The 115,343-nt window shown below is 56.9% G+C and carries 109 protein-coding genes (1 of these 109 running past the window's edge); 63 read left to right on the top strand and 46 right to left on the bottom strand.

The annotated features are described in order from the left end of the window. From folK to dksA, 7 genes are all read right to left on the bottom strand, one after another. Positions 1-382: the 5' portion of a 2-amino-4-hydroxy-6-hydroxymethyldihydropteridine diphosphokinase gene (gene folK, locus F0M18_RS13210; RefSeq protein ID WP_149611923.1), read on the bottom strand. Its footprint begins 116 nt before the window's first position; the window shows 382 of its 498 coding nt (coding positions 1-382); it begins with the start codon at positions 380-382; its stop codon lies off the left edge, out of view. Continuing rightward, positions 379-1,680 carry a polynucleotide adenylyltransferase PcnB gene (gene pcnB, locus F0M18_RS13205; protein ID WP_149611922.1) on the bottom strand — a complete coding sequence of 434 codons (1,302 nt, stop codon included), beginning with the start codon at positions 1,678-1,680 and terminating at the stop codon, positions 379-381. The genes folK and pcnB overlap by 4 nt, the downstream gene beginning before the upstream one ends. Before the next feature lie 529 nt (positions 1,681-2,209). After that, a complete protein-coding gene (locus tag F0M18_RS13200; RefSeq protein ID WP_149611921.1) occupies positions 2,210-3,649 on the bottom strand; it encodes a sigma-54-dependent transcriptional regulator in 1,440 nt (479 codons plus the stop codon). Positions 3,650-3,736: 87 nt separating this feature from the next. Then, positions 3,737-6,691 carry an ATP-binding protein gene (locus tag F0M18_RS13195; protein WP_149611920.1) on the bottom strand — a complete coding sequence of 985 codons (2,955 nt, stop codon included), beginning with the start codon at positions 6,689-6,691 and terminating at the stop codon, positions 3,737-3,739. Further along, on the bottom strand, positions 6,681-6,857 hold the full coding sequence (locus tag F0M18_RS19975) for a hypothetical protein (protein WP_188109713.1): 177 nt from the start codon (positions 6,855-6,857) through the stop codon (positions 6,681-6,683). The genes F0M18_RS13195 and F0M18_RS19975 overlap by 11 nt, the downstream gene beginning before the upstream one ends. 62 nt (positions 6,858-6,919) lie before the next feature. After that, positions 6,920-7,816, bottom strand: coding sequence for a tRNA glutamyl-Q(34) synthetase GluQRS (gluQRS, locus tag F0M18_RS13190; RefSeq protein ID WP_149611919.1), 897 nt, complete (start codon positions 7,814-7,816; stop codon positions 6,920-6,922). A 140-nt stretch (positions 7,817-7,956) separates the two neighbouring features. Continuing rightward, the gene (gene dksA, locus F0M18_RS13185) at positions 7,957-8,409 is read right to left on the bottom strand and encodes an RNA polymerase-binding protein DksA (protein WP_149611918.1); all 453 of its coding nucleotides are present in this window, start codon (positions 8,407-8,409) and stop codon (positions 7,957-7,959) included. A gap of 202 nt (positions 8,410-8,611) precedes the next feature. On the opposite strand from dksA, the gene F0M18_RS13180 reads away from it, so the two are divergent. Genes F0M18_RS13180 through F0M18_RS13170 form a run of 3 tightly spaced genes read left to right on the top strand, consistent with a single transcriptional unit; the run spans position 8,612 to position 11,197 of the window. Further along, complete coding sequence (locus F0M18_RS13180; RefSeq protein WP_149611917.1) at positions 8,612-9,790, top strand: pyridoxal phosphate-dependent aminotransferase; 1,179 nt, start codon at positions 8,612-8,614, stop codon at positions 9,788-9,790. Further along, positions 9,787-10,503, top strand: coding sequence for a DNA/RNA nuclease SfsA (gene sfsA, locus F0M18_RS13175; RefSeq protein ID WP_149611916.1), 717 nt, complete (start codon positions 9,787-9,789; stop codon positions 10,501-10,503). The genes F0M18_RS13180 and sfsA overlap by 4 nt, the downstream gene beginning before the upstream one ends. After that, entirely contained in the window at positions 10,493-11,197 is a 705-nt protein-coding gene (locus tag F0M18_RS13170) for a M15 family metallopeptidase (RefSeq protein ID WP_149611915.1), read from the top strand. The genes sfsA and F0M18_RS13170 overlap by 11 nt, the downstream gene beginning before the upstream one ends. Before the next feature lie 39 nt (positions 11,198-11,236). On the opposite strand, the gene F0M18_RS13165 is transcribed toward F0M18_RS13170, so the two are convergent. Continuing rightward, complete coding sequence (locus tag F0M18_RS13165) at positions 11,237-11,881, bottom strand: inorganic pyrophosphatase (RefSeq protein ID WP_149611914.1); 645 nt, start codon at positions 11,879-11,881, stop codon at positions 11,237-11,239. Between the two features lie 319 nt (positions 11,882-12,200). Beyond that, a complete protein-coding gene (locus F0M18_RS13160; protein WP_149611913.1) occupies positions 12,201-13,463 on the bottom strand; it encodes a 6-phosphofructokinase in 1,263 nt (420 codons plus the stop codon). A 169-nt stretch (positions 13,464-13,632) separates the two neighbouring features. Between F0M18_RS13160 and mpl the strand changes: the two genes are divergently transcribed. The 4 genes from mpl to F0M18_RS13140 are packed head-to-tail and all read left to right on the top strand — an operon-like array spanning position 13,633 to position 18,468. Next, positions 13,633-15,006, top strand: coding sequence for a UDP-N-acetylmuramate:L-alanyl-gamma-D-glutamyl-meso-diaminopimelate ligase (mpl, locus tag F0M18_RS13155; protein WP_149611912.1), 1,374 nt, complete (start codon positions 13,633-13,635; stop codon positions 15,004-15,006). Next, positions 14,999-17,599, top strand: coding sequence for an efflux RND transporter permease subunit (locus F0M18_RS13150; RefSeq protein ID WP_262500946.1), 2,601 nt, complete (start codon positions 14,999-15,001; stop codon positions 17,597-17,599). Before mpl ends, F0M18_RS13150 begins: the two co-directional genes overlap by 8 nt. Next, positions 17,600-17,872: a YkgJ family cysteine cluster protein gene (locus F0M18_RS13145; RefSeq protein ID WP_149611911.1), complete on the top strand. Its 273-nt coding sequence runs from the start codon at positions 17,600-17,602 to the stop codon at positions 17,870-17,872. Next, the gene (locus tag F0M18_RS13140) at positions 17,869-18,468 is read left to right on the top strand and encodes an LON peptidase substrate-binding domain-containing protein (protein ID WP_149611910.1); all 600 of its coding nucleotides are present in this window, start codon (positions 17,869-17,871) and stop codon (positions 18,466-18,468) included. Before F0M18_RS13145 ends, F0M18_RS13140 begins: the two co-directional genes overlap by 4 nt. 34 nt (positions 18,469-18,502) lie before the next feature. On the opposite strand, the gene rnt is transcribed toward F0M18_RS13140, so the two are convergent. Continuing rightward, a complete protein-coding gene (rnt, locus tag F0M18_RS13135; RefSeq protein WP_262500945.1) occupies positions 18,503-19,138 on the bottom strand; it encodes a ribonuclease T in 636 nt (211 codons plus the stop codon). Between the two features lie 13 nt (positions 19,139-19,151). Beyond that, positions 19,152-20,189, bottom strand: coding sequence for a dihydroorotase (gene pyrC, locus F0M18_RS13130; RefSeq protein WP_149611909.1), 1,038 nt, complete (start codon positions 20,187-20,189; stop codon positions 19,152-19,154). A gap of 230 nt (positions 20,190-20,419) precedes the next feature. On the opposite strand from pyrC, the gene F0M18_RS13125 reads away from it, so the two are divergent. After that, positions 20,420-21,640: an argininosuccinate synthase gene (locus F0M18_RS13125; RefSeq protein WP_149611908.1), complete on the top strand. Its 1,221-nt coding sequence runs from the start codon at positions 20,420-20,422 to the stop codon at positions 21,638-21,640. Between the two features lie 140 nt (positions 21,641-21,780). Here F0M18_RS13125 and F0M18_RS13120 read toward each other — a convergent pair whose 3' ends face one another. After that, a complete protein-coding gene (locus F0M18_RS13120; protein WP_223177985.1) occupies positions 21,781-22,449 on the bottom strand; it encodes a protein-L-isoaspartate(D-aspartate) O-methyltransferase in 669 nt (222 codons plus the stop codon). Positions 22,450-22,684: 235 nt separating this feature from the next. Between F0M18_RS13120 and F0M18_RS13115 the strand changes: the two genes are divergently transcribed. After that, the gene (locus F0M18_RS13115; RefSeq protein WP_149611906.1) at positions 22,685-23,563 is read left to right on the top strand and encodes a patatin-like phospholipase family protein; all 879 of its coding nucleotides are present in this window, start codon (positions 22,685-22,687) and stop codon (positions 23,561-23,563) included. Here the strand turns inward: F0M18_RS13115 and F0M18_RS13110 are convergent. Then, a complete protein-coding gene (locus F0M18_RS13110; RefSeq protein WP_149611905.1) occupies positions 23,557-26,715 on the bottom strand; it encodes an error-prone DNA polymerase in 3,159 nt (1,052 codons plus the stop codon). The two genes, F0M18_RS13115 and F0M18_RS13110, sit on opposite strands and share 7 nt — an antisense overlap. Before the next feature lie 837 nt (positions 26,716-27,552). Here F0M18_RS13110 and F0M18_RS13105 point away from each other — a divergent pair. From F0M18_RS13105 to F0M18_RS13050, 12 genes are all read left to right on the top strand, one after another. Beyond that, complete coding sequence (locus F0M18_RS13105) at positions 27,553-27,993, top strand: GFA family protein (protein WP_262500944.1); 441 nt, start codon at positions 27,553-27,555, stop codon at positions 27,991-27,993. Positions 27,994-28,123: 130 nt separating this feature from the next. Next, positions 28,124-28,534, top strand: a complete 411-nt coding sequence (locus F0M18_RS13100; protein ID WP_149611903.1) for a GNAT family N-acetyltransferase — start codon at positions 28,124-28,126, stop codon at positions 28,532-28,534. A 94-nt stretch (positions 28,535-28,628) separates the two neighbouring features. Next, positions 28,629-29,228, top strand: coding sequence for a YdeI/OmpD-associated family protein (locus F0M18_RS13095; protein WP_149611902.1), 600 nt, complete (start codon positions 28,629-28,631; stop codon positions 29,226-29,228). A gap of 494 nt (positions 29,229-29,722) precedes the next feature. Beyond that, the gene (locus F0M18_RS13090; protein WP_149611901.1) at positions 29,723-30,211 is read left to right on the top strand and encodes a GNAT family N-acetyltransferase; all 489 of its coding nucleotides are present in this window, start codon (positions 29,723-29,725) and stop codon (positions 30,209-30,211) included. A gap of 157 nt (positions 30,212-30,368) precedes the next feature. Beyond that, the gene (locus F0M18_RS13085; protein WP_149611900.1) at positions 30,369-30,836 is read left to right on the top strand and encodes a hypothetical protein; all 468 of its coding nucleotides are present in this window, start codon (positions 30,369-30,371) and stop codon (positions 30,834-30,836) included. Between the two features lie 91 nt (positions 30,837-30,927). Continuing rightward, on the top strand, positions 30,928-31,287 hold the full coding sequence (locus F0M18_RS13080; RefSeq protein ID WP_149611899.1) for a hypothetical protein: 360 nt from the start codon (positions 30,928-30,930) through the stop codon (positions 31,285-31,287). Positions 31,288-31,370: 83 nt separating this feature from the next. After that, positions 31,371-31,616: a DUF2164 domain-containing protein gene (locus tag F0M18_RS13075; protein WP_149611898.1), complete on the top strand. Its 246-nt coding sequence runs from the start codon at positions 31,371-31,373 to the stop codon at positions 31,614-31,616. 123 nt (positions 31,617-31,739) lie between these two features. After that, positions 31,740-32,261, top strand: coding sequence for a GNAT family N-acetyltransferase (locus tag F0M18_RS13070; RefSeq protein WP_149611897.1), 522 nt, complete (start codon positions 31,740-31,742; stop codon positions 32,259-32,261). Between the two features lie 84 nt (positions 32,262-32,345). Further along, a complete protein-coding gene (locus F0M18_RS13065) occupies positions 32,346-32,825 on the top strand; it encodes a P-loop NTPase family protein (RefSeq protein WP_262500954.1) in 480 nt (159 codons plus the stop codon). A 73-nt stretch (positions 32,826-32,898) separates the two neighbouring features. After that, positions 32,899-33,393: a lactoylglutathione lyase family protein gene (locus F0M18_RS13060; RefSeq protein WP_149611895.1), complete on the top strand. Its 495-nt coding sequence runs from the start codon at positions 32,899-32,901 to the stop codon at positions 33,391-33,393. Positions 33,394-33,513: 120 nt separating this feature from the next. After that, a complete protein-coding gene (locus F0M18_RS13055) occupies positions 33,514-33,891 on the top strand; it encodes a VOC family protein (RefSeq protein ID WP_149611894.1) in 378 nt (125 codons plus the stop codon). 4 nt (positions 33,892-33,895) lie between these two features. Continuing rightward, a complete protein-coding gene (locus F0M18_RS13050; RefSeq protein WP_149611893.1) occupies positions 33,896-34,564 on the top strand; it encodes a haloacid dehalogenase type II in 669 nt (222 codons plus the stop codon). A 63-nt stretch (positions 34,565-34,627) separates the two neighbouring features. Here F0M18_RS13050 and F0M18_RS13045 read toward each other — a convergent pair whose 3' ends face one another. Beyond that, positions 34,628-35,281 carry a class I SAM-dependent methyltransferase gene (locus tag F0M18_RS13045; protein ID WP_149611892.1) on the bottom strand — a complete coding sequence of 218 codons (654 nt, stop codon included), beginning with the start codon at positions 35,279-35,281 and terminating at the stop codon, positions 34,628-34,630. 210 nt (positions 35,282-35,491) lie between these two features. Here F0M18_RS13045 and F0M18_RS13040 point away from each other — a divergent pair, with 210 nt between their 5' ends. The 11 genes from F0M18_RS13040 to F0M18_RS12990 all read left to right on the top strand — a co-directional run bounded on the left by F0M18_RS13040 (position 35,492) and on the right by F0M18_RS12990 (position 39,659). After that, positions 35,492-35,911: a GFA family protein gene (locus tag F0M18_RS13040; protein WP_449421225.1), complete on the top strand. Its 420-nt coding sequence runs from the start codon at positions 35,492-35,494 to the stop codon at positions 35,909-35,911. Positions 35,912-35,975: 64 nt separating this feature from the next. After that, the gene (locus F0M18_RS13035) at positions 35,976-36,506 is read left to right on the top strand and encodes a lipocalin family protein (protein ID WP_316838685.1); all 531 of its coding nucleotides are present in this window, start codon (positions 35,976-35,978) and stop codon (positions 36,504-36,506) included. Positions 36,507-36,709: 203 nt separating this feature from the next. Further along, a complete protein-coding gene (locus F0M18_RS13030) occupies positions 36,710-36,919 on the top strand; it encodes a cold-shock protein (protein ID WP_075998946.1) in 210 nt (69 codons plus the stop codon). A gap of 188 nt (positions 36,920-37,107) precedes the next feature. Beyond that, positions 37,108-37,521, top strand: coding sequence for a hypothetical protein (locus F0M18_RS13025; protein WP_223177983.1), 414 nt, complete (start codon positions 37,108-37,110; stop codon positions 37,519-37,521). Beyond that, positions 37,502-37,606 (top strand): DUF1272 domain-containing protein, encoded by a 105-nt coding sequence (locus F0M18_RS20190; protein WP_149611890.1) that lies wholly within the window; start codon positions 37,502-37,504, stop codon positions 37,604-37,606. Before F0M18_RS13025 ends, F0M18_RS20190 begins: the two co-directional genes overlap by 20 nt. A gap of 17 nt (positions 37,607-37,623) precedes the next feature. After that, positions 37,624-37,887, top strand: coding sequence for a DUF202 domain-containing protein (locus F0M18_RS13015; RefSeq protein ID WP_149611889.1), 264 nt, complete (start codon positions 37,624-37,626; stop codon positions 37,885-37,887). A 149-nt stretch (positions 37,888-38,036) separates the two neighbouring features. Beyond that, the gene (locus F0M18_RS13010) at positions 38,037-38,285 is read left to right on the top strand and encodes a hypothetical protein (RefSeq protein WP_149611888.1); all 249 of its coding nucleotides are present in this window, start codon (positions 38,037-38,039) and stop codon (positions 38,283-38,285) included. A gap of 71 nt (positions 38,286-38,356) precedes the next feature. Next, positions 38,357-38,668, top strand: coding sequence for a putative signal transducing protein (locus F0M18_RS13005; protein WP_149611887.1), 312 nt, complete (start codon positions 38,357-38,359; stop codon positions 38,666-38,668). A gap of 54 nt (positions 38,669-38,722) precedes the next feature. Further along, on the top strand, positions 38,723-39,145 hold the full coding sequence (locus tag F0M18_RS13000; RefSeq protein ID WP_149611886.1) for a GNAT family acetyltransferase: 423 nt from the start codon (positions 38,723-38,725) through the stop codon (positions 39,143-39,145). 2 nt (positions 39,146-39,147) lie between these two features. Continuing rightward, complete coding sequence (locus F0M18_RS12995) at positions 39,148-39,324, top strand: PCP reductase family protein (protein ID WP_188109711.1); 177 nt, start codon at positions 39,148-39,150, stop codon at positions 39,322-39,324. Further along, positions 39,321-39,659 (top strand): zinc ribbon domain-containing protein YjdM, encoded by a 339-nt coding sequence (locus F0M18_RS12990; protein WP_149611884.1) that lies wholly within the window; start codon positions 39,321-39,323, stop codon positions 39,657-39,659. The genes F0M18_RS12995 and F0M18_RS12990 overlap by 4 nt, the downstream gene beginning before the upstream one ends. A 10-nt stretch (positions 39,660-39,669) precedes the next feature. Here the strand turns inward: F0M18_RS12990 and F0M18_RS12985 are convergent, their stop codons facing one another. The 13 genes from F0M18_RS12985 to miaB form a co-directional block, all read right to left on the bottom strand. After that, a complete protein-coding gene (locus F0M18_RS12985) occupies positions 39,670-41,094 on the bottom strand; it encodes a Y-family DNA polymerase (protein ID WP_149611883.1) in 1,425 nt (474 codons plus the stop codon). A gap of 176 nt (positions 41,095-41,270) precedes the next feature. Beyond that, positions 41,271-41,483, bottom strand: a complete 213-nt coding sequence (locus tag F0M18_RS12980; RefSeq protein WP_149611882.1) for a DUF2788 domain-containing protein — start codon at positions 41,481-41,483, stop codon at positions 41,271-41,273. A 32-nt stretch (positions 41,484-41,515) separates the two neighbouring features. Beyond that, entirely contained in the window at positions 41,516-41,953 is a 438-nt protein-coding gene (locus F0M18_RS12975) for an OsmC family protein (RefSeq protein ID WP_149611881.1), read from the bottom strand. A 137-nt stretch (positions 41,954-42,090) separates the two neighbouring features. Next, positions 42,091-44,250: an ExeA family protein gene (locus F0M18_RS19970; RefSeq protein ID WP_188109710.1), complete on the bottom strand. Its 2,160-nt coding sequence runs from the start codon at positions 44,248-44,250 to the stop codon at positions 42,091-42,093. A 355-nt stretch (positions 44,251-44,605) separates the two neighbouring features. Then, entirely contained in the window at positions 44,606-45,331 is a 726-nt protein-coding gene (gene imuA / locus F0M18_RS12965; RefSeq protein WP_149611880.1) for a translesion DNA synthesis-associated protein ImuA, read from the bottom strand. A gap of 176 nt (positions 45,332-45,507) precedes the next feature. Continuing rightward, the gene (gene holA / locus F0M18_RS12960) at positions 45,508-46,536 is read right to left on the bottom strand and encodes a DNA polymerase III subunit delta (protein WP_149611879.1); all 1,029 of its coding nucleotides are present in this window, start codon (positions 46,534-46,536) and stop codon (positions 45,508-45,510) included. Then, on the bottom strand, positions 46,536-47,054 hold the full coding sequence (locus tag F0M18_RS12955; RefSeq protein WP_149611878.1) for an LPS-assembly lipoprotein LptE: 519 nt from the start codon (positions 47,052-47,054) through the stop codon (positions 46,536-46,538). Before F0M18_RS12955 ends, holA begins: the two co-directional genes overlap by 1 nt. Positions 47,055-47,073: 19 nt before the next feature. After that, positions 47,074-49,533 (bottom strand): leucine--tRNA ligase, encoded by a 2,460-nt coding sequence (gene leuS / locus F0M18_RS12950; protein ID WP_149611877.1) that lies wholly within the window; start codon positions 49,531-49,533, stop codon positions 47,074-47,076. A gap of 126 nt (positions 49,534-49,659) precedes the next feature. Further along, positions 49,660-51,183, bottom strand: coding sequence for an apolipoprotein N-acyltransferase (gene lnt, locus F0M18_RS12945; RefSeq protein ID WP_149611876.1), 1,524 nt, complete (start codon positions 51,181-51,183; stop codon positions 49,660-49,662). 9 nt (positions 51,184-51,192) lie between these two features. Further along, on the bottom strand, positions 51,193-52,038 hold the full coding sequence (locus F0M18_RS12940; protein ID WP_149611875.1) for an HlyC/CorC family transporter: 846 nt from the start codon (positions 52,036-52,038) through the stop codon (positions 51,193-51,195). Next, positions 52,035-52,538, bottom strand: a complete 504-nt coding sequence (ybeY, locus tag F0M18_RS12935) for an rRNA maturation RNase YbeY (protein ID WP_149611874.1) — start codon at positions 52,536-52,538, stop codon at positions 52,035-52,037. The genes F0M18_RS12940 and ybeY overlap by 4 nt, the downstream gene beginning before the upstream one ends. Next, positions 52,535-53,479 (bottom strand): PhoH family protein, encoded by a 945-nt coding sequence (locus F0M18_RS12930; RefSeq protein WP_149612029.1) that lies wholly within the window; start codon positions 53,477-53,479, stop codon positions 52,535-52,537. The genes ybeY and F0M18_RS12930 overlap by 4 nt, the downstream gene beginning before the upstream one ends. Before the next feature lie 153 nt (positions 53,480-53,632). Continuing rightward, entirely contained in the window at positions 53,633-55,000 is a 1,368-nt protein-coding gene (gene miaB, locus F0M18_RS12925; protein ID WP_149611873.1) for a tRNA (N6-isopentenyl adenosine(37)-C2)-methylthiotransferase MiaB, read from the bottom strand. A gap of 180 nt (positions 55,001-55,180) precedes the next feature. Here miaB and F0M18_RS12920 point away from each other — a divergent pair, with 180 nt between their 5' ends. The 11 genes from F0M18_RS12920 (at position 55,181) to F0M18_RS12870 (ending at position 67,456) form a co-directional block, all read left to right on the top strand. Next, entirely contained in the window at positions 55,181-55,525 is a 345-nt protein-coding gene (locus tag F0M18_RS12920; RefSeq protein WP_149611872.1) for a DUF1820 family protein, read from the top strand. A gap of 535 nt (positions 55,526-56,060) precedes the next feature. Continuing rightward, positions 56,061-56,450 (top strand): hypothetical protein, encoded by a 390-nt coding sequence (locus tag F0M18_RS12915; protein ID WP_149611871.1) that lies wholly within the window; start codon positions 56,061-56,063, stop codon positions 56,448-56,450. Between the two features lie 276 nt (positions 56,451-56,726). After that, entirely contained in the window at positions 56,727-57,290 is a 564-nt protein-coding gene (locus F0M18_RS12910) for a polysaccharide biosynthesis/export family protein (protein ID WP_149611870.1), read from the top strand. Positions 57,291-57,310: 20 nt separating this feature from the next. Further along, complete coding sequence (locus F0M18_RS12905) at positions 57,311-58,501, top strand: porin family protein (RefSeq protein WP_149611869.1); 1,191 nt, start codon at positions 57,311-57,313, stop codon at positions 58,499-58,501. 18 nt (positions 58,502-58,519) lie between these two features. After that, positions 58,520-60,229, top strand: coding sequence for a hypothetical protein (locus F0M18_RS12900; protein WP_149611868.1), 1,710 nt, complete (start codon positions 58,520-58,522; stop codon positions 60,227-60,229). 44 nt (positions 60,230-60,273) lie between these two features. Next, positions 60,274-61,155: a CpsD/CapB family tyrosine-protein kinase gene (locus F0M18_RS12895; protein ID WP_149611867.1), complete on the top strand. Its 882-nt coding sequence runs from the start codon at positions 60,274-60,276 to the stop codon at positions 61,153-61,155. 18 nt (positions 61,156-61,173) lie between these two features. Continuing rightward, the gene (locus F0M18_RS12890) at positions 61,174-62,079 is read left to right on the top strand and encodes an ExeA family protein (protein WP_149611866.1); all 906 of its coding nucleotides are present in this window, start codon (positions 61,174-61,176) and stop codon (positions 62,077-62,079) included. A gap of 3 nt (positions 62,080-62,082) precedes the next feature. Continuing rightward, entirely contained in the window at positions 62,083-63,711 is a 1,629-nt protein-coding gene (locus F0M18_RS12885; RefSeq protein ID WP_149611865.1) for a glycosyltransferase family 4 protein, read from the top strand. A gap of 121 nt (positions 63,712-63,832) precedes the next feature. Further along, positions 63,833-65,305 (top strand): lipopolysaccharide biosynthesis protein, encoded by a 1,473-nt coding sequence (locus F0M18_RS12880; RefSeq protein ID WP_149611864.1) that lies wholly within the window; start codon positions 63,833-63,835, stop codon positions 65,303-65,305. Positions 65,306-65,378: 73 nt separating this feature from the next. Next, positions 65,379-66,305 (top strand): sulfotransferase domain-containing protein, encoded by a 927-nt coding sequence (locus tag F0M18_RS12875; protein ID WP_149611863.1) that lies wholly within the window; start codon positions 65,379-65,381, stop codon positions 66,303-66,305. Positions 66,306-66,352: 47 nt separating this feature from the next. Then, entirely contained in the window at positions 66,353-67,456 is a 1,104-nt protein-coding gene (locus F0M18_RS12870; RefSeq protein WP_149611862.1) for a glycosyltransferase family 4 protein, read from the top strand. 35 nt (positions 67,457-67,491) lie between these two features. On the opposite strand, the gene F0M18_RS12865 is transcribed toward F0M18_RS12870, so the two are convergent. Next, complete coding sequence (locus tag F0M18_RS12865; RefSeq protein WP_188109709.1) at positions 67,492-68,472, bottom strand: polysaccharide deacetylase family protein; 981 nt, start codon at positions 68,470-68,472, stop codon at positions 67,492-67,494. Positions 68,473-68,889: 417 nt separating this feature from the next. Between F0M18_RS12865 and F0M18_RS12860 the strand changes: the two genes are divergently transcribed. Continuing rightward, a complete protein-coding gene (locus tag F0M18_RS12860) occupies positions 68,890-69,762 on the top strand; it encodes a sulfotransferase family protein (RefSeq protein WP_188109708.1) in 873 nt (290 codons plus the stop codon). A gap of 270 nt (positions 69,763-70,032) precedes the next feature. Here F0M18_RS12860 and F0M18_RS12855 read toward each other — a convergent pair whose 3' ends face one another. Further along, complete coding sequence (locus F0M18_RS12855; RefSeq protein ID WP_149611859.1) at positions 70,033-70,932, bottom strand: sulfotransferase; 900 nt, start codon at positions 70,930-70,932, stop codon at positions 70,033-70,035. 432 nt (positions 70,933-71,364) lie between these two features. Between F0M18_RS12855 and F0M18_RS12850 the strand changes: the two genes are divergently transcribed. From F0M18_RS12850 to F0M18_RS12805, 10 genes are all read left to right on the top strand, one after another. Beyond that, on the top strand, positions 71,365-72,249 hold the full coding sequence (locus tag F0M18_RS12850) for a sulfotransferase domain-containing protein (RefSeq protein WP_149611858.1): 885 nt from the start codon (positions 71,365-71,367) through the stop codon (positions 72,247-72,249). A 428-nt stretch (positions 72,250-72,677) separates the two neighbouring features. Continuing rightward, a complete protein-coding gene (locus F0M18_RS12845) occupies positions 72,678-74,033 on the top strand; it encodes a nucleotide sugar dehydrogenase (RefSeq protein WP_149611857.1) in 1,356 nt (451 codons plus the stop codon). Positions 74,034-74,177: 144 nt separating this feature from the next. After that, entirely contained in the window at positions 74,178-74,696 is a 519-nt protein-coding gene (locus tag F0M18_RS12840; protein ID WP_149611856.1) for a glycosyltransferase family protein, read from the top strand. Next, positions 74,693-75,190: a glycosyltransferase gene (locus F0M18_RS12835; RefSeq protein WP_149611855.1), complete on the top strand. Its 498-nt coding sequence runs from the start codon at positions 74,693-74,695 to the stop codon at positions 75,188-75,190. The genes F0M18_RS12840 and F0M18_RS12835 overlap by 4 nt, the downstream gene beginning before the upstream one ends. A 244-nt stretch (positions 75,191-75,434) precedes the next feature. Continuing rightward, positions 75,435-76,616, top strand: coding sequence for an O-antigen ligase family protein (locus F0M18_RS12830; RefSeq protein ID WP_149611854.1), 1,182 nt, complete (start codon positions 75,435-75,437; stop codon positions 76,614-76,616). 150 nt (positions 76,617-76,766) lie between these two features. Further along, positions 76,767-77,888, top strand: a complete 1,122-nt coding sequence (locus F0M18_RS12825; protein WP_149611853.1) for a Gfo/Idh/MocA family protein — start codon at positions 76,767-76,769, stop codon at positions 77,886-77,888. A 39-nt stretch (positions 77,889-77,927) separates the two neighbouring features. Beyond that, positions 77,928-78,785, top strand: coding sequence for a hypothetical protein (locus tag F0M18_RS12820; protein ID WP_149612028.1), 858 nt, complete (start codon positions 77,928-77,930; stop codon positions 78,783-78,785). A gap of 531 nt (positions 78,786-79,316) precedes the next feature. Beyond that, on the top strand, positions 79,317-80,960 hold the full coding sequence (locus F0M18_RS12815; protein WP_149611852.1) for a polysaccharide lyase: 1,644 nt from the start codon (positions 79,317-79,319) through the stop codon (positions 80,958-80,960). A 611-nt stretch (positions 80,961-81,571) separates the two neighbouring features. Beyond that, a complete protein-coding gene (locus F0M18_RS12810; protein ID WP_149611851.1) occupies positions 81,572-84,046 on the top strand; it encodes a polysaccharide lyase in 2,475 nt (824 codons plus the stop codon). A gap of 480 nt (positions 84,047-84,526) precedes the next feature. After that, a complete protein-coding gene (locus F0M18_RS12805) occupies positions 84,527-85,576 on the top strand; it encodes a glycosyltransferase family 4 protein (protein ID WP_149611850.1) in 1,050 nt (349 codons plus the stop codon). A gap of 183 nt (positions 85,577-85,759) precedes the next feature. Here the strand turns inward: F0M18_RS12805 and F0M18_RS12800 are convergent, their stop codons facing one another. Then, complete coding sequence (locus F0M18_RS12800; protein ID WP_149611849.1) at positions 85,760-86,710, bottom strand: glycosyltransferase family 2 protein; 951 nt, start codon at positions 86,708-86,710, stop codon at positions 85,760-85,762. A 295-nt stretch (positions 86,711-87,005) separates the two neighbouring features. Further along, entirely contained in the window at positions 87,006-88,304 is a 1,299-nt protein-coding gene (locus tag F0M18_RS12795) for a GNAT family N-acetyltransferase (protein ID WP_149611848.1), read from the bottom strand. A 710-nt stretch (positions 88,305-89,014) separates the two neighbouring features. Here F0M18_RS12795 and F0M18_RS12790 point away from each other — a divergent pair. From F0M18_RS12790 to F0M18_RS12780, 3 genes are all read left to right on the top strand, one after another. After that, on the top strand, positions 89,015-90,160 hold the full coding sequence (locus F0M18_RS12790) for a GNAT family N-acetyltransferase (protein WP_149611847.1): 1,146 nt from the start codon (positions 89,015-89,017) through the stop codon (positions 90,158-90,160). After that, on the top strand, positions 90,157-91,848 hold the full coding sequence (locus tag F0M18_RS12785) for a carbamoyltransferase family protein (protein WP_149611846.1): 1,692 nt from the start codon (positions 90,157-90,159) through the stop codon (positions 91,846-91,848). Before F0M18_RS12790 ends, F0M18_RS12785 begins: the two co-directional genes overlap by 4 nt. Positions 91,849-92,034: 186 nt before the next feature. Further along, positions 92,035-92,730, top strand: coding sequence for a PEP-CTERM sorting domain-containing protein (locus F0M18_RS12780; protein ID WP_149611845.1), 696 nt, complete (start codon positions 92,035-92,037; stop codon positions 92,728-92,730). A 234-nt stretch (positions 92,731-92,964) separates the two neighbouring features. On the opposite strand, the gene F0M18_RS12775 is transcribed toward F0M18_RS12780, so the two are convergent. The 5 genes from F0M18_RS12775 to F0M18_RS12755 all read right to left on the bottom strand — a co-directional run bounded on the left by F0M18_RS12775 (position 92,965) and on the right by F0M18_RS12755 (position 99,001). Further along, positions 92,965-94,029 (bottom strand): LLM class flavin-dependent oxidoreductase, encoded by a 1,065-nt coding sequence (locus F0M18_RS12775; RefSeq protein WP_149611844.1) that lies wholly within the window; start codon positions 94,027-94,029, stop codon positions 92,965-92,967. A 241-nt stretch (positions 94,030-94,270) separates the two neighbouring features. Further along, positions 94,271-95,617, bottom strand: a complete 1,347-nt coding sequence (locus F0M18_RS12770; RefSeq protein WP_149611843.1) for a sigma 54-interacting transcriptional regulator — start codon at positions 95,615-95,617, stop codon at positions 94,271-94,273. A 2-nt stretch (positions 95,618-95,619) separates the two neighbouring features. Next, entirely contained in the window at positions 95,620-96,150 is a 531-nt protein-coding gene (locus tag F0M18_RS12765; RefSeq protein WP_149611842.1) for a hypothetical protein, read from the bottom strand. Continuing rightward, positions 96,135-97,580, bottom strand: coding sequence for a sensor histidine kinase (locus tag F0M18_RS12760; protein WP_149611841.1), 1,446 nt, complete (start codon positions 97,578-97,580; stop codon positions 96,135-96,137). The genes F0M18_RS12765 and F0M18_RS12760 overlap by 16 nt, the downstream gene beginning before the upstream one ends. Positions 97,581-97,711: 131 nt before the next feature. Beyond that, positions 97,712-99,001 carry an aminotransferase class I/II-fold pyridoxal phosphate-dependent enzyme gene (locus F0M18_RS12755; RefSeq protein ID WP_149611840.1) on the bottom strand — a complete coding sequence of 430 codons (1,290 nt, stop codon included), beginning with the start codon at positions 98,999-99,001 and terminating at the stop codon, positions 97,712-97,714. Positions 99,002-99,149: 148 nt separating this feature from the next. On the opposite strand from F0M18_RS12755, the gene lon reads away from it, so the two are divergent. Together lon and F0M18_RS12745 are read left to right on the top strand one after the other, a co-directional pair. Continuing rightward, entirely contained in the window at positions 99,150-101,576 is a 2,427-nt protein-coding gene (lon, locus tag F0M18_RS12750; RefSeq protein WP_149611839.1) for an endopeptidase La, read from the top strand. A gap of 154 nt (positions 101,577-101,730) precedes the next feature. After that, positions 101,731-102,963, top strand: a complete 1,233-nt coding sequence (locus tag F0M18_RS12745) for a PilT/PilU family type 4a pilus ATPase (RefSeq protein WP_149611838.1) — start codon at positions 101,731-101,733, stop codon at positions 102,961-102,963. A 6-nt stretch (positions 102,964-102,969) separates the two neighbouring features. Here F0M18_RS12745 and F0M18_RS12740 read toward each other — a convergent pair whose 3' ends face one another. From F0M18_RS12740 to moaA, 5 genes are all read right to left on the bottom strand, one after another. After that, positions 102,970-103,341 carry a PilZ domain-containing protein gene (locus F0M18_RS12740; RefSeq protein ID WP_188109707.1) on the bottom strand — a complete coding sequence of 124 codons (372 nt, stop codon included), beginning with the start codon at positions 103,339-103,341 and terminating at the stop codon, positions 102,970-102,972. 11 nt (positions 103,342-103,352) lie between these two features. After that, positions 103,353-105,203: a DUF1631 family protein gene (locus F0M18_RS12735; protein WP_149611836.1), complete on the bottom strand. Its 1,851-nt coding sequence runs from the start codon at positions 105,201-105,203 to the stop codon at positions 103,353-103,355. Between the two features lie 303 nt (positions 105,204-105,506). Continuing rightward, positions 105,507-106,931, bottom strand: coding sequence for a vWA domain-containing protein (locus F0M18_RS12730; RefSeq protein WP_149611835.1), 1,425 nt, complete (start codon positions 106,929-106,931; stop codon positions 105,507-105,509). Positions 106,932-106,937: 6 nt separating this feature from the next. Beyond that, positions 106,938-107,879, bottom strand: coding sequence for an AAA family ATPase (locus F0M18_RS12725; RefSeq protein ID WP_262500942.1), 942 nt, complete (start codon positions 107,877-107,879; stop codon positions 106,938-106,940). Positions 107,880-107,934: 55 nt separating this feature from the next. Continuing rightward, positions 107,935-108,945 (bottom strand): GTP 3',8-cyclase MoaA, encoded by a 1,011-nt coding sequence (gene moaA, locus F0M18_RS12720; protein WP_149611833.1) that lies wholly within the window; start codon positions 108,943-108,945, stop codon positions 107,935-107,937. Positions 108,946-109,147: 202 nt separating this feature from the next. Here moaA and F0M18_RS12715 point away from each other — a divergent pair, with 202 nt between their 5' ends. Genes F0M18_RS12715 through F0M18_RS12705 form a run of 3 tightly spaced genes read left to right on the top strand, consistent with a single transcriptional unit; the run spans position 109,148 to position 111,706 of the window. Further along, a complete protein-coding gene (locus tag F0M18_RS12715; RefSeq protein WP_149611832.1) occupies positions 109,148-110,518 on the top strand; it encodes an SLC13 family permease in 1,371 nt (456 codons plus the stop codon). Positions 110,519-110,565: 47 nt separating this feature from the next. Then, positions 110,566-111,180 carry a paraquat-inducible protein A gene (locus F0M18_RS12710; RefSeq protein WP_149611831.1) on the top strand — a complete coding sequence of 205 codons (615 nt, stop codon included), beginning with the start codon at positions 110,566-110,568 and terminating at the stop codon, positions 111,178-111,180. After that, positions 111,170-111,706, top strand: a complete 537-nt coding sequence (locus tag F0M18_RS12705) for an SRPBCC family protein (protein WP_149611830.1) — start codon at positions 111,170-111,172, stop codon at positions 111,704-111,706. The genes F0M18_RS12710 and F0M18_RS12705 overlap by 11 nt, the downstream gene beginning before the upstream one ends. 1 nt (position 111,707) lies before the next feature. Here F0M18_RS12705 and F0M18_RS12700 read toward each other — a convergent pair whose 3' ends face one another. After that, complete coding sequence (locus F0M18_RS12700) at positions 111,708-112,187, bottom strand: peroxiredoxin (RefSeq protein ID WP_149611829.1); 480 nt, start codon at positions 112,185-112,187, stop codon at positions 111,708-111,710. 43 nt (positions 112,188-112,230) lie between these two features. Between F0M18_RS12700 and F0M18_RS12695 the strand changes: the two genes are divergently transcribed. Continuing rightward, positions 112,231-112,914 (top strand): class I SAM-dependent methyltransferase, encoded by a 684-nt coding sequence (locus tag F0M18_RS12695; RefSeq protein WP_149611828.1) that lies wholly within the window; start codon positions 112,231-112,233, stop codon positions 112,912-112,914. Here the strand turns inward: F0M18_RS12695 and F0M18_RS12690 are convergent. The 4 genes from F0M18_RS12690 to F0M18_RS20065 form a co-directional block, all read right to left on the bottom strand. Further along, entirely contained in the window at positions 112,884-113,537 is a 654-nt protein-coding gene (locus tag F0M18_RS12690) for a TetR/AcrR family transcriptional regulator (protein ID WP_149611827.1), read from the bottom strand. The genes F0M18_RS12695 and F0M18_RS12690 overlap by 31 nt on opposite strands. Positions 113,538-113,547: 10 nt before the next feature. Next, entirely contained in the window at positions 113,548-114,024 is a 477-nt protein-coding gene (locus tag F0M18_RS12685) for a phasin family protein (protein WP_149611826.1), read from the bottom strand. Positions 114,025-114,370: 346 nt separating this feature from the next. Next, a complete protein-coding gene (locus F0M18_RS12680) occupies positions 114,371-114,889 on the bottom strand; it encodes a hypothetical protein (protein WP_149611825.1) in 519 nt (172 codons plus the stop codon). 18 nt (positions 114,890-114,907) lie between these two features. Continuing rightward, positions 114,908-115,343 (bottom strand): hypothetical protein (locus F0M18_RS20065; protein WP_223177982.1); only part of this gene is annotated, 436 nt, incomplete at its 5' end.

Here is a 115,343-nt window from a genome sequence, read left to right as displayed (position 1 = left end):
GGGGCTGCAGCACGAAATCCCGCTGCCTCATGCGCGGATGCGGTATCACCAGGCGCTCGTCATGCAGCTGCATAGTGCCGTAGAGCAGGATGTCCAGGTCCAGTGTGCGCGCTCCCCAGCGCACAGCGCGCTCCCGGCCCTGGCTGTTCTCGATGTCCTGCAGCCGGTCCAGCAACTGGTGCGGCGTGAGGCCTGTCGACAGCCTGGCCACGGCGTTGAGATAGTCCGGTTGCTCGCCCGGGCCGATGGCGGCGCTGCGCCAGACACCGGAAACGGCGACCAGCTCGGTGTCGGGCAGTGAGTCCAGTGAGCGCACAGCGGCGCGCAACTGCGCCAGCGGATTCTGCAGGTTACTGCCGAGGCCCAGGTAAACCGCGTTCATTGCCTCGGCTTGCGCCGCCGGGGCCGCGATCTGCGCTTGCGCGAGCCGGGCGCGTCTGTCCCGGCGGGGGCGCTGCTCAGCCGCTGCTCCATCGGTAACTCCTGGAATTCGGTCCACCATTCGCCGAGACCGCCGGTTTCCTCACCGGCCTGCTCGCGCAGCAGCAGGAAGTCATAGGCGGCACGAAAACGCCGGTGTTCAACCAGCTCTGCCGCCTTTTTCCCCTGCCGGCGCTGCAGTCGCAGTTGAAACTCCCAGATTTCACGCATGGGCTGGCTAAAGCGTCGGGGTATGGCCACCTGCTGGCAGGCTTCACCGATGGTTTGCTGTGCCGCGCTGTGCATGGCCACCATGGGCGGGTCGCCGCGGTTCTCAAGGTGCGTGGCCTCGCGGCGGGCAACCGGCCACAGCAGCGCCGCCAGCAGGAAGGCGGGCGTCACCGGCTTGTCCTCGGCGATGCGTTTATCCGTGTTCACCATCGCCGCCCGCATCAGCGCCAGTGCGTGCTGGTCATCGTGCAGGATGTGGCTGGTCTCGGCGAACAGGTACTGGAGCAGGTCGTGACGCAGCAGTTCATCGAGTGTGCTGGCGGCGTATCCTGAGAGGAACAGCTTGAGGAACTCATCGAACAGCCGCGCCGAAGGTATTTCCCGCAGCAGCGGGGCACAGGCAGGTATGGCCCGGGCAGTGGTCTTTTCGATATCAAAACCCAGCTTGGCGGCGAATCGCACCGTGCGCAACATGCGCACCGGGTCCTCGCGATAGCGCTGGGCCGGATCACCGATGATGCGGATCAGGCGGGATTCGAGGTCGCGCAGGCCGCCGACCTGGTCAAACACCTCGAACTTGCCGGCATCGTAGTACAGCGCGTTGACGGTGAGGTCGCGGCGCACGGCGTCTTCTTCCAGCGTGCCGTAGACATTGTCGCGCAGCAGCAGGCCCTTGTCGGATTGCCGCGAGTGGTTGCCGCGCTGCGGGTGTGCGTCTTCTTCGCCATTGTCATGGTGGCCGCGAAAGGTGGTTACCTCGATGATTTCCCGCCCAAAGCGCACATGTACGATGCGAAAGCGGCGGCCGATAATGCGTGAATTGCGAAACAGCCCGTGTACGTCCTCCGGCGTGGCGTCTGTGGCCACATCGAAGTCCTTGGGATGTCCGCCGAGCAGCAGGTCCCGGACCGCGCCGCCGACGAGGTAGGCCTGGTGGCCCTGTGAACGCAGGCGCGACATCACCTTCAGCGCGCTGTCGCTGATGTTCTTGCGGGATATGCAGTGTTGGTCTCTGGGGATGACTTTCAAGAAGGGTATAGCCTGTTCGCGTGGCGGTTTTAACAACGGCGCAGTCTAACACAGTCGTCGCGCGTGTCGGTGGCGGGGAGAGGGGTAAGTTGACGGGGAAGACAGTGTCTTCCCCATCCAGGTCTCACTTCAGGAGTTATTGTTATTTCTCTGGTGCTGTTATTGTTATAGGCACTATAAAAACACAGTCTTATTGTCAGGCCCAAAGCGTTTAACAGTAATTTGTTTGCAGTTCAGAGGGCTTATGGCCACGCTGTTTGCGTCGCGTCACCCTACCTCAAGCATATGAAATTGAAGGGGAAGCGAACTTCCCCATCCAGGTCCATAGTGATGTGTATTATTTTTATTTAGCATCTATTATTTTTATTGGCGACGCTGGCCTCTAGATAGCATTGCCCGTGCCATAAATGGAATAATCTTTTAAAAACAATGAGATGGGCATATCTTGCTGCTGCCGTGACCCGGCGCATGTGACAGTATTGTTACCATCCTACCCTGCGCGGGGTAACTTCTGGCGTCAGGGTAACGTCTAGCCAGCCTGTGTAGAGCCCTTCCGGCGTCGCCCTGAGGCGCTGGATTTACTGCGTGGGATGCCGAAACGCTGGCGCCTTTCCCACAGGCACTTGCGGCTGACACCCAGTTTCTGCGCCAGTTCAGTCTCGCTCATGGAGTCCTGGTGCTCGAGCACGAAGCGCTGGAAATAGTCTTCCAGCGAGAGATCTTCCTGCGGTTCACTGCTGCTGTTACGCGGCGTAGTACTGCCGGTGCTGATGCCGTCCTGGCCTCGCAGCCGGTTGATGTTGACCAGTTCCAGGTCAATGCCGAGGGCTTCATTGTCGATTTCGTCACCATCGGAGAGAATCACGGCCCGCTCAATGGCGTGTTCCAGTTCCCTGACGTTGCCCGGCCACTGGTAGGTGGTTATCGCCTGTATCGCCCGTGGCGACAGGTGCATGGCCTGTTTGCCCAGTTTCTCAACCTGGCGCTGCAACATGCTCTCGGCTAACTGCAGAATATCCTTGCCGCGTTCGCGCAGCGGCGGCAGCGGCAGGCACAGCACATTAATCCGGTAATACAGGTCCTGGCGGAACTGGCCCTCTGCGGACAGCTGCTGCAGATTGCGGTGTGTGGCACAGATCAGGCGCACGTCCACCTTGCGGGAGTGCACCGAACCGATGCGTCGTATTTCGCCCTCCTGGATGAAGCGTAGCAAGCGGGCCTGCGCCTCCATCGGCAGTTCCCCGATCTCGTCGAGGAACAGGGTGCCGCCGTCAGCCGCCTCAATCAGACCCATGCGGGAGGCGTTGGCGCCGGTAAAGGCCCCCTTCTCGTAGCCAAACAGTTCTGACTCGATAAGCGTGTCGGGAATAGCGGCACAGTTGACCGAGATGAGCGTTTTATCGGCACGTCGACTGTGCTGGTGAATGCTGCGTGCCACCAGTTCCTTGCCGGTGCCGGTTTCACCCAGCACCAGTACCGTGGATTCGGTTGGCGCCATGCGCTCGATATGTCCGAACAGTGTCTGCATTGCCGGGCAATTGCCGACAATGCCACCGGAGCCGGCCTGTCCGGACTTTTCCGATACCGACGTTGCCTTGCGCTGCTGGGCCCTGGCGGTGGGATGGTCAGCGATGATGCGTTCTACCGCGCTGACCATATCCCCGTGATCAAAGGGTTTGGCGATGTAGTCAACGGCTCCCATGCGCATGGAATCTACTGCCGAGCGCAGGCTGGCATAGCTGGTCATGATCAGCACCGGCACATCGCCGGCTTTCTGGATCAGGTCGGTACCGGGGGCCCCGGGAAGGCGCAGGTCGGAGATGATCAGGTCGTAGTCATCAAAGTTGAATTCAGTCTCAGCCTGTTGCACCGACCCCGCTTCGTCTACCTGATAGCCGCTGCGCTCCAGCAGGCGCCGCAGCGCCGTGCGAATAACGGACTCATCTTCAACAACGAGGATCTTGTGCATGGGGTTTTGCCTTTTGTGTAGATAGTTCACAACATAGCGCTACTGTGAAAAATATGCCAGTTTGAGCGGCCCAAATGGGTCCAAAGGTTACATTGCGAATGTTTCCCCGTAGTTGGCAAGGGCCAACTCGAGGGTGAAGCGGGTACCCGGGTTGTGGCCCGACTGTAGCGGGCTGGTCAGATGGATCGAGCCGCCGAGATCTTCCATGATGCTGTACACCAGGGCCAGTCCCAGGCCGGTTCCCGTACCCGGATCCTTGGTGGTCACAAAGGGCTCAAATACCTGGCTCTTCAGTGTGGCGGGAATGCCGCAGCCGTTGTCATCCACATCGATCAACACGCGCTGGCCACGGGTGAAGGACTGCACCTGCACCAGCCCGGTTTCATCACAGGCATCGCGGGCATTGCCCAGTAGATTGACGAACACCTGCAGCAGTCTCTGGCTGTCCGCCAGGACCAGTATTTCGCGGTCGCAGTGATTGCGGAAAACAATACTGGGTGCATCCCGGTCCAGGGACAACAGGTGTACGGCTTCATCGACGCAGTCCGCCAGGTTGCAGGGCATCAGTTCGAGTTCCCCGGTGCTGGACCCGGCGTGGGAGAAGTTCACCAGTGATTCGACTATGCGGGTAACGCGCTCGGTCTGCTTCAGTATCTCGCCAGCGGTGCTGCTGATCTCTTCCGGGTCCTCGGCATATTCCAGGTTCTGGGCCAGGCAGGCGATGCCCGTTACCGGGTTGCCGATCTCGTGGGCAACGCCGGCTGCCAGGCGCCCGATGGAGGCCAGCCGCTCGTTGTGCAGCAGTTCTTCTTCCATGCGCTCGAACGCGGTGATGTCTTCCACCAGCAGGATCACGTCGCCCTCCAGGGTTTCGGTCTTGTGCAGGCTTACCCAGCGCGAGTCACTGCTGGCCTCTTCTACTTCCGTCTTCAACACACTGTTGCTTTCATGGTTGCGGAAATCATCGAACAGCGTCTGCCAGGGCTCCGGCAGGGCGGACAACAGGGAGCCCAGGACATCCGCCGCGGCGACACCGGTAATGTCCTGCATGCTCCGGTTCCACATGATTAGTTCGCCATCGCTGCCCAGTGAACAGATGCCCACCGGCAGTGTGTCCAATGTCTCGCGGTAGCGCCGGCGCAGCGCGTCCAGGTCGGCAGCCAGCCCGGTAAAATACTGGTGCGAGGCGTCCAGGCTGCGCTCTATCAGGTTGATGTCTTCAGTGCCTCCCGCCTGTATGGGGATGCAGCGTTCGACAATGTTGTGCGCCACCGCCGGGCCCAGCAGGCCCGATAGATTGGCCTCGATTCGCCGGCGCAATCGCCGCAGCGCATAGGGTCTACTCTCGCTGCGGGCGAACTGCAGCTGTTGCAGGGCTCTCTCCAGTTCGGCCTGGGCGGTGTTTTCTCCCAGTGCAGGGGCCAGTTTGTCGGCGAACTCCGCGGCACTGGTCAGGGGTAACATTTGCCTGATAGGTCGTGCGAGATCGTCCATCGAACAGATCTCTGCGGCCACACGCTCTTCCTCGCTGGTGCGGGTAAGCAGCGATACCACAACAAACAGGGCGACATTGATTGACAGGGCGAGCACGGTAGCCGTGGCCCAGATGTTCTCAGTGTCGCCGACAAGCGCGCTGAACCAGATGCCGATTTCCGGAAGGTAGCCCCGGGTGGTGGGCAGCATCACCGTGAAAAACCAGAACCCCAGACCGCCCCACAGTCCGGCCAGCAGCCCGATCCTGTTTGCCCTGGGCCAGTAGGGCGTCGCCACCAGGCCGGGAAGAAACTGCAGGGTCCCGGAGAAAGCGACCAGACCGAGTTCCACCAGGCTTTGTCGCCCACTGAGGCTGAGATAGAACAGGTAACCGGCGAGGATCAGCACCGCGATCAGGGCGCGGCGCAGCCACTTCAGGTTGCGATAGATACTGCCGTCCTGCCCCAGGTTGAGCAGGCGCGAGGGCAGCACCAGGTGATTCAGGCACATGTTCGCCAGTGCCAGCGTGGCCACGATGATTGTCGCGCTGGCAGCGGAGAGCGTGGCGACAAAGGCAATGCTGCTCACGGCAGGTGACGCCAGGCTCGCGCCCATGGCCAGGCCCGTGTAAGCCATGGGCAGATCGTGCTGCAGGCGCATGCCGGCCCAGGCCAGCGGGAGCACTGGCAGGCTCAACAGCATCATGTACAGCGGCATACCCCAGGTGGCGCTGCGCAGGTCTCGGGTGTCGGTGTTTTCCGCAAACAGCATATGAAAGATGTGCGGCATGCACACGGCGCCAGCGAAAAATACCAGCATCAGCGAGTGCGTATGCTCGAGGGGCAGCCGGCGCGTCAATTGCTGCTCTGCCGCGGGGGACTGTTGCAGCCACTGTTGCATATCGCCATGGCCATCGAAGACACCGTAGATCGCAACCAGCATCAGCAGGCTCAGTGCCGCCAGCTTGACCAGCGATTCGAAGGCCATCGCCGTCACCAGGCCGGTGTTGCGATCCTGGGAGGAGAGGTGGCGGGTGCCAAACAGGATGGCGAACACCACGATCACCAGGCAGGTGAGCAGCGCCACACCCTCGTGATGAAAGCCGGCATCATCCAGCGGATGATCATGTCCCGCGAGGATGTGAACGCTGTCGCCCACCGCCTGAATCTGCAGTGCCAGCATGGGCAGCAGGGCCAGGCACATGGCGATGGTGATCGCAGCACCCACCCGGGGGCTGCGAAAGCGAAATACGAGCATATCCGCGAGTGAGGACAACTGGTACACCCGCGACAGGCGCAGTAACGGGAACAGGAGCATCGTCGCCAGCACGAACACCAGGCCAGCACCGGCATAATAAAGCAGGAAGTTGTAGCCATAGTGATAGGCGATGTCGATGACCCCGTTGCTGGCCATGGCGCCGGCAAATACGCCGAGCGACAATACGTAAACCGCGGGGTGCTTGGTAATCCTGGCGGGGATAGTGCCGCGATCGGCGAGGTAGGCGACGGCGAACAGGCCCGAAAGGTAAACCGCAACAAACAGCAGTATCTGCGCCAGGCTAAAGTTCATCCGTTTGCCTCGAGCGATTACCCCACCAGGTAAACAGTATGAGTAGTGTCCATACAATATAGGGTCGGTACCAGGCGCTGAAATCGCTGGTCAGCCAGTCGGTCAGCACCGGGAAGGCGATCAGGGCCAGGACGAGGCCGAGCATGAGAGTGCGGCTGATATACATGAGGTGCCGATCCGTTGGGGTTGGGAAGGATACTACGCAAGGGGCTGGGGAGGGTAAAGCGTCTACGGGTTTGCCAGCATGCTGGCGGGAATACCCATCACCGCGGGCACCGCCGCGGGTGACCAGTGCCTGGCGGCGTGATCGAGAATCCCCGCGCAGTCGCGCAGCCCGGCGGGCGCCGTCGGTTGCCCGAGAAAAGCCAGCGCCCGTCGCAGGTTGTCGGTGGCCTGGCCGGCGCGCAGTGCCGGGGCATGATTTTGCTTGCTGAATTTCTGCCCCTGCGCATTGGTGATAACCGGCAGGTGGCTGTAACGGGGCTCCGGCAACCCCAGCTGGCGCTGCAGGTATATCTGCCTGCCGGTAGAGTCCAGCAGGTCCGAACCGCGCACCACGTGATCCACCCGCTGTGCAGCATCGTCAACCACAACCGCTAACTGGTAGGCGTAGAGCTTGTCTTTGCGTTTGAGGACAAAGTCCGGCAGGTCTCGTCCCAGTGGTTCATGCCGGGCGCCCTGGATCTGGTCTGTAAAATCGATACAGGTCTCGGCTGGCACGCGCACCCGGATCGCACAGGGTGTACCCACCTCCTGCTGCCGGGGCAGGCATCGTCCCGCGCAGGCACCGCCCGGGCCCAGCATGGCGCGGGTGCAATCGCAGCGAAACAGTAGCCCCATGGTGTCCAGGCTGGCCAGCGCGGCCTCGTACGCTGCTGCGCGTTGGCTTTGCCAGAGCACCTCCTCGTCCCAGTGCAGCCCGTGTTCCCGCAGGCTGGCCAGAATTGCATCGGCCGCCCCGGGCTCTTCGCGAGGCGGGTCGAGGTCCTCCATGCGCAGCAGCCACTGCCCGCCTCTGGCGCGTGCGTCGGTATAGCTGGCCACCGCGGCGATCAGTGAACCCAGGTGCAACGGGCCTGTGGGAGAGGGGGCAAATCTTCCGCGATAGCTGGCGTCAGTAGACATGGTTGGGAAAGTCAGCGCCGCGTGCGAAGGGGTGGTTCTTCAGTCTGGTGAAGCAGGCGAGGGGAGCGGCGAGGGGTAGGGCAGGGCCATGGGCAGTTAGCCGACGCAGGTGTGCCGGCTTCCATGACATTTGTTTCGGCTCAGCCGAGTTCCTGCTTCTCCTTGATTTCATCGAGGGTTTTACAGTCGATGCACAGGTTGGCCGTGGGCCTGGCTTCCAGGCGCTTGATGCCGATCTCGACGCCACAGGCGTCACAGAAGCCGTAATCGTCCTGCTCGATGCGCTCCATGGTGGAGTCGATCTTCTTGATCAGCTTGCGCTCGCGATCGCGGGTGCGCAGTTCGAGACTGAACTCCTCTTCCTGTGTAGCCCGATCAGCCGGATCGGGGAAGTTGGCAGCCTCATCCTTCATATGAGTCACAGTACGATCCACTTCCTGCATCAATTCCGATTTCCAGGTCTTCAGAATGGACTTGAAGTGTTCGCGCTGCTTCTCATTCATGTACTCTTCGCCCCGCTTTGGCTTGTAGGGCTCGAAGTTCTTGAATTCGCTGGCTGCTTTATTGGCTGGTTTTTTTGCTGCTCTAGGCATGGTTATTTTCCATACGGTAAAACAATAGACACAATACTCACAGTTTTAAGGCCGGGGGCAAGGGCCCCTCAAACCAAGGGCGGAGAAACTACCAGATTCGCCAGCGCTACGCCACTGTTTTAGCCTTTGTTCTCGCACTGCTTCTCCGGCAACGCGGGCAGTTGCTAGAATGCGCGCTCAGAGACAGCCGAGTGCCGCATTCATGACAGGTAGCCAGAAGCGACGTCCCTACGCCCGACGCGTTGCAGAGATTGAGCCTTTTCACGTGGTGGAGGTCCTGCAGCGCGCGCAGGCACTGGCAGCAGCGGGCAGGGATATTATTCACCTGGCGGCGGGAGAGCCGGATTTCGCCACGGCTGCGCCCATCGTGGCAGCCGGCCAGGCATCGCTCGGGCGCGGCGAAACAGGTTACTCCGGTGCCGCGGGCATTCCGGCATTGCGCGAGGCACTCTCGGGCTACTACGCCAGCGAGTACGGACTCGACATCGCGCCACAACGGATCATGATTACACCCGGGGCATCGGGTGCCTTGCTGCTGGTGTCTGCGCTGTTGCTGAACCCGGGGCGGGGCATGCTGATGACAGATCCCGGCTATCCCTGTAATCGTCACTTCATGCGCCTTGTCGAGGGGGAGGGCCAGTTGGTGCCGGTCGGCCCGGAGAGCCGCTACCAACTCACCGCTGACCTCGTCGCCGAGCACTGGCGGGAAAACACTGTCGGTGTGATGGTGGCTTCACCGGCCAACCCCACGGGTACGGTGCTGGGAAGGGATGAGTTGCAGTCGCTGTCCCACGCGGTTAGCGCAAGACAAGGTTACCTGGTGGTGGATGAAATCTATCATGGGCTGGGATATGACGTGGCTACGCCCTCGGTGCTGGAAGTGGACAGCGAGGCGATTGTGATCAACAGTTTTTCCAAGTATTTCGGTATGACCGGCTGGCGCCTGGGCTGGCTGGTGGCGCCGGAGGAAGCAGTTATCGAGATGGAAAAACTGGCACAGAACCTGTTTATCTCGATGTCCACGCCGGCACAATATGCCGCCCTGGCCGGCTTCGAGCCTGCAACCCGGGAGATACTCGACCAGCGCCGCGAGCTGTTTCGCCAGCGCCGCGACTTCCTGGTGCCGGCGCTGGAAGCACTGGGTTTCGGCCTGCCCTGTCACCCGCAGGGCGCTTTCTACGCATACGCCGACGCCAGTCGTTTCACCCGCGACAGCCAGGCTTTCTGCATGGACCTGCTGGAGCAGCACGGCGTGGCCCTCACCCCGGGTATCGACTTTGGCCACCACCGTGCTGACGAGCACGTGCGTTTCTCCTATACGACGTCCATGGAGCAACTGGAACGCGCTGTAGAGCGCCTGGCCGGGGTGCTGCGGGCATGAGTGACCTCATTGAAGGGCGACTGATCAAGCGCTACAAGCGGTTCCTCGCTGACGTGGAGCTGGCCGACGGCAGCCAGGTCACGGCCCACTGCCCCAATACCGGTGCCATGACCGGCTGCGCGGAGCCCGGGTCGCGGGTATGGCTGTCGCTATCTGCGTCCAAAACGCGCAAGTACCCGCATACCTGGGAGTTGGTGGAGACCAGCCGGGGCATGGCCTGTATCCACTCCGCGCGCGCCAACAAGGTGGTCAGGGCGGCTTTTGAGGCGGGCCTGATACCCGGGTTCGGTGACTATCCGGTGATTCGTTCCGAGGTGAAGTACGGTAAGAACAGTCGTGCTGACCTGTTGCTGGAGGGGGAATCAGGGCGTGTTTTTGTTGAGGTGAAATCAGTCACCCTGTGCGCGGCAGGGGGGCAGGGACTGTTTCCGGATGCGGTGAGCGAGCGCGGCCGCAAGCACCTGCAGGAGTTGGCAGCCGAGTGCGGGGGCACCACGCGGGCGCTTATGTTTTACTGTGGCTTTCATAGTGGTATAACCCGGGTCAGTGCCGCCGGTGATATTGACCCGCGCTACCGCGATGCACTGGTCGAGGCCATGCAACAGGGTGTAGAGGTGCTGGCCTGGGGCGCGGATGTCGCACCAGCAGGTGTGGTGCTGGCACGGCCACTCCCATTCAGCGTGGACCCGCCGGGAACGTCCCATGACCAGTAAACTGACCTTCGAGCAACTGACCGGCCAGGAGGAATCCCACCTGGTAGAGTTTGCCGGTAACCGGCTGCAGGCAGATGCTGCTGGGGCCTTTGCGCGCCTGCAGGCGGCAGCACGTGAGGCCGGCTTTGCACTGTCCATCGCCAGCGCCTTTCGCTCCTACGCGCGCCAGCTGGACCTGTTCAACGGCAAGGCCCGCGGTGAGCGCCCGGTGCATGACGACAGTGGCGCGCCGCTGGCGCTGGCGCAACTGTCGCCTCACGACAGGCTCGCCGCCATATTGCGCTTTTCCGCGCTGCCGGGCACCTCGCGGCATCATTGGGGCACGGACCTGGATTGCTTTGACGCTGCTGCCGTGCCGGCAGACTACCGCCTGCAGCTGTCCCCGCAGGAGTATGCCGCAGGCGGCCCGTTCCACGCCCTGCACCAGTGGCTGGATGCGCGCATGGCCGCGAATGATTCATTCGGTTTCTATCGCCCCTATTCCAGGGATCGCGGCGGCGTCGCGCCGGAGCCGTGGCACCTGAGTTATGCGCCACTGTCCCTGCACTGCGACGGCAGGCTGGGAGCGCAGGCGTTGCGTGAGCTCTGGGGTGATGACCTGGTGTTGGGGGATGTGGTCAGCGCGGAGCTGGAGGAGATACTTGAGCGTTATGTGAGGGTGGCGGAGGACTGGTGCCCCCGCGGCACGCTGTAGCGGGATAGTCCCGGCGCGACTGCGCCGGGACAGGTACCGTTATTCCTTGGCCTTGGCCTGCTCGTGCAGGTGGCCGTAGTGATTCCAGTAGTCCTTCTCCGCCGCGGCGATAACACGCAGGGCCTCGTCGCGCCCATAAACGTGGTCCACACAGATGTCGATCTCTTTGCCGGGAACCAGCTTGTAGGTTGAGAAGTAGTGCTGCAGGCGTTCGGTCTTGATGCTGGGCAGGTCCGCGAGGTCGTGAACGTCGCCCCAGATATTGTCGCCGCCGAGTACAGCGATGATTTTGTCGTCGGCTTCGCCATCGTCAATCATCTGGATGCCGCCTACAACACGGGCGTTGAGCACGATGTCGGCGCGGGTGATGTGGCGCTCGGAGAACACACAGATGTCCAGTGGGTCACCGTCAGCCTCTTCTGCCTTGGGGCACAGCTTGGCGACTTCTTCTGCGCAGTAGGTGCGCGGCAGGAAGCCGTACAGGGCCGGCGGGCTGGAAGTGGTGCGCTGCGGGCGGTCTACCATCAGGAAGCCGGACGCCTTGTCCAACTCGTACTTGACCACGTCGTCCGGGGTCATCTCGATGTAAACCTGGAAAATATCCTCGGGGGCACCATCGGCCTTGATATGGAGACCGTGCCAGGGGTGACGGCGCCAGCGGTTGAAGTCGCGATTACTGTACATTTTTAATCCTCACAAAGGGGTTGCTTCACTATGGAGGCGCGCATTGTACAGCGATTGATCAGCAGAATCTTCCCCACGAAAGTCGAAATGCTGGCCGGTTCCGGTTTTCGGTTTTCAGCCCCTCGGCCGGCGCGGCGGGTTATTACAGCTGGCCCGGCAGGTATGGGTCGACCGCGCGGCAAGGGCTGTCGGGGCAGAGCGCTGGCTACGGGGCGTGCGAGGCCAGGGAAGGCCGAGCCCGAGCCTGGCATGGATGCCGCATTTTGGCGGTCCCGGAGCCAGCGCTCTGCCCCGACAGACCGCTCATCGTGAAAGACTTCTATACCTTGAAGCTCTTCTTGAGTTTCTTGGGTACGAGTTGATTCTTCAACTTCACATACTGCGGCATCCCTTTCTTGTAAGGCGGATAGGCCTCCCCCTGTATCAGCGGCTCCAGGTAGTCACGCGCCGCGTCGGTGATATTGAAGCCGTCGCGGGTGATGAAATTGCGCGGCATCATCTTCTCGACGTTGGCTACTTGGTCCAGCGGAGCTTCACCAATTTTCCAGCTATAGCGCTTGCCCTTGCCGCGCACGATGCAGGGCATTACCGAATTGTGCCCCTGCAGCGCCAGTTCCACGGCGGCTTCGCCGAGCGCATAGGCCTGGTCAACATCGGTCTGTGAGGCGATATGACGGGCGGAGCGCTGCAGGTAGTCGGCCACGGCCCAGTGGTACTTAAAGCCCAGTTCTTCCTTCACCATCTGCGCCAGGGTCGGCGCGAGACCACCCAGCTGGCTGTGGCCGAAGGCGTCCTTGAGGCCGGACTCAGCGAGGAAAGTGCCGTCTTTGTACTGGGTCCCTTCCGATGCCACGATCACGCAGTATCCATTTTGCTTGACCGTGCGCTTCACCCTGGCCAGGAACTTCTCGCGGTTGAAAGCGATCTCGGGGAACAGGATGATGTGTGGCGCATCACCTTGTTCCTGTGCGGCCAGGCCGCCGGCCGCGGCGATCCAGCCTGCGTGCCGGCCCATTACCTCGAGAATGAATACCTTGGTGGAGCTCTCGCACATGGACGCGACATCCATGGCGGCTTCGCGCGTGGAGATGGCAACGTATTTGGCAACCGAGCCAAAGCCCGGGCAGTTGTCGGTGAACGGCAGGTCGTTGTCGATGGTCTTGGGCACGTGAATAGCCTGCAGGGGGTAATTCATGGCCTCACTGAGCTGTGACACCTTGAGGCAGGTGTCTGCGGAATCGCCGCCCCCGTTGTAGAAAAAATAACCAATGTTGTGTGCCCGGAACACGTCGATCAGCCTCTCGTACTCGGCGCGATTCTCCTCAATGCTCTTCATCTTGTGGCGGCAGGAGCCGAAGGCGCCCGAGGGCGTGGTCAGTAAACCGTGAATGGCTGAGCGGCTTTCCTTGCTGGTGTCGATCAGTTCCTCGCGCAGGGCGCCGATGATGCCGTTGCGGCCGGCGTAGACCTTGCCGATCTGTGATTTGTGCTTGCGTGCCGTTTCTATAACGCCACAGGCAGATGCATTGATGACGGCGGTAACGCCCCCGGACTGGGCGTAAAAGGCGTTTCTCTTTGGCATTGGTGGTGTGATTCCCTGCATTGGAAGATTTACAGAACGCGGCAACGTCCCCTCGGGTAAATGATACGGCAAATACGCCCCGTGTTCTAAGGCGAGTGAATGACCCGTATCAACTCTGTTAGCGATAGTTTGCCGTGATACCATTGCCGCCTGATTCGAGGAGATCTTTTTGAAAGGCCACATTCATATCCTGGGGGTCTGCGGTACCTTTATGGGCGGTATTGCCCTGCTTGCCAGAGAGCTCGGCTACCGGGTGACCGGTTCCGATGCCAATGTCTATCCACCCATGAGTACCCAGCTTGAAGCCGCCGGCATCGAGCTGATGGAGGGGTATGAGCCTGCGCACCTGCAGCCGTCTCCCGACTGTGTGGTGGTGGGTAACGCCATGACGCGTGGCAATCCGGCGGTGGAATACCTGCTCAATGCCGGTCTGGACTACACCTCGGGACCGCAATGGCTGGCCGAGCATGTGCTGCACGGCAAGTGGGTGCTGGCGGTGGCCGGTACCCATGGCAAGACCTCCACCAGTTCCATGCTGGCCTGGATTCTCGAGTATGCGGGTATGGCGCCCGGGTTCCTGATTGGCGGCGTGCCGGCAGATTTTGGCCTGTCTGCGCGCAGCGGGGATACCGACTTTTTTGTCGTTGAGGCCGATGAGTACGATACCGCGTTTTTCGACAAGCGCTCCAAGTTTGTGCATTACCGTCCGCGTACCCTCATCATCAACAACCTGGAATATGACCACGCGGATATATTTCCCGATCTCGCCGCGATCCAGCGCCAGTTTCACCACCTGGTGCGCACCGTGCCCGGGGAAGGGCTGGTAGTGCATCCCGTGGCGGTCGACGCGATTGATGACACGCTGGCGCAGGGGTGCTGGAGTAGCACCTGTGGCATTGCCGTTGAGGCTGAAGCCGACCTCAGTGCGCGCCTGCTGCAGCAGGACGGTTCGGCTTTCGAGATCTACCTGGCGGGGGAACCTGCCGCCAGTGTCGAGTGGCAGCACTGTGGCCGGCACAATGTTGCCAACGCCCTGGCGGCAGTCGCTGCGGCGCGCCACGTGGGCGTGGCGCCGGCCACTGCCGCAGAAGCCCTGGCGCAGTTTCGCGGTGTCAAACGCAGGCTGGAACTGCTGGGTACGGTAGATGGCATCACGGTGTATGACGATTTCGCGCACCACCCCACAGCGATCGAAACCACGCTGCAGGGCCTGCGTGCCAGGTGTGGCAGCGGGCGGCTGCTGGCCTTGATAGAACCGCGTTCCAACACCATGCGCATGGGTGAACACCGGGCCCGGCTGGCGGCATCCACAAGCGCGGCGGACCGGGTGTACTGGTACCAGCCCGCGGGCCTGGACTGGTCGCTGCAGGACCTGGTGAACGAGGGCAAAGCGGCGGCCAAAGTAGTGAACGACATAGACAGCCTGATTGCAGATGTGGTCGGGGAGGCGGAATCGGGCGATCAGGTGGTGATCATGAGCAATGGCGGGTTTGGCGGTATTCACGGCAGGCTGATGGCCGCGCTGGAGCAACACCGTGGGTAGCGCCCTGTTGGCCCTGTACCAGCGCCTGGTGCTGAAAGCGCCGTGGTTTTCCCTGTTCCTGGTCACGCTGCTGGTGGCCGGATTCGCCACCCAGCTCGACAAGATCAAGCTGGATGCCTCGGCAGATTCCCTGATGCTCCAGGGCGACCCGGCGTTGGACTATTACCGCGAGGTGAGCTCGCGCTATGCCTCGGAAGACTTTCTGCTGATTACCTGGCAGCCCCCCGGTGGCCTGTTGGACGATGCCTCGCTACAGCCGCTGCAGGCCATGGCTGACGAACTGCGCGCCCTGCCGGGTGTGTCGTCGGTGGTCACCGTCTGGGATGTGCCGCTGCTTGAGAGTCCCCCGGTGAGCCTTTCCGATATCACCTCACCAGAGCCGCTGCCCAGCCTGACGCAGGCTGAGATCGACAGAGAGCTGGCGTTGCAGGAGTTCACCAGTAGTCCGATATATGCCGACCTGCTGGCCAGCCGTGATGGCACGCTCACCGCCGTGCAGATCAACCTGCAGCGCGATGAAGTGTATTTTGATTTACTGTCGAAGCGCGAAGCACTGCGTATCAAACGCAAGCAAAGCCGCCTGGATGCCGATGAAGCCGCGGAGCTCCAGCGCGTGGAGAGCGCATTCAAGGCGCATACAGCCATCGCCCTGGAGCAGCAAAGCAAGCTGGTGCAGTCGGTGCGTGAGATCGCGGCGAGCTACGGCGACCACGCCCGGTTGTTCGTCGGCGGCGTGCCGATGATCGCAGCGGATATGGTCAGTTTTGTGCGCAGCGACCTGGTGACATTCGGCAGTGCCATCCTCGGCGTGATGCTGGTGGTGCTGGCTATTATATTCAGGCGCGTGCGCTGGGTGGTGATCCCGCTGGTGACCTGCAGTGCCACGGTGACCGTCATGCTGGGCTTGCTCGGTGCGCTGGACTGGCGCATGACGGTGATCTCCTCCAACTTTGTTGCCGTGCTGTTGATCATCACGCTGGCGATCTGTATTCACCTGATCGTGCGCTACCGCGAATTGCATGCGCTGCAGCCCGAGGGTGACCTGTATCCGCGTGTGGTGGAGACGGTGAGGCTGATGGCGGTACCCTGTTTCTACACCGGTATTACCACCATCGTCGCGTTCATGTCGCTGGTTGTCTCGGGCATCCAGCCGGTGATTGATTTTGGCTGGATGATGACGGTGGGCATCGGTGTGGCTCTGCTGCTGTCGTTTGTCATTGTGCCCTGCCTGATGCTGGTGTGGCCTGACCGGCGGTCGCATCGGCACCGCGGCGCCGACCCCACCCTGACAGCCTGGTTCGCCAAGGTGACGGATCTCCACGGCACTGCGATTATCGTGGTGACGCTGTGTATTGCGGCGCTGACGGTATTGGGTATCAGCCGCCTGCAGGTGGAAAACCGCTTTATCGATTATTTCCACCACTCTACCGAGATTTACCAGGGTATGGAGCTGCTGGACTCCAAGCTGGGGGGGACCATTCCCCTGGACATCATCATTTCACCGCCCGACCAGGACGCGCCACTTCCGGGCCTCGAGCCACTGGGTCCACCCGGCCAAACCGCGTCGCCCGTTGCCGAGGACGACCCGTTCGCCGAGGACGCATTCAGCGATGACGAGTTTGCCGATGATGGCTGGGGCGAGGAATTTGACGGTGGCTTCGACGATTTCGACGCGGCAGGCGAAGCCGATTTCCAGCCCAGTTACTGGTTCAGTCTTGAGGGCATGCGCGAGTTGGACAAGGTGCATGCCTATGTGGACTCCCTGCCCGAGACGGGCAAGGTCCTGTCCCTGTCCACGGTGTTTGCCGTGGTCAAGAACCTGCTGGGCGAGGACATAGGCAGCGTGGAACTGGCACTGGTGCAGAAGAGCCTGCCCGAAGACATCAGTGGCATGATGGTCGACCCGTATTTTTCCGCGCAGAACCAGGAGGCGCGCATCAATGTCCGCGTCAAGGAAACCAGTCGCGACCTGCGCCGGGACCAGTTTCTCCAGGACCTGCGCCGGCACCTGGTGGACGACATGGGCTTTGCCGAGGACAGGGTGAACTTCACCGGCATGCTGGTGCTTTACAACAACGTACTGCAAAGCCTGTTCCGCTCGCAGATACTCACCCTGGGTGCGGTTTTCGTGGCCATACTGGTGATGTTCCTGATCCTGTTCCGCTCGCTGCCGCTGGCCTTCATTGCGTTGGCACCGAACATACTCGCCGCCTCCATGGTGCTGGGTATCATGGGGCTGATAGGCATACCGCTCGACATCATGACCATTACTATCGCCGCCATCGTCGTTGGTATCGGTGTAGATGACTGCATTCACTACGTGCATCGTTACCTGCGTGAATTTGAGCGGGACCGGGACTACCGCGCCGCCATGCATCGCTGCCACAGCAGTATCGGGCGGGCCATGTACTACACCACCCTGACGATAGTGATCGGCTTCTCCATGTTGACGCTGTCGAACTTCAACCCGAGTATTTACTTCGGCCTGTTGACCGTGCTGGCGATGATCGCCGCGGTACTGGGCGCGTTGTTGTTGCTGCCGCAGCTGATCATCCTGTTCAAGCCGCTTGGTCCGGAGGGGAGGGAAGACTGAATGCAGTGCCGGACTGGCTGTGGTGCCTGCTGTATAGCACCCTCTATCGCGCAGCCTTTTCACGGTATGCCCGCTGGCAAGCCCGCGGGCGTGGCCTGCGTTCACCTCACCACAGAGATGTCCTGCCTGCTTTTTGGTGACCCTCGCCGCCCCCGGTTGTGTGACGCGTTCCAGGCCGAGCCGGCGGTGTGTGGCGAATCCAGGGAGCAGGCGCTGGTGATGATTGGCGAACTCGAGCGGCGCAGCGCGCCGGATGGGATGATGCACCCATGACCACGATCCCCCTGTTTCCGCTCTCGGCGGTGTTGTTTCCCGGCGGCCGCATGCCCTTGCAGATATTCGAGCAGCGCTACCTGGACCTTGTGCGCACCAGCATGAAAAGCGGTGAGCCGTTCGGCGTGGTATGGATTCGCCGCGGTTCCGAGGTGGCACAGAAGGGCCGTGCCGCCGCCGACCTGGGGGACTGGGGCACGCTGGCGCGCATCGTCGACTGGGACCAGTTGCCCAACGGTTTACTCGGTGTGACCATTGAGGGAGACGGGCGCTTCGACCTGTTCGAAACGGCGGTGCAGGCAGACGGGCTGGTGCTGGGCGAGGTGACGTACCGGGCGCCACCGGCGCGGGCGGACATGCGCCCCGAGTGGCAATCGATGATTGATGTCCTGCGCAGCCTGGAGGCACACCCGCACGTACAGCGGATGAGCCTGCAACTGGACTATGACGACCCGTGGCAGGTGGCGTGGGCGCTGGTGCAGCTGTTGCCGCTGGAGGAATACATCAAGTACGAGCTACTGGGCCTGGACGAGATTGCCGCGCTGATGGAAGAACTGGACCGGATTCTCAACCAGATCAGTGGTGAAGACGCCTGACCACGGCGCCGCTGGCAACCAGCCAGCGCCTGGCTCAATCCTCGAAATGTGGCATCCAGCCACCTGACTCCTTCCAGCGATTGACGATATCGCAGAACAGTTCAGCGGTGCGTTCAGCATCGTAGGCGGCGCTGTGGGCCGCTTCATTACTGAACTCGATACCGGCCTCGGCACAGGCCTTGGCCAGCACCGTTTGCCCGTAGGCGAGCCCGGACAGGGTGGCGGTATCAAAAAACGAAAACGGGTGAAACGGGTTGCGCTTGATGTCACAGCGCTCGACCGCGGCGTTGATGAAGCCGGCGTCGAAGTGCGCGTTGTGGCCCACCAGGATAGCCCGGGTACAGCCGGTTTCGCGAATCTCCTTGCGCACCGCGCGAAACAGTTCGGCCAGCGCATCTTCCTCGTCCACGGCTTCCCGGAAAGGGTGCCAAGGGTCGATGCCGGTGAAATCCAGCGCGGACTGTTCGATGTTGGCGCCCTCGAAGGGTTTGACATGAAAGTCCAGGGTGCGATGCACCGAGAGCATGCCGTCGGTGTCCATACGCACCAGGCTGGCGGCGACTTCCAGTATCGCATCCGTTGCCGAGTTGAAGCCGCCGGTTTCCACGTCGATCACTACCGGCAGGAAACCGCGGAAGCGTTCGCTGATCTGGTGAGGTTTTTCCTGCATGGAGGCGCTCATCTCAGCTGACAACGCGCCAGGCCATGGATTCACCTGCTGCCAGGGGCAATAGCGTGTCACTGCCCAGGGGCAGGCTCTCTGGCACCTGCCAGCTTTCCTTGCGCAGGGTGACGGTGTCGGTGTTGCGCGGTAGGCGGTAGAAATCCGCGCCAAATTGCGCGGCGAAGCCTTCCAGCTTGTCCAGGGCGTCCAGTTGTTCGAATACCTCGGCATAGAATTCCAGCGCCGCGTGCCCGCTGTAGACCCCGGCGCAGCCACAGTCGGTTTCCTTGCGGTTGCGCGCGTGGGGCGCCGAATCGGTACCCAGAAAAAACTTGGGGTTGCCCGAGGCGGCCGCTTCCATCAGCTCGTTCTGGTGCACATTGCGCTTCAGGATCGGCAGGCAGTAGTAGTGCGGGCGTATGCCGCCCACCAGCATGTCATTGCGATTGAACATCAGGTGATGGGCCGTAATGGTGGCCGCCACCTTGTTGCTCGCCTCGCGCACAAATTGCACCGCGTCGCGGGTGGTGATGTGCTCCAGCACAATGCGCAGCCCCGGGAAACGCCGGGCAATGGGATCGAGATGGCGCTCGATGAAAACCTTTTCGCGATCGAAAATGTCGATCTCGTGGTCGGTGACCTCGCCGTGTATCAGCAGCGGCAGGTCGGCCTCTTCCATGGCCGCGAGCACCGGGTACAGCCCCTCCAGCTCGGCCACGCCGGCGTCCGAGTTGGTGGTGGCACCCGCCGGGTAGAGCTTGACCGCATGCACGAATTCGGAGGCGGCGGCCAGCTGGATCTCGGCAGCGTCGGTGCGGTCGGTCAGGTACAGGGTCATCAGCGGCTCGAACTGCCGCGGCAGCCCTGACATGGCAGTGAGAATGCGCTCGCGATAGGCCGCGGCATCCGCCACAGCGACCACCGGTGGTGTCAGGTTGGGCATGACGATGACACGCCCGAAATAGCGCGCCATGTCGGCGCAGGTCTGGATCAGTGCGTCGCCGTCGCGCAGGTGTACGTGCCAGTCGTCGGGGCGGGTGATGGTCAGTTCTTTCACGTGGAGCCTGTAGCCGGATGGAGAAGCCAGCATGCTACCGTAAAAGTGGCTGCGGGTCAGGTCTGCAGGCCGGATGACAGGGTTTGCCGCCGCCCGGCCGGGGCAGCGGCACAGCCAGCCACAAAGCTGTTGCCAGCCCTTGCTCCCGATTTGGCCCCAGCCGGTGAATTCAATCGCCGTATCCAGTAGAATGGCCGCCCTTTTTGCAGCAGCTGTCTTTGGAGCGAAACATGTCAGACGTAAACAAGGTCGTTCTGGCCTATTCAGGCGGTCTCGATACCTCGGTAATCGTGCGCTGGTTACAGGATACCTATAACTGTGAGGTGGTGACCTTCACCGCCGACATCGGCCAGGGCGAAGAGGTGGAACCGGCCCGCGCCAAGGCCGAAGCCATGGGGATCAAGGAGATCTACATCGACGACCTGCGCGAGGAATTCGTGCGCGATTTTGTCTTCCCCATGTTCCGCGCCAACACGGTGTACGAGGGCGAGTACCTGCTGGGTACTTCCATTGCCCGCCCGCTGATCGCCAAGCGCCTGATCGAAATCGCCAACGAAACCGGCGCCGACGCCATCTCCCACGGTGCCACCGGCAAGGGCAACGACCAGGTGCGTTTCGAACTGGGTGCCTATGCCCTCAAGCCCGGCATCCAGGTCATTGCGCCCTGGCGCGAGTGGGACCTCAGCTCCCGCGAGTCGCTGATGAATTACTGCGCCGAGCGCGACATCCCGGTGGATTTCGCCAACGCCAAGAAGAAGTCACCCTATTCAATGGATGCCAACCTGCTGCATATCTCCTACGAGGGCGACCTGCTGGAAGATCCCTGGGCGGAGCCTGAAGAAGACATGTGGCGCTGGAGCGTCAGCCCAGAGGCGGCGCCCGACACGGCAACCTACATCGAACTGACCTTTGCGCAGGGCGACGTGGTAGCCATAGACGGCGAGGCCATGAGCCCGGCCACGGTGCTGGAGACCCTGAACAAGGTTGGCGGCGCCAATGGTATCGGCCGTGACGACATCGTGGAAAACCGCTACGTCGGCATGAAGTCCCGTGGCTGCTACGAAACCCCCGGCGGCACCATCCTGCTGAAGGCGCATCGCGCCATCGAATCACTGACCCTGGATCGTGAAGTGACGCACCTCAAGGATGAATTGATGCCGCGTTATGCCAAGCTGATCTACAACGGCTACTGGTGGAGCCCCGAGCGCAGGATGCTGCAGGCAGCGATCGATGAATCCCAACAGGTGGTCAATGGCGTGGTGCGGCTGAAGCTGTACAAGGGCAATGTGATGGTGGTCGGGCGCCAGTCCGCCGACAGTCTGTTTGACGAGAGCATCGCCACCTTCGAAGAAGATGCTGGTGCCTACGACCAGAAAGACGCCGAGGGCTTCATCAAGCTCAACGCACTGCGTATGCGCATTGCCGCCAACAAGGGGCGCAACCTGCTGTAAGCGCGGTTGGCGCTGCGATCCCATTTGCTGGGTGGCGGCATCGTCCCGGCACGGGCCCCGTGATCGGGCGCGCGACCAGGCCGGGGTGCTTCAACAGGCCCGGGCGCGTGAACAGGCCCGGGCGGGCTGAGTCCGGTGCATCAGCGCTCCCCGGTCAGCGGCACGAAGCGCACCGGCAATACCGAGCGTTGGGCGATGTTGCCGTCCTCGCCCACGTGCACCAGCAGCAGGTCCTGGGCGCCGTGCTCGGCGTCCACGGGGATCACCAGTTTGCCGCCCGGCTTGAGTTGATCCAGCAGCGGCTGGGGAATATGCGGTGCCGCGGCGGTGACGATGACGCCGTCAAACGGTGCGTGCTCGGGCCAGCCGGCATAACCGTCGCCGGCGCGCACGCTGACGTTATCGTAGCCCAGCCTGTCCAGTGTGGCGGCGGCGGACTGCGCCAGTTCTTCCACGATCTCTACCGAATACACCTGCTGCACCAGCCCGGACAGCACCGCTGCCTGGTAGCCTGAGCCAGTGCCGACCTCGAGGATGACATCCCCCGGCTCCGGCTCCAGCAGGTCGGTCATCAGTGCCACGATCAGCGGCTGGGAAATGGTTTGCCCCGCAGCGATGGGCAGCGGGCGGTTCTGGTAGGCCTGCGCGCGGTGCGCCGCCGGCACGAATTGCTCCCGCGGTACCGTCGCCATGGCCTCCATGACACGTTCGCTCAATGCCTCCCGCCCGGTATAGTGTGCGGAATCGCGTACCGATTGTTCGATCGCCCGCAGCATGTCCTGGTGTGCCTGTTGTGTGTCTTGTGCCATGGTCGGGGTTGGCTGTGTCAGTAGAATTGCCGCTAGTATGGGTAACAGTGCCGTCATCATCACTATAGAAGCTGGTTGGCGATGCGTCCGGGCTGGCCGTCAGGCCTTATGTTGCCCGGAACCGGTTATCGATAACTGCAGTGTAGTGGCTGCATGGGCGTACGCCACCCGCATGAGATCGGCACGGGGATGGCGAACGCTTTTCATCGTTTGAAACAACAGTTGCGGAGGCAGCATGACTGACGACAAACCAGGATCGGCATCACTTGTGCTTGGTGGCGGTGGCGTCGCCGGCATCGCCTGGATGACCGGTGTATTGCACGGCTTGCAGCAGGCGGGTGTGGAGGTGGCCGGGTTCGAACGGGTGATCGGCACCTCTGCCGGTGCGGCAGTGGCGGCGCAGCTGCACAGTGGCCTGCCGCTGGCGCAGCTGTTCCAGCGCCAGGTCGACCCCGCACAGCAGGTCGCCGAACTGGTGCCCACAATTAGTAAATTCCGCCTGTTGCTGCGGCTGCTGCCGGCCCTGCTGGCCCGCAAGGACCCGCAGCGATTCCGACAGCGTGTTGGCGCGGCCGCGCTGAAAGCCTCGTCGGTCGACCCGGCTGCCCGTTACCGGGTGATCGAGCAGCGGCTGCCGGCGCGGGAGTGGCCCGCGGTGCAATTGGATATCGTGGTGGTCGATGCCGCCAGCGGCGACATGGTGGTGTTCAACCGTGACGCCGGCGTCAGCCTCACCGATGCCGTGGCGGCCAGTTGTGCCGTGCCCGGCATCTGGCCCCCGGTGCGTATCAACGATACCGATTACATCGACGGCGGCCTGCGCTCCGCCACCAATGCCGACCTGGCCGCCGGGGCAGCCTCGGTAGTGGTGCTGGCGCCCATGGGCTACCAGTCGTTTCTCAATACCGGCTCGCACCTGCGCGAGGAAGTGGCGGGCCTGGAAGCAGCCGGGACGCGGGTGCTGGTGATTGTGCCCGACCAGCAGGCAAAACAGGCGATTGGCGCCAACCCCCTCGACCCCGCCACGCGCGCCCCTGCCGCGCAGGCCGGGCAGCAGCAGGCTGCCATGATAGCCGGCGAGGTGGCCCGTTTCCTGGGTGCGCCGGCTCAGTGAAAATCCCGCGACTTCAGCTGCAGGCCGGCTTTATCCGGGCTGGCCTGGCCCTGGCTGGATGACGTCCCCTCAGCCGGGCACCCCAGTGCCTGCAGTGCGTGGGTGTAGTCCTGCAGCGCGCCGGCCACTACATGGGTGACATTGTCCACGGTCTCCACGGTGCCGGTGACCAGTAGCAGTTGCGCCGACATCAGCGCCTGGCGAAAGTGCGCCTGGGTGCTCTTCCATACCACGATATTACTGTTGCCGGTCTCATCTTCCAGGGTGAGGAACAGCACGCCTGAGGCGGTGCCCGGGCGCTGCCGGCAGGTGACCAGCCCGGCGATACGCACGAAACGGTTGTTGCCCAGTGTGGCCAGGTCCACCTGGCGCAGGCAGCGGTTGAAGGGCGCCTGGTTGCGCAGCAGGCTCATGGGGTGCGGGCGCAGGGTCAGCCCAGTGGCGCGATAGTCCGAGAGGACTTCTTCCGCCACCGCCGGCGGGGGTAGCTGCACGCCATCGTTGAAAAAGCGCGCGCCCTGGTACTGTTCGTCCTGCAGCAGCGGGCGCGCCTCTTCCAGGGCCATGATCTGCCACTGGGACTGGTGGCGGTGCCCGGCCAGGGAGGCCAGGGCGTCGGCGTCGGCCAGGGCTTCCATGTCGCGCTTGTCCAGCTGCGCCCGGCGGCGCAGGTCACTGATCTGGCGAAACGGCGCCCGGCGGCGGGCCTCCACCAGGCGCTGGGCACCCTCGCGGCTGAGCCCCTTTACCAGGCGCAGGCCGAGCAGGATGGGGCTGCGGGCGGCGTCCGGGCCGTCCAGCAGCAGGTGATCCCAGTCACTCTGGTTCACGTCCACGGGCAGCACGCTGACGTGGTGGCGCCTGGCGTCCTGCAGCAGTTGCGAGGGACTGTAAAAGCCCATGGGCTGGCTGTTGAGCAGCCCGGCGAAGAACGCTGCCGGGTGATGCCGCTTGAGCCAGGCGGACACGTAGGCGAGCAGGGCAAAGCTGGCGGAATGGGACTCGGGAAAGCCATAGCCGGCAAAGCCCTTGATCTGGTTGAACAGGCGGCGGGCGAAATCCGCATCGTAGCCGCGCTCGATCATGCCTTCGGTCAGCTTCTGCTCGAACTCCAGCAGCCGGCTGTGCCGCCCCCAGTTGGCGATCGCGCGGCGCAGCTGGTCGGCTTCACCGCCGGAAAACCCCGCCGCCACCATCGCCAGCTTGATTACCTGCTCCTGGAAGATGGGCACGCCCAGGGTGCTTTCCAGTACGCCTTTTATCTCTTCGCTGGGGTAGGTGATGGCTTCCTTGCCCTGCTTGCGGCGCAGGTAGGGGTGCACCATGTCGCCCTGTATCGGCCCCGGGCGCACGATGGCGATCTCGATCACCAGGTCATAGAAGCAGGCGGGCTTGAGCCGCGGCAGCATGGTCATCTGCGCCCGCGACTCGATCTGGAAAATACCGACCGTATCCGCCTGCTGCAGCATCCTGTAGGTGGCGGCGTCCTCTTTGGGAATGTCGCTGATGGTGGCGATGGCAGGGTTGTAGCGATTGACCATGTGCAGGCTCTTGCGAATGGCGGAGAGCATGCCCAGGGCGAGAATGTCCACCTTGAGCAGGCCCAGCGACTCGATGTCTTCCTTGTCCCACTGGATCACGGTGCGATCCGCCATGCTGGCGTTCTCCACCGGCACCAGGGTGGAGATGGGGCTGCGGGTGATGACGAAGCCGCCCACGTGCTGGGACAGGTGGCGCGGGAAGCCGAGTATCTGCTGCACCAGGGCGTAGAACAGCTCCGCCTGCTGGCTGTGGCCGGCTACACCGTGTTCCTCGAAGCGTTTGGCCAGGTCGGCGGTGCGATCCCACCAGGCCATGGATTTGGCCAGGTCATCCACGAATGTCTGGTCCAGCCCCAGGGCCTTGCCCACGTCGCGCACGGCGCTGCGCGCGCGGTAGGTGATCAGCGTGGCGGCCAGGGCCGCGCGCCGGCGGCTGTATTTGCGGTAGATGTACTGGATGACCTCCTCGCGGCGCTCGTGCTCGAAGTCCACGTCGATATCCGGCGGCTCGTCGCGCTCCTTGGAGATAAAGCGCTCGAATAGCAGGGAGATCTGTTCCGGCGACACTTCGGTGATGCCCAGGCAATAGCACACCACCGAGTTGGCGGCGGACCCGCGGCCCTGGCAGAGAATGTCGCGGGAGCGGGCGAAGTCGACGATGTCGTACACGGTGAGGAAGTAGTACTCGTAGTGCATTTCCCGGATAAGTTCGAGCTCCCGGTCGATACGCTGGCGGACGGCCGCCGGCACGCCCCCCGGCCAGCGCCGTTCGGCGCCTGCGGCCACCAGCTCACGCAGGTAGGAGCTGGCGCTGTGCCCCTCGGGCACCACCTCCTGCGGGTATTCATAGCGCAGTTCGTCCAGGCTGAAGTCGCACAGCCTGGCGATGCGCAGGCTCTCTGCCAGCAGCGCCGGCGGGTAGAGGCGGGCGATTTTGTCCAGGCTGCGCAGGTGCTGCTGGCTGTTGGCCAGGCGCCGGCGACCCAGCTGGGCGATGCTGGTGTTGTGGTGGAGGGCGGTAAACACGTCGTGCAGCGGCTTGCGCGAAGCCGTGTGCATGCGTACATCACCGCAGGCCACCATCGGCAGGCCCAGATCGCCGGCCAGGTCACAGGCGCGCCGCAGATGTTCGGCCTCATCGTTGCCCAGCAGGTGGCTGACCCCCAGCCACAGGCGCCCCTTGCACAGCCGCGCCAGCTGCTGCCCATAGGCGCGGTCATGGTCTTCGCTGCCGCGGGGCAGCCAGATAAGCAGGCAGCGCTTGAGGTGGAAGATGACATCGCGCAGGGTGGCACGGTATTCCCCCTTGGGGCTGCGCCGCCGGGCCATGCTGATCAGCCCGGACAGTTCACTGTAGGCGGCCCGTGACGGCACCAGCGCCACCAGGCGTATGCCTTCTTCCAGGGTGAACTCGCTGCCCACAATCAGCTGCAGCCCGGCTGCCTTTGCGGCCACATGCGCCTTGACGATGCCCGCCAGCGAGCACTCGTCCGTGATCGCCAGCGCTGCATAACCCAGCTGCGCCGCACGCTCCACCAGTTCGTGGGGGTGCGAGGCGCTGCGCAGGAAGCTGTAACAGCTCAGGCAGTGGAGTTCGGCGTAGGTTGGCATATACTGTATATTTATACAGTATTATGATTTGGTCAAATATCAGTGCACCGTCAATCGTCTAGCGGGCTGATGACGCCCCACATATGGGAAAGTGCGCCCATTGCCTTTTTGTTGAAGAGTACGGCCAGCAGCCGGCTGGAGGTCCCGGCATCAGCGGATGCCAGCCCCTGCGGCACAAATCCCGCCTTTCACGGGGACAAAACTGGCACATGGGTGGTGAAGTGGTAAATTATTGTTGTGATGGATTATTTCAAAGGATGGGAATATGCACCGGCTGCGTCAAAGCGTCTTTTCGAAGACTGTGTTCCGGTAAGTGGCTGTTAGGTCACCATGAAGCCCGGCTCAATAAGCACTGTGCTGTTCGCGCTGGCATGCCTGGCAGCTGCCGGATTATCCGCAAAGACACTCGGACCTGGCATGTGGGGTGCCGTATTTCTGGGCGCAGGCCTTTTTGTTGCTGCAAGTCCGTACTATCGCCCGATACAGCAAGCTGCGCGCGGCATTGCCCTTGTCGGCGGCATTCTCGCCATGCTCGCTGCAGCCTTGGGGTTACTCGCAGCCACCACAGGCGGTTCATTTCGGCTGCCCGCTGATCAGGCGCTACTAATGACTATGCTCGGGGCCATTGGTGTGTTCGGTGTTGCCGCGCACAGAGGGTTGGCAGGTGAGCGCAGTGCCGCTTGACCAGCATGGACAGGCTGCACCAGGGGCAGGCGGGGTGTTTCAAAGTTATGGCTAAATGGGTACCAAAAGTAAATCACTTTGCTGCACGGACTGTAGAGAGTCGCAGTGCAGCAAGTTTGCGGACGAATTGGCGCCGTCTCAGTCTGGAACTTTATGCGTGCGTCACCTACAAGCCATAGAGGAAGGGAGCCCGTGACTGCTTACTTTGGTTCTTGTCTTTGTGGCAGTGCGAAATTTGAAGTGCAGGGGGAGTTCGACAGCTTTTACCTGTGTCACTGTCAGCACTGCCAAAAGGACACCGGCTCTGCTCATGCGGCAAATTTGTTCTCTCAGTCGGCAAAGGTAACCTGGTTGTCGGGTTCTGATTCTGTGACTACCTTTACGCTTCCAGGTACTCGACACAGCAAGAGTTTTTGTAAGGTTTGTGGTTCAGCATTACCAGGCACTCATGGCGAAGGTCTGCTGGTCATTCCCGCCGGGTGTCTGGACACGGAAGTCTCCATGCTGCCAACAGCTCACATCTTTACATCTAGCAAAGCGGTTTGGGATACAGGGTCGGAGTCATTGCCAAAGTTCGAGGGGTTGCCGGATTGAGATGCTACCACCTAACAAGTCAAAGTACGCGGACCTGGCATGACAGTGATCTTTCAAAAAACACTAAAGTCATCGACTTAACCAAGCCGATGTTTGATGCCTCCTGTGCTCATCGGAGTTAAATGCAAGCATGAAAATTGAGTTTTTCAAAGGCGACGCAGTTGATCAACACGTAGAATGGATAGAGAAACAGTTAGGCACATCAAATGACCGCCTGGCTCCCAATGAAGGCTTCCAGCCTTTTGTATTTTTACTCCAAATTAATGAAGAAAAAGCCGGTGGAATTGTCGCTTTCAAAAGTTGGGACTGGTTGGTTATAGATTCAATCGTCTTGATGGAGCCCTATCGGAACACTGCATATGGAAAGCTACTGCTGGAAAAGGCAGAAGCCTATGGCAGGTCAATCGGCTGTAAGAGGGCGAAACTTGAAACGTTTCAAGCGGAAGCGTTTTATAGGAAATTCGGATATGAAACGCATGCGGTTTTACATGACTATCCTCCGGGTTTTAGCTTTGCAACAATGGTGAAACTGTTTGATTAGCGAACCCAACAATACTCTAACACGTTTCCTTCAGTCACTTATGTGCAAACGCAAGAGGCTGGTGCGTAGTGTTTGATCTTTAGAGACAGAAATCATGCCTGATCCAAATAGAGAAACGATAGCGGCCTTCGAATCTCCCGGGGATCTGGCTCAGTGGCTTAGAAAGAATCATGCGAAGAAAAGCGAACTGTGGGTGAAAATTTTCAAGAAAGGATCCGGGGTCAAGAGTGTGAGCTGGAATGATGTTGTGCTCGAGACCCTATGCTGGGGCTGGATTGATGGTGTGAAGAAGTCTCTGGGGGATGAAGCATATCTGCAGAGAATTACGCCGCGAAAACCAGGCAGCGCATGGTCAAAGAGAAATACCGAGCATGTGGAAAGATTGATTGGCGAGAAGCGGATGCAAGAATCCGGCCTTGCTCATGTCGAGGCGGCGAAAGCGGATGGGCGCTGGGAAAATGCCTACGCGTCGTCGAGTCAAATGCAAGTCCCCAAAGATTTTGTTGCAGCCGTCCAAGAAAACTCTCAAATTAGCCAATTCTATGAGACTCTGAACAAGTCGAGCCGTTATGCAATAGCCTATGGGCTTGAAACGGCAAAGAGGCCCGAAACAAGACAGCGAAGATTTGATAAATTCATGGATATGCTTTCTCAAGAAGAGGCGCCCGGATTTGGGTTCAAGAAGAAGACATAACAAGCGCAGTCGTTGGGTCATTGTTCCGGCTGCACGCCCGAGACGCTCGAGCTCCGAGCCCTATGGTTCCTTAGTGTGGTGTAAATACCAATATGTTTAGAGGCCAGGGCCCTGCAATGCCCCAGGTTCGCTCTTTGCTTGGAGCGTTAGCCCTTACTGTCCTGGTCATGGTCGGATCACAGGCCTCCGCAGTGATCGGTTATGTTCTCGCGCTGTCGGCTCTCGTAATGATCATTGTCGCAATGCACATGGAATCTATCTGGCCAACACAATCAAGAAAAGAGAACTCACTGGTATTCTCACTATTCTGGGGTTTAATGATCGGAGCTATTGTGCCTTTTGTCGTGACCACTTTCCTGGAAGGCGGGGCCTCTGCAGTCTTTGAAATGCTTACGTCAGAACCATAACCAGATGTTCACGTCGTTCGCCACTCTGTTCGTCACAGAGGCTTGCAGTTTTCCCAGTCGCAGCTTGGTACGGCGCCAGGTATTTTAATGACGCTTATCCGCGATACCACTGATGCTGATTTTAGTCGTATCGTGAAGCTGAATACTGTTGAAGAACAGCAAACCAGCCCAATGTCTTTGCAAAGACTTCGACTGCTCGACAAGTATTCCAGCTATAACAGGGTTGCAGAAATCGAAGGTGAGGTAGTGGCTTTCTTGCTTGCTATCCCGGCCGGCGTGCCGTACGAAAATGAGAACTATGACTGGTTCAGTCGCCGGTTTCAGAGTTTTCTGTATATTGACAGAATAGTTGTCGCTGCAGAGTTTTCGGGCCGGGGTGTCGGTAGCAGCTTGTACGCGGATTTGTTTGCTTTTGCGCGTTCGAACAACATCGGGACCATAACGTGCGAGTACAACATCAAACCACTAAATCCGGCCTCTCGCGCCTTTCACGGTAAGTTCGGATTTAAAGAGGCTGGTACTCAGTGGGTCGCGAACGCTACAAAGCAGGTCTCGTTGCAATGTGCCGAGGCCTGAAAAAACATTCAAGCACCTTGCGGCAGTGGCTCCCTATATCGCATCGAAGATCATGGGGTACTGATATGATCAACAAGTCAGCCAGCCAGGGCGTTGGATGTCGGTACGTCGTAGCCGGCTTGCTCGTTAAAAGCGTTAATCGCTGAGAAGAAGAATCATGGATATCACCATACCCACAGCACTCAAAGCGTTGGCCACGGGCGGCTCGGCCATGAAGTCGATTACCTCCTGGTGGAATAAGTCAAAGGGCGATTCGCGGGCGCTGGTTGGAGAACTGAAAGATAACCTGTCCTACCTCGACATGGTGGCGTCGGATGGCGTCCCGCTGGGTGATGTTGTCGATAAGCTATCCGTGGTTGAGTACAGGCGCCTGGCCAAGGCAGGTTTTAATTTCAACAAGCTCAAGAAATCGAAAATATCGAAATACCCATCTCTCGCAGGAACTGACCTGGAAGCCTGGGGTGGCAAGGAAACCGAAGCCCTGGTTGTTTCAATCTACGAGAAGCTCAACGAAATCAAGATACGCTACCCCCATGTAGGTAATAGCCCGAAGTATCGCTGGGGTGTCAGGGTGACTAATGTTCGAAAGAGAATCTGGCTGTTGTTGAAGCATGTTGAGAGCTAACAAGACGTGAGGCTATTCGCTTGCAGCTCAACCGGGGCTTCTGGGCACGTTGTGCCAGCGTACCAACTCGCTACTGATACCGGTGAATGAAATGAGTACTGATCTTATCAAGATGGTGGTTACGTTGAATGTGGGCCAGGGTAGCCTGGCGTTATTCAAGCGTTTATCGAGAGAGCTGGTTGATGCGATAGAGTCGGAGGAACCTTCGACCCTTGAATACGAGTGGTTTCTGAATGAAGCCACAGGCACATGCTACATCACCGAGAGCTACCCGGGTTCTGAGGCGATGTTGTCGCATCTCGACAGTGTTGGCCCCAGGCTGGGCCCCATCCTCGAGCTGGCGCCGGTTACGCAGTTTCTGGTTTTCGGGTCGGTCTCTGCGCAGGCCTCCGCCGTGCTCTCGACGCTTGGCGCCACAGTGGTTCCTCTTCATGCCGGGTTTCGGCGTTGATTTGTGCTATTGCGAGGCGAGCGCCCCGGCAACCGGAATGTCGCCTCCAATCCCTGAAGTTTTTTGCTATCGAGACCACGTAAATGAGCGAAATAACGCTATCCAAAGACGCGACAGCCAGTCTGGTCAGTAAACTGCAGAGCTACTTCAGCGATGAGTTGGATCGGGAGCTGGGCGGTTTCGAGGCCGAGTTTTTAATCGAGTTCCTGGCCAGGGAACTGGGCCCGTATTTTTATAACCGGGGCCTGGCTGATGCCCATGCACTGTTCATGGAAAAGTCAGAAGAGATCGGCTACCTGGTGCAGGAGCTGGAGAAGCCTACAGATTAACGATATCACCTTGCCTGTCGCCTACGTCCACCATCCATACCGGGCAGGGTGTTTCTCACTGCGGAACTTATTCGAGCTGCTATTCTTCCTGAGACCGATTTCAGGCGCCACGGGAGGTGATAGATGTCTGCTGAGATTGTCTTCGAAACCGGGCGCACAGTGGTGCGCAGGTGGCGCCGTTCAGACCTGGCGTCGTTGCTGAGCGTCTATGGCGATGCCGAGGCCATGCGCTGGGTTGGTGATGGAACGCCCATATCTCGCGAAGCGGCGGAAAACTGGCTTCAAGTCACGCAAGGCAACTATGAAGCGCGCGGCTATGGCATGTTTGCTGTTGAGTTGCGGGATAAGCCGGGTGTTATCGGCTTCTGCGGCCTGGTTCACCCCGGTGGCCAGCAACAGACCGAGCTGAAATACGCATACTTGCGGGCTTTCTGGGGGCAGGGGCTGGCAACCGAGGTGGCGCGCGCCGCCATCGCATATGGTGCGCAGGTCCATGGCATGCGGCGCATTATTGCCACCACGGCGCCGGAGAACGAGGCATCTCACAGAGTGCTGTTAAAGGCCGGGATGCATGCGGGAGAACTGACGCGCGATGACGACGGTGAAATGACCCAGTTTTTTGTGTGGGATCTGGATCGTGAATAGTGGGATCCCACTGTTTTGTCTGCACGATACCCGGCCTGGATGTAACCGCAGGCGCGTATTTGCGGGGAACGTAGATTGAAAAGGGTGCTGATATTCGGCAATTCTGCCTCCGGTAAATCAACCCTGGCAAAGAAACTTTGCAGCACAGAAGGCTTGTCCCATCTCGACCTCGATACACTGGCCTGGCTGCCGGCAGTGCCGCCGGAAAGGAAACCGCTGCCGGAGTCCGCAGCGGAGATCGAAGCTTTTATCGATGCCAATCAGGCCTGGGTGATTGAGGGCTGCTATGCTGATCTGCTTGATGTTGCCCGGCCGTACTCAAGTGAGGCGATCTTTATGAACCTTCCGGTAGACGTGTGTATCGAGAACGCCAGACGTCGCCCCTGGGAGCCGCACAAGTATTCCTCCAGGGCGGCACAGGACAGGAACCTGAGTATGCTGCTCAACTGGATAGCCGAATACCCGGAGCGCACCGATACCTGTTCCTATCCTGCCCACGAGGCATTGTATGAGCGCTGCTATGGCAAGAGGCGCATGATTACGCGGAACGACGAGCTTACCTGAGGCAACCGGGTCCAAGTGGTCATTTGATGGCGACAGTGACCGGTTGCACTAACATTGCAAAGGAGCACTATCCATGAGCACCTATCCGAGAAATTTCTCCCATATCGGCATTTCCGTGCCGGACGTGGAGAAAGCAGCAAAGTTTTACAGCGATGTGATGGGCTGGTATCACATTATGGAGCCCACGGTGATCACCGAGGAGTCAGACACCCCAATCGGCCAGATGTGCATAGACGTGTTTGGGACGGGCTGGGGGTCTTTCAAGATCGCACATATGTCCACCGGCGACAAAATCGGAGTGGAGATGTTCGAATTCAAGAACAATGAAAGTCCCGATGGTTTCGAATACTGGAAGACCAGTACGTTTCATTTCTGTGTGCAGGACCCGGATATCGAGGACCTGGTGGAAAAAATTGTGGCGCACGGCGGCAAGCAGAGAATGCCCATACGCGAATACTACCCCGGCGAGAAACCCTACCGCATGTGTTACGTGGAAGACCCGTTCGGCCTGATTTTCGAGGTGTATTCGCATAGCTACGAGCTCACCTATTCCCAGGGAGCGTATTGAGCGGGCAAACCCGCGTCAGCTTGGGCAATAGCGGCGGCAGTTCAGTTGCCGCTGCCGGCCTTCTTTCCGGGCGCGGAGGTATGCAGCGTCGATCTTGTAAATAAACAGGTTGAGTATCCTATGGAAAAAGTAACAGGTATCGGCGGTGTGTTTTTTCGGGCCGCCAACCCGCAAGCACTTTCAGAGTGGTACCTGGCGCATCTGGGAATTGATCCGGTGCCATCCAGTGAGGCGCAGCGCCCGTGGGTGCAGGAAGCGGGCCCGACGGTGTTTGCCCCCTTTGAGCAGAACACGGATTACTTCGGGCGCGAGACCCAGAGCTGGATGATAAATTTCCGTGTTCGGGATTTAACCAGGATGGTTGCCCAGCTTCGCGAGGCCGGTATTGAGGTGTCTATGGTTGACGAAGACCTGTCCATTGGCCGCTTCGCCAGGTTGCACGACCCGGAAGGTAACCCGATTGAACTGTGGGAGCCCAGCCAGAGGCGGGGAGGGTGAGCTCATGGCATTAACTCTTGCTTTTGATGTATACGGCACCTTGATCGACACACACGGCGTGGTGTCTGAGCTGCGCAAACTGGTGGGCGACAAGGCGGAGCAGTTCTCGCAGGTGTGGCGAGATAAGCAGCTGGAATACGCGTTCCGCCGGGGTCTGATGCAGAACTACCAACCGTTTTCCATCTGTACGCGCGATGCGCTGGACTATGCCTGCGCCTTTCTCGTCGTCGACCTGACAGGCGAGCAAAAAAGTGGTTTGCTCCGCTGCTATGCATCCCTTCCCGCGTTCGAGGATGCTGCGGGCGCACTGGAGACGCTCAAGGGGAATGGCCATCGCCTGTATGCGTTTTCAAACGGCACGGCTGATGCTGTGCATACGGTGCTGGTTGCCGCTGGCTTGAGAGACTATTTCCACGGTGTGGTCAGTGTTGACGATCTCAAGTCGTTCAAGCCCAACCCTGCTGTTTACAGCCACTTCCTTCGGGAGTCCGCAGCGCAGGGCAGTAGCGCCTGGCTGATATCCAGTAACCCCTTTGATGTGATCGGTGCTGTGTCTGCCGGCATGCACGCCGCGTGGGTGAAACGAACCGAGGCTGCAGTGTTTGATCCCTGGGGTATCGATCCGACCATAACAGTGGCTAACCTGGGCGAACTGGATCGGGAGCTGGGTTGAAGGGCACTGTTGATCCATCTCCGGGGTGATAGAAGGTGGCCGAAAGCCGGCGCCCAATACACGCTAGGGGCGTGAAAATGTGAGGATGTGGCCTTTGAACTCCGCGTCGAGGTAGTCGGTATGAGCGGGTTTCTGTTGCGCGGCATGAAACCCGGACGCCGTTAACAGTGTGCTCAGCTTGTTCTTTCTTCCCCGGCCTGGATCGACGATGACAACCTCACAGCGAGGCTTTGCGTGTTCCTCGATAAAGCGAGCCAGCAACAGGGCATGGTCGTCTTCGTATAACAGGTCGCTGCCTACTATCAGGTCGAAGCGGCCCAGGTTGTCTTCGTCTCCGGCCCAGTCCACCTGTTCGAAGGCAATGGCTTTGTCGCCGTTGAGCAGGGTATTGCGCTGCAGGAAGGCCTTCGCCTCAGGGTGATAATCGGTGGCGGTGATGTCTGCGCTGAGCTTGTTAAGCAGCAAGCTGGACAGCGCCATGCCGCAGCCCACTTCGAGTATTCGCTTGGAGCCGATGTTGTAGTCGGCGAGAAAGTGGGCCAGCACCAGGCTGGAGGGCCAGATGACGCCAAATATGGGCCAGGTTGCCGAGGAGATCCCCAGTTTTTCAGCAGCACGTTCGGGGTCGTGAAATTCCTGGTTGTTGCGCAATGTGCACAGGTGGATGTCGATGTCTCCAAACTCTACAGTCTGGTAGCGCAGGCGAAGTTCTGTCATGAGGCTGCCTCAATGCATGAGCGCTGAGCCAGCTATCCCGGATAGATAAATGACAAAACGAAAGTGTCTACTCAGGGTATAGTATCAGCCAGGTAAGGCAACTCTTTCCGGCCTGCGGGGCTCAGGTGGCTTTGGCGTGGTTTTCAGGTAAAAGCTTATTCGCCAGCTGAGCAGGGGCCGCGCTCAAGGAGTCTGGCAGTAGTGGCGGAAATGGGAGGTGAAGACATGGCGGATGAAAAGGTGGTGCAGGGGGCGTGTCACTGCGGCGCGTTGCAGTGGTCGCTAACAGGTACGCCCGAGTCGGCCACGGCCTGTAATTGCACCGTATGCCGACGCTATGGCGTACTGTGGGCTTACGGGTATGAAAACGAGAACATCCATGTTTCCGGTCCGGACAAGGTCTATGTCCGTGGCGAGGCGATCGGGTTCCATTTCTGCCCTGACTGCGCTTGTGTTTCGCATTGGCGATCACTGCACGCAGATGACGAGGGGCGCCGGCGTATCGCGGTCAACCTGCGCCTGGCAGAGCCGGAGAGTGTCGCGCAGGTGCCGATGCGTCACTTCGATGGCCTCGAGGGTTTTCAGGATCTCGCGCAGGATGGAAAGTGTGTCATCGACTACTGGTTCTGATGTGCCGCTTGCCAGGTTTTTATGAGGCGATAGGCCGTAAACAATTTTCGATTGGAGGCAGGGTTTGAAGAGCAGGATAGTGTTGCTGCTGGCTTCGTTGTTACTGGCTGGCTGCCTGGGAATGCCGGAGCAGCTCGAGCCGGTTTCCGGTTTTGAAGCAAAAAAATACCTGGGTACCTGGTACGAGATAGCGCGCCTGGATCACCGTTTTGAGCGCGGTATGAGCAATGTCACGGCGCGTTACTCACTGCGTGAGGATGGCGGACTGACCGTGGTGAACCGTGGCTTTGTCGCCGAGCGCGGTGAGTGGAGTGAAGCGACCGGCAAGGCCTACCTGGTAGGTGATGAAAGTATCGGCCATCTCAAGGTGTCTTTTTTTGGCCCGTTTTACGCCTCCTACGTGATCTTTGGACTGGACCAGGAGGATTACCAGTACGCTTTTGTCTCCGGTCCTGACCATTCTTACCTGTGGCTGCTGTCGAGGCAGCCGGAGCCAGACCAGGCAGTTGTCGAGCGTTTCCTCGAGCAGGCCAGGCAGGCCGGCTTCGCCACGGACGAGCTGATCTTTGTCGCCCATGACAGGCCGCAGCCCTGATGGCGGGTGAAATTACTGCTCGACATTGTGTCTGCGGCGCTGTAAGGTGACTCCAGCTAGAAAGAAAGTCTACTCTTTACGTCCTACATTTCGCTGTTTTACTCGTAATACTTCGTCCTGCAGATCTTAAGTTTCAGTCTAAATTTCCAAGCACTTCCGGCCTTCTGAAGGCCAACCTTAAATTATTTACTCAGGATATGATTATGTCTAACACAGTTAAAGGAACCGTAAAGTGGTTCAACGAATCCAAAGGTTTCGGTTTTATTGAGCAAGAGTCTGGCCCCGATGTGTTCGCACACTTCAGCGCCATCTCCGGTTCAGGCTTCAAGACACTGGCCGAAGGCCAGGCAGTAGAATTCACCGTGACCCAGGGTCAGAAAGGCCCCCAGGCGGAGAACATTGTAGCAGTCTGATTGCCGCAAGCTGAACGATAAGGGCGAGCCCATGGGCTCGCCCTTTTTTTTGCTATGCTGAAAGGCATGAGCAGGCGCCTTCCAGTCAACCGCATTTTATCCCCCGCCGCAGCGCCCGGCGGCGCGCGCCCCCCATTCAGGGGAAGTTGCGCTCAATGCAAGCTGCGGCCCGGGCCAGGAGGCGTCGTGTGAAGGCATGGTCGCTGAGGTATTTGCTGATCTGGCTGGCCCTGGCCGTGGCGGCTATCGGCAATGGCATCCTGCGTGAGAGCACCTACGGCACCGGGCTGCCGGAACTGGTCGCACACCAGTTGTCCACGGTAACGGGAATCCTGTTCACCGGCGTGGTCGCGTTTTTGCTGTGTCGCCGCCGACCGCCTCGTTCCGCTGGCCAGGCCTGGGCAATCGGCGTTTTCTGGCTGCTGTTGACCCTGGTTTTCGAGTTTGGATTTGGTCACTACGTGGCCGGCCACAGCTGGGAGCGACTGCTGGCAGACTACAACATTCTTGCTGGTAGAGTGTGGCCAGTCTTCCTCATTTGGGTGCTCCTGCTGCCCGTCTTGATATTCAGGTACACCCACCATGCTGCAACTAAAACCTAACTGCGAACTTTGTGACAGGGATTTGCCTCCGGCCTCGGAAGCTGCGAGCCCGGGTGCCCCGGTGCAAGCCAGAACCCCATACTGACAACAGGACCGCCAAGAATGGAAACACTACGCGATACGCTTGCCCTGGAGAGAACCCGGCTTGCCAACGAGCGCACTTTTCTGGCTTATGTGCGCACATCGCTCTCCCTCATTGCTGCTGCGGTGGTGCTGCTGCAGTTCTTCTCGACGGTACACGCCTACGTGGCCGTGGCCTGGGTGCTCGCCGCGGCAGGTGCGATGGTAATGCTGGTGGGAATCCTGCGTTTTCGCAAGGTACACAGGGCCCTGGCGGCCAGGGTCAAGCCCGCCCCCGGCGAGTGAATCGGCTACACGCCGGCCTCCGCGAGCAGCCCGGGAGAAAGCTTGTAGCCCGACCCGGGTAGCCACCATCATTTTTCTCCGCGGCTGAATATGACGGCGCTTTTTTTCATGTACGCACTAAACTCGGTTCTACACAGGGAGGTGTGAAGATGAGATCTAGTGTTCTGGGCGTGGCCTGCGCCGTTGTACTGTCGGTATCCGCATCAGCCGGCGTGGCAGCGCCGGACAAGGCCCTGGCCCAGTGCCAGAAGCTGAAAGACCAGATCGAACGCTATGACGCGCTGCGCCGCCAGGGTGGCAGCGGCGCGAAAATGGACAACTGGAAGCGCGCACGTCGCCAGCACGAGAAGCGATTCCGCGATGAGGGTTGCCACTACCACCGGCACGAATTGCGCTGAGGTTCTGTCCACCGGCAGCTTAATTCGCTAGTCTGGCCCGGTAGCTTGACGCCTGGGACAGGGGTGCGTGTGTGAAGTTGGTGTATACCAGTGAAAACCGTTTTCTGGTGGGAAACGCCCGTAATATACTGGCGGCCAAGGGTATAGATGTGACCTTGCGCAATGAACATGCCGCCAGTGCGCTGGGTGAGTTGCCTGCCTTCGAGGCGTGGCCGGAGTTGTGGGTCGTCAACGACGAGGACTACGACACCGCCTGCGAGGCCCTGCGCCATGCCCTGAGCGAGAAAGGCACGCCGCCATGGCGCTGCAGCAACTGTGGTGAAGAGAACGACGTGGCGTTTGATTTCTGCTGGTGCTGCAGTACTGATCGCCCGGGCACATAACCGGGTATGCACTGGCAGGCTTCGGTCGGTCCGTCGAGGGAGTGAGCACGTAGCATGCATATTCGCCAGTTCCAGGCGCCTGATGAGCCGGCCGTTATCGAATTGTGGCGAGAATGTGGGCTACTGGTGCCGCACAACGATCCCCACAGGGATATTGCCAGGAAGCTTAACAATGGCGGCGAGCTGTTCCTGGTAGGCGAGCAAGACGAGGTGGTGATGGCATCGGCCATGGGGGGCTATGATGGTCATCGTGGCTGGGTGAACTATCTTGCCGTCGGCAGCGCTTACCGCAAGCGGGGCTATGCAGCGATGCTGATGCGCCAGCTCGAGGCCCTGTTGCTGGAGCAGGGCTGCCCCAAACTCAATTTACAGATCAGGGCCGGCAACCGTGAGGTCATCGAATTTTACGCAAGCCTTGGCTATGCTGAAGACCCGGTGATCAGCATGGGTAAGCGCCTGATTGCAGATCGGGAATGACTGTGGCGAAACCACCCATTACATGGGATGCAGACGCGGCCGAGCAGCTGAAGCGGGCCCCGTTTTTTATCCGCAAACTGGCACGCAAACGCGTGGAAGTGGCGGCACGGCAGCAGGGCCTTGACCGGGTGACCTTGCAGCTTGTGCAGCAAGTTAAACAAAAGGAAATGCCGCAATGAGTCAACTGCCTCCGTGTCCTGAGTGCAAGTCCCCCTATGCCTACGAGGACCGTGGCCAGTATGTCTGCCCGGAGTGCGGACACGAATGGCGCCAGGCTGATGCTGAAGCGGCGGATGCCGGCGAGTCCATCACTGATGCCAATGGCAATCCCCTGGCAGATGGCGACAGCGTTACCGTAATCAAGGATCTCAAGGTGAAGGGCTCCTCGGCGGTGGTCAAGGTGGGTACCAAGGTGAAAAATATTCGCCTGGTAGAGGGCGATCACGATATTGATTGCCGCATAGAGGGTATCGGCGCCATGAAGCTGAAGTCGCAATTTGTGAAAAAGGCCTGAGATCCGTAGCTCACGCAAAAATACCGTGCACGTACCAGCCTGCTTGCAGGCGGTCGCGAAAAACCCAGTAGTGTTGTCCGCGCTCCCCCCTGGCGATGTAATAGTCCCTGCTTACCGGCTGTTGCCACCAGTTGTCTTCAATGCGCTCCGGCCCGTAAACCAGCTCCAGGCTGCCCTGCCAATGCAGGCGGCCCTGTCTCTCCGCAAGTGCCTGGGGGCAGGGCAGTAACCAGAACGGGCGCTGCTGGGCCGGGATTTGCCCGGGGGCATCCGCAGCGTGTTCCTGGCACAGGTGCAGGGCCATTTCCGGCAAATGTTCGTTGCGGCTGCCGATATGTTGCACCGCCTGCAGGCCGAGCCGGTTACGCAGCCTGTCGAGCAGGGCTGACAGCGGTTCCTGTTGCGTGCGCGGGTTGAACAGGTCGATATTCTCTACCCGGCCGCTGTCGAGTTGCTGGCAACACAGGTTGATGCCTTCTATGCCGGTTGCCAGTTGCAGCTGTTCCAGGCGAATGCGGGTCAGCTGATACCATTCTTGCCAGTTGCTCTGTCCCGTGGTGCTGCGCACACAAATCTCAAGCAGGGAATGGTCAATGCCAATCAGCTGCCAGTTGATTTCAGTGGTTTGTAACTGTGTATTGCGCAGAAACTGGCAAAGGGATTGCAGCAATAGCTGCATTGCCGGTAATAATTCGTCGTTGGCACGCACTTCGTAACCAAACCAGTACTGGTCGCGAAAACTGGGTGGTGGCTGGTAATCTGCGTGCCGCTCTTCGCATAGCCCCTGCACCTGTTGCAGGAAGCGGGCAAACTCCGCACCACAGCGCCTGGCCAGGGCCGTGGGTGGAAGGGCAAAAAGCTTGCCGAATGTGTGTAACCCCGCGCGCCGTAATGAGTCTACGGTGCTTTTGTAGTCTGTCAGCAGGCTCAGTGGCAGCGGGGCCAGGCGTTGCGGTAATGCCTGCTGGTAAGTACTGGCCTGGTCAGCCCCGCTGAATGAAAGCAGCCATGCCGCGCCAGTGGTCTCGGCCAGCCCCATCTCCGCCCGGAAACCGCGACTGTGTATACCGTGGTGGACTGCGGCCAGCAGCCGGGGCAGCCCCCGAAACAGGGCCAGGCAGCTGCCTACTTCCAGTTGCAGGCAGTCATCGCGGTACGTGTGCAGGGAGGGGGTGATGCTGTAAGCCCAGCAGCATAACTGTTGTAGGCATTGCCCCTCGGCCCCGGTATCCCGCTCAAGCAATTGTGCCGGTTCGTCGGCGAGCAGCGCGCGCACCGTCGCAGCACTCATGCCCTCGCGTATGCCCACGCTGGCGGCGCAGTCGTTGGCTCGAAATACCCGCTGTTTTACCAGCACTGCCACGGCCAGTTCCTCTGAGCGGCTCAGGCATTGCAGCGGGAGCTGGTGAAAACGCAGGCACAGCCACAGGCTCATGTGGCTTCTCCCGGCCAGGTGGGCGCCGGCACCGGGGGCAGTTGCCCCAGTTTAATTTCACTAATACTGTGCATATATACAGTATTGGTGCGGTACCGGCAAATGTCCAGTAGCGTCGGATTGATGTGTCGCCCTGGCGAGCGGGTCGGAACGGAAAGGGGGGCTGGCTGCCTGCGTCAGCCGACGCCGGCGGCATTTTCCAGCAGGTAGGTAATAAGGAATTTAATGACGAAGCCAAAAATACCCATGGCCAGGCCGATATAGAGAATCAGGGTGCCGAACTTGCCCGCGTTGCTGCGTCGGGCCAGGTCCCAGACAATAAAAATCATGAACAGAATCAGTGCACCGACGCCCAGGGTGACGCCGTACTCGGTTAACCATTCATCCACTTCGCGCTCCCGGGCCTTGCATCGGCCCCAGTTCAAGGGGCCGCGATTATATCAACTTCGAGATGGCAGGGTGCTTTCATGGAGTTGGTGATAAGGCAGGTACTCTCGGCCTTTTCCAGCAGTCGCTGCGCCTTGTCGGTATCTGTCTGGGCCGGTATCGCCAGTGTGGCCTTCATTGAGAAGGCCGTGAACTGGGTGACGCGGTCAACCCTGTCCAGGGTGCCTTCGGCGCTGGCTTCAAGCGAGGTCCATTCCAGTTTCGAGGCGCGGGCAATGGCGCGAAAGGAGAGCACAAAGCAGTCGACGACGGCGGCTACCAGCAGGTGCTCCGGGGACCACTGGTCACCCGGCCCGCCAAATTCAGCCGGCGGGGCCGATACCAGCTGCGGCATGGTGTCGCTTTTCAGTACTACCGTGCCGGAATCCTCGGCCTCGGCGCTCACCAGGTAATGGTGGGGGAATTCCTGCATGATGCTGCTCCCGGGTGCGTTGATAAAACAAGGGCCCAAGTCTAGCAGAATCCCCCGGTACCACTATTGATGCATCTCAGGGTGCCGGGCCAGCCGGATATGCGGCAGCGTTTGCTTTGCCCGCTGCCGGCAAGGGCTTATCTGCTGTCCTGTTGATAGGGCACGACAAGTATGCGCAGGCGGTCATCCCGGGGCGTGCGGGCACTGTTGATGGCGTCGACACTGTCGTCCACCAGGGAAACCACCTCCCGGCTGAAGTCGTTGTCGCGCAACCGGGATTCAGCCAGTTCAACCAGGGTCGAGGCAGTAGGCTGGCCCGCCAGAATACCGGTGTCGCCGGCTCTCGGCGCGCTGACCAGCAGGCCGAGGCCGCTGAAGTTGCGAACCGTAAAGGCGATGCCATCGATCGCCTCCCCGAGTGCTACCGGCGCATAACCACCAGCCAACCCCCGGGGCTCAATCTCCAGCAGGCCGTCACTGCGCCATGCCAGCCCCGCGGCATAGGGTTCCAGGGCTTCAGCCAGTGCTCGATTGATAATCATCCTGTCACCCCGGGTGACCAGCCCGGAGTCAATATAAAAGCTGTCAGGGCCGTTGGCCGGCACCAGCATTGCCAGCGTCGGCGCGGCTGGCTCAGCGTTATCAGCTGTAGCGCTCGCCATGTCGGCACTGTCATCCGCGCCCGCCAGTGTTGCCGGTGCCGGAGGCTCCGCCGGGGCAGCTGTTACTGCCTCGCCCTCGACGGTTGCTGTTACGTCCTCCTGCACTGGCTCTGCCAGCGGCTCTGTAACAGGCGCCGCAATGGCGTCGGCCTGCGGGTCAGCGCCATCATATGTGCTCGTTGCGCTTGCGCTGCTCTCTTCGCCGTAGAGGGGCGTATCCGCGGCGGGCTCTTCGGCACTGTCCGCAGCCGCGGCTGGCGTTGCAAGCGGGTCGGTGAATGTTGCCACTGGTTCTGGTGTGGCGTCACCTGTCCCTGTGCGGGGCGCCTGCTCATACGCATCGGGCGGGCTATACGGGGCCTGGGTGGCGGCCTCTGCCTCCTGCTCCATGTCATCGAACTGTTGAGTGGCAGTTGAGGCAGTGTGATCAGGGGTCGTTACCGCCGGCACAGGCGCGTCGCTGCGGCCGGGTAGTGATGCCAGCCCCAGGGATTGCAGGATATGTGCGACGGGTTCGATTTCCAGCAGCCTGCGATCATGGTTGAGGTCCCAGTAGACCGCAGCGCACGCGGCGCCGAGCACCAGCAACAGAAATAGCAGGGGGCCGGCGGCAGAGCGCCGCCTGGGGGTGGGCCGGCGGTCGGTGTAGATGTGATCGGCCTGCTCGGCGCGGGCGAAAAAGGTCTCGTTTCCTTCGGGCAGTGCGTCGTTTGTCGGTTCCGGTTCCGGTTCCGGTTCCGGTTGCGGCTCTGGATCCGGACTCGGTGCCCGCGGGGGAGCGGCGCTCAGCGGAGGCCTGGCCAAACCCGCGGCAGCGTCACGCGGGGGCTGTTTGTCAGCCTGCGTGGGCACCGGGCCAAGATCATCGGGGGTCAGGGATGCCTTGCCACTGGCCGCTGCATTTTCAAGTGCCTGCTGACATAGCAGGTTGATCTGCCCGGGAATGCCACCGCTGCGCTCGTGCAGCGCGGCGACGGCCTCGGCGCTGATGCCCGGGGTTCCCTGCCAGCCAGCCTGTCGCAAGCGGTGCACGATGTAGTTGCCGGTTTGCTGTGCTGAGTCAATGGGTCCCAGCCTGAGGTGAGACACTGCATCACCGAGCGGGTGTTCATCAGTGAAGGCATTGATCAGTTGCACAATAGCGGGCTTGCCGGTCAGGAAAACGCGCAGCCTGCGGGTGCCGGCATCACCCTGCATGAGCGATTTCAGTTGCTCCAGGCATTCCAGGCTGAGGCTGTCTGCATGGTAGACATGCAGCAACAGTTTTTTCCCCTGGGCCTGTTTTTCATCGAAATGTGCGCGCAAGGCGCTGAGAACAGTCGCTTCGTCATTGGCATCGGTGGTAACGGAAAATGCCTTGGCTAGCCGCACCGGCCAATCCGCTTTTTCGAACTCGGTAGCGGAAAGTTGCACGGTTTCGAGATCGCTAAGCGGATAGCGCAACAACATGTCGGCGATCAAAGTGCGCTTGCCGGCACCTTTTTCCCCGGCAATAACCACCATGGCGGTGCCGTTCATGAGCTCGTATTCCAGGCTGCTGAGGGCTTGCCGATGCGCAGGGTGCGAAAACGCCCGACCTGGAGTGGCGTCCGCTGAGAAAGGGTTGTGGCTGAGGCCGTAAAGCTTGTCGTTCATTGTGGGAATTGCCTGGACGCTCCGCAGCCTGGGGATGTACCTGCCTGCCCCGTCTGGGGCAACTGCCAGGCAGCCTGGCAGGGAGGTATCAGTAATTGATTTTATATTGTATCGCGCGACAAGCTCCCAGGGCCATGCCGGGCTTGCGTGATCTCGGTCACAAATTCGTCACGGTGTCCGGGGAATCATTTTTCAGCGCTGGTGGCGCCAGTGACGACACCACAGGCAGCAGCATAAAATTGTTTGTAAACAGTGGTCAATAGCGACGCTGGCGCAGGCAGGGCGGGTGGAACCCGGCACCCGGTCGCCAGTGCACGGCAGCTGCGACCCCGGTGCAGGGCAGGGTGACTACCTCTCAGGCGAAGGAGAAGACCGATTGTTCCCGAGGGCTTTCCTGCCAGGCGGGCACTTCCCACAACTGGGGCTGGTTGGGCACGTCTTCCGATGGCGGCAGTGCCACATCCAGGTGTTGATTGCCGCCGCGCTGCTTCAGGATATGCACCTTGCGGTACTCGTGCATTGCCAGGCGCAGGCTTGCCGGGGCGTGGTTACGGCCAGCTTCAAGCGGGCGGAACAATACACTCAGGCCATCGCTGTCGGCAGCAGCCAGCTGTAGTTTGCGCAGTTCACTGTAGCTGTAACGATGCGCCCCGAGCCAGCTGAATACGGCACTGGACGTTGTGCTGCGCAGTGCCTGCTCCGTGGCCCAGAGCAAATCTTCGCGGTTTTTCGGGTGCACCAGCAGTATTTGCCCGGTGTCTATGCCCCTGGCCTTGAGCAGCGGCGCGTAGGGCGTGAAAGGGGGGGCAATAAATACCTGCCAGCGCCCTTCTTCGCTGAGTTTTTCCATGGCGGGGAGGAACAGGCCCATCGAGCCCAGGCCGCTGCCATCGCTTAGCATTTCCACGCAGTTGCCCAAGGGCCAGCCACCATGCTGTAACTGGGCATTCAGCGACTTGTAACCGGTAGGCAGAATGTCTTCCCGCCAGTGATGTTCGCTGTTGGAACAGGGGCGGTGGTGTCCGAGATGCCCCTGCCAGGTATCGGAGCGATTGATCACGGCTTGCAGTGCCTCGTTCATAATCTACACCTCTTCGTCTCTATAACTGTATGTCTATACACTGTTTGTATATACAGTATTATTGTGTGAGGCGGATTGCAAGGCTCCGGGAAGGGGTACTAATTGGCACAATTCAGGTGTGTATGGAAAGGCGACAGGTCTGGCGGCGTACTGACGCTGCGGGAGCTGAGGTGGTGCTAGGCCGGGCGCTGGCCGGGGGCGCCCGCCAGCGCCAGCAGCAGTACTTCAAGGTTGTCCCAGGGTTTGCCGCTGGCGTAGCCCTTGATGCTGCCATCGACCCGGGTGGCCTGTTCCAGCAGCGCTGCCAGTGAGTTGCCCGAATGCCGGGAGAGGGCGCCCTGCATCAGGCTCATGCGATTTTTCCAGACCCGCAGCGATGCCAGGGCCTGTTGCGGGCTCTGCCCACTATCCATGGCTGACCTGGCCTGCTGCAGGGTGCGGATCTCGCGCAGCAACGCCCACAACACCACGGTGGGTTCGCTGCCTTCGCCGCGCAGGCCGTGCAGCATTTTCAGGGCCGCGGTCGCGTTGCCCAACAGCGCCTTGTCAGTCATGTCGAACAGGTTGTAGCGGGCATTGTTGGACACGGCGGCGGTGACTGTTGCCGCGTTGATCTGCCCATCGCTGGCCAGCAATTTGAGTTTCTCCACCTCCTGCACTGCTGCCAGCAAGTTACCTTCAACCCGGTCACAGAGCAGTTGCAGGGCCTCGTTATCGATGCTCATGCCAGCTGCACTGACACGCTGCTGCAGCCAGCGGGGCAGTTCGCTGGCGTCTACCGGCCAGACCTGCACCGTGCCGCCAACGGCATCAAGCGCCTTGTACCACTTGCTGTTGGTGGATTGTTTATCGATTTTGCCTGCAACCAGCAGCAGGATGTCTTCGCCGCTGCCAGCGATGGCCAGGTATTCCAGCAGTGCCTTGCTGCCCTCGGCGCCGGGTTTGCCATTGGGTATGCGCAGTTCGACCAGTTTGCGCTCGGCGAACAGCGACATACTGGACGCGCTGGCGAGTATGTCATCCCATTTGAAGCCGGGAGTACTGGTGTCCAGCAGTTCGCGATCAGTACAGCCGGCCTTGCGCGCGGCCTGGCGCACCAGGTCGCAGCATTCCTGTACCAGCAGGGGTTCATCCCCGCTGACCAGGTAAACCGGTAACACCTGTTTATTGAGCTGTCCGGCGAGTTTCTCCGGATAGATGCGCATCAGCTGTCCTGGCTGGCGGCAAAGAAGGCGATGCGGCGCAGGATCTGTTGCGCCAGCTCGCCGCGCATCTCTGATTTCAGGATACGAATCTCTTCGGCCTTGCCAACCACATTGCGGGGGTCGTTTTCCATTTGCTTGACCACGGAACCGGTGGTGTCAGGCATGATTTCCCTGCCATTCTGGTCGCGTACAGAAAACGTGGAGCGCATGGTGAGCTCGAACTCGGCGGCTCGCGCCTCGGCGTTGAGCGAGAGATTGCGCTGGCTGAAGCGCTCCGGGCCCAGCACCAGCTGGTAATTAGCCTGCGACTTGTCTTCCTGCCACTCGACGCCGTTGGCGGCAAACCGGGTTTTGATCTCACGGCTGAATTCGCTATTGGGGTTGTTGCTAACCATATGCATGGTGCGCCACTCGTCGGAAACCGAGACATCACCGGTGCCGCGCAGATGGAATCCACAGGCGGAGAGAATAAGTGCTGCACCCAGCACTAACGTGGTTTGCGCATGGCGCCAAATCATCTTATGTCTTCCGCTTAGCTCAGTTGGCAACAATATTAACCAATTTGCCGGGCACTACAATCACCTTGCGCACGGTGACGCCCTCCAGGAAGCGCTGCACGTTATCCTGTTCCAGCGCCGCTGCCTCGATGCTTTCCTTGCCGGCGTCGGCGGGTACCTGCATGCGGGCGCGCACCTTGCCGTTGACCTGTACCACCATGTCGATGCTGTCGCGTACCAGTGCGGCTTCATCTACCTCGGGCCAGTCGGCATTCAATACGTCGCCCTCGCCACCGAGTGCGGGCCACAGTGCGTGGCAGGCATGGGGCACAATGGGGTTGAGCATCAACACCACGCTGCGCAGGGCCTCGGCCATCACGGCCCTGCTCTGGTCGCTGTCGTCGAGCTTGCCCAGTTCGTTACACAGCTCCATGATCGCGGCAATGGCAGTATTGAAAGTCTGGCGCCGGCCGTAGTCATCACTGACCTTGGCAATGGTTTCATGGGTCTTGCGGCGCGCCTGCTGTTGCTGCTCGCTGAGCGAGGCTGTATCCAGTTCCGGTGCCGGCCCCGCTGCGAGGTGGCCGCTGACCAGCTTCCACAGGCGTTTGAGGAAGCGGTTGGCGCCTTCCACACCGGAGTCAGACCATTCCAGTGACTGTTCCGGGGGTGCCGCGAACATTGAAAACAGGCGCACGGTGTCGGCGCCGTAGCGGTCGATCAGCGCCTGCGGGTCTACCGTGTTGCCCTTGGACTTCGACATCTTGGCGCCGTCTTTCAGCACCATGCCCTGGGTGAGCAGGCGCTTGAACGGTTCGTCCGAACTGACCAGGCCTTCGTCGCGCAGCAATTTATGGTAGAAGCGTGAGTAGAGCAGGTGCAGGATGGCATGTTCTATGCCTCCCACATACTGGTCCACCGGTGTCCAGTAGTCCGCCTCGCCGTCCAGCATGGCCTGGTTATTGCTGGCGCAGCCATAGCGGGCGTAGTACCAGGAAGACTCCATGAAAGTATCGAAGGTATCGGTTTCCCGCTCGGCGTAGCCACCGCAGGCAGGGCATGTGGTCTGGTAGAACTCGGGCATTTTCTTGATCGGCGAGCCCACGCCCTCGAACGCCACCTCCGTCGGCAGTATCACCGGGAGATCATCGGCGGGTACCGGCACCGCGCCACAGGCCGCGCAGTTAATGATCGGAATTGGCGCGCCCCAGTAGCGCTGGCGGGAAACCCCCCAGTCGCGCAGGCGATAGTTAGTGGTGCGTTCGCCTTTACCCTTGCTCTCCAGCCGGTCGGCAATGGCGTCGAAGGCACCCTGGAAGTCGAGACCGTCAAATTCGCCTGAATTAACGGTTACAGTATCGGTTTTGTCTGCATACCAATCCTGCCAGGTATGGTTACTGTAGGTGTAATCGTCACCGGTTTTATCCACTACCTGGACGATGGGCAGGCCGTACTTGGTGGCAAAGGCGTGATCGCGCTCGTCGTGGGCCGGCACCGACATCACCGCGCCGGAGCCGTACCCCATGAGTACGAAGTTCGCCACCCAGACCGGCACGTGCTCGCCGGTAAGCGGGTGTGTTGCGGTCAGGCCGGTGTCCATGCCCAGCTTTTCCATCGTCGCCATGTCCGCCTCGGCGACTTTGATATGGCTTTGCGCCTCGATAAAAGCCGCCAGCTCGGCGTTGTTCTGCGCCGCGGCCTGGGCCAGCGGGTGCTGTGGTGCGAGCGCCAGGTAAGTGGCTCCCATCAGGGTGTCCGGGCGCGTGGTATAGACGCGCAGGGGCTGGCCGTCGCAGTCAAAATCCAGTTCCACCCCTTCAGAACGCCCTATCCAGTTGCGCTGCATGGTGCGCACCTGCTCCGGCCACTGGTCGAGGCCATCGAGGTCGTTGAGCAACTGATCTGCATAGTCAGTGATCTTGATGAACCACTGGTCGATTTCGCGGCGCTCCACGGGGTTGTCACAGCGCCAGCAGCAGCCATCCACGACCTGCTCGTTGGCCAATACGGTCTGGTCCGTCTCGCACCAGTTGACCTCGGCCTTTTTCTTGTAGGCCAGGCCCTTGTCAAAGAGCCGGGTGAAGAACCACTGTTCCCAGCGATAGTAAGCGGGGTCACAGGTGGCAATCTCGCGGTCCCAGTCGTAGGCAAAACCCAGCTGGCGCAATTGCTCGCGCATGTATTCGATATTCTGCGCCGTCCAGCTGGCGGGCGGCACGTTGTTCTTGATCGCCGCGTTTTCCGCCGGCAAGCCAAAAGCATCCCACCCCATGGGTTGCAGTACGTTCTTACCCTGCATGCGCTGGTAGCGGGCAATCACATCGGCAATGGTGTAGTTGCGAACGTGCCCCATATGTAACTTCCCGCTGGGGTAGGGGAACATCGCCAGGCAGTAGAACTTCTCCCGGTTGTCATCCTGCTGTACGGAGAAGCTGTTGTTCGCCAGCCAGTGGGCCTGGGCCTGTTGCTCCAGGGTCTTGGGGTTGTATTGCGGGTCCATCGGCGCTCGGTTATGTCCTGTGCGGGTGGGAAAAGAAGCGCGGATTCTACCAGTAAACGCGCGGGGTCGCTAAAGGTAAGCCGGTCAATATGACCTGTTGTACGGCTGCGGCCGGTGGCCCCGGGCTCAGTCGTTGTCGCGCCAGAAACCGAGGTAGAGTAGGTACATCAGCACGAGGCCGAGTACGCTACCGCTGATGACGGGCAGGGAGCCAAAGCTGGTAAAGGGGGTATTGCCGAGCATGGTTTCGGCGTCCCCGCGCAGGCTGGTTTCGACGAACCGCTCGCTGTCTGCGACTATCTCGCCGCGGTAGTTGATGATGGCTGACACCCCGTTGTTGGTGCCGCGGATCAAATAGCGGCCATTCTCCAGGGCGCGCATCTGTGCCATCTGCAGGTGCTGCAGGGGGCCTATCGAATCGCCGAACCAGCTGTCATTGCTGATGGTCACCAGCAGGTCTGCATCACGCGCACCACGGGCTACCAGGTCGGGATAGACGATTTCATAGCAGATGAACGGGGCGATACGAAAGGCACCGGCGCGCAGGGGTGGCTGCTCCCCGGGCCCGGGCGTAAACGCGGACATGGGCAGGTCGAAGAACGCAATAAGCCCGCGCAGGAACTGTTCCAGCGGTACATATTCGCCAAACGGCACCAGGCGCTGTTTGTGATAGACACCCTCACCCTGGCCCAGGGCGATGATGCTGTTGTGATAGTGCTGCTCCCCTTCCGGCCGGAAGGGGATGCCGGTAATCAGCGTGGTTTCGAGTAAGCGGGCGCGTTCGGCGATCGGGTCAATGAAGTCGCGAGCGTTCTGGTAGTAATTGGGTATGGCTGCTTCCGGCCACAGCAGGATATCGGCACCCATCAGCGGCTCACTGGCCCGTTCCATTTGCTGCAGGATAGGGTGGTAATAGCGCCGGTCCCACTTGTTCACCTGCGGGATATTGGGCTGGTAGATGGCGACGCTGAGCGGGGTTTCGCTGGCGGGCGCTACCCACTGGATCGGTTTCAGGATGCCGCCGCCGGCCCACAGCAGCCCGGCGATAACAGCATAGGTGGCGATGGCAACGGCACGGCGGCTGCGCCAGGCCAGGAACAGGCAGCTCCCGCTCAGGGCGCAGATGAAAGACAGGCCAAAGACCCCCACAACCGGGGCCCACCCGGCAATCCACGTGTCGATGTGGGCGTAGCCCAGCAGCAGCCATGGAAACCCGGTCAGGACCCAGCTGCGCAGCCATTCAGCCAGCACCCACAACACCGGAAAGCCTGCCAGCATGCCCCCCGGCAGTGCGCGCACGAGGCGCACGTAACACCAGGCGAACAAGGCGGGAAATAGCGCCAGGCCGGCGCAGAACAACAGGGTCAGCAGGGCGGCGAGGGGCACCGGTGCATAGCCGTGCACATGGATACTGACGTATACCCAGGAAACACCGCTGCCGAACATGCCCAGACCGTACAGCCAGCCGCGCCAGAACGCCGCCCTGGCCTGGCAGGTGCTCAGCAGCCAGGCCAGCAGTGCGCAGCTCAGGATGCCCAGCGGCCACAGGTCGAAGGGTGCCAGGGACAGTGTCACCAGGCTGCCGCTGAAGGGGGCCAGCAGCAGTACCTGCAAGGGCGTCAGCCCGGATTCCTGCTGGCTGCTGTTCATCGGCTGGACTCAGTCCTCCAGTGGACGCATGCGCAGGCTGTGAATCTTGCGCTGGTCGGCGTTGATAACCTTGAACTCAAATCTGTCGATGGTGGCCACTTCGTTGCGAGTCGGCATATGGCCGAGGGCCTGCATGACCAGGCCACCGATGGTGTCGAATTCCTCGTCGGAGAATTCAGTGCTGAAATACTCGTTGAACTCGTCGATCGGGGTGAGTGCCTTGATGAAGAAGTCCTGGTCTGAGATGCGGCGAATAAAACGGTCTGCTTCTGCGTCTGTCTCGTCCTCGATCTCACCGACGATTTCTTCCAGCACGTCCTCAATTGTCACCAGGCCAGCCACGCCACCGTATTCGTCGATAACGATGGCCATGTGGTTGCGGTTCTCCCTGAATTCGCGCAGCAGCACGTTGAGGCGCTTGCTTTCCGGCACTACCACCGTGGGGCGCAGCAGGGATTCGATCTTGAAATCACTGTGGTCGGTGTGCAGGATTTGCGGCAGCAGGTCCTTGGCCAGGAGGATGCCCAGGATATCGTCCGGATTCTCTCCGACCACGGGGTAACGGGAGTGCGCCGAGCGGGTGATCTGCGGCAATATTTCCTCGAGCGAACACTCCGCCTTGATCACCACCATCTGCGCCCGCGGGATCATGATATCGCGGGCCTGCATGTCAGCGACCTGCATGGCGCCTTCCATGATGCTGCGGGCATCCTCATCAATAACCTCGTTCTCCGCGGCTACTTCGAGGATGTCCAGCAGGTCGCGGCGATTGTGCGGCTCGCTGGAAAACAACTGGCCGAGCTTTTCCAGCCAGGATCGCTCGTCGTTGTCGTTGCCGGTGGCGTCGTCGTTCATGCCCGTGCATGCTCCTTGTTGTGTGCATCGAGGTAGGGACAGGGAATACCCAGCGTGCCCAGGATTTCAGTCTCCAGGGCTTCCATCGCCTTCGCCTCCTCAGCCTCAATGTGGTCATAGCCCAGCAGGTGGAGCGTGCCGTGAATCGCCATGTGCGCCCAGTGCGCATGCAGTGGTTTGCCCTGTGCCCTGGCCTCATCGCGGACTACCGGCGCGCAAATGATGATGTCGCCCAGTAACGGTATGTGAAGATCTGCCGGAAAATCGACGGGGAAACTGAGCACGTTGGTGGGGCCCTGCTTGCCGCGGTACTGCTGGTTCAGCGCGCTCATCTCGGTCCTGTCTACCAGCCGCAGGCTGATTTCGGGACCAGCGTCCCCGCCCTCAGCAGGCGCTGCCTGGTGGCACGCCGAGAGTGCCGCACCAATCCAGTTCAGTAGCTGCTCATCATCCGGGGTGGTTTCACTGCTGGCGCGCTGAATGTCCAGTTGCAGGGTCACGGCTTGCTTTTGTCCAGGGGGGTGGCCCGGTCCTCGTGCGCGTCATAGGCGGTCACGATACGCTGCACCAGGGGATGGCGCACCACGTCCTTGTTGGCGAAATAGGTAAAGCCGATGCCTTCCACATCGTGCAGGATATTGCCTGCATGAGTGAGGCCGGACTGTGCACCGCGGGGCAGGTCAATCTGGGTGGCATCACCCGTAATCACCGCGGTAGAGCCAAAGCCGATGCGGGTGAGAAACATTTTCATCTGTTCCCGCGTGGTGTTCTGCGCTTCATCGAGGATGATAAAGGCATTGTTCAAGGTTCGACCCCGCATAAAGGCCAGCGGTGCCACCTCGATAATGTTGCGCTCAATGTACTTGTTGACCGTCTCAAATCCGAGCATCTCATACAACGCGTCGTAGAGCGGGCGCAGGTAGGGATCGATTTTCTGGCTCAGGTCGCCGGGCAGGAAGCCCAGTTTCTCGCCCGCTTCCACTGCCGGGCGTACCAGCAGAATGCGCCGCACGCGTTCCTGCAGCAGTGCCTCGACAGCGCAGGCCACGGCCAGGTAGGTCTTGCCGGTGCCGGCCGGACCGATGCCGAAGTTGATGTCGTTATAGCTGATGGCCCGCACGTAGCCCTGCTGGTTCTTGCCCCGGGGCTTGATCGATGCGCGCTTGGTACGGATGACCTGGATGGCTTCAACAGCCGCATCGCCGGCGCGAACTTCGGCCAATTGCTCCAGCCCGGCCTGCTGCAGTTGCAGATGCAATGATTCGGGACTCAGCCCCACACCCTGGCAGACCTCGGCATAGAGGTGGATCAGCAGCTCTTTGGCGGCCGCCACGTTGACCGCGGGCCCACTCAGCTGGAACTGGTTGCCCCGGTTGCGGATGTGGATTCCCAGGCGCTCTTCGATCTGGCGCAGGTGGCCATCCAGCTGGCCGCACAGCATGGCCAGATGACGCGCGTCATTGGGTTCGAGCAGGATTGTGTCGTTGGTCGTCGGTTGTAGCGGCGACGCTGGAGGTTCTTCGCTATTCAATTGGCTTTTGGGCCCGCTTGGGCAGTTGGATTCATTTCAAGGATATACGGGATTTGACGGCCGTCAATGGGCGCGTAGCTGCCCGCGCAGCGAGTTGGGCAGGGCCTCGGCGATCTCTACCTCGACAAACTGTCCGATCAGGCTGTGGTCCGAACAGGCGAAGTTGACGGCGCGGTTGTTCTCGGTGCGGCCCTGTAATTGCCCGGGATCTTTTTTCGAAACGCCGGTAACGAGTATTTCCTGTGTGCTCCCGACCATGCGCCGGCTGATAGCCTGGGCCTGCTGGTTGATGCGGCCCTGGAGTATCTGCAAGCGCTGCTTCTTGGTCTCTTCCGGGGTCGCGTCGGGCAGTTCTGCCGCAGGTGTGCCGGGTCTGGCGCTGTAGACAAAACTGAAGGACACGTCGAAACCGATGTCTTCTATGAGCTTCATGGTGTCGGCGAAGTCTTTCTCCGTCTCGCCTGGGAAGCCAATAATGAAATCCGAAGAGATACTGATATCGGGGCGAATCTTGCGCAGACGACGTATCTTGGACTTGTATTCCAGGGCTGTGTGCCCGCGCTTCATGGCCGCCAGTATCTTGTCGGAGCCACTCTGCACCGGCAGGTGCAGGTGGTCCACCAACTGCGGGATTTCTGCGTAGGCCTCTATCAGGGCGTCGGAGAATTCCACCGGGTGCGAGGTGGTGTAGCGGATGCGCCTGATACCGGGAACGCGGGCCACGTAGTGCAGTAGCTCGGCAAAATCGACGATCTCGCCGTCGTGACTCTCCCCGCGATAGGCGTTGACGTTCTGGCCGAGCAGGTTCACTTCCTTGACGCCGCCTGCCGCGAGGTGGGCAACTTCGGCGATCACATCGTCGAGCGGGCGCGAGACTTCCTCGCCACGGGTGTAGGGGACCACGCAGAAGGTGCAGTACTTGGAACAGCCCTCCATGATGGAGACAAATGCGGTGGGGCCCTCAACCCGTGGTTCTGGCAGGCGATCAAATTTCTCGATCTCAGGGAAGCTGACATCAACCACCAGGGTGCCACCCGGGCCGGTTTGGGCATCGCGCTGGGCCATCATCTCCGGCAGCCGGTGCAGGGTCTGGGGGCCGAACACCAGGTCCACGTAGGGTGCCCGCTTGCCGATCTCTTCGCCTTCCTGGCTGGCCACGCAGCCGCCGACACCGATTATAAGGTCGGGATTCAGCTGCTTCAGGCGCTTCCACCTGCCCAGCTGGTGAAACACCTTTTCCTGGGCTTTTTCCCTTATAGAACAGGTGTTTAGCAGGAGTACATCGGCTTCTTCCGGGTCCTCTGTAGGTACCAGGTCATGGCTTTCCTGGAGCAGGTCCCGCATGCGTGCCGAATCGTACTCGTTCATCTGGCAGCCGTGGGTCTTGATGTAGAGTTTTTTACTCACAGTTCCTCTGGCAGCACGGCGCATCGGGCCGGGCTGTGCGGCGGGTATTGAAAGGGGTGCGGATTATACCCAGTCAGGTCGGTGAAACCTAGAGCTGGCGCGGCTTTCGCACTGGTATTTCCGTGCAATGGTGGTAATATTGCCGCCCCTTGAAAGCGGGCGGTCGTTCAAGGGAGTTTCCACAGACCGCTACACGAGGGAATCATGCCAGCACAACCCGTTTACAAGGTGATTTTCCAGAATGGTGGGCAGGTGTTCGAAGTGTTCGCCCGCGCCATCTACCAGAGTGATATGTGGGGCTTTATCGAGGTCGAAGAGTTCATTTTCGGTGAGCGCTCCCAGATCGTGGTGGATCCCAGCGAAGAAAAGCTGAAAAACGAGTTCAACGGTGTCACCCGCTCCTACATACCCATGCAGGCCATTATCCGCATAGACGAGGTGGACAAGGAAGGCAGCGCACGAATTTCCGAGGTGCCTGCGGGTTCCGGGAATGTGGCGAGTTTTCCGCTCTCGGGTGCGCCGGGAAGCCATCATGGCGGTGAGGAATAGCCTGGCGCTACGCGGTGCTGAAGTGAATCTCCGGTGCACTGTTTTTGTGCAGAGTCCACTTGCTATTGCAGAGCGAAAGCTGGATTAGCAATACGCAATGTCAGTACATCTCATCTCATTTGACTGGTCCGAAGGCGAGTGAGTCGGACAGGGTTTTCTAACTTCTTGGAAAATAAGCATATTTTTTTGCTTACATGAGCGGGGAGCCGTGGGCGTGTGCTTGTGTCGTGGGCAGGAGTTGGTCTGGTGTGAAACTTGCTGGAGGATTTTCGGTGGTGCACAAATAAGATTGGCATCGGTGGTTCAGGCAGCCAGGTTTGAAAGGAGCCTGTTGCAATAAACCTGTAACAAATTGGGGCTAAAGTATATCGGCTGTAAAAAGTGTGAACTGGCTCACGAAACCGGGAGCCGTCTGGAATCAGAGTAGGTAATTCCATGCAGAATTCATCACTTGTGCTATATAAATTGAGGTAGGAAGAGGGTTTCTCCTCACGGTTCATGCAACGGTCTCTGGAAAGAGACGGAACAGTTTTTTATGTCGGTTTTTACAAAATTCATCAAAGCGTATCCACTCGTGGTGCTGTGTGTGTGGCTTGGCGGCGTCAATAGTGTTGCTAATGCTTCTCTTTTACACCCACAGAATGGGAGCCACCAGGCCGACGAGTTGCAACTGGCCGCGTTGTTACAGGATTCTGTGGCCATGCCTGCTTCCGTGGTTACTGTCGGCAGCGAGGCACCCGTCTTCTCCCAATCATACGAGATACTTCCCTTGACCGGGGCTGGTGTTGGTGCAGCTGGAGCAGCTGAATTGCGCGATAATACAATGCGTGCGGAGTCGGGAGACGGCCTGGTTTGGTTGCTCCTTTCCGCGGTGTTGGGATTCAGCGTTGTGGCGCGTCGTCGTCCACATGTTCACCCTCACTGATCTTTGATCCTGGTCATTTATTCTCCCATCCAGGCAGGCATTCAGCCGGAAAGGCATCTATCTTTGCTTATGGGTCGTGCGCTTTGGGCATGAGTCTCGCGCGATAGCCCTGGGGCGATGTCAGTAGTTGCAGCTAGCAAATGTGAACTCGTCCACGAATGCGTCCATTATTTACGAAAGATGGGTTCATGTTGTTGTATATTTCTTACGGTTAAAATAGCGTAGGCCATGAATAACTATTCGTAATCCTGGCCGCGGCAGAAAGGGGCAGTGCCAATGTCATTTAGTCAAATCAGCCGATTAATCCTGATAGCTCTAGGGCTATCGTTGTATTCTTCGATCTCCATCTCAGATTCCTACACGGTTAATCCGGGTGACCTGCTGCGTATAGATGTCTGGAATGAAGAGAGCCTCAGTCGAGAGGTATTGGTGCGCCCAGACGGCATCGTCAGCCTGCCAATGGCCGGCGAGGTCGATACCACCAATACCACCCCTTCAGTTGTCGCTGACAAGATATCCAAGGCCCTGGGCAAGTATATGAAGGACAAGCCTCGGGTAGTGGTTTCTTTGGTCAACGTCAATGGCAATAAAATCTATGTCATCGGTAAAGTTGAGCGACCGGGTGAATACATTGTCACGAGTGATACTGACGTTATGCAGGCCCTGGCGCTGGCTGGAGGGCTTAACGCATTCGCCGCAGAGAACGATATCCGTATATTGCGGAGACAGCCAGATGGTCAGCAAGTCGCAATTCCTTTCCGCTACGCCAGAGTCAAGGCTGGCGAGGCTCTCGAATCCAATATCGTCTTGCAGAGTAAAGACGTGGTTGTTGTGCCGTGATTATCCCAGGAGACCGAAGCATGCCAAACAGACGTCAATTCGCAGCACCGACCCTGGTGCTTTCTTCTGTGCTATTGCTTGGTAGCGTCGTACAGGCCAATGAGTACTCGTTTGAATACGAGGTAGAGGGTGGGTACGAGTATAACGACAACGTGCGCTTGGTCCCGGAAGATGAGCTGGAGATATCCGGCGGGTGGTTGTCAATCCCGGTCACACTCGGGACGCGGAGCGAGCGTTTGGACGCTTCGCTCTCGGGCGAAATGTTGTTTTCACGGTACGATGAAGACGCTTGGGACAGTGACGACCAGGAATTGCGAGGAGATGCGTCATATCAGTTTGAACGTGGTGACGTTGATGGCTATGCAAGATATCGGCGCGACAGTACCCGTACCAGTGAATTCCTTGATACGGGGGTCACCGGTCTGGAAGCCAGGCGACGTGAAACAGCCAGCATCGGAGGTTCCGGTAACCACATGTTCACCGAGAACAACGGAATAATCGGTGGCCTGGACTTCGACGACGTGGATTACGACACATCAGTATTGCAGGACTATCAGTACTTGTCAGGTTACGCAGGCTGGCTGCATCAGTGGAGTGCGCGCACTCAGGTGACGCTGCAGGCCTACGGCAGTACTTTTGAAAACGATGCGAATTCCGGTTTCGATACTGAGGTAGACACAGAAACCATCGGCGCCAGGTTCGGGTTTGACTCCACTTTATCCGAAAGTTTTTCCACTTCTCTGCTTATTGGTTGGGCTAACATCGACACCGAGTATTCCAGTGATTTGCTCGACCCTCCGGCTGATGATGAGTCTAATATGCTGCTGTTAAGCGGCTCGCTGACTTATCGAGGAGAACGCCAGCGAGTGAGAGCGACAATCGAAAGTGCTCCGCGCCCTAGCGGCAGCGGCACGGTAGTCGAAAATCACGCAGTGGGCCTGGACTATACGTATCAGATGACTGAGCGGAGCAACTTCGAGGTGGAGTTTGATGCCGGTCAACGCGGTGCCGTCGATGACAGTTTCGATCTCGATCGGGACTATGCTCGTGTGCGTTTTGGACTGGATTATCGATTCTCCGAGTCTTGGTATGTGGCCGGCAGTTATCAGTATGCCTGGCAGGACCAGGAGCGTGCAGAGGATAGCGCCGACTCGAACTCCATACTTTTGAGCGTAATTTTTCGACCGACGAAAAGCGTTTGGTCACGTTGAACAAGGGTTTTCAAGTATATGGCTGACGAACAACTGCAAATCAGGCCTGTTTCAGAATATTTAGACGTAGTGAAGCGTCGCAAGTTTTGGCTGCTGGTGCCGGCTATCATTATTATCCCACTTGCGCTCGTTATTGCTTTCGGTCTGCCAGCGTCCTACCAGTCTCAGGCGACGATCCTGATCCAGGAGCAAGAAGTGCCGAGAGACTTCGTACGCTCAACGATTACCAGTTATGCAGCGCAACGTGTGCAGGTTACAAGTCAGAGAGTGCTGACCTCTGAGAATATAGCGAAGATTATCCAGAAATTTCAGTTGTACCAGTACGTGGAAGGAGATGAGGCGCCCGACAGCAGGCTGGTTGCGAAATTCAGGCAGAATGTACAGCTTGACCTGGTGAGTGCTGAAGTAATTGACCCGAGAAGCGGCCGTCCGACTCAGGCTACGATAGCTTTCACTCTTGCTTTCAAAAGTCCGCGACCGGAGATGGCCCAGGCCGTCACCGATGAGTTGGTGACACTGTTCCTCAATGAAAATGCCAGAGAGCGAACTGAACAGGCCGCCAGCACGGCAGACTTCCTTGAGTCGGAAGCGGGAAGAATGAATGCCGAACTCCTGGAATTGGAACAGCTGCTGGCAGATTTCAAGTCTGCTAACGAGGGTAATCTTCCCGAGCTCTACAATCGTAATCTGGTTAATCTCGAAAATGCCAGACGTGACATGGTTGCGCTGCAGCTTCGCTCTAGCGAGCTGGAAAAACGCAAGTTTGAGTTGGCGTCCAGAATGTCCCAGATCAGTCCATCAGCCCCGGTGTATACCTCGACAGGGGATGTGGTCATGAGCGATGTAGATCGTTTTAAGGCTCTTCAGGCTGAATATCGACGTAAGGTCGCTCTGTATCGAGATAACCACCCTGACTTAATCCGATTAAAGCGCGAAATCGAGACGCTGCAGAGTGAGCTGGGAATTGGTGCTGACGCGGATGAGTTGCGTCGACAGTTGCGGGAGCAACAGCAGCGCCTGGCTGATCTGGAGACCCGATACAATGACAGCCACCAGGAGGTTGTGAGCACGCGTCGGGTGATTGAGCAGCTGGAAGAGAGTATTAGATTAGCTGGCGACGCGAACATCAGTTCTGATGGTGCAGTCGCTGACAACCCCGCATATATACTCTTGCAAGGAGAGCTGTTTTCCGTGGAATCGGAGTTGAGGACATTAGTCGGTCGCCAGCAGGAATTGCAGAGAGTGATTGATGAGTACGAATACAAGATCAACAGCGCGCCTGAAGTGGAAAAGAAGTATCAGGCTTTGCTGCGTGACTACGATAATGCTACCGAAGAGTACCGGGACATCAAGACCAAGCAGCGCGAAGCGATTGTGGCGATGAATCTCGAACAGGAGCAAAAAGGGGAGCATTTCGCCGTAATCGAACCTCCTGCCCTGCCGCAGGATCCCGTGAGCCCGAATCGACCGGCTATCATCTTTCTTGGAATGATCGTGGCAATAGGATTGGGTGGCGGGCTCGTTGTGTTGCGAGAAGTGACAGATAGCGCCATCCATGGCGTTCGTCAGCTCACTTTGGAAATGGGAGAGGCACCGTTGGTGGCTATCCCCTATATCGAAAATGATATCGATATTATGAATCGTCGGCGTACCTGGACTATTGCGATTGTGGCTTTGGCTGCAACGGTGTTGGTTGTGTCCTTTACGACATACTCTTTTATACAATGATTGTAACGCCGGGCAAATGAATTTGAGCGCTGGGAAATAGGCCAATGGATTATCTACAAGAAGCAATCGAAAAGGCGCGCGAACAGCGTGAGGGAGCTATCGGCAAGACGCGGAGTCCCGGAGAGAAGCGGGGAAATGATGAAGCTTCTTCTGATGTTGCGTCAGATAGGCGGCCGTTGCACAGCTCCCGCACTTCCACACAGAACGCACGCACGAGGGGAGCCAGGAGAAGAAAAGCCGCTCCCAAGAATATTGAGTACCAGAAAACTCGATGTGTGGAGCCTCCGCAGGAGCTGTTAAATGAAAACCGCATAATTGCCGGTGACAGGGATGATCCCCGGGTGGAGGCCTACCGTCAGCTCAGAAGCCAGGTACTGAGCAGCATGAACCTGAACGGTTGGAGCACGCTCGCCGTAACTGGTCCCAGGGAAGATGTTGGAAAGACGCTGACGGCCATAAATCTTGCAATAAGCATTTCGCAAGAGGTGAACCAGACGGTCATGCTCGTCGATCTGGACCTGCGCGAACCTAGCGTCTGTAAAACTCTGGGTATAGAGGTTGATAAAGGGATTGTTGACCATCTGCAGCACGGGGAACCTTTGGAAAATATACTGATAAACCCTGGTTATCCCCGGCTTGTTGTTGTGCCGGGTCTTCCGCAGGGGCATCATGCTTCAGAGTTACTCACGTCGCCAGAGATGATGTCTTTTCTTGCAGACGTGGTCGGTCGATACAGGGACCGCATAGTTGTGTTTGATTTGCCGCCGCTACTGAGAAACGACGACGCCATGGTTTTCGTGCCTAATACGGACGCTTGCCTACTGGTGGTGGAAGACGGCGGCACCAATCCGGATGAGATTGAGCGCTGTATGCAACTACTGAAGAACACAGAATTGTTGGGTACTGTGCTCAACAAGGCGCGCTAGCGGGGTTGGTGCCACTCGATGTATACAAGTTTTTTTGGGCTTAGCGAAAAGCCGTTCTCTCTCATACCTGACGCGGAATCGATCTTCTTTTCCAGTGTCCACCTGAAGGCTTACAACATGCTGGAGTTCGGCCTGCTGGAGCAGGTGGGAATTACAGTAATCACCGGTGAAGTAGGGGCGGGCAAGACAACGCTCATTCGCCACTTGCTCAGCCGCACGGACTACGAAGAAATCACGCTGGGGCTTATCAGCACCCCGCACGACGCTTACGGTTCATTGCTCAAATGGATTATTAATGCGTTCAGAATACCTGTCGACACCAGTGACGAAGGAATGCTTCTGCAAACGCTGCAGGACTTTCTTATCGAGCAGTCTGCCGAGGGCAAGCGCACGTTGGTGATTGTAGACGAGGCGCAGAATATGTCGAAGTCTGACCTGGAGTCGCTGCGCCTTCTCACCAATATCAACGCGGATAAAAACCAGTTGCTACAGGTGATTCTGGTAGGACAGCCTGAATTACTGGACAAGTTTTACGATCCCTCCATGTCGCAGTTGGCACAAAGGGTATCGGCGGAATATCGCCTCGAGCCGCTTAACCTTTTAGAAAGTATGAGTTATGTCAACTACCGTATTGAAGCGGTGGGCGGACCTCCCGATCTGTTCGATGCGACTTCACTTATGGCGATCTATTATTACAGCGGGGGTATTCCACGCATAATCAATACGCTCTGTGATGGCGCACTGGTTGTTGCTTTTGGACTCGGTAAGAAGACGGTTAATCTCGACATCGTACTTAACGTTGTTCAGGCCAAACAGATCGGCGGTATACATCGCCCCGGAATAGGTACCGACCCCGCGCGAGAAACCGTGCGCGAAGAAGTCAAAATACAGAAGTCTGTAGATCTGTTGGATATGGTTGGGTGAGGCATGGATGCCCAGTACCTCTATCCGTATAGTTTCCTCGTTGCGCTACTTTCATCTCTCGTATTCATCCCCTTTCTGATACGTAATTCAGCCCGTTGGGGGCTGGTTGATGACCCAACCGGCGATGCCCGCAAGATACACAGCAACGTTATTCCGCGCAGTGGCGGCCTCGGAATCATCCTGTCTGCCGCCCTCTCGGTTCTTATCGTGCTTCCGGCCGATGAGCCGATCTTCAGTTATGTCCTGGCTGCTATGGTCATTGCAGGGTTTGGCTTGCTTGATGACCTGGTGGAGCTGAGTCCGATACAGAAAATCGGCGGGCAAGCGCTTGGCGTAGTTATCGCCATGGCGGGCGGAATGGTAGTGACTGACTTCCCCATTTTTAGTGATGTCCCCGCATGGCTTATTCATGTCATTACTTTCATTTTCGTCCTGGGGGTAATCAATGGTGTGAATTTCTCAGATGGCATGGACGGCCTGGCAGCAGGCACAACCTTGATGGCGCTTGCGTTGATTTTTGTTCTGGCCTTGCAAACTGGTCATACGACAGTCGCGGTCATCGCGGTGGCGGTCTCGGCTGCTGTATTGGGTTTCTTGCGATTTAATACCCACCCGGCGCGGATATTTATGGGAGATGCCGGTAGTCAGTTCCTCGGCTTTACGGTCGCATGGTTAGCTATCACGCTTAGCCAGAGCGATACCAGTGCCATGACAAGTCTAATGCCGCTGCTGATACTTGGGCTGCCGGTAATGGATATTCTTCAGGTCGTACCTGTTCGCATCAACAAGAAATTGCCGCTGGCCGGTCCGGACAAGGAACATCTGCATCACCAGGTAGCCAAGCTGGGTTTTAGCCAGTACGAGGTCGTCGCTATCATCTATGTGCTGCAGGCTATATTGCTCGTTGGTGCGTATCTTTTACGTGACGAGAGTGATGTTTTTGTTTTGATCGCTTTCATGGCCTTTGCTGTCTTGACACTTGGTACGATATATATCGCTAACGTGAGTGAATGGAAGATAAGGCCGCTTGATTCTTCCGATGATCGAGACAAACGCGTCGCAATTTTTCGACGTCTGGGTGTCTTGCATCCTTATACTGGTGTTTTCTTCACCGTGCTCCTTGCGTTGTTTTTCGCATTCGGCGCGCTCACGTCTACAGCGTTTTCCCCGAATATCATATACGTGGCTATTGTCTGGGCGGCGATCTTGCTGGCAGCGGTATTAATCCTGCCGAATAACTTGCGGCAACTTATTGGCCGCATAGCCTCCTATACCACGACCATATTCATAGTTTGGGGTATGACAATATCGGTTGACGATGGCCGACTTGACTTCCTTATCAACGCTTTGTTCGTTGGTATGACGGTCTTGCTACTACTTTCCATAAGAATTACGCGGAAGAAGTATTTCGGGCTGACTACAGAAGACCTCTTGGTTGCGTTGTTTATCGTGGCACTTACACCGCTTCTAGTGGTTGAATTTGGGGATGGATCAGAAGTAATCAGTGCGCCGTTCCGGATATGTGTGTTGTTGTACACCAGTGAGTACGTGCTCGCGCGGGGCGAAAAAGCGGTAAACAGGCTTATTTTTATATCTATATGCGCGCTTTTACTGACGGGAGTTAATTTGTGACGTTCTGCGGCTGGTCGCAGACGTCCACGCTGTACAAAGTGACCGGAAGCACCAGGCGGCACTGTCGACTGCAATTCCCGGGTGCATCTTCTCTGAAAATTCATATTTCTGTGTCTGTTCAATGCCGAGCATAAGGAAAAAAGTCCTTTCCGGTGTCATCTGGGCAACGGCGGAAACTGCCGGTGTCAGAGTGGTTCAGTTTGCCACTTTTCTGATTTTAGCCAGGGCATTGAGCCGGGAAGACTTTGGATTGGTTGCGCTCGCTTCCGTATATATCGCCTTTTTACAACTCGTTGTAAGAATGGGGATTACCGATGCGATTATCCAGCGCGAGGATTTGACCGATCTGCACAAAGATACTGCCTATTGGGCAACGGTGATTCTCGGTGTTATTGCAATCTTACTTTCTATTGTCATTGCACCCCTGGCTGCGAGTTGGAGTGGTGAGCCTGAACTGCAACCCATTATCTATTGTCTGGCTATAGGGATCATACCGCTCTCACTTTCCAGGGTGCAGCAGGGCTTGTTGATGCGCAGGCTGTCTTTTCGAAGCCTGGCAATTCGCGGTTGGATATCAACAAGCAGCGGTGCTGTCGTGGGTATCACGATGGCGCTCAATGGTTACGGTGTCTGGAGCCTGGTGGCGCAACAACTGGTCGAGCGCTTTGCAGAGTGGATAACCTTGTGGTGGGTTACACGTTGGTTTCCAAAACTCAGATTTTCTCTTCATGCGTTCGGGGAAATATGGACATATGCCTCACGTATCGTTGGTATCAATTTATTGCAATTTGCTGGCAGTAATATTGACCGATTGTTGATTGGCCAATTCTTCGGTGTCGGTGCCTTGGGGGTCTATGTGGTTGGTCGTCGCTTTGTTGAGGTGATTCTGGGTATCACCAGAGTGGTTATCCTCAAGGTGACAATGTCTGCTTTCTCTCGTTTACAATCGAATACTGAACGCCTGGTAGAAAGCAGTGCAGCGGTAGCCAGAGTCATCGCGCTCTTTGGCTTTCCCGTGATGGCCCTCTTTGTTTTTTATGGTGAAGACATTACGGCCATTGTGTTTGGTGAGAAGTGGCGTGACGCTGGTGTAATTTGCCAAATTATCGCGGTTGGTGGCATGGCAAGAACATCGACTTTTTTCGCTCAGCCACTGCTAAAGGCAAAAGGCCACCCCGGGAGCCTGTTGCGGGCCACCGCTGTCCAGGTGGTTGTGAGTATCCTTCTTGGCGGACTGCTGGCGAGCTATGGCTTGCAGGCGTTCACTGCTGGTTGGGCCGCCGGTTCCGTGGTATTCAGTGTCATGTTGTTCTATTACATAGCTGATATTCTGGATTATCCCATCGCCGTAATTCTTCGGCAGTATTTGGGTATAGCGGTGGCCCTGGTTCTAAGCTGGTTGTCTGTTGAGTTTCTGCCTACCTATATGAATATCTATTCCGGTAGTTTACTCGCCAATTTGGCATTGCAATGTTTCCTTTTTTTCCTGGCTTATGCTTTCTTTGTGATGATTTTTGGTTATGCGACGGTAAAGCAGGCCTATCTGGAAGTCAGGGCCCTGATACGCCCTGACCAACGCGGCTCAACGCCTTGAAGGTAAAGGTGGTTCGCATATTTTGTGCGATCCAGGCTTGAGTGTAACGAGACATAACGGGATTGATGTAATCATGAATAGCACTAATGAGCATCGATACTTACCTCAGGTAATACTTGCCGGTGCACCGAAGTGTGGGACTACATCGGTGTTTGATCATCTCAAAGATCACCCGGAGATCTGCAGTTCTTCGGTTAAAGAGACTTACTATTTAATTGATAAAGGCTATCCGGTATTTCGTCCTGATAGAAATGTTCACTTGCAGGGTTGGCAAGGATACGAGCACTTTTTTTCTCACTGTCAGAATGCAGCCGATGGACTCAAACTGGAGGCTACCCCCGACTACCTCTACCAGGAGACACCTCTGCATAGCATTCCAGAGTGGCCGACAAGGCCAAAAGTGTTCTTCGTTTTGAGGCGTCCCGAGGAGCGTGTTTACTCGCTCTACCGCTTCGCTCAGAACAACCTGGCGATACTTGATAAGGATATCTCGTTCAGTGACTTTCTCGCACTTATGGGCACGAAAGATAGCCCATTTGCTGACAGGTATATCCTTTCTAACGCGATACAACAGAGTTGCTATGTTGATTTTCTTCTGAAGTGGCGGGAGGCTGTCGGAGAGGACAACATTCGGGTGTTCCTGTTTGAAGATTTCAGACGTGATCAGCGGGGCTTCATGAAACAGGTAGCGGACTACCTGGGGATAGACCCGCTGTTCTATCGGGACTACGAGTTTGAAGTCAAGAACGCGTCCACTAACGTGAAGCTGCAGGGCATGCACCGCCTGAAAGGCCGAATCAGCCCCTATATCGCAAACACCGCGCTAAGGCGTCCGTTGAGTTGGCTTTACCGTAAAGTGAACGTGACTCAAGCTGCAGCGAGTAAAGTCCAGTCAGAGCGAACTGAAGTGGAAAAACTTGCCCCTCGATTTTTCGAAGCCAACCAGAGGCTCGAAGCTGAGTTCGGTGTTGACCTGGCGCCATGGCGAACAAGGAAGTAGTGCAGATGACTGGTGTTTACGGACAAGTTGTTTCCTTTTGAGTGGCGATGAATGAGATGAAGGTGTTGCATATTTGCTGGGACCTTGGGCAGGGGGGCATACAACGGTACCTTGTTGATCTCCTTTCTTTTCACAAAGAAAGATTTTCCAGCAGGGTTATCGTGCTCAGCACACCGGGAGCCCTGTCGGAAGAGGTTTCGGGGCTATGCAAAGGTGTCGACTATGTCGGGATGAGCAATGGCCTTGATGCCTCGGCGCTGATGCGCATCCTGAAACTATTGAAAGCGCATGACTACGATGTAATTCACACCCATGCAAACAACGCTATACTTGCGCTGGCGCTGAAGTTTCAGTCTGGGCCGGTCTTGTTCACCGAACACGGTGGCAGGCTCTTGAATCGAGATCGGGGGGCTTTGCTTTTCTATAAGTACCTTAGCTCGAACATCGATCGGTTCATCGCGATCTCGCAGTACATGGCGGATATGATGTGCGCGGAAAATGCATCCATCCACAGCAGGATCAAGGTCATCCACAACGGGGTAGATTACGACCATATCGTTGAAGCATGTCGTGCCGGCACAGTTGTGTCTGACTTGCCTGTCGGGCAGAAGGTCGGTTTTGTTGGCAGGCTGACGTCGGACAAGGGAATTGATCTGTTCATCGAGACAGCAAGGCTGGTTCATGCAGAGAGGCCCGAGGTGGCTTTCATCGTTGTTGGAGAGGGACCTGCCAAGGAAGAGATGCAGGTTTTGGTCGAAAGCTATGGACTTGAAGAGTCAGTGCATTTCCTTGGATACAGAAAAGATGCGCGCGAAATTATCGGTTCACTGAATCTTTGTCTGTTTACTTCCCGGTATGAAGGTTTCGGGCTCGTAGTGGCTGAATCATTAGCTGCAGGAGTGCCTGTGGTAGCGATGGATGAGCGTTCGGCTGTAAGTGAGCTGATTAGAAACGGCGTCGAAGGTGTATTGGTAAAGGGTTTAGACACTTCTGGCGCGGCGAAAGAAGTCATCAGACTGCTGGATGACCCCGACCTCATGGAACGTATGTCGTCAGCTGGTAGAGATCGAGCGAAAGAATTCACCATAGCAAGGAACGCAGATCTCGTTGCCGAAGAGTATTTGAAACTGATGGAGACCACGACAACTTGAGAGGAAGCTTTGGCGCCTGGTGACTGTCTGTTTTGCTAACCCAGCCTTAAAGCGCTTTTCAATGCACCCTCGAAGCCGCTTAGCTTGGCATGTATGAGATACCTGTTGGTTGAATTGGGCATGTTGATTCTGGGTATCTTATGCACATCGTCGCTGGGGCGATTAATGTTCATAAAAGCTTTCGAGTACTCATGAGTCTTGCACAGTTCGACAACTTGGCTTGAAACTTCGTCGTCGCGCCCGAAAGGGTAGCTGAACCAGTTAACGTTATACTTGGCCCTGTACGGCTCGCACTTTTCAAAGTTGGACTGCAAATCTGCAGGGGGCAACCGGGACAGGATGTCATGATTGTAAGAGTGACAGGCTAGTTGGTTGCCCTCAGCTATCATGGCATATAGGTCATCTTCGTTCAGCGCGCTGAAACGCAATCGAAGATACTCATCGTCAATTTCCAGTGCGTTGACTGGATAGCGTTCTTCCATTTCAAGGAGAACGCGCTGTTTCAAAGAAAAGTCCTGTAGCAAGCGTTCCCATATCGCTTCCCATGCCTGGCTCCGGCTCGCCTTGTTAGATAGTGCGAAATTGTGCTCCAGAATGTCATAGTCACCGTCGGGCACGTACGATAGCCACATCAGCATCGTGTCTACCCAAAGTATGTCGCTTGACTCGAAATAACACGCTGGTATGAAAAACGTTGCAGATGCGCCGTGTTTTTTGAGAATAGGGCAGGCTACAAGTTTGTTATTTTTGTAGCCATCATCGAAGGTGATCAATACTTCTCCGGGAATGCAACGATTGCCGATACTGACCTTGGAGCTGACAATGGACAAATGCGCGTCAAATTCAGAGACTCTGTGGTCGCCCCCTATGAATTGGGCGTTCTTGTCAAAAAGATCATCGGGGATAATATTGTGATAAGTGATCACAATAGGAGTCTTTCTGCGTCTGTAGAATAAATCCAGTATCCCCGCATAGAAAGCTGCAAAGTAGATGCACTGGAGAACTAGTGATTTCATGATTCTTAATTCTTGGCCTAACATACAGGTCAGTTTTGGTGCAGGCTGCACGAAATATGTACGCCGTTTCCATGATTAACCCAGTTAACAGTTTCTCTGGAATACGCACCAACCGGTGTGGAGGTAGGCCTGAAACCCCACTAGTCACAACTATAGAATAATGAAGCTGTCGAATGCCACTCCGGCGCACAAGAATTGCGAAGCGGTTGGCAATTTAGCTACTTCGCCCGGGACATACTGAGAACCTTGCAGGACAATAGAGGAATAAGTCGAGGCCTTTAGCCGGTTGTGACGTTCACGTTATCCGCTTCTACAGTGGAGAGTATGCTAGGGTTCCCGAGAGGCAATATTGCATGACTATATCATGGCAAGAAGAGCGGTATGTTCTCTTCACATTTTCAGTTAGATGGTGAGCGAGTGAGCACTCTGGATAAAATCAACAGGAAGAACTTTCTAAAGCTGCGAGACCGCTCATACGATCTGGCACATAAACTGTGGTGGAGGGTGCGAGGCGGTGGTGCCGGTAATACCATGCCAGTGTTCATATTCGGAGCACAGCGAAGCGGTACGACCATGCTTGGAGAGTGTTTCGGGCGAAGTCCTGAGATTATGAACCTGGGCGAGTCGGACCCCAGGGCGTTTGAGTCATACTCACTTCTGGACATAAAGACGGTCGAGAAGGTAATCGAGGATAACCCGTACAATTTTCTCATCTTTAAGCCACTTAAGGATGGGCACCGAGCGAACGAGTTGCTTGAGCATTGGCCGGAGGCCAAATCGTTGTGGGCTTATCGGGACTATGCTGATCGCGTCAACTCGGCAGTCGAGCGCTTTGGTCGCCATCCACTGGATGTTTTTAGCAATTACGTGAGCAATGGCAGTATCGCATGGCAGTTGGAGAGTCTTAGCGCGGAAGATAGCCAATTACTGAAGACGATGAACATCGAGAGGCTATCAGTCAACGACGGCGCTGCGCTTATGTGGTACATACGGAATCGTCTCTTTTACAACCTGGGCCTTGACCAGAATAGTCGCGTCAGATTGTTCCAGTACGAAGCTTTCGTGAGCAACCCTTCCATAGAAATGAAGAGCATCACTGAATACGTGGGATGTCACTTCACAGGGAAAATGGTAGAAAACGTCCACAGCAAGTCGCTTGGCAAACGAAAGCGTCCGGAAATTGCATCCGACATAGAGAACCTTTGTGAGGGTCTTCGTGAGCAGTTAGACGAGAGTTATCGGAAACAGTGCGCTGAAAGCACGAACGAAGAGGAGAAAGACCAGGTTTAGTTCCGTCGAGCGTTGCATAGACAAAATCGCACGGTGCAATCCTTTTTTCACAGGTCCGTTGAGTGACGCTTTCCAGTTGAATATCTCAATGGTGTTCCTTTTCCAGCTGTTAAAGATTGGGCCCGGTGAATGGAGGATGAAGCGCAGTAGCGTTGGTTTTGTCAGATTTTTCCAGTTGGATATACGCACAGGTTATCTCCCAAGTAATTCAGTGTTGCGGCGAGACATCGGTATTCGTTTTTTACAAAAATCGAAGCGAGAATTTCTGAATCACTTGAAGGCGTGGAAATCTATGCCGATGAGGTCTTTGAGGCGATCATTGGAAGGTCGATAGTATTCATGTAACTCACGCCGCGCTTGGGCTGAGAGCAATTCAATGTCCCTGCTGGTCATTGAAACGTGGGTGTCGACAAGTGCATCAATCATCCTATTGGGTATTCTTATCGAAGGGTATGGATTGATCTCAGTTTTCCGATACTTATTCAGGTGGCTAAGAAATTTGATGCTGCGCGAGGGGAGCGCCTTGTTCACCACTTTTTTCGCTTCCGGAGCCGGCACGAAGTCTATATCGAGAAAGCGACACAAGCGATTTATAAAGTCTTCCGGTGTATAACGCATCATCTCGTACGGCAGCGCCAGCACTTTCTCTGGACCAAAGCGCTTCTGGTACTCCTTGATCATTGCATCGTACTCGTAAAAAGCTCGATTGAAGCCAGCCATTTTCCAGTTCTTGCTGTTAAGCATCTGTTCCAAAGAACCTGGATATCCTTCCAGGACCATTTGCTTGTAGACTGACGTGATCATGTCTGCCTGTTCCCTGACAACCATAAAAATCCTGGCCTCGGGCGCGACTTTCTGGATCCTGCCCGCAATGTATACACTGTCGAAGCCACCAGACAGGGGAAATCCGGACAGTCGTTCAGCCGAGACGACAGCAACATGTTGTTGCCCGCCTGCTGATACCAGCGAAATCTGCTCATCAAGCAAAGCCCTGCAGTGGCCGGCGTCAAACTTTTGCTCGGGCGTCGAGATAAGGTAGTTTATCAGCGGGTTCTGCTGTGGATGACTTGTCCTGTATATGGCGCCGATCTGGTGATGCCTTGGCAGGTACTCTTTCTGAAGCCATGTCGTGGCCGTCTTGTGGTAGCCGATATGAAAAGCTATTTTCACACAATCCCCCTTATTGCTTCATTCAGGTAGAAACTTGTATATCAGTAGCAAAACGTTTGTTTGCACTCTACCTGCGCCGACTCCCATTATAGACTTTCGAATAGTGAAGTTGGCGCTAAAGCTATCAAAGTATCTTCTAATTGCCTGGCAGTTGCCAATTATTAGTGTCTATCCTGCCAGCAGGCAGCTCCTGGGTGTTGGCGGACTTCCAGCATATGGAACCACTACACAGACTTTTCGGAAAGTAACTCAGGATCATATTTAGTATGTCAGGGCAGGCTAGCGTATGCGGCTTGCGGTAGGGAGAAAATGTGTTCACCTTCGCATTTTTTGCTAATCAGTGTGATTCATGCAGATATTTTGCTACAGCACGCATCAGGATTCATCTAAACTGAAGCGGTATTTGAATCGGTTCACAATTGGTCTCCTGTCTTGCTTCCGAATTTTCTAGTTGTCGGCGCTCAAAAGAGTGGCACTACGTCGTTGCACGAATACCTTCGAGCACATCCCGAGGTGTATCTTCCCGAGCAGAAAGAGACAAAATTTTTCCTGCGAGACGAGATATTCTCACGTGGCATCGGCTATTACGAAGAGCATTTTTTTGGTGACTGGAATGGGGAGGCTGCTGTCGGCGAGGTTGATCCCGACTACATGTATTTCTTTCAATGCCTGGACAGGATGAGGGCGAATCTGGATCTGGCAAATATCAAGCTGATTTTTGTGTTTCGAAATCCGGTGGATCGCGCATTCTCGCACTACTTGATGACCTACCGTCGAGGACTTGAGGAGCTATCTTTCGAGGATGCACTTGCTGCAGAGTCAGCAAGGATTGCGCTTGATGATGTTAACAGGATGCACTACAGCTACGCTGATCGAGGATTTTATGCCAGGCAACTGGAGCGCTTTACGCCATTTGTGGATCGCTCAAACATGCTGTTTTTGCTCTCGGAAGACCTGGCAGAAGACCCGGTGAGTGAAATCAGGAAGTGTTACGACTTTCTCGGTCTCGATCCCACTGTCGAACCCGACTCAACAGTGGAGAAGTTCCATCAGGCCGCGGTACCCAGAAGCGCTGGATTACTTCGATTGATCAAACGCGATGGCTGGCATAAAGAACTGATAAGGCTGATTCTGCCAAATGAGCGCTTTCGACTGGGTCTGAGGGCGAGAATTCTGGCCTTGAATGAAAAACCCGGAAGCGACCTGAAAGTGCCTGACGACCTGAGGGAAAGACTGCTTCGCGGATATAGAAAAGACATGGACTCTTTACAACAGATGACTGGCTTAGATCTGGGAAAATGGTTCAACATCTCCTAGTCATCGGCTAGTGGGTCGACTGGCTTAGTTGTTTCCGGCAAATTGCCTGAATCTATTGCCCGCTACATACACCTGGTAGCGGCACTTCTGCTTGCTGTTGTGCGGAGATCTTCTACCAGGGTAAGGCCGGGTGATGAAGATTATGTGCCATACGGATAGTCCGAAAATAGCTAGATTAGTCCAAGAAGCCCTTCTGTGACAGCCCCGATTCACGGGCAACCCGGCAGTCTCGCAAGGGGGCAAAACGTTCACGTAATGCCGGAAATCTGTGATGTGCTTCTAGTTAAACGATAAAAAAGCAGCGACAATTATCCGTGCAGGTTAGACTCTCTGGTGCATCGAGCACAGAGTAAATCGCGAGTATATCGTAGCTTTTCAGGACGTCTAACTTTCCATCGCCTGTAACAGGCCAAGTTAAGGAAATCAGCATGAGTGACTCAGGAGCGTTAAGCTCTCCTATCGCCAACGAACTTGCCAAGAAAATCTCGGACAGGAAGGTTGTAATTGGAATAATGGGTCTTGGCTATGTTGGTCTGCCACTGGCGATCGCTTTCTGTGAAAAGGGATTATCGGTCATTGGCTTTGACATCGATGAGGAGAAACCCAGGCAGATAAATCAGGGTAGGTCGTATCTGAAGACCGTTGCATCGGAAGCGGTGGCCAAGGCTGTTGAACAAGGTAGTCTTAAAGCTACATCCTCCCCAGAAGTGATTGCTGATGTTGATGTCATTGTCATATGTGTTCCTACACCATTGAATAAATATCGTGAGCCAGATCTGTCCTACGTTGAAAACACGGTGACCCTGGCTGCCAAATATCTGAAGAAGGGCCAGATTGTCTCACTCGAATCGACGACTTATCCGGGTACAACCGATGAAGTAATCAGACCTGTAATTGAAGCTACGGGCCTAAAGACCGGGGAAGATGTCTTCCTCGTTTATTCTCCTGAGCGGGAAGACCCCGGTAATACGCAGTATAGTACCTCGACTACGCCAAAAATTGTGGGAGGCGAAACAAGCGATGCGTTGCGCCTTGGCTGCATGTTCTACGAGTTGGTTGTTGGCGAAGTGGTTCCAGTGAGTTCCCTGGCAACAGCCGAGGCTGTCAAACTCACGGAAAATATCTTCAGGGCGGTCAATATCTCTCTGGTCAACGAACTGAAAGTGACATTCGAGAAAATGGGGATCAATATCTGGGAGGTCATTGAGGCGGCAAAAACCAAGCCTTTCGGGTTTATGCCATTCTATCCCGGTCCAGGGCTTGGTGGGCACTGTATTCCAATAGATCCCTTCTATCTCACCTGGAAAGCGCGAGAGTATGGCGTGGCGACACGCTTTATCGAATTGGCCGGTGAAATAAATAACTCAATGCCCGATTATGTCGTGATGCGTCTGCGAGAGGCCCTGGACATGAATCTAGCCAAGGGATTGAGACGGTCAAAAATACTCCTGGTGGGTGTGGCATACAAAAAGAATATTGATGACACAAGAGAGAGCCCGGCACTTTTAATTCTTAGAAAGCTGAAAGAGGCTGGTGCAGATGTGGCGTACTACGATCCTTACGTCAGTGTCATTCCTAAGACCCGCGAATATCCGGAACTGATGGGCATGCAATCGATTGGCGATGGCGACCTTGCTGCGGGTGGCTTTGATGCTGCGCTGATTTGTACTGACCACGATGTTATCGACTTCAGTCGCCTCGTTGACTCCTGCAAGATCGTTGTCGATACGCGTAATGCTACCAAGGATGTCAGTGAGCATAGGGATAGAATTGTACGTGCCTGATTCGAAGTCATTCACGGGCTTATCCACGTTTGGATTAACACTATGGCATATCAATCTGGATACGGAATTAACGTGCAAGACAAGGATGAAAGCACTCTAGTGGCGGGTGGTTCTCTGCTGAATCAGAACAGGCTGATCGTATAAATGGGAAGCGATTTACACAAGAAAAGGGTTCTCGCCGTCAGTTCCAGCGGTGGACACTGGGTGCAGTTGATGCGATTCAGGCCAGCTTTTGACGGTTGCGATGTTGCATACATGACGACGGAGCCGGGGTGCAGGGAAGAAGTTCTGACCTATGCGACTGAGCGTTCGCTACCTACGCCGCGCTTCTATCGCACGGTTATCGCTAACAGGTGGAACAAGCTCGCGCAGATAAGAGTTGTCTTTGACGTGCTCAGGGTGATCGTCAGGGAAAGGCCTGATGTCGTGATCTCTACAGGGTCTTCATTGGGTTTCTTTGCGCTGAGAATCGGAAAACTGTTCTCGGCCAAAACACTCTGGATTGACAGCATCGCAAATGCGGAACAACTGTCTTTTTCAGGCCAGCAGATTCTCAAGCATGCCGACGTTTGTCTGACGCAATGGCCTGAAGTTGCGGAAGGTGACGGCCAGCGATACAAGCCGGACGATAGACGCCCGGAGTATTGGGGGGCGGTGATATGATTTTTCTGTCTGTGGGAAGCGAGTTGCCATTCTCAAGGCTTGTAAAGGCAGTAGATGAATGGGGCCGTGAGAATTCAGAGCTCGACATTGTGGCTCAGGTCGGTAAGCTTTCGGAGCAGGATTATGTGCCTTTGCACAGCGAACATCACGATTTCGTTGATCCAACCAAGTACTCACAACTTGCTGAGGCATCAGTATTAATGATTGCCCACGCAGGCATGGGGTCAATCATTAGTGCGATGACGATTGGCAAGCCACTTGTGATAATGCCGAGACGCGCGGAGTTAAGAGAGGCGACAACCGACCATCAATGTGCGACTGCGAAGAAGTTTGAGGGCAAGGAAGGTATTTTTGTAGCCTGGGACGAAAGCGAGATTGGGCAAGCTATAAGCAACGCTTTGGAATACGCCAAGCAAGCCCAGTTCAAGCGCGCCGAGAAATTTGCTCCAGAAGACTTCATTCGCAGAATTCGCAGTTTCATTGTGGAGGCATAGTCTGGTTTATGAGCGAGTTTTATGGAAACTCCCCCCGGAACCCGGTTGAATGCGAAATTGCGTTCAGGCTTTTTTGAATCTGGTGTCCGAGAATTTACGGTGGAAAAGTGCCCATGCCGCGGAGTTTGGACCTGTGTACTTTGACATTTGATCGGAATCGATTTTGAGATACCTGTACCTGATAGTATTGTTCGCCCTCCCTTCGGGTTTTTACACTCTGTCTCCCTCCGAGACCCTCGCTGGTGTGAAATTTTCCGATATGGCCATCATGTGGCTTTTGTTGGGTGTCGGCATTGCCTTTATCCGAACAAAAGACTGGTCCATCTACATGACGCCCTATGTCCTGATAGTGATCGGTATTTTTTTTCTTATAGCCATACAGGCAGCACTGGCATCTATAAATTATCAACAGCCTCTGATTGACGGCCTCATCATCACCAGAACTTATTGGTGTTACATTGCTTTCCTGGTGATTCTGTATCTCCTCGATGACTCAAGGAAATTGCACCAATTTCTGGACCTTCTCACGTGGGTTGCGTTTATTCTTATCGGTTTGTCTGTAATCAATTACATCAACCCAGTGGTATTTCACCACGATTGGGCTGAGGGTCAGGGTATCCGCTCCGGTATCGTACGGGCTTACATCCCAGGTATGGATCTGTTGACGTTGTCGACGCTGTGGCAGTTCAGTAAATGGTCGGAAGAACCGCGAGAGAAAGGCATCTCAAGTCTTAAGACCGTTGTTTTGTATGCTGCTCACATTTTCAGGCAGTCACGCGGACGTCTTCTTTCGTTGACCATCGTCATTATGGGGCTTCTTCTGTTCAGGCGTCAGTACAAGATACTTTTTATTACCGGTTTCTTCTCCATCGCGGGGTATCTTCTTGTTGAAAATGCGATGGAAGAGAATCTCCTGGAATCTGTGTTCGTGTCCAGTGTTGAGAGCATATCCGAGTCAAGTGGCACCTGGGGTTCCAGGTTGGACTTTATGTCGACCGATATCGAGCACTTTAAGAAGAACGTGTGGTTTGGCGATGGCGTAGGGGCCCTTAGACTGGATGAAGAAGCCAAGTATAAGACTCTGCAAGAGATCGAATTGCAGGACGTAGCGGCAAAAGCTGATCTTGGCTATACAAGGTGGCTGAAGAGTTTCGGCATACTTGGCGCTCTCTGGTTGGTTGCGCTTTATTACTTTTTTATAAACGGGATTATGCGGACAAGCCGCTCTGCCAATCCAAGGCATAGAGTGCTTGTTCTGTTTGTTTTGGGTTACTTCAGCTTCATCGTTATTTCTGCGATAACGCTGAATCAGTTTATGCTGCAGCCGCGAATTTTTCTGATTAGTTTGTGCGCTGCAATACTGATCAGAGTAGCTTACGAACAGCGCAGAGAGAAAAGCGGTCTGCCGGATATACCGGGAGGCTAGAAGATTTGTATCGGTTATGCGCTGTAATTTTGCGAAGGTCTTTCGGCAATTGTAAGCGTCTTGGAACGATATGACCGAAATCAGGTTTCATGCCAGCGTCAAGCATTTTTGTTTGATGCATGATTGCGTGGAATCGATAGGGAGCAAATTATGGTAAGAGCGGCATTGATTGGGTTAGGTAAAATGGGAATATCCCATTGTGCCATTCTGAATGCGCATCCTGGCGTTGAACTTGTCGGCGTCGCAGACACATCGAAGCTCCTGAGATGGGGTATGGGTAAGTACTCCTCTGTACCGATGTACGATGACTACAAGGAAATGATTGAAAAGACACAGCCTGACTGTGTCTTCGTGGCAACACCTACCAAATTACACTTCCAGCTGGCGCGGTTTTGTTTGGAGCAGGGGGTACACGTTTTTCTGGAAAAGCCTTGTTGCCTGAATTACGAAGATACAACCACGCTGCGCGGGATCGCTGAAGAAGGAAAACTGTTGGTGCAGTTAGGCTATCACAATCGTTTTCTTGGCACGTTCAGAGAGGTCAAACGCCTGATAGATGAAGGCACGTTGGGCAATATCTATCACTTTTCTGCGGAGGCTTATGGCCCGGTCGTTGTTGAAGCAAAGGAGGCTACCTGGCGTTCCAACAGGGGAGAGGGAGGCGGATGTCTGTATGATTATGCTTCTCACGTGATCAACCTTGTTCAGTTTCTGGTTGGCGAAATCAGGGAAGTGCGCGGTACACGCCTTGAGCATGTTTTCTCACGGGATGTCGAAGATGCGGTTTATTCAACCCTGATAACCGAAGACGGTATTGGTGGCCAGATGACCGTGAGCTGGAGTGAGGAAAGCTTTCGCAAGATGGTCACGAGTATCAAGATATCCGGGACAAAGGGAAGGATCGAGGCGGACGCGCAGGAGTTGAAGCTGTACCTGAACAAGGCAGGTGGCGGAGATGGTGAACATGGATGGAAGGTTAGTTATCTGACGGACCACACGGCTCCTGTCGACTATTATCTCCGAGGAGAAGAATACTCAGCACAGGTCGACGATTTTATTGCAAGAGTGTCAGCAGGAAGCACTGACTCAGTGAACTCTATTCAGTATTCCGGGGAAACGGATCGCGTCATAGAGCTATTGATTACAGATAATGAACGGGACTATTCGGGTATCTCGCAATCGAAGAAGCCGGTAAATCTCAGCTCTCTCGGTTTTTGGACCAGACTAAAGCTGCTCATTAATCCTGGGTCCGACGCCCACTACACGTCCTGAACAGGACCGGCATCAACAGACTCAGCCGAGGCGAACATGATGGATAGAGTGATATTTGGGGATAACCAGTTCTTTGGCGTTGATCACCTGTCACAAGAGAACTCCCGTAAGAAAGAACAGCGTTTCAAAGATACTGGGGAAATACTCAAGGTGCTCGACGCTGCACATGAAGTAGGAATTCGCACCTTCATGTGCACAACCTACTCCCGTATCGGGGAAATCTGTGACCACTTCAGGTCCAATCCCGCAAAGTACGCGGACTGGAAAATCTACCCCTGTATGCCATATGCCCATAAATATGCGAATGCGGTGACAGAGCTAGGGATCACCGGAGCCCTGAACAGGTTCACCGGCGGGAACGTGATGGAAGGTTTCATCAAGGGTGGTGCTGCGGTAGTTCAACGCGATGCGTTCAAGATCATGCAGATGCTGGTGGACGCGGAGATGGCAATGTTCCAGGGAACGAACACGGAGGTCATATTCCTGCAAAATGTTGTTACTGACCTCCTGATGGGACTGGGAATGGACGAGTTTTTTCTGCATTACGCTGACTATGTAGCGAGCAAGTATGGCGCGAAACCGGGTTTTATTACGATGAATCTGCCACTGGCAGCCGAACGGCTGCATCGTCTGGGAATCGAAAAACCAATCATCTGTGCATCATTGAATAAAATTGGCTTCCGCATGACCGGCGGAATTGAGGCCAACGAGAAAGCACTGCTGGATGGTGAGGTACGCGGAATAGCTATGCAGGCCCTCGCTGCCGGCGCACTGAGACCCCGGGAAGCAATGGAGTATGTATGTGGGTTGAAAGGTGTCGAGTCGATACTTTTCGGCGCGTCGAGCCACAGCCACATAGAAGAGACGTATCACCTGATCGAGGAGCTTTCAGACTGAGGTCAGTATTGGCAGCCAAGCGCTTTAACCCGGGCGGCATTACGCTGCTGATGGAACCAGTGCGGTCCAATTTGTATAAGGGTTGAAGCACCCTCAAAATCCGCGGCGACAGCACTTGTCGCCAAATGGCAACAACATAACTATCTGAAAAATAAGAAAATTTCCTGAAGCTGAGATACTCTGTCGCCAAATATCGACAAATCCCTCCCCACTTCTTCCCCGGTTTGAGTAAAGCCCCGCGTTGGTAGCGAAAACCAGAAAACGTGAATTTTTAACACATTGATATACCTATAAAAATTACAGATTGGCCTGTTTATGGCATGGAGAAGGCCTGTCTGCATGCCCAACGCGGATGGCATTGAAAAAGCGTCGTGAGCTTGGGGAATGCCATTTCGCGAATGAGTAGTAGCGCCATCACTGAATAGGAAATCTGCGAGCCTTGTACAAGGGCGTCGCCATGGCCCAATGCCATGCCTTTCCAAAGCCGGCGTCAAGCAGGGGCATGCTCGGAATATTCATTAAGAGGTAAAGATGTTATTCAACATGATTAGGACTAATTCACACTGTGAGCAAAGCGGTCAGCAGCAGGGCGTTTCCGCTTCGCGCGGTCGAGAAAAATGTAGTTTTGAGCGTGCCGGGACCTCGAGGTGGTCTGGTTTCACAAAATACATTGGCATCGCGGCCACCCTGGTAACGGTTGCAGTGCATCCAGCAGTGGCCAATGCGGCCATGGAGCAGGTGCATGACTTTGAGTCCGGTAAGCTTGATAGCCTTTGGTGCCATGGCAACTGCCCGACGGTTACAAACAACATTCCAGCTCGAACGGGCAAATACTCGATGCGTTCTTCGCTGAGCGAAAGCAGTTCCAATATAAAGCGCACCGAGGGGATTTTTAAAAACCCCACTGGCAGGCGAATGACGTGGAACAAAGACTACTGGATCGGCTTCAGCGTCTACATGCCAGCCAATTGGAAGCACTATAACAAGTTCGAAATCGTCGCCCAGATTCATGCCACGAAAGATCCAGGAGAGAGCCAGCAACAGCCACCTTTTGCGATTTACACGGGTAGCGGGGACTGGAAGCTCACCAACCGATGGGGCACCGGTGGCAGCAAAAAAGAGTGGTCGCTCAACAGCGTCTATGAAGATGTGGGTCGCTGGACTGATTTTGTAATTCACTACAAACCCTCTTACACCTCCAGTGGCGTACTCAGGGTGTGGAAAAATGGCGCGCTTGTTGCACAGCGAAATGGGGCGAACGCCTACAAAGACAATGCAGGACCTTACTTTACGCTCGGTCTCTACACGGGCCTGTTTGCGGCAACGGACGGAAGACCAGCCAAGGTCGTGTACCACGATGCTCTGCGCGTGGCTTCCGGTTCCAGCGCACGGTATCAGGACGTGGCGCCTCCCGGTACACCGGGCAGCGGCTCAGGTTCTATTGTGACCCCGCCAGAAGCACCGGAATCAGGAGACAGTTCCAACGACAATGGGGATACATCTACCGACCGCGATGGCCTCGACCTGGTTAACCTATTTGACGGCAGCGGACTACAAATGGCTTGTCATGGTAATTGCCCGACGCTGAGCAGCCAGTTCAGCCGCAGCGGTAGCAAATCCATGAAATCTACGGTCAGTACTTCTAGTAACAACAAAAAGCGCACGCAAGCTGTTGTCAGTAACAAAAGCGCCCGGGAGATGGTATTTGACCGGGACTACTGGATGGGTTTCAGTGTCTACCTTCCCAGCGGCTGGCAAGTGCCTCGTAAGAGGGAGATTGTGGCGGAGATCCGCAGGACGCCCGACGCTGGAGAAAGATCTTCCTCCGCGTTTGAAATACTCACTGGTGATGGTGACTGGACGCTGAGAAACAACTGGGGAAGCGGTGACAGGAAATGGTCCCTGAACAGCGTTTATGAAAGTGTTGGACGTTGGACGGACTTTGTCATTCACTACCGGCCCTCATACAAGTCCACTGGTATCCTGGAAGTATGGAAAAACGGCACATTAGTGGCCCGGCGCACGGGGCCTAATATAGAAAGAGATGCTAAGGGTCCCTACCTGGCTCTTGGTCTGTTGAAGGATTACACCAGCCCGTCTTCGCAGACTGTCTATCATGATTCTCTGCGTATTGCGTCCGGCTCTTCAGCGAGATACTCAGACGTCGCGCCCTAGTGCTTGATGGATAGATGACATCATCACGAAACCGTCGTTGGTATACCAGCGGCGGTTTTTTTGCACTCTGATTAAGTGAGCATACGGCGTGCTGCGCCGTACTTCCGGGTTCGAATATCGACCGTCAAAGGTCGAGTCTTGCGGGATTGCATGTTCCGGTCCACAAGCCACTTTCATGTGTTTCGGTATGCACTGCTGAAATCGACGCTGCTCGAGTTGATCAAGGCGTGCTTTTGTCCACGCTCATCAATGCTTGGCTTTGAGAGTCCTTGTTCAGGACGATATCTTCCGCTCATCTCTGTTGCTTCGACCCGCTTCGGGCACCCTGATTTATCCGAAGGTTCCCGTGCGCATCCCTGCGCTGCTGCCCCAATTTTGTGAACTGAGTCTCAACTCAAGCCCGGGTATCTTTTCCTTGCCAACAAATCTTCAGTTTTCTCAAGAAATACCTTTTAGGCATGTTTCAAGCTCATTACCATCATCATAGGTAATTACTGGCGGCGCCAACAATGCGCTTCGGATTGGCCTGTATGGGAGCAGGTTTTATCGCTGGTCGAGACGTGTGAATGAATCGCTGGATGTCTCCACCGCAAATTTAGGGGCAAAAGACCATGGATTTTCTCTCGAACAACCGGATTGACGAATCGCAGAGCGATGGTGAAAAGCAGGGATGCTTGGTAGACAAATTGTCATGGCGACAAGTCACCCGCGCCGACTGGCAGGGGGTGTCCAAATTCCTGGGTATCGCTGCACTTTTCGCTGCGATGTCCGTGACACCTTCGCTCGCCTCGGCCGCCGTTGATCGAGTTCATGACTTTGAATCGGGCGATCTCGGCCTCGGGTGTCATGGCAACTGCCCTATAATCACCGATGAGATTCCTGCCCGCAGCGGAAAATATTCCATGCGGTCCTTCCTCAGCGAATCGAGTCAAAACCTCAAGCGCACCGAGGGTATTTTCAAGACGTCCACGAACAGATGGATGGAATGGAACAGGGATTACTGGATCGGTTTCAGTGTGTATATCCCGGAAGGCTGGAAGCACTACGACAAATTTGAAATCCTGGCCCAGATTCACGCTACCGTGGATCCAGGCGAGCCTCAGCAACAGCCTCCCTTCGCCATATATACAGGAAGTGGTGAATGGAAAATTACCAGTCGGTGGAATACCGGTCAGCAACAGGTCAATTGGCCACTCAACAGCGTCTACGAGGACACAGGTAAGTGGACAGATTTTGTAATCCACTACAAGCCCTCTTACACGGATTCTGGCGTTCTGCGGGTTTGGAAAAATGGCGATCTTGTAGCAAGGCGCTACGGGCCTAACGCATACGACGATGAGCGTGGCCCTTATTTCACAATGGGGCTCTATACAAGCCTGTACACGCAAACTGATGGCAATCCTCGTAAGTTCGTCTATCACGATGCATTGCGCGTGGCTTCGGGTCCAACTGCAAGGTACAGCGATGTTGCGCCCTCAGGCAGCGCTAGCGGCAGTTCCGAGGAACCGGCAATCATCGTCGAGGAGCCCACAGAGACCATTGTGAGCAACACGGGAGACTCTACCGGTTCCCAAACCGGCAGCCCTGAGGAGCCCTCTGGTGCCGACGAGGAGCCAGCAGGCGGTGACGAATATCTCACCTGTGATTCAACTGTTTCCGAGGATGCGTTTACATGGGAAGTGTCACCTGAACTCGATCAGGAACATAATTTTGATTCGGGCGACTTTACTCTACAAGGTCATGGCAACAGCCCTACGGTAACGAGCCACTTCAGCCAGAGTGGTGGATACTCCATGAAGTCCACGGTCAGTAACACCAGCAAGAATAAGAAGCGCACTCAGGCGATTATCAAAGGCCAGAACAATCGCCTGATGCAATTTGATCGTGATTACTGGATAGGATTCAGCGTCTATCTGCCAGAGGACTGGCAAGTACCTGGAAAACGCGAAATTCTCGCTGAGCTGCGCCGAACCCCCGATGCAGGAGAAAGCCACTCCGCAGCCTTTGAGATTCACACAGGGACCGGAGAATGGAGGATCCGCAACCTTTGGGAGGGCGGAAGAAAAGACTGGGTGCTGGGAAGTGTTTTTGAGGACGTGGGCCGGTGGACAGATTTTGTGATTCACTATAAGCCCTCCTTCACTTCCTCGGGCGTTCTCGAAGTATGGAAGGATGGGGTATTGGTTGCGCGGCGCAACGGCCCGAATACGCAGAAAGACGCGAATGGCCCCTTCCTCGCACTCGGACTGCTGAAAGATGCTTATAAAGCTCCAGTCAAGTCTGTGTATCATGATTCTTTGCGTATCGCATCAGGCGCTGGGGCGACTTTTGAAGATGTCATGATGCAAGGACAGGCGACGCAACGCGTTGCTTCGTGCGCCGATACAGGTACTGGGGACCAGGTTACGGAGGAGGTTGATTCAATCGGCCTGGATCACAATGTTGGATTTGAGACGGGTGAGCTCCTCTTGAACTGTCACGGAAACTGTCCGACAGTGACGACCCAACTCAGCCGTGACGGTGACTTCGCCATGAAGTCTACCGTGAGCAAGAGTAGCAATAATAAGAAGCGGACCCAGGCGAAAATCGTCGGAAAGCAAAACAGACAGATGGTCTTTGACCGAGACTACTGGATCGGTTTTAGTGTTTATCTGCCAAATGACTGGGATGTACCCGGGAAGCGCGAAATTCTGGCTGAGATTCTCAGGACTCCAGATCCTGGCGAAAGAAGTTCTGCAGCTTTTGAAATACGCAGCGGATCCGGTGACTGGGAAATCCGCAGTCGTTGGGGAAGTGACGAAAAAAGCTGGGTACTGAGTAGCGTTTATGAAAGCGTAGGTCGATGGACAGACTTTGTTATCCATTATCGGCCTTCCAGTACTCCTTCAGGCATCCTGGAGGTGTGGAAAGACGGAACGCTCGTTGCTCGTCGGGTCGGCCGTAACATCGAGAAGGATGCTGAAGGTCCTTACCTGTTGCTTGGCTTGTTGAAAGACTACCCTAGTGACTCAGCCAAGACCGTTTATCATGACGCGCTGCGTATCGCGTCGGGCCCCGATGCCAGATATGAGGATGTGGCGCTTTAAGGACTTCTCCCGAAGAAATAGCAGCCCCAAAGAGGGGGCTGTATTTACAGGCAGAAGAGATGATGGCGGCAGGAACTGATAGCTAGTTGTTATGTGAACATAGCCATTTGAATGTGTGAGATCGCCCGGGCAACTGTCCCGGGCGTTTTTTTTCGATAACTGATGCGAATATTTCACTCCCGCTTGTGCGGATATGGGCTTGTTGAGTTGGCTGTTATCGGCCTATGGCCTCAGCAGCGAGCTGAAGTCGTAGCCAGGAGTGGTTTTTTGGGACGGAATCGCTCACGTATCCGTCGCATGTTTCCATTACGACAAGAGGTCGCGGCGGGTTGATACCGGCTCTCAAGTAAAATTTGGTGTCCTTTCCGATTCATGTTCAAGACCTACGCAGTTATCATGCAAGCTTCCGGCGAATACGCCTGTGCATGATCATCATCATGCGAGCGGCTGGCAGAATTGCTTACACGCGAGAAGGGGTCTATGGATCGAACTACGATAATAACGCTTTCAACGAAAGGTCCGGGTGGTATCAGGACTGTCGTCGAAAACTATATTTCCGTTGGGCTGTACGAGGACTACGACCACCACTGGATAGCGACACACGATATCGGGTCCGTGTTCAGCAGATTAATGATATTTGCCCGGTCAATTTTCCAGTTATTGCGGCTTCTTCCCCGGAAACCAATATTGCACATACATGTTGCAAGCTACGGTAGTTTTTTCCGTAAATGGCTGCTTACACTGATCGGTAAGGTATTTGGGTGCAAGGTAATACTGCATTTACACGGTTCGGAGTTCAAAGTCTTCTATTCCAGTGCATCCACTGTAACGAAGGAGATGGTGAAATCGACGTTTCATCGCGCTGATGTAGTTATTGTGCTCTCGGAGAGCTGGAAAGCATATGTTTTGTCCATTGCCGACAATGCGGAAATTGAGGTAGTTAACAATTTCGTTCCGCAAATACCAATAGACGCTGCCAAGAGTGACTCCAGCCAATTTGCCGTACTGTTCATGGGTAAGCTGGGGGAGAGAAAGGGCGTTTATGATCTGATAAGTGCCGTGGGAAGAATTGCGCAGCAAATACCGGACAGCGTTTTCTATCTTTGCGGGGATGGTGAAATCGAGAAAGTGAACGAGGAAATAGCTGCCGCGGGTCTGGCAGATTTCTTTTCGGTTGAAGGCTGGATCGGCATTGAAGACAAAGCGGACTACTATTCAAAAGCAGATGTATTTCTGCTCCCCTCATATAACGAGGGCCTGCCCATGTCCATCCTGGAGGCGATGTCGTCTGCGCTTCCGCTGATTGCGACACCTGTGGGAGGCATTCCTGAGGTGATTGAATCTGGAGCGAATGGTCTGCTGGTCGAGCCTGGCGATATTGATGGCCTGGCACAGGCGATCCTGTCACTCTTTCGTGACGTGGAGTCCAGAAATCACCTGGGACAGGCTGCATTGCGGTGCTATCAGGAGCGTTACTGCCCGGAAGTGATTGTGCCTAAACTCAAGTCTATCTATCTAAACCTGGCGTAGTTGCCGCCAGTGCAGGTTCCAGCAGCCATAGCCATAAAACGTTGGTGAAATAGCCGCCGATCCCTGTTCAAGCGTGCATGCTCTCCTCAGCACCGAAGATTTTTTCGTCTCCAACGGCATTTCATGGAAATGTACGGTCCTGGGTTGTTTTCAGTCGATCATTCGAAAGACTGGGTAAGGGGGCTAGGTTAGCCGGGGAATATTAAGCAGGGCAGAAAACAGGGCGCGCTTCTCTTGAGCTTTTTCCCGGAGGCCTACATTTTCCAGAATGAAGAAGACTGAAATAAACAGTCGCCAGACACCACGATTATAACGCTCGTACCACCAGAGAGTGCGTGGCCCGTTTAGTGACTCAACGTAAATTCGGCTACTCTTGTAGCTATGACAGGTGGTCGTTGTTGAAATCTGTCGAGCGCTGGCTCCGGAGTGATGGTAGACGCAAGCGGTGTCTACCGAAACGACACGGTACCCCCTGTCCCACGCTTTGTGGCACAGGAGCGTATCCTCGTAGTACATGAATATCCGATGATCAAGCAGCCCGTCTGCATCCATTAAATCGCGCCGGACCAACATGTAGCATCCGGGTATCCAATCGGTTTCGCACCATTTTGTGCCATTCTCATATTCGGCAACTTCGCGCCGTTGGCCACTTCTCGGCTTTCCGCGCTGGAATTGATAAACACAATCGACGGTGTAGCTGAGTACGAGGTCGATCAGGCTCGGGAAAGCACGGCATGGCATGTGCCTACGGTGATTTCTACCTTCTAGAGCGCCTGATGCAACACCTATTGAATCGTCGGCATCCATGAGAGACACCAGTTCAGGAAGTTTTCGATCAAGAAGTTTTGCGTCGCTGTTCAGCAAAAAGAAATATCTACCGCTGGCTTCGCGGGCAGCTTGATTAACCGCATTCGCAAAGCCGACATTCTCTGTATTCTCAATGAGTAATACGTCAGGGTAATTTTCTTTTACCAGTGCTGATGTGCCGTCCGCGGAAGCGTTGTCTACCAAGATAGTTTCGACCGCAAGGTCGGTTCCAATCTGTTCTTCAATTGAACTTAGGCAGCTATCAACCAACTCTATCGTGTTCCAGCTTACGATCAGAATACTTACGTCTATTGTCTTTGCCTTCATTTACCAAACGAACTCAGCAGTTTGCGAAATGCGCCGCGATGACTGGTGCCTTGCTGCCTTGATTAGCATTTGAGACCAGTGCGCGGAATGCACGGGATGTAGGGCAAACAGATATACACAGGACGCACAGTATTGGCAATCGAAATGATTCAATGCTGGGACGTAGGTAGCACTTTTGAGCACGGAACTTCTGACTTCCCTGAAGATAATTCACTGCGCTTGCGTGCTCCGCAATTGCAGCCAGTTTCAACAGGGCGAAAACTCAGGGCAAGCTGTTTTCTTGCAGCGCGTTTACTTACGTTGGCTGGCTCGTCTTCTCGTCATCGACGTGTTTCCAGGCGTGGCCATTGCCATATTCCACCTGGGGTTCGTTCTTACAAAAGACCATACCTGATCTCAAATTATCATAGTCCTGATGAGTGATGCCGAGTCCATTTTGCCTGCAGTAGTCAACAAACTCCTCAAAATCCCTGGCCACGACAAGAGGTGTGTCTTTGTGCCCTGTAGCCGCTGCTGGTGCTGCGCTGTCGTCGTTATTGCTGGTGAGCACACCCGCGTGCGTTTTCTGTTTTGAGCTGCCAGACTGCGGGGCAAAACGCTGTATTCGACTCCGCATGCCGAGGCGGGCATCTGCAGACTTCAGAATGTTGATCAGATGGCCTTTCGGTGACAATTTGAGAACCAGATCGTGCACCTCGCGTCGGGAATTAGAGAAACGAAGTTTGTACACTTCGTCGCCTATACCAAGGTCAATAACAGGAATCTCCGCCTTTTCGCAGTATGCGATCATCTCGAAGAGCAACACCTCCAGGGGGGAGTAATTGTAATACTTGATGTTTACAACTGGCGTATGCCAGATCATGGTGTCGTTGAATCTAATGCCGTAGTGGTAAGCGAGGGGTTCATCATCCACACTGATTTTCGTAAGGATTCTGTTACCCAGGTGTGACATGTACCGATCTACGGTGGAACTTTTGGTAAATGCGCTGGGTGTGTTGTGGAATTGCCTGGTTTCGATATGTAGAGCTCCCATTTGCTCTACCTCAGCCAGAGGTATTTCTTCACCTGTGAAGTGCTCACAGCTGTATGAGAAGCTTCTCTTACATTTATTAACGTGACGTTTCAGGCTTTTCTTGCGAAGTAGCGGTTGGTATCCGGTTTCTTCCAGGCTGCTGTCGTAGATGCATGTCTGGTGTGTGTGGACGACACCGCGTTTAACCCCTTCGGTGATGTCCAGGATGATGTTCTTTAGGCGTATATGATCCGCACCAGCAGCTTTGGCATCTTTCCTGATTTCTTCGAGTAAAACGCTTATGAAAGAGGGTTCCGAAAACAAGCAGTTGTAATCGAAAAAATCGTAACCATAAGCGCTGTAGGAGGCTATCCGCATACCGGCGATTTGCCTCTCTTCAATGAAACAGCATGAAAGTGCCCGGCAATCATTGTCTTCGACGATTGCAATTATCCTCAGGGGCTTACTGTCAACCTGTTGGAGGGCGGCCAGTTCTTGCCAAGATGGCGTTACAGAGCGCGGGAACTTCTGCGCAAGGAGAATGACATCGTCCGTGATTGTGTCAAATTTTAGTACTTTCATTTTACCCCATTCATCTCAGTGGGGATTCAGCCATGCGCGCAGTAACCTAGGGTGCGGCGTTTGGGAGGGAAACCAAGATGTTGTGCCCGTGACAGTATAGCATCTTTAGATTCGGATATGGCTGATCGGCGATAACAGTATCAAGGGCCTTCCGACATTTGGATTTTTGCTTCTGGGCTCAGGTTCTGCGGCCAGACTTATGGTAGTCGGGGGATGAGCAGAGCGCTGGGGGGCAGGCGGAAAGTGAGCTCAATCGGCCTGGCTTTGCCGGGTTTTCTGAATCGCGTAGCGAAATACGACGAGACAGAGTTTTCAAGCGCCATGATCGGCTGCCAGATGCGTGGTTATTCTCTCTTTGTGCTGTAACCCTTTGAATATGCAGTTAAAAAATCCTGTATGGCTGGCAGGCATGGCTTGCAGACAATGTTGCCCAGTTGTTCACTCGATCGCTTATGGAGCAAAATAACGACAAAAAGCGACGTTTTTATGATCAAAATAGCGTTCTCTCCCGGGTTAACTCTGTGAATAGAGTCACAACACAAAATTAGGGGAAATGTTAAGATTCGGTGTTGCAAGAGGTGGTTATTTTGGCGCTCAATGCCAAAGGCTTACCAGGCGCCGAGTGAGTTTGGGGTTGAAGGAAATAGGGGTGTGCCGGGTGGTCAATAAACGATCAGCACAGGGGCCGGTTCCCAAATGGGGTACTTAGATTGACTAGCATTGAAATGCACTTCAGCTCGGCCAACTATGAGGTGTGCGAGGTAACAGAGAGTACCGATCTCGATTCGCTTCGGGGACAGTGGCTTGGCTTTTTGCCGCAGGTGATGAACCGGAGTTATGTGCATGAATTTTCATGGTCAAAGGCCGTCTCCTCGGATTTGCTGCCGGGGCGTGTGGCGTATTACTGCGTTTACGACAGTGGCAAGCTGATTGCCGTTGTTCCATTGGAGCGGTGCTCTCGTGGCGTAGGCTTCTTCAGCTTGCGCTGGCTTCAGCTGCCTACAGATTCGAACATTTACTTGAATGACATCCTGGTGGATCGCGCATATGCCAGGTCGGGTATCCTCGATTTCGTCCTCAAGCATGTAGCGTCTCAATCGGGTTTTAGCTGGGACTACTGCAAGCTAAGGAAATTCTCTGAGCAGTCTACGCTTTTTGCTGAGCTGCAAGACACGTCTTCGTTGGTTCGTAAAATTTCCGAGTGTGATTATATCCCCTGCGGGGAGAGGGCTGACTTACAGCATATTTCCCGAAAAATGTGGAAGAACTGCACTCGTCTGGCCCGCAAGGCGGAAAGAGAGGTAGGCGAAATAGCGCTGTCCTCAAGCGAGCTCAGTGGTCAGCGCGAAGAATTCTATCGGGAGTTCATGAATATCGAGTCGTCCGGCTGGAAAGGCCATGACGGGAGTTGTACCAGCCTCGCTGCAGATGAATTGGCGCAGAAGTTCTTCGGCGCGCTGTTCGTGAACTGCGGAGAGGATATCCGTTCACGCGTTTTCCTGCTCCACTTCGGTGAGAAGGCTGTTGCCGGTATGCTTGCCATTCGAGTGGGTGGCACTTGGCACATCCTCAAAGTAGGGTACTCGGAAGAATACAAGAAATACGGGCCAGGTAGTGTTTTGCTACAGCGCTTCATCGAGTTGATGGTCGACGATCCGGAAGTCACGGAGATAAACCTCACCACAGCCCCTTACTGGGCTGACAGATGGCACTTCGAGTCTGCAGCGGTTTACGAAGCGGTATGTTTCGGGCCCACACTCTTGGCTAACCTGAGTTTCATCTATTTCTATGCAAAGGATAAGCTGGCGAGTATTCGAGATCGATGGATTTCGCCCGCAAAAGGGGTTTGTGATTGAACATTCTCGGAATTAACTACTTTTTCCATGATTCCTCAGCGTGTGTGCTTGTCGATGGAGAGCTTGTCGTTGCGCTGGAGGAAGAACGTTTCACGAGACAGAAACATACGACAGAGTTCCCCGAAGTCGCGATACAACGTTGCCTCGAAATAGCGGGGCTGTCGTACGAAGACATAGATCATGTTGCTGTTTCGATTAATCCCGGCAAAGACTGGTTTAAGAAAGCTATCTATGCCTTGAAACTGGCCAATAAAGCGCTTCCATTTATTAATCACGAGCTTATCAGGGGTCTGAAAAAACAGAAACAGTTCAGGTCCTGGTATTCGAAAAACTGGCGCAAGGGTGCCGGCCCCGCGGTCCACAAAGTCGACCATCACCAGGCCCACATAATGGGGTCTTTTTTCGTATCACCCTACGACCGTGCGGCGTTGCTGTCTATGGATGGGTCCGGTGAGTGGTCTACCACCTGGCTCGGTGAAACCGACGGCAGCAGCTTTGACTGTTTCAGCGAGAGCGAGTTTCCCAACTCTTTAGGCTCTTTTTATGAGACGGCAACGCAGTTTTGTGGCTTCAAGCCCAACTACGATGAAGGCAAGACCATGGGCCTCTCACCTTTTGGAGATCCTGAACGCTTTTTCCATGTCATGGATAAGACTGTTCGAGTAGAGGACGATGGGCGGGTATCGGTGGACCTTTCCTGGTTCGACTATCAGAACTGGGGGCATAACAGGTTCTCTTCAAAATACCTGGAGGCTTTCGGCGAGAGCAGGAAGGAAGGCGGTGCGATTGAGCAGCACCATGAAGACGTTGCTGCAGCGGCCCAGAAGGTGTTGGAGGAGAGGGCGCTTGAGATGTGCCGGATTCTTGAAGAAAGATCCTCTGCAGAGCACCTCGTGATAGCTGGAGGGGTTTCACTGAACAGCGTCATGAATGGTCGAATTCTTCGCGAAACCCGATTCAAAGACATCTATGTAATGCCCGCTGCTGGTGACAACGGTACGTCCATAGGAGCTGCCTATTACGTTCACAATGCAGTATTGAAGTCCGCGAAACGATTCCACCATGACAACCCCTATCTCGGTACCGAGTATTCCAATGCCGAGATAGAGAAAGTCTTGAAGGAAAGCAAATTACGTTACGAGCGCGTCGACGACCCTTGCGCAGCCGCAGCTGCCCTGTTGAAGCAAGGTAAGATTATCGGCTGGTTTCAGGGGCGCATGGAAATCGGCCCCAGAGCTCTCGGCAGCAGGAGTATCCTCGCCGACCCCACGTTGCCCGAAATGAAGGACAAAATTAATGCCGAGGTCAAGCACCGCGAGGCCTACAGACCTTTCGCCCCTTCCTGCACCGTGGAGGCTTATAAAGAGTATTTCGACATAGATGTTGAAGCGCCATTTATGTTGAAAGTCTGTGACGTTCTTCCGGATAAGAGGGCGTGCCTGCCAGCGATCACCCACGTTGATGGTTCTGCGCGTTTGCATACTGTGCGTGCCGAGATAAGCCCGCGCTATCATCGCATGATCGCTGAGTTCGGTAAGCTTTCAGGGGTCCCTGTAGTGCTCAACACCAGTTTTAATGTCATGGGCGAGCCGATTGTAGAGTCGCCGGTGCAAGCTGTCCGCTGCTTTTATTCTACCGGCCTGGATGCCCTTGTTATCGGCGATTTTGTCCTTCATAAGGAGGTGTAACCGGAATAGTTGGAGCCAGAGTGACCGCCGCCACCGCGCCGCCCGGCGCAGTAGGGCGGTTCTTTTCCGTACTATTGCCATTGGTATTTAGGGTTTGGAATGGTAAAGTTTGCCCAGCCGTAAAGAAGGTGCGGGGCGCGCCAGAGGCTGTTGTATTCAAAAGACCTTAAAAAAGGGGTAAAGGGGATGTTTATCAAGCGCCTGGCCATTTCGGCCTTTTTCTTTTTGTTTTCCACCACCGCGTTGGCGGAACCGTTTTCTGTAACGTGGACGGACACGCTCGGCGCTCCTATAGAGCCTCCTTATATAGCGGGCCAAACCGTTACAGTCACGATTGTGCTGGACAACGGCAGCTCGGATGCGATCTCGCAAACATGGACGGAGAGTGACATCGTTTCGGTCACCTATCTGCTCAATAACGGCGCCATCGAGACCGTTTTCAGCGGGAGTCCCCAACTCAACGCTGGCGGAGGCAGTTTTGTGACCGATGGCTCGGGCGCATTGTCGGCCGTGCCGTCTGCCTGGGGTAGCTTTACACTCGACGCGCCGGTGGTTACCAGTAACGATCCGCAGGGTGGCAGTGCCATTCGCTGGATCATCAATGGTGGAAACTGGATCTATCGTAACTTCAGTTCTGGCATTGCACCTCCGCCGGCTATTAATGCTCCGCGCGCCAGTGCGGTAAACGTGGCGAGCAACATTACTGTTGCCGGTTGGAGCGATCCAGTGCCTGTAAACCCCGTAACACCACCCGGGCCCGGACCTGCGCCAGCAGCGACGGCGATTCCCTCCATGCCAGTTTATGGTCTTTTGCTTACTGCCTTGGGGCTGTTGATATCCGCGGGTTGGCAATTCCGCAGGTCAACGAACTCCCGGGGTTAGGCCCAGTCAGCATCGCGGGCGAGGGCGCCTGAACAGTGATTTTCGCGCCCATCGCCCGGCACTCTACCGACACCAAATGGAACCCGCACAGCGGGTGCTATCCACGAGCGTTGTTCCTTCACACTGCCGACCACCGTAACTTGTGTTGAGTTGGTCGAGGTAGCTGGTAAAAATCAAATTCCCTCATAGCTGGCACACGTTTCTCACCCTGGCCAATGCCAGGTCTTTGAGCGTCTATGCCGTCGCCTTCTCCAGCGCCATCTCCAGCACCTTCTGTTGACACTCCAGTTCTTCCAGGGTTAGTGGAATGTCCGTGATGAAGGTGCGAAAGCCGACGTTTATGTAGCGCGCAACGATAGAGGAAATTCGATCAAAATCGCCCACGAGGTAGGGGCAGAAGGTTTTGTAGTTGTGGAAAGGGGTCAACCAGTAGGGGAATGCATCGGTGAGTTCTTCCTGTCGAATGGCCGTCAGGTCCTTGTGCCACTTGGAGTCGGTAGCTTTCATCGCCATCTGGTGCGCTACCTGCCCGCGCCTGTCTTCCTGGAACCTGCCCTCGGCCAGTTCCCAGGCTTCTTCGTTGCTGTCGCGCGCAACTATCCCCATGCGAATGCCGTAGTCTATGCCTTCTTCCAATGGTTGCTCCTCGTAAAAGCTGACCGGCTCGGGGTAGCGAACGGCCACTGCATCGAGCGTCCTGGCGGTAGCCAGGCCGGCCTCAGATGACCCGGACATCAGAACCACTGGCGCCATGTCTTTGTTGATGGACGGCTGTACCTTGAGATTCTGGATCTGGTAAAACTCGCCTTCGTAGGTCACGCTTTTTCCGGAGCCGTCGAGAAGTTGCTGCAGTATCTGGGTGAATTCAGTCATTCGATCGTAGCGACGGTCATGTGGCGTTGGATCACCCAGCGCAATCAGGTCGTTACGAAATGCGCCTGCCAGCATGTTAAGCGCGATGCGGCGACCATATAAATGCGCGAAGGTCGCGATCGATTTCGCTACCCAGTAGGGATGCATATAGACGGGCTGCGTAGCGATCAGCGGAGTCAGGCCCTCGGAGTGCTCCATGACAATCTGGGCAACGCTCCAGTTATTGACCAGCGAGTTATCGATGTAAACCAACATGCCATCAAAACCGCAGCTCTCGGTCCATCGGGTCGCCTCGATAACTCTATCACGGTAGAAGGATCCACCTTCTCTATAGAAGCCGGGCCGCTCAACCCCGTGGCTGTCGGTTAGTGTTGCCGGGCAAGTGGTGAATACTTCAATCGACAGATCGCCTTTCCTGGCTTTCATTCGCTTCTCCTGCTGTGCTGGCTGCAACTATTGCAGTTATCCGGATAGATATTTAATTACTACAATATCGGTACACGAAGGAAAAAACCTGCAGCTGAGGCAAGGAAATTTGAGCTCTTTTTTATCCAGATCAATCTTTCTGCAAGTAAGTCGATATGGTGTGCGGTTGATGGTCGTCGGAAGAGCGAGTCCCGGTTTGAGAACAACTTGATTTAGACAGGTCGGCCTGGATCAGTTTGTCCTATTCTTTGTTATTGTTTTTGAATCGTTTGGGTTCAATGTGGTGTCGTTTCAAGAGCTTATAGAAATCAGTGCGATTTCGCTGTGCCAGCAAGGCTGCATCGGCCACGGAGCCGCTGGTGATCCGCAGGACCTTCACCAGGTAGTCGTGCTCGAACTGTTGCCTGGCCTGGGTGAGTGACGGCAAATACTGGTCTTCCACCATCAGGGCGTCACGCACCAACGCTTCCGGTATCACCGGGGTCGTCGAAAGCGCGGAAGTGCGTTGCACCACGTTCTGCAGCTGGCGCACATTGCCTGGCCAGTTGAAGTGCACCATGACTTCCATCGCCGCCGGGGCAAAACTGGTCACGTTACCCATCTGAAAGCCTCCAGTCTGTCGCAGGAAGTGGTTGGCCAGCAGCGGAATGTCCTCCGCCCGCTCCTGCAGTGATGGCAGATGGAAGTTCACCACATTGAGGCGATAGTACAGGTCCTCGCGGAACAGGCCGTCCTGCATGTCCTGTTCGAGATCGCGGTTGGTGGCGGAAATGATGCGCACGTTTATCGGTTCCGCCTGTGTGCTGCCGATAGGGCGAATACGCCGCTCCTGAATGGCGCGTAACAGCTTGACCTGCAGTGCCACCGGCATATCGCCAATTTCATCGAGAAACAGGGTGCCGCCCTCTGCCGCGCGAAACAGGCCGATATGGGAAGCGACAGCGCCGGTGAAGGCGCCCTTTACATGGCCAAAGAGTTCGGACTCGAGCAATTGTTCAGGCAGTGCGCCGCAGTTGATCGCCACCAGCGGGCCACTACGATCAGAATCCGCTTCGTGAATCGCGCCTGCGAGCACCTCCTTGCCGGTGCCGCTGGCTCCGGTAATCAAAATACTGACGTCAGTTTTGGCGACCTGCTTTACCTGGTTGAGTATGTGTTCCATGGTGGGACTGCGCGTGACGATGTTGTCCCGCCAGCTTTCGAATATTTCTTCCTGCGTACCGGCGGATTGTTGCAGCGCAGCTGCAATGGTGGACAGCAGTACAGACTTGTCTACCGGCTTGATGAGGAATTCGAAAACCCCCATTTGCGTTGCCGAGACGGCCTCCGGGATAGTGCCCTGAGCCGACATCATGATGACGGGTAAGCCCGGGAAAAAGTGTCGCGCCTGCTCGAACAGCTCCAGTCCGCTGGCACCTTCCATGCGCAGGTCCGTTAGCATCAGTTCGATGGGTTCATTGCGCAGGACGGTCAGAGCGCTCTCCGCGGATTCCGCGGTGTGTACGAGGTAGCCTTCGGCCTCGAGCCTGATGGACAGGAGTTTCAGTAAGCCCGGGTCGTCGTCGACTACCAGCAGCTCCCGGCGCATGCTTACTGCTCCTGCTCGATGCGCGTGCTCATCGATTCCTCGACGTCAGTTATGGCGCGGATTTTCTCCAGCAGCTGAATGTTCTCCTGCGACTTCTCCGCCAGCGAAGCCTCCAGGCTGGCCTGGGTCCGGAGCAGGCCCTTGCGGTCTGCGTTGTTGTCCAGCTTGCTGATATTGTGCTGTTCGAGGATGCCGGCGAGTCGGCGTTGCTCGTTGTTCAATGCGGTGTCCTTGCGGATTTCACGGAATGCATTGCGGGCCTGGCGCCAGTTTGCTGCTGTGCTCAGCCGCTGGTTGAGCAGGCCGAAATAAAACTTTTCTGTGGCACCCTGCGGACGTCCAAGCTTTACCAACTCGGCGACGATTTCGCTGGTTTCCATAGTTGTCGTTTCAGCCGACAGTGCCAGCCATTCCTGCAGCCCTGCATAGGGTTCAAGGCAGGGGCAGGGCGGTGCTTCCACGATTTCCGGTTGTACCGTGCATGCGGTCACTGAAGTCAGCAGGACCAGGCAAAGGGCTAGTTTCTGGGGCATGTCAGTCTGAAACATACAGGTAAGTCGGTGTCGGCCACCAGTTCAAGCGTTCCGCCCTGGGATTCCATGCATTCCCTCGCCACGCTCAGGCCGATGCCGGAGCCCTTGATTGGGCCGCTGCGCTTGGCCACGCTTTGAAAGAAGGGTTCGAATATGCGCTCGGTATCCTCTGATGGTATCGCCTCTCCTGAATTGGCTACATCAACAACCAGACTAGCAGCTTTTTCCTTCCATACCAATTTGATAACCCCGCCTTCCGGTGCGTAGTTCACGGCGTTGGAGAGCAGGTTGTCCAGCGCAATACGCAGCTTATAGGGATCCGCCCGCCACTGATTCGTTGACCCACGTACTTCCAGGCGCAGGCTCTTGCTGTCGAGACTGATGCGATACTGCGAAACGAGGCCGTTACACAGTTCATGCAGGTCGATATCCTCGATTTGTGTCTGCTGCTGCGGAAGTCTGTTGATATCTACCAGGTTTTCGATCAGCCGCTGTAGCTCAATGCCATTGAGGCGTACGATCTCCACGATCTCCTGCTGCTGCTGCGATAGCTTCCCGGTAACGTGTTCGGCGAGCAGGTCAGTACCTTCACGCAGGCTGGCCAGTGGCGTTTTCAGCTCGTGGGAGATATGGCGCAGGAACTTTTGTTTTTCCTCTTCGGACTCGTGCAGCCGTTGCCGCAGCCACTCCAGTTTGGTGCCCAGTTCCCGTAACTCTTCGGGCCCGACTATTTCAATCGGTTGGCCCAGTCCCTCTGTGCCAAGTTGCTGGATTTCCCTGGCCAGTTTCTTGAGTGGTTTGTTGATCCAGTAACTGAAGAACAGCAACAGGGTCAGGGTCGCTGCGGCGAGCACTGAGAGTTGCACCATGAGGTAATCCAGCAGGGCGTCTGCGTCCGCCGAATTGGCATCCAGCAAATTTTCCACCGACGCCTCCAGCCACTTGTCGATGGCGACCCTGCGTTCCATGATCAGCTCGAATGACTGTTCCATGCGTGCCCGGTTATCTTCAATGTCACCCGATTCGAAGACCTGTCCCGGGACTTCCCTGCCGGACATGTCCAGGCGCTCCAGCAGGGTCAGCAGGCCGGCTATATCAGGGCTTTCAGTGAGCATTCTCGATTGCAGCGCCTGTAGCTTGAGCAGGTCTTCCATCAGGAACTGGCGTTCGCGCTCGAACAGCTCAGCCAGGTTGGGATCCCCCAGTGCCAGGTATTGTCTGGCACGCCGTTCCAGTTCCAGCAGGTCCCGCTGAACCTCTTCGCCAAGACGGGTGATATCTACCACCAGCCGGGCTACATTGCGGTTTTTGTCGCTGAGTTCTCCAAGCGTCTCGATGGTGAAGAGAATGGCGATACACAGCGGCGCCAGCGCGGCGAAGAAACCGACAACTACCAGTTGCAGTACAGATCTCGGTCGCCAGATGTACATCAGTGGGCACTTCCCGCCGCCAGCCAAACAGGGATTGTATATCGGCAGTCATTTCCTGGATACGGAGACGTCATTGCAGCGCCATTGACGCGACTGGGGCCGCCGTGGCCAAGCGAGCCGGCGTAGCCGGGCTATCCGGCTCCGCGCCTGCCAAGTTCCTGCCTGATGGAGGCCAGTTTTACGCACAGGACGAAGGCGTCTGCCGTGGCCTGCACATCCTCCAGCGAGGGATAACTGGGCGCCAGGCGAATGGTCTGGTCATCGGGATCAACACCGTAGGGGTGTGTGGCGCCGGCGGGAGTCAGCGCCACGCCGATTGCCTTGGCCAGGCTTACCACTTCCCGGGCAAGCCCCTGGCGGGTGGTAAAGGCGATGAAATAACCACCCTGCGGCGAGAGCCATTCACCCATGCCTGTGTTTGCGAGTTCCCGTTCCAGTGTGGCCAGTACGGCCTCGAAGCGCGGTCGCAACAAGGCCGCGTGTTGCTCCATGTGGGCGCTGATCCCATCGCTGTCACGCAATAACTTCACGTGGCGCAACTGGTTTACCTTGTCTGGGCCGATGCTCTGGTAGCCCAGGTGCTGTGTGAAAGCCGCCAGGTTTTCCGGGCTGCTGGCGAGGAAGGCAACGCCGGCCCCGGCGAAGGTGATCTTTGAGGTGGAGCCAAACTGGAATACGCTGTCCAGGGTGCCGTATTCCTGGCAGTAATCGCGAATGCTCGGCAACTCCGTGGCCCCGGGGTAAAGGGAGTGCACGGCGTAGGCGTTGTCATACATGACCAGGAAGTGCTCTCCCGCCTGTTGTCCCAGCCGCGCCAGGCGGGCAACGGTCTGGTCGCTGTATACACAGCCGGTGGGATTGGAAAACCGGGGCACACACCAGATACCCTTGATCGTTGGATCCTCCGCCACCAGTTTCTCCACTGCGTCCATGTCCGGCCCGGTATCCAGCATCGGTACGCTGAGCATCTCGATGCCCAGATGTTCGCAGATGGCAAAGTGGCGGTCATATCCCGGTACCGGGCAGAGGAACTTGACCTGGTCCGAATTACCCCAGGCCGATTCCGGACCACGCAGACCGACCGACAGGGCAAAGTCGATCACGTTATACATCAGGGTGAGGCTGGAGTTGCCCCCGATCAGGATTTCGTCCTGACTTGCACCGAGCAGCGGTGCGAACAGCCGCTTGGCCTCTGGCAGGCCGTCCAGGCCACCGTAGTTGCGTACGTCGGTGCCATCTTCTGCGCGATAGCTGCCGCCAAGGATGCCGTCCAGTGAGTCAGACAGGGCAACCTGGTCCATCCCGGGCTTTCCCCGGGTCAGGTCCAGTGCAAGCTTGCACGCCGCCAGCTCACTGTAGCTGGCCTCCAGTTCCTTCAATTGCGTTGCCAGTGCGTCTATTGAAAGCTCTTCGATATTCACTGCTGTCTCCTTGCTTGATCCGGCTTGTATATCAGTCGGTGCTGCCGGGGCAAATCCCGGAGCAACGCGGCCTCTGCCTCCGCGCGCTTGAAATGTGACACCACACCCCTATATATGATGCATCACGTGTGCATAAGAAGGACATGGCATGGATCAACATGATCGAGATGATTCCCCGGATGCTGAAATTCTGGATGCAGAGACGGCACCGGGCACGCCCGCGGTGGCCGATGATGTGCTGCCAGATACGCTTTATATCATGCCTGTGCCCAATCGACCTTTTTTCCCCGGCCAGGTGCAGCCGCTGGCCCTTGAGTCCCGGGAATGGGCCGAGACCCTGCAGGGTGTCGGCGCCGCAGGCCATGGGTTGTTGGGGCTGAGCTATGTGCCGCGGCCGGATTCCGGCGCGCTGGACGTGCGCCAGTTTCCTGAAACCGGCTGTGTGGTGCGCCTGCACAAGGCGCCAATGTCGGCACAGGAGGGGCACTTTCTCGCCCAGGGGGTGCGTCGTTTCCGGGTCGTCCGCTGGTTGAGTGACACCGCCCCCTTTCTGGCCCAGGTAGAGTACCCACGCAGCCAGGGCGATACGGAAGCCGACGAGGTAAAAGCCTATGCCATGGCGCTTATCAAGGAAATCAAGGAGCTGCTCCCGCTCAATCCACTCTACAGCGCCGAACTGAAGCAATACCTGGCGAATTTCAGCCCGACGCAGCCCAGCCTGCTGGCCGATTTCTCTGCCGCGTTGACCACCGCATCCGGCGAGCAATTGCAGGAGATACTGGATACGCTGCCGTTGCTGTCGCGGATGGAAAAGGTGCTGTTGCTGCTGCGCAAGGAGCGCGAGGTGGCTGAACTGCAGGGCCGCATTACCAGCCAGGTGAATGAAAAGCTGTCCCAGCAGCAGCGTGAATTTTTCCTGCGCGAGCAGCTGAAGGTCATCCAGAAGGAACTGGGCTTGTCCAAGGATGATCGTACCTCCGATGTGGAAATGTTTGAGCAGCGTATTGCTGACAAGGTGATGCCCGCACCGGTCGAGCAGCGTATCAGGGATGAGCTGCGCAAGCTTGCCGTGCTTGAAACCGGCTCACCGGAATATGGTGTCACCCGGAACTACCTCGACTGGGCAACTGAACTGCCCTGGGGAGTGCATTCTGAGGACAATCTCGAACTGGGCCATGCCCGGCAAGTACTGGACGACCATCATGAAGGCCTGGAAGACGTAAAGAGCCGTATCCTGGAGTTTCTCGCTGTCGGTTCTTTCAAGGGTGAGATTGCAGGTTCGATATTACTGCTGGTGGGTCCTCCGGGAGTGGGCAAAACCAGTATCGGGCGCTCTGTGGCCGATGCCCTGGGCAGGAAGTTCTATCGTTTCAGTCTTGGCGGCATGCGGGACGAGGCGGAGATCAAGGGGCATCGCCGGACCTACATCGGCGCCATGCCGGGAAAATTCGTTCAGGCGCTCAAGGAGGTGCAGGTGGCCAACCCGGTCATCATGCTCGACGAGATCGACAAGATCGGCGCCTCTTACCAGGGTGACCCCGCCTCGGCCCTGCTGGAAGTGCTTGATCCGGAGCAGAATGCCGAGTTCCTGGATCATTACCTGGATCTGCGCGTGGACCTGTCCAAGGTGCTGTTTATCTGCACAGCCAATCAGCTGGACAGTATCCCCGCGCCGTTGCTTGATCGCATGGAAGTCACTCGCCTGTCCGGTTACGTCGCGGAGGAAAAGCTGTCAATCGCGCGTAACCACCTGTGGCCCAGGCAGCTGTCCCGGCATGGGCTGGGGCCTGAACAGTTGAAGATAAATGATGCCGGCCTCAAGTACGTTATTGACTCCTACTGCCGCGAGGCGGGCGTCCGCAGCCTCGAGAAGCAGATATCCCGCATCATGCGCAAATCCATCGTCAGCATGATCGATGCGGGAGAAGACAAGATGCGGGTTGGCAAGAAGGATATAGAGGATCTGCTGGGCAAGCCGCCGTTTATGGCAGACAAGCCGGCACGCGGTCTCGGAGTGGCCACAGGGCTGGCCTGGACGGCAATGGGCGGGGCAACCATGACCATCGAATCGTCGCTGATTCACACGCTCAACCGTGGCTTCAAGGTGACCGGCCGCCTGGGGGACGTGATGAAAGAGTCTGCGGAGATCGCCTACAGCTACGTCATAGCGCACCTGAAGGACTACGGCTGTGATCTCGATTTCTTTGATATGAGCATGGTGCACCTGCATGTCCCCGAGGGCGCCACGCCCAAGGATGGGCCCAGCGCGGGAATCACCATCGCCACAGCACTGGTGTCACTGGCGCGTAAGGAGCGCATCAAAAGGCCGCTGGCGATGACCGGTGAGCTTACGCTGACCGGGCAGGTGTTACCCGTGGGCGGCATTCGCGAGAAGGTGATCGCGGCGCGGCGCAGCAAGATCATGGAGCTGATACTCCCCCACGCCAACCGCCGCGATTTCGAGGAATTACCAGAGTACCTGCGCGAGGGTATCAACGTGCACTTTGCCCGCAGCTACCGTGAGGTGTTCGAGTATGTATTCCATGAGCACAGGCGCGAAAAGTCGCTGCATTGATGCGGGCTCGCCCGGTCGACCGGGACCTTTGTCGCGTTTTTGGCCGCTGCTTGTAGGAGTGCCGCAAACAAACTGCTAGAGTAACTCCTTCTGTTGGCGGCCCTTCAGGTGACGGTTGCCGGGGTCAAAATAACGGTTTGGGGGGGTGGCCACCGTGAGAATTACTGAATGGCTCAAGTTTCTGGCAACTGAAAACGGCTCGGATCTCTACCTGAGCACGGGGGCGCCTCCGTGCGCCAAGTTCGACGGTACGCTGCGACCTATCGACAGCGAAATACTGCAGCCTGGAGAAATCAAGGACATCGCCTACGAGATCATGGATCCGACCCAGCAGGCCGAGTTCGAGCAGGAACTTGAGATGAACCTGGCAACCTCGATACCGGGTTATGGTCGCTTCCGCGTCAACATTTTTATACAACGCAATGAAGTGGCTATGGTCTGCCGGAACATCGTGGCAGACATTCCGCGCTGGCAGGACCTCGGTCTGCCGGAAATCCTCCCCGAAGTAATGATGCGTAAACGCGGGCTGGTATTGTTTGTCGGCGCCACCGGTTCGGGTAAATCCACGTCACTCGCCGCATTGATCGACTACCGCAACGCCAACAGCAGTGGCCACATCGTCACCATCGAGGACCCGGTGGAATACGTGCATACCCACAAGAAGTCTATCGTCAACCAACGCGAAGTGGGGGTGGACACTCGCAGTTGGCACAACGCACTGAAAAACACCCTGCGCCAGGCACCCGATGTGATACTCATCGGTGAAATTCGCGACCGTGAGACCATGGAGCACGCCATCGCGTTTGCTGAGACCGGGCACCTGTGCATTTCCACCCTGCATGCCAATAACGCCAACCAGGCACTGGACCGGATCATTAACTTCTTCCCGGAAGAGCGCAAGCAGCAGCTGCTGATGGACCTGTCGCTCAACCTGCAGGCGTTTGTTTCCCAGCGCCTGGTTCCCACGGTGGATGGCAAACGCTGCGCGGCGATTGAAGTACTGCTGGGAACTCCGCGGGTAGCGGATTTGATTCTGCGCGGGGAGATCGATGGCATCAAGGAAGTGATGCAGAAGTCTGAGAACAGCGGCATGAAAACCTTTGATACGGCGCTGTTTGAACTGTTTATGGCGGGCAAGATTTCCGAGGAAGAGGCCCTGCGCAACGCGGACTCTCCCAACAATGTGCGCCTTAAAATCAAGTTTGCGAAGGAGCATGGCGGCTCACCGCCTGCGCGTGGCCCGATCAGCGCCCCGGGAAAGACCGCGCCGGCTCAGCAGGCGCCTGAGGCGCCGGCAGCGCCTGCGCCCTCACCGGCTACCGGCCTGGGTAGCGACCTCAGCCTGGAACTGGTTGAGGAAGAGGAAGAGGACGACCGCATATTCTGAGTGCGTTCAGTCCGCGAGGTCTGAAATCAGGGCGATCCAGCGGTCTATATCGGAACCCCTTGCCGGCATTAATGCCAAACCGGCGATAAAGGGGTGATCAGGTGTGTCGCCCGGTCGGCACCAGCGGACCTGGGCGATGAGAAAAAAGGGCTCCGCCGGGTGGTCACCGTGAGGGGGTTCCACGCCAACCTGCAGGTAAGCCTGCTCTTCCAGTTCGTGGTCCAGGGCCACACGCAAGCCCTGCGCTGATACGTCCAGGGTTTTGCAAATGGCAATGCCCTCATCGCCGTTGGCAGCATATTCGCCTGTCGCTCCCTCCAGTTCGATATAGACCCGACTCTCGACAGGCAGGCGCAGGTGCTTTCTTTCCAGATCCACCGCTAATCCCCTCAGGTCTGGTGTCGCGCCATACGCTGGCGAGCGCGTTCCACTTGTTCGCGGAAATTGGTTTTGGTCTCAAGGATGTCGATCTGTCCCTGTTGTAGCAGGTCCAGGTAATCATCCTCGGAAAGCCGGCGCAGCTCGATGCCCTTGCGGTTGACGAATATAAGCAGTCGTCGCACCTTGTCGTGCATGGCGAGTTTGGCCAGCAACGGCGGGTCGAGGTCATGGAACCCCAGCCAGGTACCCATTGGTAGCTCAGGAATGCCCGAGTCGGGCAAGTCCGGTTTCGGGGCGGGCTCGCTGGGCACGGTGACCGGTGGCAGCTTTTCCGGTGCCTGCTGTGCCGGTGCATCGTCGGAGACCGGGGTCTCAGCCTGTGTTGGTACCTTTTGCGCAGGTGGGGGTGTCGGTTGTCTGGTTGCGGCTACCGGCGTCTCGGTGACGGTCTCGGGAGCCACGGGGGCAGGGGTGGAGGCCGGCCCTGCGGGGCTCTGCGTTGGCGCTGCCGCGGCCTGCCGGGGCGCTGTCGGCGGGGGTTCAGGTGTGACTGGTGCTGGTGTTTCGGGTTGCGCGGTTGCAGGCCGGGGTTCGAAATCGGGTACCGCGTTAATCGCCTCTGCACTTGGCATTGGCTCGCCCGTCAGCTGGCTCAAAGCCTCGCGCGTGTCGACGCCGACCACCGCCGCCAGTGAACGGCTGAAGGTGGCCCCGGTTGCCAAACGCGAAGCCTTGCCCTGCTGCAGCAGCTCGGTAAAGCTGGCAAAATCCATGGTTTGCACTTTCGCACCGGCGTGATTGCAGAACAGCAGGCGCTGCTCTTTCTGCTGCAGCATGGCCAGTTGGGTGCGTAGCATACCGCCCTTGCGAGCACTGACCAGAAACCACTGCCCGGTTTCTATGCCGTCCAGCTGCAGTGATTCGGTGCTGTCGGGGGTGGTGTTTTGCACCGCAATCAGGCTGGTGGCGTTGCGCTCGATCTCAACACCCTTGGCCACACGCAGGTGCGTGTACTCGATAGTGCTGAGCACCTCGTCGGCCAGTTCCTGGTCATGCTGCAGGCTCAGCAGCCAGCGCCTGACCTCCTGCATGACCTGCGAAGCAACATCATCGGCGCCTCTTTCGCCATCCCGGGGGGCCAGTGTATCCATCAGTTCCCCGGTAGTGGCGCTCATCGCCTGCCACTGGGAGGAGTTGTCGCCGTACTTCAGTAAAACCAGCTGGGCGCTTTCAAACCACGGGCCGGTGAGAAATTCACCAATGTCGGCGGGTATCGGATGTCGCGTCAGTTGTGAGTTGATCATCGTGGCAGCGACTTCTTTTGCGCGCGCGGCACGCAATTGACCGCGTTCGGCGTCAGCGGTGCGCTGCGCCATCCGGCGTGTTCGTGTCTGCAGGCGTTGCGCCGCTTTGGCCGTTTCCCGCAGCAGCGCCATGAGCCCGGCGCCATTCTCCTCCAGGCAGGCCATGGCGCCGTCCACGGTCTGTTCTATCAGCTTCTTTGCCGGCTCCCCGGCTCGCCCGGCCGATTCCTGCCAGCCAACCGCGGCGTCATAGAGGTTGTCCAGCGCTTCATGCAGGGGGTGGATGCCCGCGGTATAAAACTGATTGTCAGCCAGGGCCATCATTCCCAACACGGGTTTAAGGCGGCGCAATGAGGCTGCCAGTGGCGCTTCCAGGGGGAAGTTGGTTTCCCAGTGCGTGAATGCCGCGCCAACCCAGGCCAGAGCGGCGCTATCTTCGCTGGAAGGCATGGCAGGCTCACCGATGATTTCGGTCTGCGCCAGTACGGCCTCAAGGGGACCCTTGTCGAAGTCTTCAATGTTGCGCAGGTAGTTGAACAGTTCCTCGCGCGGCATCGGCTGGCCGCTCTGCGACGATGTCGCAGGGTCAGTAAAGCCCTGCAATACCAGCGGTTGCAGTGAGACGGGGAGAGGGAACTGTTCCTTGGTCAGTTTCAGTTGATAAGCTTCCAGACAATGGTTACGAGCAACACCGACCAGGACGTCACCAGCGCTATCTTGTGCCAGCGCGGAGGGCCCTCCGGTTGCTCTGTGGCGATGCGTTCTGCAGCAATATTAAAAGACCCACAGGCCGGGCATTGTCCCCCCTGACCACTGGTCTTGCCGCGGTAGCTGCAGTCTTTGCAGAAATAAGCCATGTTATCGAGTACTTTTTAGGAGCTGGTCAATGATGCGTTCTAATTGCTTAAGATTATTGCATTCGGCAGCAAAATGACAGGCACTTTGGTAGCGCAGCATTTCCGAGTCGCCGGTGCCCCAGGCAATTCGTGATTCCGGGTTGAGCCAGATGACTTGCCTGGAGCGCTGGTAAATGCTCTGGAGAATGTCCAGCCTGGGGTCGCCCCGGTTGTTGCGGGCATCACCGAGAATGATCACTGTGGTGTTGCTGTTGATGTCATCGAGCGCCAGGGAAGCAAAGTCGCCCAGGGCTGTGCCGTAATCTGTGGCGCCACCATACTTCCAGTTGACCAGTTCTATGGCTTTCTCGACTGGATGCTGTTCGAACAGGTCGCTGACCTCGCCGAGGTGGCTGGAAAAGGCGAAGCTGCGCACCCGCGGCAGGACATCCTGAAGACTGTAGAGAAACAACAGCAGGAATTTGGCGTAGGCGGCAACCGAACCGCTGACATCACAGATTGCCAGGATCTGCGGCTTCTCTCGGCGTGTCCTGCGCCAGTACACGTCGAACATAAGCCCGTCGTTAACCACGCCACGGCGCATGGTGCGGGGCATGTCCAGGTGACCGCGGCGGTATTCACGCCGCTTCCTGGAGTGTCGGGCGGCGAGCTTGCGCGCCATCTTGCGCACCAGTTCATGGACGCGGTGCAGGTAGCTGTGCTCGATGTTGCTCAGCCGGGTTTTGCTCAGCACTTCTTCCATGAACTGCCGGGTTTTGCCCTCGGCGTGCAGCAGGTATTGTGCTTCCACATAGTCGCGGACCTGTTGGCGCAGTATGTCGCGATAACGCTGTAGTTGGGCTTGTGCCGGGCTGTTGGCTTTCTCCAGTTCAATCACCGCAGAGCGAAGCTGTTCTTCGCCCATCGCCTCGAGTATGCGGCGGGTGAACTGGCCCTTTTGTGTGAACATCTGGATGTTTTGCAGCCCGGCGCGCTCTCCGGCCTTGCTCATGGCCAGGCTGAGGGTATTGCTGTCGTTGTTCATCAGCGCCTGCACCAGCGGGGAATCAACGACTGCCTGCAGGGCGGGGTCAGCTGCTGCGGCTTGCTCAAGGGGGGAGGGGAGTTCTGCGCGGCTGCTGTCACTGTCTACCCCGGTGGGGTCATCTCCTGCACTCGAGTCCTCTTCCTCTATGGCAGGTTCATTCTCGCTGGAGTCGCTGAAGTCAGCCAGCTGGCGGGCGAAAAACTGGTCGAAGCACTGGTTGAAGATGGCTTCTTCTTCCGGGGTTTTTGCCAGGGCCATGCCCAGCCCATCGCGCAAGCGAGCGCGATCGCTCCATCCCAGTACCGCCAGCACGTTGGTGGCGTCAAGCGTCTCGGCAGGCGAGATGCGCACATCGCGGGTGCGTAACACCTGGATGAAGCTGACCAGGCTCTCCGGCATGGCGCGTCAGCTTTCCGTGGCCTGGCGCACGAGCTGCACGATCTCACCGTCGGTGGCTTCGATGTCGTCTTCAAACTTGAGTAGCACGTTGAGCGTCATGCGCACCAGTTCTTCGTCCAGCTTGTCAGTGTGCAGCAACAGCAGGCTGCGGGCCCAGTCGATGGTCTCGGAAATGGCCGGCACTTTCTTCAGGTCCAGTTGGCGCAGTGAGTGCACAAACTCCACCAGTTGATGGCGCAGTCTCTCGTCCACATCGGGTACACGACTGCGAACAATCCGCTCTTCCAGCTCGACCGTCGGGAACGGTATATACAGGTGCAGGCAGCGGCGCTTCAGGGCGTCGGAGATCTCGCGTGTGTTGTTGCTGGTGAGAAACACCATCGGTGCCGAACGCGCCTTTATCGTGCCGATTTCCGGTATCGACACCTGGTAGTCAGAGAGGATTTCCAGCAGTAGTGACTCGAACTCGTAGTCAGACTTGTCGACCTCGTCAATCAACAGGATGGCTCCGCGTTCCTGCTGCATTGCCTTGAGCAGTGGCCTGGGCTCGAGAAACTCCTCGGAGTAAAAGATGTCGCCAAACTGGTGCAGGCGCTGCACAGATTCCGCCAGCCCCTGGGCACCATGCAGCAGGTCACCCAGTTTTTCCTTCAGCACCTGCGTATAGAGCAGTTGCTTGCCATATTTCCATTCGTACAGGGCTTTGGCCTCATCCAGGCCTTCATAGCACTGCAGGCGAATCAGTGGCGTATCCAGCAGTTGCGCCATGGTCTTGGCCAGTTCAGTCTTGCCTACCCCGGGTGGCCCCTCTACCAGCACCGGTTTGCGCAGCTTGAAGGCAAGGTAGACGGCGGTTGCGATTTTGTCTGAGCAGATATAGCCGAAGGACTCGAAGCCGTCCTTGATGACCTGCACTGAGGTCAGTTGTGGGAAATCCTGGGTATGCACGAACGTCAGTTCCTGAGGGTGGGCAGACATTGTACGTTAGTGACGACCCAGCGCACTAGCCGCCTGTCGCGTTCATGAAACGCAGTATTTGTGGCTGCTCTCCCGGGGTGAAGTTGTGCCGTTCCGGCTTGATGGCCATGGCTTCGACAATCGCCCACTTGAGCTTTTCCGGGCTGTAGTCGGGAGCACGCAGCACTGCACGCAAGTCGACGGAGTGTTCGTTGCCGAGGCACAGTAACAAGCGCCCCTCCACGGTTACCCTCACCCGGTTGCACAAGTGGCAGAAGTTATCGCTGTGCGGCGAAATGAAACCTACACGACTGCGGGTGCCGGCGACCGCAAAATATCGTGCCGGACCGCTATCGCCCGCGGGGCCTTCAAGGGCCTGTAAATCGAAGTGGCCCGAGAGTGTTTCCTGCAGGGCCTGGTTGCTGCAAAAAGTGATCGCGCGGTCGTGTTCGTCGATCTGACCCAGCGGCATCTCCTCAATAAAGGCGATGTCGATGCCTCGATCGACAACGAATTGCACCAGGTCCCGGGTTTCGTCCGCGTTGCGGCCATTGAGAATGACGGCATTTATCTTAACGCCAGTGAACCCGGTCGCGACCGCGGCATCGATACCCGCAAGCACCTGGTCCAGGTTGCCATGACGGGTCAGGTGGCGGAACTTCCTTGGTTGCAGGCTATCCAGGCTGATATTCACCCGTGACACGCCGGCAGCGCGCAGTGCCGGTGCGAGTCGCGCCAGCTGCGAGCCATTGGTGGTCAGTGCCAGCTGTTTCAGGCGGGGCAGACTGCCGATTCGCGCAATGAGTGACATGATGTCGGTGCGAATCAGTGGTTCGCCTCCGGTCAGGCGGATCTTGCCCACACCCAGTTCAGTGAAGGCCTGGGCTATCTGGTACAGCTCCTCCAGGGAGAGTATCTCGGCCTTGGGAGCGAACTGCATGTCTTCCGACATGCAGTAGACACAGCGGAAATCACAGCGGTCTGTTACCGATAACCGCAGGTAATTGACCCGGCGGGCAAAGGTATCGACCAGGGTTGTGGGCAGTTGCGAGTTCATCGCGTTAGTGTAAGTGCTGTTGTATCGAGTGGCCAGCGAGGACTTTACAGCGAGGCTCTCATCAGACAGGATTTGCCGGGCGCGCGGTGCCGCAAGCTGCGAATGCGCATAACAATGAATTCATCGGAAGCCGGCCCGGCGTCTGCAGGGCGAATAGACAACAGACTGGCGTCGTCGGTGCGCAAGTTGGGGGCAGTTAAACATGCGGAATCTGGCTATCTGGTCAGGGCTTTTGCTGGCAGCGATTGCCTCCGGCCTGCTGTTGGGTGCCGGTAGTAGTCGGGACATCGCCGTTGTCGCCTTTGTGGCAGTGCTCTGTGTCGTGTGGTGGGTGACCGAGCCCATACCTATTCCAGCAACGTCACTCCTGCCACTGGCTATCCTGCCGCTGATGGGCGTCCTCACTCCGGCGCAGGTGGGAGAAGCCTACGGATCGCCCATCATATTGCTTCTTCTGGGTGGTTTTCTGCTGTCCCAGGCGATGGAGCATTCCGGTGCCCACCGCCGTATCGCCATCGGCATGGTAAACCTTTTCGGTGCGCAGACCGGCCAGCGACTGGTGCTTGGCTTTATGGCCGCGGCAGCTGTATTGAGCATGTGGATATCCAATACCGCGACCACGCTGATGTTACTGCCGGTGGTGCTGGCGGTGCTGGACGCGACACCCGATCGACAGCGCCTGGCGATGCCGCTGTTGCTGGGGGTGGCCTACGCTGCCAGTGTTGGTGGAGTGGGAACACCGATTGGCACGCCACCGAATCTCATTTTTATGCAGGTGTTTGAGGAGACCACTGGCCGTAGCATCAGTTTTACCACGTGGATGAGCTGGGCGGTGCCGGTGGTGGTGGTGATGGTGCCGTTAATGGCGCTCATCCTCACGCGCAACGCGCGTGGCCCACTCACAGTGTCGCTGCCCTCGGTAGGGGCCTGGAGGAGTGAAGAGAAGCGGGTGTTGCTGGTGTTTGCCATCACTGCCCTGGCATGGATCACACGCAGTGAGCCCTTTGGCGGCTGGAAGACCTGGTTGGACCTGCCCCAGGCCAATGATGCCTCGGTTGCCTTGCTGGCTGTGGTGCTGATGTTTCTACTGCCCAATGGCAAGGGCGGACGCCTGCTGACCTGGGAACGGGCGGTGACCATTCCCTGGGGAGCCCTGCTGCTGTTCGGGGGCGGAATTTGCCTGGCGAAGGGCTTTGTCAGTTCCGGGCTCAGCGACCTGATGGGCGGCTTGTTCATCGGGCTCGCCGACTTGCCACTGTATGCCGTGATACTGATCATCGCCCTGCTGGTAACTTTCATGACCGAAACCACCTCCAACACGGCCAGTACGACCTTGTTGATGCCGGTTCTGGCAGCGGCGGGCTTTGGTGCCGGTATCGCCCCGGAAATTCTCATGGTCCCCGCTGCAATGAGTGCCAGTTGTGCCTTCATGCTGCCGGTCGCCACCGCGCCCAATACGGTGGTGTATAGCAGCGGTGAGTTCACCATCAAGCAAATGGCCAGGGAAGGCCTGGTACTGAATCTGCTTGGTGCCCTGGTGATCAGTGTGGTTTGCTACTGGCGTCTCACCTGAGCGCGTCATGGGGTATTATGCACCTCACTCACTGAGGAGGATGTTTCATGTCGCCTGCGCGTCGCCTGCTGGTTCTGTCATTGATTGCCGTGTCACTGGCCTTGCTGTATCCGGGTATCACCCAGCCTGTACTGACGCTGAGCGGCACGCTGGAGAAGTCCAGGGTGGCCGCGCTGGGTATCGAAGTATTCGCCGGGGAAGACCAGCAGGCTCAGCAGATGCTGGGTATGCTGTCCAGTTTCCTGGGTTTCGACCAGATAGAAGGGCAGATTGAAGCGTATCGGAATACCCGCAGTATCTGGGGTGCGGTAAGTGAATTGGCGGCCACGGGCAATCTTGCAGTAGCGCTGCTGATCGTATTGTTCAGCGTGGTAATCCCGGTTTTCAAGCTGGTGTTGCAGGCGTTCGCGCTGGTGCTGCCGCAGGCAAGCTGGAGGGCCACGCTGTTAGCCCTGAATGCGGCGATGAGTAAGTGGTCCATGGCTGATGTCTTCGTCATGGGCTTGCTGGTCGCATATATGGCCGGCAGTGCGTCTGGCCAGATGGGTGACATGTTGACGATGAACGCCCAACTGGAAGTGGGATTCTGGTTTTTCCTTGCCTATTGCCTGTTCTCTATCGTCGCAGGTAGCCTCGCGCGGGAGCAAGTCGATGGCCACTGATTCCCGGGTTCTGGCGGAGGCTGTGGCGGTAACCGTAGCCGTTCCCGTAGAGCAGGCCTGGCAACGACTGCAGGACTTCTCGGTGGCACATTACTACGTGCCGCGACTCACGGATACGCAAGTTGTTTCCGCACAACGACAAGGTGTTGGTGCACACCGGCGGGTTTATACCGGCAAGCGCTATCTCGAGGAAACGGTGCTTGAATGGAATCCGGGGCAGGGGTTTGTCATCAAACTACACAAGGGCAGCAAACCCATGCCTCCCTTTCATCGGGCTGAGTTCGAGTATGCGCTAAGTGAGGCAGAAAGCGACTCAACCCGCGTGCAACTCACCATGAAGGTGGTGATGCCGGGTGGCGCTATCGGCCGCCTTGCCGCAGGCGCCCTGATCGCACCGGTGCTGCGCAAAAACCTGGTCCTGGTCGCGGCGGGCCTGAAACACTATTACGAAACCGGGACCGCAGCGACGGATGCAGACCGCGAGCGACTGGCGCCCGCGGTGACAGTGGCGTTACCTTCGGCCTGAGCTATAGCAATTGCATCATGGTTTCTGCAGAGCTGACGTCGACGCCCGGCCCGCTTTCCACGTTGAGATGAGTGACCACCCCGTCTTCAGCCAGCAATGCAAAGCGCTGGCTGCGCGTGCCGAGTCCGAAAGCACTGCCATCCAGTTCCAGGCCGAGCGCGGCGGTGAATTCCGCCATGCCATCGGCGAGCATCAGAATTTCTTCGGCGTTCTGGGCCTTGCCCCAGGCATCCATGACAAAAGCATCGTTGACGGCCATGCAAGCGATGGTGTCGACTCCTGCTGCCTTGATTTTGTCGGCGTTGACGACGTAACCAGGCATGTGGGTGATGGAGCACCCGGGTGTAAACGCTCCCGGAACGGCGAACAGCAGTACCTTCTTGCCAGAGAAGATGTCACTGGTGCTGATGTCAGTTGGGCCTTCCGGGCCCATGGTTTTCAGGGTTGCTGCGGGGATGGAATCACCTACGGCGATGGTCATGGACTACTCCTATGTGTGTGAAGCGGAAGAAGGACTATAGCAGATGACGGATGCGCTGCATTGTCCACTTTGTGACTCGGCCGGAGCGACACTTTTTCATCGGGACGCGCGGCGGGAGTATTGGCGCTGTCCGGTATGTGCGCTGGTTTACGTGCCGCCTGCCTATCATCTCTCGCCAGAGGAGGAAAAAGCTGAATACGACCTGCACCAGAACTGTGTGACAGACCCCGGTTACCGCCGTTTCCTGTCTCGTTTGTCCGAGCCGCTGCTTGCGCGTCTGCCCGCGGGGGCGAGCGGCCTGGATTTCGGTTGTGGGCCCGGCCCGGCGCTGGCGGCGATGTTGACTGAAGCGGGTTGTACAGTGCAGCTCTACGATGTGTTCTACCACCCCGACGCCTCTGTTTTGCAGCGCGATTATGACTTTGTGACCGCGACGGAAGTCGTGGAGCACCTGCAGCGACCGGGTGGCGAGTTGGCGAGGATTTGGCAGCTATTGGCGCCCGGGGGTTATCTGGGCATCATGACCAAACATGTGATCGATGCCGACGCCTTTGCCAGCTGGCACTATAAAAACGACCCTACCCACATCTGCTTTTTCAGCAACCAGACCTGGGCGTGGTGGTGCCGGCAGCGGCATGCGACTGTGGAGCGAATCGGTGCTGATGTGGTTTTGCTGCGCAAGATGCCCGGCGATGGTCAGGTGGATTGTTCCAGCATGTCGGCGTAGATCAGTTCACAGTCATGATAAAACGCGAGTTGTTCGTCACCCAGGTATGGCGCCACCATGGTCAGGAGCTGCAGCACGCCCTGGTGTATGGTGAGGGCCGGTGGGCGCTCGTCATGCAGTAACTGGTCGTAGCTCAGCCAGAACGTCAGGTTGAGGGTCATGTTGTCTACCAGCCCCAGCAGTTGCTGTTTGCCGGTATCGATAACCGATTGCTGTATCAGGGTCTGGCAGATGGCGAACAGGGCGGCGCGCTTGAGCTGAATCAGGCGCTTGAAGTGTCTACGTATATCCGGGTATCGCTGCAGGATATTGTCCAGGTTGTGGTAAAGAAAGCGGTACTGGTACATCTCCTCGAGCACCACATACAGGTAGTACCAATTGTCTTCTACTTTTCCGGCGTCACCCAGTGGCCGTTCGATCGGGGCGGTCAGTGTGCCGGAGAGGGCGGTAGCGTATTGATGAAACAGCTCATTGATGATCTGGTCCTTGCCCTTGAAGTGGTAGTAGAGATTGCCCGGGCTAATGTCCATTTCATTGGCGATATCGACCGTGGTGGTTTGTTCCTCGCCTTCAAGGTTGAATAGCTCCAGGCTGGTGTGGAGAATTCGGTCCCGGGTCTTCATCGGTGGCTATTCAAGTCTTTTTCTTGCGGGTGCTGCCAGCGCTTGTCTTTTTGCGCGCAGCGGCCTTCCTGGTGCTTGCGCCGGCTTTCGCCGCCGGTTTCTTTGCCTTGGCTCCCGCTGCACCGTCCTGGGCCTTGACCAATCGTGTCAGGGTGTCGACTTTGCGTGTCAGTTTGTCGATCTTGTCATGCAGGCTGGCAAGGTCCTCTATTCGCGCAGGACGTTGCTGGTGGAAATTCTCCCGTACCTGCGAGATCCGCTCTTCAACAGAGCTGATGGCCGCCGAGCGCGCCTCGCTGGCCTCTTCCTCGAGCGCTGTTCCCGCCTTGACCAGGTCTCGAAACAACTTGGGTGGCTGCGGAGTGGCTTTTTTCAGGCTGCTCTGGGCCTCATCGACAGCGCGTCCGTATGCGCCAACACCGGCCAGCCAGATATTCTTGGCAATCTCGCTCGCTTTGTCGGTGACTTTGCTCTTTTCGTCGCTCATGGTGCACACCTGCAACAGTGTCTGGGGGCCTTGGATTAAAGCAGAATGCAGGGGGCTATGACAATCGGCACGGGTCGCGCACGAATTTGGGCGCGGATTGCGTTGCCTGGAAGTGACTCGCGGGCGTACTGACAAGAAGATGTCGATTGTTAGCCGCGGTAAGGAGGAGCTGGCGTTTGAGACGTGAGTCAGATACTCGCAGATGCTTCCGAGTCCCTTTGAGTAGAGTGGGCCCCACAGTGTTTTCACGGCTCAGTGCGTAACCCGGCCATAAAAAAGGGGACTACACAGTAGCCCCCGAAAAGTCCCTGACGTACAGGGATAAGTGGTCCTGGATGGGTACCGCTTAGGCAGCGGTCTTGAAGCCTACGGACTCCTTGAGCTCTTCAAAGCGCGCCTTGGCCTTGTCCAGCTGTTCGTCCAGCTTCTTACGGTCAGTCAGGCTGTCGAGTTCGAACTTGGGCAGTTCAATATCGTCAACACGCTTCTTGGCCTGCTTCTCAACTTTTTCACCGCGCTTGACCAGTTCCTTGTAAGCTTTTTCCGCTTTCTTGCGGCGCTCTTCCAGTTGGTCCTGCAGGCTGTTGAACTGCTCTTGCACCTGGTCATAGGCCTTGCCATAGAAGCCCAGGCCGGCGAGGAAAGCATTGCGGCCGTTTTCCTTGGCACGTGCTGCGAAATCAGGCGTCGCCTTCTTGGTTGCCTTTTTGGCAGCGGGCTTGCGCTTGGCAGCGGGCTTACGCTTGGCGGGTGCCTTGCGTGCAGTAGCCTTGCTCTTGGCAGGTGCTTTGCGCTTGGCAGTCGCCTTGCGGGTAGTCTTCTTGACGGTGTTTACAGCTTCATCAATGCTAATTTGCTCAGCCATTGTTTCACTCCTTGGTTTTCAATAAATGGCGGTATATTCCGCCGATGAACACAGGCTACGGCAGAAAATTAGAATAAACATACTAATTCCACGTGTTTTTACTGCTGGTACGCAAAAAATCTTGCCTGGCGGGTGTGTCTTGATTGTTGCGACATGCGAGCACGTCGCTTGCAGACTGGCGGGAACCGCGACAGTTGGCATCGGGAAGGCCACGAGAGGGTGCAGTGGAAGCGTGCTAGTGACCATGCCGTTCATGCTATGGCGAGTGGGTGCTGCGGTGAAAACCCGTGCCATAACGAAAAAGGGCCCCTGAGGAGACTGTGTGAAAACACCTCCGGGGTCTGACAAAATACCCGTATCGCAAGATACGGGTATTTTTTTATGCGCCATCTGGATGGAGAGTCTCGAGAACAGGGCAGTTTGCTGCCTGACACCCTGGATGACTACGTCGCTG

It is taken from the genome of Pseudohalioglobus sediminis, assembly GCF_008370495.1.
Taxonomy (GTDB): domain Bacteria; phylum Pseudomonadota; class Gammaproteobacteria; order Pseudomonadales; family Halieaceae; genus Halioglobus.
This window is presented reverse-complemented; position numbering and strand designations above follow the sequence as displayed.

What these genes read in the sequence shown, in the direction of transcription:
- F0M18_RS13200 (WP_149611921.1), bottom strand. Translation starts at nt 3,649, where the DNA reads ATGCACAAGATCCTCGTTGTTGAAGATGAGTCCGTTATTCGCACGGCG.
- F0M18_RS12770 (WP_149611843.1), bottom strand. Translation starts at nt 95,617, where the DNA reads ATGCGCCGGGAGCTGCTGGTAGTCGACGACGACCCGGGCTTACTGAAA.
- F0M18_RS13140 (WP_149611910.1), top strand. Translation starts at nt 17,869, where the DNA reads ATGACCACGATCCCCCTGTTTCCGCTCTCGGCGGTGTTGTTTCCCGGC.
- F0M18_RS12760 (WP_149611841.1), bottom strand. Translation starts at nt 97,580, where the DNA reads ATGTACATCTGGCGACCGAGATCTGTACTGCAACTGGTAGTTGTCGGT.
- F0M18_RS13120 (WP_223177985.1), bottom strand. Translation starts at nt 22,449, where the DNA reads ATGGCACAAGACACACAACAGGCACACCAGGACATGCTGCGGGCGATC.
- F0M18_RS20190 (WP_149611890.1), top strand. Translation starts at nt 37,502, where the DNA reads ATGCTGCAACTAAAACCTAACTGCGAACTTTGTGACAGGGATTTGCCT.
- F0M18_RS13045 (WP_149611892.1), bottom strand. Translation starts at nt 35,281, where the DNA reads ATGACAGAACTTCGCCTGCGCTACCAGACTGTAGAGTTTGGAGACATC.
- F0M18_RS12940 (WP_149611875.1), bottom strand. Translation starts at nt 52,038, where the DNA reads ATGAACGACGACGCCACCGGCAACGACAACGACGAGCGATCCTGGCTG.
- F0M18_RS12825 (WP_149611853.1), top strand. Translation starts at nt 76,767, where the DNA reads ATGGTAAGAGCGGCATTGATTGGGTTAGGTAAAATGGGAATATCCCAT.
- F0M18_RS13060 (WP_149611895.1), top strand. Translation starts at nt 32,899, where the DNA reads ATGAGCACCTATCCGAGAAATTTCTCCCATATCGGCATTTCCGTGCCG.
- imuA (WP_149611880.1), bottom strand. Translation starts at nt 45,331, where the DNA reads ATGAACGAGGCACTGCAAGCCGTGATCAATCGCTCCGATACCTGGCAG.
- gluQRS (WP_149611919.1), bottom strand. Translation starts at nt 7,816, where the DNA reads ATGTCTACTGACGCCAGCTATCGCGGAAGATTTGCCCCCTCTCCCACA.
- F0M18_RS13075 (WP_149611898.1), top strand. Translation starts at nt 31,371, where the DNA reads ATGAGCGAAATAACGCTATCCAAAGACGCGACAGCCAGTCTGGTCAGT.
- F0M18_RS13125 (WP_149611908.1), top strand. Translation starts at nt 20,420, where the DNA reads ATGTCAGACGTAAACAAGGTCGTTCTGGCCTATTCAGGCGGTCTCGAT.
- F0M18_RS12835 (WP_149611855.1), top strand. Translation starts at nt 74,693, where the DNA reads ATGATTTTTCTGTCTGTGGGAAGCGAGTTGCCATTCTCAAGGCTTGTA.
- F0M18_RS13095 (WP_149611902.1), top strand. Translation starts at nt 28,629, where the DNA reads ATGCCTGATCCAAATAGAGAAACGATAGCGGCCTTCGAATCTCCCGGG.
- F0M18_RS12730 (WP_149611835.1), bottom strand. Translation starts at nt 106,931, where the DNA reads ATGCCGGAGAGCCTGGTCAGCTTCATCCAGGTGTTACGCACCCGCGAT.
- F0M18_RS13050 (WP_149611893.1), top strand. Translation starts at nt 33,896, where the DNA reads ATGGCATTAACTCTTGCTTTTGATGTATACGGCACCTTGATCGACACA.
- F0M18_RS13100 (WP_149611903.1), top strand. Translation starts at nt 28,124, where the DNA reads ATGAAAATTGAGTTTTTCAAAGGCGACGCAGTTGATCAACACGTAGAA.
- rnt (WP_262500945.1), bottom strand. Translation starts at nt 19,138, where the DNA reads ATGCAGGAAAAACCTCACCAGATCAGCGAACGCTTCCGCGGTTTCCTG.
- F0M18_RS12905 (WP_149611869.1), top strand. Translation starts at nt 57,311, where the DNA reads ATGCCAAACAGACGTCAATTCGCAGCACCGACCCTGGTGCTTTCTTCT.
- F0M18_RS13085 (WP_149611900.1), top strand. Translation starts at nt 30,369, where the DNA reads ATGGATATCACCATACCCACAGCACTCAAAGCGTTGGCCACGGGCGGC.
- F0M18_RS12680 (WP_149611825.1), bottom strand. Translation starts at nt 114,889, where the DNA reads ATGGCTGAGCAAATTAGCATTGATGAAGCTGTAAACACCGTCAAGAAG.
- F0M18_RS12685 (WP_149611826.1), bottom strand. Translation starts at nt 114,024, where the DNA reads ATGAGCGACGAAAAGAGCAAAGTCACCGACAAAGCGAGCGAGATTGCC.
- F0M18_RS12910 (WP_149611870.1), top strand. Translation starts at nt 56,727, where the DNA reads ATGTCATTTAGTCAAATCAGCCGATTAATCCTGATAGCTCTAGGGCTA.
- miaB (WP_149611873.1), bottom strand. Translation starts at nt 55,000, where the DNA reads ATGCGCCGTGCTGCCAGAGGAACTGTGAGTAAAAAACTCTACATCAAG.
- F0M18_RS12775 (WP_149611844.1), bottom strand. Translation starts at nt 94,029, where the DNA reads ATGAAAGCCAGGAAAGGCGATCTGTCGATTGAAGTATTCACCACTTGC.
- F0M18_RS12845 (WP_149611857.1), top strand. Translation starts at nt 72,678, where the DNA reads ATGAGTGACTCAGGAGCGTTAAGCTCTCCTATCGCCAACGAACTTGCC.
- F0M18_RS19975 (WP_188109713.1), bottom strand. Translation starts at nt 6,857, where the DNA reads ATGTATATCAGCCGCACTCTCATGCTCGGCCTCGTCCTGGCCCTGATC.
- F0M18_RS12735 (WP_149611836.1), bottom strand. Translation starts at nt 105,203, where the DNA reads ATGCCGCGCGAGGAACTGTTCAACTACCTGCGCAACATTGAAGACTTC.
- F0M18_RS13115 (WP_149611906.1), top strand. Translation starts at nt 22,685, where the DNA reads ATGACTGACGACAAACCAGGATCGGCATCACTTGTGCTTGGTGGCGGT.
- F0M18_RS12700 (WP_149611829.1), bottom strand. Translation starts at nt 112,187, where the DNA reads ATGACCATCGCCGTAGGTGATTCCATCCCCGCAGCAACCCTGAAAACC.
- dksA (WP_149611918.1), bottom strand. Translation starts at nt 8,409, where the DNA reads ATGCCTAGAGCAGCAAAAAAACCAGCCAATAAAGCAGCCAGCGAATTC.
- F0M18_RS12930 (WP_149612029.1), bottom strand. Translation starts at nt 53,479, where the DNA reads ATGCTGTGCGGCCAGCTGGATGGCCACCTGCGCCAGATCGAAGAGCGC.
- F0M18_RS12880 (WP_149611864.1), top strand. Translation starts at nt 63,833, where the DNA reads ATGCCGAGCATAAGGAAAAAAGTCCTTTCCGGTGTCATCTGGGCAACG.
- F0M18_RS13195 (WP_149611920.1), bottom strand. Translation starts at nt 6,691, where the DNA reads ATGAACTTTAGCCTGGCGCAGATACTGCTGTTTGTTGCGGTTTACCTT.
- holA (WP_149611879.1), bottom strand. Translation starts at nt 46,536, where the DNA reads ATGCGCATCTATCCGGAGAAACTCGCCGGACAGCTCAATAAACAGGTG.
- F0M18_RS12690 (WP_149611827.1), bottom strand. Translation starts at nt 113,537, where the DNA reads ATGAAGACCCGGGACCGAATTCTCCACACCAGCCTGGAGCTATTCAAC.
- F0M18_RS13090 (WP_149611901.1), top strand. Translation starts at nt 29,723, where the DNA reads ATGACGCTTATCCGCGATACCACTGATGCTGATTTTAGTCGTATCGTG.
- F0M18_RS12840 (WP_149611856.1), top strand. Translation starts at nt 74,178, where the DNA reads ATGGGAAGCGATTTACACAAGAAAAGGGTTCTCGCCGTCAGTTCCAGC.
- F0M18_RS13040 (WP_449421225.1), top strand. Translation starts at nt 35,492, where the DNA reads ATGGGAGGTGAAGACATGGCGGATGAAAAGGTGGTGCAGGGGGCGTGT.
- F0M18_RS13010 (WP_149611888.1), top strand. Translation starts at nt 38,037, where the DNA reads ATGAGATCTAGTGTTCTGGGCGTGGCCTGCGCCGTTGTACTGTCGGTA.
- F0M18_RS12710 (WP_149611831.1), top strand. Translation starts at nt 110,566, where the DNA reads ATGTCGCCTGCGCGTCGCCTGCTGGTTCTGTCATTGATTGCCGTGTCA.
- F0M18_RS13180 (WP_149611917.1), top strand. Translation starts at nt 8,612, where the DNA reads ATGACAGGTAGCCAGAAGCGACGTCCCTACGCCCGACGCGTTGCAGAG.
- F0M18_RS13015 (WP_149611889.1), top strand. Translation starts at nt 37,624, where the DNA reads ATGGAAACACTACGCGATACGCTTGCCCTGGAGAGAACCCGGCTTGCC.
- F0M18_RS12820 (WP_149612028.1), top strand. Translation starts at nt 77,928, where the DNA reads ATGGATAGAGTGATATTTGGGGATAACCAGTTCTTTGGCGTTGATCAC.
- F0M18_RS12985 (WP_149611883.1), bottom strand. Translation starts at nt 41,094, where the DNA reads ATGAGCCTGTGGCTGTGCCTGCGTTTTCACCAGCTCCCGCTGCAATGC.
- F0M18_RS12955 (WP_149611878.1), bottom strand. Translation starts at nt 47,054, where the DNA reads ATGATTTGGCGCCATGCGCAAACCACGTTAGTGCTGGGTGCAGCACTT.
- leuS (WP_149611877.1), bottom strand. Translation starts at nt 49,533, where the DNA reads ATGGACCCGCAATACAACCCCAAGACCCTGGAGCAACAGGCCCAGGCC.
- F0M18_RS13160 (WP_149611913.1), bottom strand. Translation starts at nt 13,463, where the DNA reads ATGCCAAAGAGAAACGCCTTTTACGCCCAGTCCGGGGGCGTTACCGCC.
- sfsA (WP_149611916.1), top strand. Translation starts at nt 9,787, where the DNA reads ATGAGTGACCTCATTGAAGGGCGACTGATCAAGCGCTACAAGCGGTTC.
- F0M18_RS12780 (WP_149611845.1), top strand. Translation starts at nt 92,035, where the DNA reads ATGTTTATCAAGCGCCTGGCCATTTCGGCCTTTTTCTTTTTGTTTTCC.
- F0M18_RS12715 (WP_149611832.1), top strand. Translation starts at nt 109,148, where the DNA reads ATGCGGAATCTGGCTATCTGGTCAGGGCTTTTGCTGGCAGCGATTGCC.
- F0M18_RS13145 (WP_149611911.1), top strand. Translation starts at nt 17,600, where the DNA reads ATGCAGTGCCGGACTGGCTGTGGTGCCTGCTGTATAGCACCCTCTATC.
- F0M18_RS12870 (WP_149611862.1), top strand. Translation starts at nt 66,353, where the DNA reads ATGAATGAGATGAAGGTGTTGCATATTTGCTGGGACCTTGGGCAGGGG.
- F0M18_RS13080 (WP_149611899.1), top strand. Translation starts at nt 30,928, where the DNA reads ATGAGTACTGATCTTATCAAGATGGTGGTTACGTTGAATGTGGGCCAG.
- F0M18_RS12805 (WP_149611850.1), top strand. Translation starts at nt 84,527, where the DNA reads ATGGATCGAACTACGATAATAACGCTTTCAACGAAAGGTCCGGGTGGT.
- F0M18_RS13055 (WP_149611894.1), top strand. Translation starts at nt 33,514, where the DNA reads ATGGAAAAAGTAACAGGTATCGGCGGTGTGTTTTTTCGGGCCGCCAAC.
- F0M18_RS12815 (WP_149611852.1), top strand. Translation starts at nt 79,317, where the DNA reads ATGTTATTCAACATGATTAGGACTAATTCACACTGTGAGCAAAGCGGT.
- F0M18_RS12865 (WP_188109709.1), bottom strand. Translation starts at nt 68,472, where the DNA reads ATGAAATCACTAGTTCTCCAGTGCATCTACTTTGCAGCTTTCTATGCG.
- F0M18_RS12705 (WP_149611830.1), top strand. Translation starts at nt 111,170, where the DNA reads ATGGCCACTGATTCCCGGGTTCTGGCGGAGGCTGTGGCGGTAACCGTA.
- F0M18_RS13105 (WP_262500944.1), top strand. Translation starts at nt 27,553, where the DNA reads ATGCGTGCGTCACCTACAAGCCATAGAGGAAGGGAGCCCGTGACTGCT.
- F0M18_RS13030 (WP_075998946.1), top strand. Translation starts at nt 36,710, where the DNA reads ATGTCTAACACAGTTAAAGGAACCGTAAAGTGGTTCAACGAATCCAAA.
- F0M18_RS19970 (WP_188109710.1), bottom strand. Translation starts at nt 44,250, where the DNA reads ATGAACGACAAGCTTTACGGCCTCAGCCACAACCCTTTCTCAGCGGAC.
- F0M18_RS12695 (WP_149611828.1), top strand. Translation starts at nt 112,231, where the DNA reads ATGACGGATGCGCTGCATTGTCCACTTTGTGACTCGGCCGGAGCGACA.
- F0M18_RS13000 (WP_149611886.1), top strand. Translation starts at nt 38,723, where the DNA reads ATGCATATTCGCCAGTTCCAGGCGCCTGATGAGCCGGCCGTTATCGAA.
- F0M18_RS12900 (WP_149611868.1), top strand. Translation starts at nt 58,520, where the DNA reads ATGGCTGACGAACAACTGCAAATCAGGCCTGTTTCAGAATATTTAGAC.
- F0M18_RS13165 (WP_149611914.1), bottom strand. Translation starts at nt 11,881, where the DNA reads ATGTACAGTAATCGCGACTTCAACCGCTGGCGCCGTCACCCCTGGCAC.
- F0M18_RS13170 (WP_149611915.1), top strand. Translation starts at nt 10,493, where the DNA reads ATGACCAGTAAACTGACCTTCGAGCAACTGACCGGCCAGGAGGAATCC.
- F0M18_RS12895 (WP_149611867.1), top strand. Translation starts at nt 60,274, where the DNA reads ATGGATTATCTACAAGAAGCAATCGAAAAGGCGCGCGAACAGCGTGAG.
- F0M18_RS12810 (WP_149611851.1), top strand. Translation starts at nt 81,572, where the DNA reads ATGGATTTTCTCTCGAACAACCGGATTGACGAATCGCAGAGCGATGGT.
- F0M18_RS12795 (WP_149611848.1), bottom strand. Translation starts at nt 88,304, where the DNA reads ATGAAAGTACTAAAATTTGACACAATCACGGACGATGTCATTCTCCTT.
- F0M18_RS12765 (WP_149611842.1), bottom strand. Translation starts at nt 96,150, where the DNA reads ATGCCCCAGAAACTAGCCCTTTGCCTGGTCCTGCTGACTTCAGTGACC.
- F0M18_RS12975 (WP_149611881.1), bottom strand. Translation starts at nt 41,953, where the DNA reads ATGCAGGAATTCCCCCACCATTACCTGGTGAGCGCCGAGGCCGAGGAT.
- lnt (WP_149611876.1), bottom strand. Translation starts at nt 51,183, where the DNA reads ATGAACAGCAGCCAGCAGGAATCCGGGCTGACGCCCTTGCAGGTACTG.
- F0M18_RS13110 (WP_149611905.1), bottom strand. Translation starts at nt 26,715, where the DNA reads ATGCCAACCTACGCCGAACTCCACTGCCTGAGCTGTTACAGCTTCCTG.
- F0M18_RS12800 (WP_149611849.1), bottom strand. Translation starts at nt 86,710, where the DNA reads ATGAAGGCAAAGACAATAGACGTAAGTATTCTGATCGTAAGCTGGAAC.
- F0M18_RS12875 (WP_149611863.1), top strand. Translation starts at nt 65,379, where the DNA reads ATGAATAGCACTAATGAGCATCGATACTTACCTCAGGTAATACTTGCC.
- moaA (WP_149611833.1), bottom strand. Translation starts at nt 108,945, where the DNA reads ATGAACTCGCAACTGCCCACAACCCTGGTCGATACCTTTGCCCGCCGG.
- F0M18_RS12885 (WP_149611865.1), top strand. Translation starts at nt 62,083, where the DNA reads ATGGATGCCCAGTACCTCTATCCGTATAGTTTCCTCGTTGCGCTACTT.
- F0M18_RS12920 (WP_149611872.1), top strand. Translation starts at nt 55,181, where the DNA reads ATGCCAGCACAACCCGTTTACAAGGTGATTTTCCAGAATGGTGGGCAG.
- F0M18_RS12990 (WP_149611884.1), top strand. Translation starts at nt 39,321, where the DNA reads ATGAGTCAACTGCCTCCGTGTCCTGAGTGCAAGTCCCCCTATGCCTAC.
- F0M18_RS13070 (WP_149611897.1), top strand. Translation starts at nt 31,740, where the DNA reads ATGTCTGCTGAGATTGTCTTCGAAACCGGGCGCACAGTGGTGCGCAGG.
- F0M18_RS12890 (WP_149611866.1), top strand. Translation starts at nt 61,174, where the DNA reads ATGTATACAAGTTTTTTTGGGCTTAGCGAAAAGCCGTTCTCTCTCATA.
- F0M18_RS12915 (WP_149611871.1), top strand. Translation starts at nt 56,061, where the DNA reads ATGTCGGTTTTTACAAAATTCATCAAAGCGTATCCACTCGTGGTGCTG.
- lon (WP_149611839.1), top strand. Translation starts at nt 99,150, where the DNA reads ATGGATCAACATGATCGAGATGATTCCCCGGATGCTGAAATTCTGGAT.